This is a genomic window from Streptomyces albiaxialis, assembly GCF_039530985.1.
In the GTDB taxonomy this organism is placed as follows: domain Bacteria; phylum Actinomycetota; class Actinomycetes; order Streptomycetales; family Streptomycetaceae; genus Streptomyces; species Streptomyces albiaxialis.
On sequence record NZ_BAAAPE010000005.1, the window covers coordinates 155,688 to 269,040 of the forward strand.

95 protein-coding genes and 1 pseudogene (1 of these 96 running past the window's edge) are annotated in these 113,353 nt (G+C 74.2%); 44 read left to right on the plus strand and 52 right to left on the minus strand.

The window, feature by feature from the left end:
* A protein-coding gene (locus ABD343_RS08790; RefSeq protein WP_344525863.1) for a multidrug effflux MFS transporter crosses the window boundary here: on the plus strand, positions 1-384 show its 3' end. It extends 885 nt beyond the left edge of the window; the window shows 384 of its 1,269 coding nt (coding positions 886-1,269); its start codon lies off the left edge, out of view; it ends in the stop codon at positions 382-384.
* Positions 385-416: 32 nt separating this feature from the next.
* Here ABD343_RS08790 and ABD343_RS08795 read toward each other — a convergent pair whose 3' ends face one another.
* From ABD343_RS08795 to ABD343_RS08860, 14 genes are all read right to left on the minus strand, one after another.
* Positions 417-7,268: an amino acid adenylation domain-containing protein gene (locus ABD343_RS08795; protein ID WP_344526395.1), complete on the minus strand. Its 6,852-nt coding sequence runs from the start codon at positions 7,266-7,268 to the stop codon at positions 417-419.
* 76 nt (positions 7,269-7,344) lie between these two features.
* A complete protein-coding gene (locus ABD343_RS08800) occupies positions 7,345-8,520 on the minus strand; it encodes a cytochrome P450 (protein WP_344526397.1) in 1,176 nt (391 codons plus the stop codon).
* Positions 8,521-8,570: 50 nt separating this feature from the next.
* On the minus strand, positions 8,571-10,202 hold the full coding sequence (locus ABD343_RS08805; RefSeq protein WP_344525865.1) for a (2,3-dihydroxybenzoyl)adenylate synthase: 1,632 nt from the start codon (positions 10,200-10,202) through the stop codon (positions 8,571-8,573).
* 47 nt (positions 10,203-10,249) lie between these two features.
* Positions 10,250-11,482 (minus strand): cytochrome P450 family protein, encoded by a 1,233-nt coding sequence (locus ABD343_RS08810; RefSeq protein WP_344525867.1) that lies wholly within the window; start codon positions 11,480-11,482, stop codon positions 10,250-10,252.
* Between the two features lie 40 nt (positions 11,483-11,522).
* Positions 11,523-13,376 carry an asparagine synthase (glutamine-hydrolyzing) gene (gene asnB, locus ABD343_RS08815; RefSeq protein ID WP_344525869.1) on the minus strand — a complete coding sequence of 618 codons (1,854 nt, stop codon included), beginning with the start codon at positions 13,374-13,376 and terminating at the stop codon, positions 11,523-11,525.
* An 8-nt stretch (positions 13,377-13,384) separates the two neighbouring features.
* Entirely contained in the window at positions 13,385-16,240 is a 2,856-nt protein-coding gene (locus ABD343_RS08820) for a class I SAM-dependent methyltransferase (protein WP_344525871.1), read from the minus strand.
* Positions 16,237-17,385 carry a saccharopine dehydrogenase NADP-binding domain-containing protein gene (locus tag ABD343_RS08825; protein ID WP_344525873.1) on the minus strand — a complete coding sequence of 383 codons (1,149 nt, stop codon included), beginning with the start codon at positions 17,383-17,385 and terminating at the stop codon, positions 16,237-16,239. The genes ABD343_RS08820 and ABD343_RS08825 overlap by 4 nt, the downstream gene beginning before the upstream one ends.
* Complete coding sequence (locus ABD343_RS08830) at positions 17,382-19,160, minus strand: ABC transporter ATP-binding protein (RefSeq protein WP_344525875.1); 1,779 nt, start codon at positions 19,158-19,160, stop codon at positions 17,382-17,384. Before ABD343_RS08830 ends, ABD343_RS08825 begins: the two co-directional genes overlap by 4 nt.
* On the minus strand, positions 19,157-21,007 hold the full coding sequence (locus ABD343_RS08835) for an ABC transporter ATP-binding protein (protein ID WP_344525877.1): 1,851 nt from the start codon (positions 21,005-21,007) through the stop codon (positions 19,157-19,159). The genes ABD343_RS08830 and ABD343_RS08835 overlap by 4 nt, the downstream gene beginning before the upstream one ends.
* A 193-nt stretch (positions 21,008-21,200) precedes the next feature.
* On the minus strand, positions 21,201-26,834 hold the full coding sequence (locus ABD343_RS08840) for a non-ribosomal peptide synthetase (RefSeq protein WP_344525879.1): 5,634 nt from the start codon (positions 26,832-26,834) through the stop codon (positions 21,201-21,203).
* Positions 26,831-27,562 carry a VOC family protein gene (locus tag ABD343_RS08845; RefSeq protein WP_344525881.1) on the minus strand — a complete coding sequence of 244 codons (732 nt, stop codon included), beginning with the start codon at positions 27,560-27,562 and terminating at the stop codon, positions 26,831-26,833. Before ABD343_RS08845 ends, ABD343_RS08840 begins: the two co-directional genes overlap by 4 nt.
* Positions 27,556-28,689: a Gfo/Idh/MocA family oxidoreductase gene (locus tag ABD343_RS08850; protein WP_425578139.1), complete on the minus strand. Its 1,134-nt coding sequence runs from the start codon at positions 28,687-28,689 to the stop codon at positions 27,556-27,558. Before ABD343_RS08850 ends, ABD343_RS08845 begins: the two co-directional genes overlap by 7 nt.
* Positions 28,690-28,757: 68 nt before the next feature.
* Complete coding sequence (locus ABD343_RS08855; protein ID WP_344525885.1) at positions 28,758-30,179, minus strand: salicylate synthase; 1,422 nt, start codon at positions 30,177-30,179, stop codon at positions 28,758-28,760.
* Positions 30,176-30,988, minus strand: a complete 813-nt coding sequence (locus ABD343_RS08860; RefSeq protein ID WP_344525887.1) for a thioesterase II family protein — start codon at positions 30,986-30,988, stop codon at positions 30,176-30,178. Before ABD343_RS08860 ends, ABD343_RS08855 begins: the two co-directional genes overlap by 4 nt.
* Before the next feature lie 207 nt (positions 30,989-31,195).
* On the opposite strand from ABD343_RS08860, the gene ABD343_RS08865 reads away from it, so the two are divergent.
* The 3 genes from ABD343_RS08865 to ABD343_RS08875 are packed head-to-tail and all read left to right on the plus strand — an operon-like array spanning position 31,196 to position 34,556.
* The gene (locus ABD343_RS08865; RefSeq protein WP_344525889.1) at positions 31,196-31,783 is read left to right on the plus strand and encodes an ECF transporter S component; all 588 of its coding nucleotides are present in this window, start codon (positions 31,196-31,198) and stop codon (positions 31,781-31,783) included.
* Positions 31,783-33,759 (plus strand): ABC transporter ATP-binding protein, encoded by a 1,977-nt coding sequence (locus ABD343_RS08870; protein WP_344525891.1) that lies wholly within the window; start codon positions 31,783-31,785, stop codon positions 33,757-33,759. Before ABD343_RS08865 ends, ABD343_RS08870 begins: the two co-directional genes overlap by 1 nt.
* Positions 33,756-34,556 (plus strand): energy-coupling factor transporter transmembrane component T, encoded by an 801-nt coding sequence (locus tag ABD343_RS08875; RefSeq protein WP_344525893.1) that lies wholly within the window; start codon positions 33,756-33,758, stop codon positions 34,554-34,556. Before ABD343_RS08870 ends, ABD343_RS08875 begins: the two co-directional genes overlap by 4 nt.
* An 85-nt stretch (positions 34,557-34,641) precedes the next feature.
* Here ABD343_RS08875 and aztD read toward each other — a convergent pair whose 3' ends face one another.
* The 4 genes from aztD to aztB are packed head-to-tail and all read right to left on the minus strand — an operon-like array spanning position 34,642 to position 39,058.
* Positions 34,642-35,853, minus strand: a complete 1,212-nt coding sequence (gene aztD, locus ABD343_RS08880; RefSeq protein ID WP_344525895.1) for a zinc metallochaperone AztD — start codon at positions 35,851-35,853, stop codon at positions 34,642-34,644.
* Between the two features lie 42 nt (positions 35,854-35,895).
* A complete protein-coding gene (aztC, locus tag ABD343_RS08885) occupies positions 35,896-36,840 on the minus strand; it encodes a zinc ABC transporter substrate-binding protein AztC (protein WP_344526399.1) in 945 nt (314 codons plus the stop codon).
* Positions 36,841-36,848: 8 nt separating this feature from the next.
* A complete protein-coding gene (locus tag ABD343_RS08890; protein WP_344525897.1) occupies positions 36,849-38,147 on the minus strand; it encodes a hypothetical protein in 1,299 nt (432 codons plus the stop codon).
* The gene (gene aztB / locus ABD343_RS08895; RefSeq protein WP_344525899.1) at positions 38,144-39,058 is read right to left on the minus strand and encodes a zinc ABC transporter permease AztB; all 915 of its coding nucleotides are present in this window, start codon (positions 39,056-39,058) and stop codon (positions 38,144-38,146) included. The genes ABD343_RS08890 and aztB overlap by 4 nt, the downstream gene beginning before the upstream one ends.
* Before the next feature lie 62 nt (positions 39,059-39,120).
* Here aztB and aztA point away from each other — a divergent pair, with 62 nt between their 5' ends.
* A complete protein-coding gene (gene aztA, locus ABD343_RS08900; protein WP_344525901.1) occupies positions 39,121-39,852 on the plus strand; it encodes a zinc ABC transporter ATP-binding protein AztA in 732 nt (243 codons plus the stop codon).
* Positions 39,853-39,864: 12 nt separating this feature from the next.
* On the opposite strand, the gene ABD343_RS08905 is transcribed toward aztA, so the two are convergent.
* Positions 39,865-40,338 carry a MarR family winged helix-turn-helix transcriptional regulator gene (locus ABD343_RS08905; RefSeq protein ID WP_344525903.1) on the minus strand — a complete coding sequence of 158 codons (474 nt, stop codon included), beginning with the start codon at positions 40,336-40,338 and terminating at the stop codon, positions 39,865-39,867.
* Between the two features lie 30 nt (positions 40,339-40,368).
* Between ABD343_RS08905 and ABD343_RS08910 the strand changes: the two genes are divergently transcribed.
* Entirely contained in the window at positions 40,369-41,523 is a 1,155-nt protein-coding gene (locus tag ABD343_RS08910; protein WP_344525905.1) for a GNAT family N-acetyltransferase, read from the plus strand.
* On the opposite strand, the gene ABD343_RS08915 is transcribed toward ABD343_RS08910, so the two are convergent.
* Entirely contained in the window at positions 41,471-41,914 is a 444-nt protein-coding gene (locus ABD343_RS08915; RefSeq protein ID WP_344525907.1) for a hypothetical protein, read from the minus strand. The genes ABD343_RS08910 and ABD343_RS08915 overlap by 53 nt on opposite strands.
* 211 nt (positions 41,915-42,125) lie before the next feature.
* Here ABD343_RS08915 and ABD343_RS08920 point away from each other — a divergent pair, with 211 nt between their 5' ends.
* Both ABD343_RS08920 and ABD343_RS08925 read left to right on the plus strand, forming a co-directional pair.
* Positions 42,126-42,509, plus strand: coding sequence for a serine/threonine-protein kinase (locus ABD343_RS08920; RefSeq protein ID WP_344525909.1), 384 nt, complete (start codon positions 42,126-42,128; stop codon positions 42,507-42,509).
* 17 nt (positions 42,510-42,526) lie between these two features.
* Complete coding sequence (locus ABD343_RS08925) at positions 42,527-42,823, plus strand: hypothetical protein (protein WP_344525911.1); 297 nt, start codon at positions 42,527-42,529, stop codon at positions 42,821-42,823.
* A gap of 56 nt (positions 42,824-42,879) precedes the next feature.
* On the opposite strand, the gene ABD343_RS08930 is transcribed toward ABD343_RS08925, so the two are convergent.
* The 8 genes from ABD343_RS08930 to ABD343_RS08965 form a co-directional block, all read right to left on the minus strand.
* A complete protein-coding gene (locus ABD343_RS08930; protein ID WP_344525913.1) occupies positions 42,880-43,785 on the minus strand; it encodes an NADP-dependent oxidoreductase in 906 nt (301 codons plus the stop codon).
* A gap of 158 nt (positions 43,786-43,943) precedes the next feature.
* Entirely contained in the window at positions 43,944-45,629 is a 1,686-nt protein-coding gene (qcrB, locus tag ABD343_RS08935) for a cytochrome bc1 complex cytochrome b subunit (RefSeq protein ID WP_425578128.1), read from the minus strand.
* A 58-nt stretch (positions 45,630-45,687) separates the two neighbouring features.
* Complete coding sequence (locus ABD343_RS08940) at positions 45,688-46,707, minus strand: ABC transporter substrate-binding protein (protein ID WP_344525915.1); 1,020 nt, start codon at positions 46,705-46,707, stop codon at positions 45,688-45,690.
* 16 nt (positions 46,708-46,723) lie between these two features.
* The gene (locus ABD343_RS08945; RefSeq protein WP_344525917.1) at positions 46,724-47,521 is read right to left on the minus strand and encodes an ABC transporter ATP-binding protein; all 798 of its coding nucleotides are present in this window, start codon (positions 47,519-47,521) and stop codon (positions 46,724-46,726) included.
* Positions 47,522-47,523: 2 nt separating this feature from the next.
* Positions 47,524-48,543, minus strand: a complete 1,020-nt coding sequence (locus ABD343_RS08950; protein WP_425578140.1) for a FecCD family ABC transporter permease — start codon at positions 48,541-48,543, stop codon at positions 47,524-47,526.
* Positions 48,544-48,671: 128 nt separating this feature from the next.
* The gene (locus tag ABD343_RS08955; protein ID WP_344525921.1) at positions 48,672-49,952 is read right to left on the minus strand and encodes an MFS transporter; all 1,281 of its coding nucleotides are present in this window, start codon (positions 49,950-49,952) and stop codon (positions 48,672-48,674) included.
* Positions 49,949-50,812 (minus strand): Rossmann-like domain-containing protein, encoded by an 864-nt coding sequence (locus ABD343_RS08960; RefSeq protein WP_344525923.1) that lies wholly within the window; start codon positions 50,810-50,812, stop codon positions 49,949-49,951. The genes ABD343_RS08955 and ABD343_RS08960 overlap by 4 nt, the downstream gene beginning before the upstream one ends.
* A gap of 69 nt (positions 50,813-50,881) precedes the next feature.
* Positions 50,882-51,886 (minus strand): pyridoxal-phosphate dependent enzyme, encoded by a 1,005-nt coding sequence (locus ABD343_RS08965; protein WP_344525925.1) that lies wholly within the window; start codon positions 51,884-51,886, stop codon positions 50,882-50,884.
* Positions 51,887-52,204: 318 nt separating this feature from the next.
* Between ABD343_RS08965 and ABD343_RS08970 the strand changes: the two are divergent.
* The 5 genes and pseudogenes from ABD343_RS08970 to ABD343_RS08990 all read left to right on the plus strand — a co-directional run.
* Positions 52,205-52,291 (plus strand): annotated as a pseudogene (locus tag ABD343_RS08970) (hypothetical protein); the annotation flags it as partial.
* A 107-nt stretch (positions 52,292-52,398) separates the two neighbouring features.
* Positions 52,399-52,980 (plus strand): hypothetical protein, encoded by a 582-nt coding sequence (locus tag ABD343_RS08975; protein ID WP_344525927.1) that lies wholly within the window; start codon positions 52,399-52,401, stop codon positions 52,978-52,980.
* 40 nt (positions 52,981-53,020) lie between these two features.
* Positions 53,021-53,485 carry a DUF5707 domain-containing protein gene (locus ABD343_RS08980; RefSeq protein ID WP_344525929.1) on the plus strand — a complete coding sequence of 155 codons (465 nt, stop codon included), beginning with the start codon at positions 53,021-53,023 and terminating at the stop codon, positions 53,483-53,485.
* 102 nt (positions 53,486-53,587) lie between these two features.
* Positions 53,588-53,950 carry an ArsR/SmtB family transcription factor gene (locus ABD343_RS08985; RefSeq protein WP_344525931.1) on the plus strand — a complete coding sequence of 121 codons (363 nt, stop codon included), beginning with the start codon at positions 53,588-53,590 and terminating at the stop codon, positions 53,948-53,950.
* Positions 53,947-54,990: a TIGR03086 family metal-binding protein gene (locus ABD343_RS08990; RefSeq protein WP_344525933.1), complete on the plus strand. Its 1,044-nt coding sequence runs from the start codon at positions 53,947-53,949 to the stop codon at positions 54,988-54,990. The genes ABD343_RS08985 and ABD343_RS08990 overlap by 4 nt, the downstream gene beginning before the upstream one ends.
* Here ABD343_RS08990 and nrfD read toward each other — a convergent pair.
* The 6 genes from nrfD to ABD343_RS09020 form a co-directional block, all read right to left on the minus strand.
* A complete protein-coding gene (nrfD, locus tag ABD343_RS08995; RefSeq protein WP_344525935.1) occupies positions 54,971-55,930 on the minus strand; it encodes an NrfD/PsrC family molybdoenzyme membrane anchor subunit in 960 nt (319 codons plus the stop codon). The two genes, ABD343_RS08990 and nrfD, sit on opposite strands and share 20 nt — an antisense overlap.
* A complete protein-coding gene (locus ABD343_RS09000; protein WP_344525937.1) occupies positions 55,927-56,802 on the minus strand; it encodes a 4Fe-4S dicluster domain-containing protein in 876 nt (291 codons plus the stop codon). The genes nrfD and ABD343_RS09000 overlap by 4 nt, the downstream gene beginning before the upstream one ends.
* The gene (fdh, locus tag ABD343_RS09005; RefSeq protein ID WP_344525939.1) at positions 56,799-60,062 is read right to left on the minus strand and encodes a formate dehydrogenase; all 3,264 of its coding nucleotides are present in this window, start codon (positions 60,060-60,062) and stop codon (positions 56,799-56,801) included. Before fdh ends, ABD343_RS09000 begins: the two co-directional genes overlap by 4 nt.
* Before the next feature lie 29 nt (positions 60,063-60,091).
* A complete protein-coding gene (locus ABD343_RS09010) occupies positions 60,092-60,661 on the minus strand; it encodes a type 1 glutamine amidotransferase domain-containing protein (RefSeq protein ID WP_344525941.1) in 570 nt (189 codons plus the stop codon).
* Between the two features lie 274 nt (positions 60,662-60,935).
* Positions 60,936-61,859 (minus strand): alpha/beta fold hydrolase, encoded by a 924-nt coding sequence (locus ABD343_RS09015; protein WP_344525943.1) that lies wholly within the window; start codon positions 61,857-61,859, stop codon positions 60,936-60,938.
* 676 nt (positions 61,860-62,535) lie between these two features.
* Entirely contained in the window at positions 62,536-63,132 is a 597-nt protein-coding gene (locus tag ABD343_RS09020) for a short chain dehydrogenase (protein ID WP_344525945.1), read from the minus strand.
* Between the two features lie 70 nt (positions 63,133-63,202).
* Between ABD343_RS09020 and ABD343_RS09025 the strand changes: the two genes are divergently transcribed.
* Positions 63,203-64,075, plus strand: a complete 873-nt coding sequence (locus ABD343_RS09025; protein ID WP_344525947.1) for a LysR family transcriptional regulator — start codon at positions 63,203-63,205, stop codon at positions 64,073-64,075.
* Positions 64,076-64,138: 63 nt separating this feature from the next.
* Here ABD343_RS09025 and ABD343_RS09030 read toward each other — a convergent pair whose 3' ends face one another.
* Positions 64,139-64,582: an excalibur calcium-binding domain-containing protein gene (locus ABD343_RS09030; protein ID WP_344525949.1), complete on the minus strand. Its 444-nt coding sequence runs from the start codon at positions 64,580-64,582 to the stop codon at positions 64,139-64,141.
* A 182-nt stretch (positions 64,583-64,764) separates the two neighbouring features.
* Here ABD343_RS09030 and ABD343_RS09035 point away from each other — a divergent pair, with 182 nt between their 5' ends.
* Positions 64,765-65,127, plus strand: coding sequence for an antibiotic biosynthesis monooxygenase family protein (locus tag ABD343_RS09035; RefSeq protein WP_344525951.1), 363 nt, complete (start codon positions 64,765-64,767; stop codon positions 65,125-65,127).
* Here the strand turns inward: ABD343_RS09035 and ABD343_RS09040 are convergent.
* Positions 65,114-65,671, minus strand: coding sequence for a GNAT family N-acetyltransferase (locus tag ABD343_RS09040; protein ID WP_344525953.1), 558 nt, complete (start codon positions 65,669-65,671; stop codon positions 65,114-65,116). The two genes, ABD343_RS09035 and ABD343_RS09040, sit on opposite strands and share 14 nt — an antisense overlap.
* A 59-nt stretch (positions 65,672-65,730) precedes the next feature.
* On the opposite strand from ABD343_RS09040, the gene ABD343_RS09045 reads away from it, so the two are divergent.
* A complete protein-coding gene (locus tag ABD343_RS09045; RefSeq protein WP_344525955.1) occupies positions 65,731-66,141 on the plus strand; it encodes a VOC family protein in 411 nt (136 codons plus the stop codon).
* A gap of 41 nt (positions 66,142-66,182) precedes the next feature.
* Here the strand turns inward: ABD343_RS09045 and ABD343_RS09050 are convergent, their stop codons facing one another.
* Entirely contained in the window at positions 66,183-67,091 is a 909-nt protein-coding gene (locus ABD343_RS09050) for a PDR/VanB family oxidoreductase (RefSeq protein ID WP_344525957.1), read from the minus strand.
* 60 nt (positions 67,092-67,151) lie between these two features.
* Positions 67,152-67,751, minus strand: a complete 600-nt coding sequence (locus tag ABD343_RS09055) for an MSMEG_1061 family FMN-dependent PPOX-type flavoprotein (RefSeq protein WP_344526403.1) — start codon at positions 67,749-67,751, stop codon at positions 67,152-67,154.
* Positions 67,752-67,976: 225 nt separating this feature from the next.
* Between ABD343_RS09055 and ABD343_RS09060 the strand changes: the two genes are divergently transcribed.
* From ABD343_RS09060 to ABD343_RS09080, 5 genes are all read left to right on the plus strand, one after another.
* The gene (locus tag ABD343_RS09060; RefSeq protein WP_344525959.1) at positions 67,977-68,606 is read left to right on the plus strand and encodes a TetR/AcrR family transcriptional regulator; all 630 of its coding nucleotides are present in this window, start codon (positions 67,977-67,979) and stop codon (positions 68,604-68,606) included.
* Entirely contained in the window at positions 68,606-69,070 is a 465-nt protein-coding gene (locus tag ABD343_RS09065) for a GNAT family N-acetyltransferase (RefSeq protein WP_344525961.1), read from the plus strand. The genes ABD343_RS09060 and ABD343_RS09065 overlap by 1 nt, the downstream gene beginning before the upstream one ends.
* Before the next feature lie 300 nt (positions 69,071-69,370).
* Positions 69,371-70,882 (plus strand): SPFH domain-containing protein, encoded by a 1,512-nt coding sequence (locus ABD343_RS09070; RefSeq protein WP_425578141.1) that lies wholly within the window; start codon positions 69,371-69,373, stop codon positions 70,880-70,882.
* On the plus strand, positions 70,879-72,234 hold the full coding sequence (locus tag ABD343_RS09075; protein WP_344525965.1) for an SPFH domain-containing protein: 1,356 nt from the start codon (positions 70,879-70,881) through the stop codon (positions 72,232-72,234). Before ABD343_RS09070 ends, ABD343_RS09075 begins: the two co-directional genes overlap by 4 nt.
* A gap of 414 nt (positions 72,235-72,648) precedes the next feature.
* Positions 72,649-73,605 (plus strand): AraC family transcriptional regulator, encoded by a 957-nt coding sequence (locus ABD343_RS09080; protein WP_344525967.1) that lies wholly within the window; start codon positions 72,649-72,651, stop codon positions 73,603-73,605.
* 27 nt (positions 73,606-73,632) lie between these two features.
* On the opposite strand, the gene ABD343_RS09085 is transcribed toward ABD343_RS09080, so the two are convergent.
* Complete coding sequence (locus tag ABD343_RS09085) at positions 73,633-76,734, minus strand: AfsR/SARP family transcriptional regulator (RefSeq protein ID WP_344525969.1); 3,102 nt, start codon at positions 76,732-76,734, stop codon at positions 73,633-73,635.
* A gap of 112 nt (positions 76,735-76,846) precedes the next feature.
* On the opposite strand from ABD343_RS09085, the gene ABD343_RS09090 reads away from it, so the two are divergent.
* The 3 genes from ABD343_RS09090 (at position 76,847) to ABD343_RS09100 (ending at position 80,108) form a co-directional block, all read left to right on the plus strand.
* Positions 76,847-77,590: an SDR family oxidoreductase gene (locus ABD343_RS09090; protein WP_344525971.1), complete on the plus strand. Its 744-nt coding sequence runs from the start codon at positions 76,847-76,849 to the stop codon at positions 77,588-77,590.
* Positions 77,591-77,812: 222 nt separating this feature from the next.
* The gene (locus tag ABD343_RS09095; RefSeq protein WP_344525973.1) at positions 77,813-78,385 is read left to right on the plus strand and encodes a dihydrofolate reductase family protein; all 573 of its coding nucleotides are present in this window, start codon (positions 77,813-77,815) and stop codon (positions 78,383-78,385) included.
* Between the two features lie 97 nt (positions 78,386-78,482).
* Complete coding sequence (locus ABD343_RS09100) at positions 78,483-80,108, plus strand: PDZ domain-containing protein (RefSeq protein ID WP_344525975.1); 1,626 nt, start codon at positions 78,483-78,485, stop codon at positions 80,106-80,108.
* 30 nt (positions 80,109-80,138) lie between these two features.
* Here the strand turns inward: ABD343_RS09100 and ABD343_RS09105 are convergent, their stop codons facing one another.
* Complete coding sequence (locus ABD343_RS09105) at positions 80,139-81,335, minus strand: NADH:flavin oxidoreductase (protein WP_344525977.1); 1,197 nt, start codon at positions 81,333-81,335, stop codon at positions 80,139-80,141.
* 159 nt (positions 81,336-81,494) lie between these two features.
* Here ABD343_RS09105 and ABD343_RS09110 point away from each other — a divergent pair, with 159 nt between their 5' ends.
* The gene (locus ABD343_RS09110) at positions 81,495-81,665 is read left to right on the plus strand and encodes a hydrophobic protein (protein WP_344525979.1); all 171 of its coding nucleotides are present in this window, start codon (positions 81,495-81,497) and stop codon (positions 81,663-81,665) included.
* 75 nt (positions 81,666-81,740) lie between these two features.
* Here the strand turns inward: ABD343_RS09110 and ABD343_RS09115 are convergent, their stop codons facing one another.
* Entirely contained in the window at positions 81,741-82,784 is a 1,044-nt protein-coding gene (locus ABD343_RS09115; RefSeq protein ID WP_344525981.1) for a LacI family DNA-binding transcriptional regulator, read from the minus strand.
* A gap of 186 nt (positions 82,785-82,970) precedes the next feature.
* Here ABD343_RS09115 and ABD343_RS09120 point away from each other — a divergent pair, with 186 nt between their 5' ends.
* From ABD343_RS09120 to ABD343_RS09155, 8 genes are all read left to right on the plus strand, one after another.
* Positions 82,971-84,185, plus strand: coding sequence for a Gfo/Idh/MocA family protein (locus tag ABD343_RS09120; RefSeq protein WP_344525983.1), 1,215 nt, complete (start codon positions 82,971-82,973; stop codon positions 84,183-84,185).
* Positions 84,182-85,111, plus strand: coding sequence for a DUF6807 domain-containing protein (locus ABD343_RS09125; RefSeq protein WP_344525985.1), 930 nt, complete (start codon positions 84,182-84,184; stop codon positions 85,109-85,111). The genes ABD343_RS09120 and ABD343_RS09125 overlap by 4 nt, the downstream gene beginning before the upstream one ends.
* Positions 85,105-85,845 (plus strand): cupin domain-containing protein, encoded by a 741-nt coding sequence (locus ABD343_RS09130; protein WP_344525987.1) that lies wholly within the window; start codon positions 85,105-85,107, stop codon positions 85,843-85,845. Before ABD343_RS09125 ends, ABD343_RS09130 begins: the two co-directional genes overlap by 7 nt.
* An 80-nt stretch (positions 85,846-85,925) precedes the next feature.
* The gene (locus ABD343_RS09135) at positions 85,926-87,260 is read left to right on the plus strand and encodes an ABC transporter substrate-binding protein (RefSeq protein ID WP_344525989.1); all 1,335 of its coding nucleotides are present in this window, start codon (positions 85,926-85,928) and stop codon (positions 87,258-87,260) included.
* Positions 87,257-88,225: a carbohydrate ABC transporter permease gene (locus ABD343_RS09140; RefSeq protein ID WP_344525991.1), complete on the plus strand. Its 969-nt coding sequence runs from the start codon at positions 87,257-87,259 to the stop codon at positions 88,223-88,225. The genes ABD343_RS09135 and ABD343_RS09140 overlap by 4 nt, the downstream gene beginning before the upstream one ends.
* Positions 88,222-89,073, plus strand: a complete 852-nt coding sequence (locus ABD343_RS09145; protein WP_344525993.1) for a carbohydrate ABC transporter permease — start codon at positions 88,222-88,224, stop codon at positions 89,071-89,073. The genes ABD343_RS09140 and ABD343_RS09145 overlap by 4 nt, the downstream gene beginning before the upstream one ends.
* 5 nt (positions 89,074-89,078) lie before the next feature.
* A complete protein-coding gene (locus tag ABD343_RS09150; RefSeq protein ID WP_344525995.1) occupies positions 89,079-89,648 on the plus strand; it encodes a hypothetical protein in 570 nt (189 codons plus the stop codon).
* A 59-nt stretch (positions 89,649-89,707) separates the two neighbouring features.
* Entirely contained in the window at positions 89,708-91,564 is a 1,857-nt protein-coding gene (locus tag ABD343_RS09155; RefSeq protein ID WP_344525996.1) for a glycoside hydrolase family 2 protein, read from the plus strand.
* A 3-nt stretch (positions 91,565-91,567) separates the two neighbouring features.
* Here the strand turns inward: ABD343_RS09155 and ABD343_RS09160 are convergent, their stop codons facing one another.
* Complete coding sequence (locus ABD343_RS09160) at positions 91,568-92,380, minus strand: LysR family transcriptional regulator (protein WP_344525998.1); 813 nt, start codon at positions 92,378-92,380, stop codon at positions 91,568-91,570.
* Positions 92,381-92,478: 98 nt separating this feature from the next.
* On the opposite strand from ABD343_RS09160, the gene ABD343_RS09165 reads away from it, so the two are divergent.
* Entirely contained in the window at positions 92,479-93,174 is a 696-nt protein-coding gene (locus tag ABD343_RS09165; protein ID WP_344526000.1) for an SDR family NAD(P)-dependent oxidoreductase, read from the plus strand.
* A 168-nt stretch (positions 93,175-93,342) separates the two neighbouring features.
* Positions 93,343-93,570 carry a helix-turn-helix domain-containing protein gene (locus ABD343_RS09170; RefSeq protein ID WP_344526405.1) on the plus strand — a complete coding sequence of 76 codons (228 nt, stop codon included), beginning with the start codon at positions 93,343-93,345 and terminating at the stop codon, positions 93,568-93,570.
* Positions 93,571-93,583: 13 nt separating this feature from the next.
* On the opposite strand, the gene ABD343_RS09175 is transcribed toward ABD343_RS09170, so the two are convergent.
* A complete protein-coding gene (locus ABD343_RS09175) occupies positions 93,584-94,612 on the minus strand; it encodes a proline racemase family protein (RefSeq protein WP_344526002.1) in 1,029 nt (342 codons plus the stop codon).
* A 91-nt stretch (positions 94,613-94,703) separates the two neighbouring features.
* On the opposite strand from ABD343_RS09175, the gene ABD343_RS09180 reads away from it, so the two are divergent.
* From ABD343_RS09180 to ABD343_RS09205, 6 genes are all read left to right on the plus strand, one after another.
* The gene (locus tag ABD343_RS09180; protein ID WP_344526004.1) at positions 94,704-96,104 is read left to right on the plus strand and encodes an aminopeptidase P family protein; all 1,401 of its coding nucleotides are present in this window, start codon (positions 94,704-94,706) and stop codon (positions 96,102-96,104) included.
* Positions 96,105-96,163: 59 nt separating this feature from the next.
* Positions 96,164-96,973: a hypothetical protein gene (locus ABD343_RS09185; protein WP_344526006.1), complete on the plus strand. Its 810-nt coding sequence runs from the start codon at positions 96,164-96,166 to the stop codon at positions 96,971-96,973.
* Between the two features lie 65 nt (positions 96,974-97,038).
* Positions 97,039-97,914 (plus strand): DUF6461 domain-containing protein, encoded by an 876-nt coding sequence (locus ABD343_RS09190; protein WP_344526407.1) that lies wholly within the window; start codon positions 97,039-97,041, stop codon positions 97,912-97,914.
* Positions 97,915-98,038: 124 nt separating this feature from the next.
* A complete protein-coding gene (locus ABD343_RS09195) occupies positions 98,039-99,094 on the plus strand; it encodes an ArsR/SmtB family transcription factor (RefSeq protein ID WP_344526008.1) in 1,056 nt (351 codons plus the stop codon).
* A gap of 82 nt (positions 99,095-99,176) precedes the next feature.
* A complete protein-coding gene (locus ABD343_RS09200) occupies positions 99,177-99,374 on the plus strand; it encodes a hypothetical protein (RefSeq protein ID WP_344526010.1) in 198 nt (65 codons plus the stop codon).
* Positions 99,375-99,418: 44 nt separating this feature from the next.
* Complete coding sequence (locus tag ABD343_RS09205) at positions 99,419-99,727, plus strand: hypothetical protein (RefSeq protein ID WP_344526012.1); 309 nt, start codon at positions 99,419-99,421, stop codon at positions 99,725-99,727.
* Positions 99,728-99,828: 101 nt separating this feature from the next.
* Here the strand turns inward: ABD343_RS09205 and ABD343_RS09210 are convergent, their stop codons facing one another.
* The 3 genes from ABD343_RS09210 to ABD343_RS09220 form a co-directional block, all read right to left on the minus strand.
* Positions 99,829-100,416 (minus strand): hypothetical protein, encoded by a 588-nt coding sequence (locus ABD343_RS09210; RefSeq protein WP_344526014.1) that lies wholly within the window; start codon positions 100,414-100,416, stop codon positions 99,829-99,831.
* 14 nt (positions 100,417-100,430) lie between these two features.
* On the minus strand, positions 100,431-101,201 hold the full coding sequence (locus ABD343_RS09215; protein WP_344526016.1) for a D-Ala-D-Ala carboxypeptidase family metallohydrolase: 771 nt from the start codon (positions 101,199-101,201) through the stop codon (positions 100,431-100,433).
* 238 nt (positions 101,202-101,439) lie between these two features.
* Complete coding sequence (locus tag ABD343_RS09220) at positions 101,440-102,675, minus strand: cytochrome P450 (RefSeq protein ID WP_344526018.1); 1,236 nt, start codon at positions 102,673-102,675, stop codon at positions 101,440-101,442.
* Between the two features lie 115 nt (positions 102,676-102,790).
* Between ABD343_RS09220 and ABD343_RS09225 the strand changes: the two genes are divergently transcribed.
* Positions 102,791-103,255: a PaaI family thioesterase gene (locus ABD343_RS09225; protein WP_344526020.1), complete on the plus strand. Its 465-nt coding sequence runs from the start codon at positions 102,791-102,793 to the stop codon at positions 103,253-103,255.
* Between the two features lie 37 nt (positions 103,256-103,292).
* On the plus strand, positions 103,293-103,886 hold the full coding sequence (locus tag ABD343_RS09230) for a GNAT family N-acetyltransferase (RefSeq protein WP_344526022.1): 594 nt from the start codon (positions 103,293-103,295) through the stop codon (positions 103,884-103,886).
* Positions 103,887-103,931: 45 nt separating this feature from the next.
* On the opposite strand, the gene ABD343_RS09235 is transcribed toward ABD343_RS09230, so the two are convergent.
* Positions 103,932-106,352 carry an outer membrane protein assembly factor BamB family protein gene (locus ABD343_RS09235; protein WP_344526024.1) on the minus strand — a complete coding sequence of 807 codons (2,421 nt, stop codon included), beginning with the start codon at positions 106,350-106,352 and terminating at the stop codon, positions 103,932-103,934.
* Positions 106,353-106,440: 88 nt separating this feature from the next.
* Positions 106,441-107,436: a GlxA family transcriptional regulator gene (locus ABD343_RS09240; RefSeq protein ID WP_344526026.1), complete on the minus strand. Its 996-nt coding sequence runs from the start codon at positions 107,434-107,436 to the stop codon at positions 106,441-106,443.
* Between the two features lie 72 nt (positions 107,437-107,508).
* Between ABD343_RS09240 and ABD343_RS09245 the strand changes: the two genes are divergently transcribed.
* Positions 107,509-107,844 carry a cupin domain-containing protein gene (locus ABD343_RS09245; RefSeq protein ID WP_344526028.1) on the plus strand — a complete coding sequence of 112 codons (336 nt, stop codon included), beginning with the start codon at positions 107,509-107,511 and terminating at the stop codon, positions 107,842-107,844.
* Between the two features lie 18 nt (positions 107,845-107,862).
* Here ABD343_RS09245 and ABD343_RS09250 read toward each other — a convergent pair whose 3' ends face one another.
* The 4 genes from ABD343_RS09250 to ABD343_RS09265 are packed head-to-tail and all read right to left on the minus strand — an operon-like array spanning position 107,863 to position 112,715.
* Positions 107,863-108,705 carry an enoyl-CoA hydratase/isomerase family protein gene (locus ABD343_RS09250; protein WP_344526030.1) on the minus strand — a complete coding sequence of 281 codons (843 nt, stop codon included), beginning with the start codon at positions 108,703-108,705 and terminating at the stop codon, positions 107,863-107,865.
* Positions 108,702-109,868: a CaiB/BaiF CoA transferase family protein gene (locus ABD343_RS09255; RefSeq protein WP_344526032.1), complete on the minus strand. Its 1,167-nt coding sequence runs from the start codon at positions 109,866-109,868 to the stop codon at positions 108,702-108,704. Before ABD343_RS09255 ends, ABD343_RS09250 begins: the two co-directional genes overlap by 4 nt.
* 2 nt (positions 109,869-109,870) lie before the next feature.
* Positions 109,871-111,532 carry a class I adenylate-forming enzyme family protein gene (locus ABD343_RS09260; RefSeq protein ID WP_344526034.1) on the minus strand — a complete coding sequence of 554 codons (1,662 nt, stop codon included), beginning with the start codon at positions 111,530-111,532 and terminating at the stop codon, positions 109,871-109,873.
* On the minus strand, positions 111,519-112,715 hold the full coding sequence (locus ABD343_RS09265) for a hypothetical protein (RefSeq protein WP_344526036.1): 1,197 nt from the start codon (positions 112,713-112,715) through the stop codon (positions 111,519-111,521). The genes ABD343_RS09260 and ABD343_RS09265 overlap by 14 nt, the downstream gene beginning before the upstream one ends.
* Positions 112,716-113,353: the final 638 nt, after the last annotated feature.

The window sequence follows — 113,353 nt, forward strand, 5'->3', positions numbered from 1 at the left end:
CGGCGGTCCGCCGAGACCCTGCTCGTCACCGGCGGCGCGGTGGCCCTGACCGGTCCCGTGCTCCTTCTCCTCCTCCACGCGACCACGGGCAGCGGCATGGTGGTCACCTGGCTGTGCCTGCTGCTGACCGTCACCGCGTTCGGGGTGTTCTTCCCCGCCGTGATCACCGTCGCCCAACGCCGCGGACGCGCCGCCCCGGGAGCCACCTCGGCCCTGCTGGGCGGCGGCCAGTTCCTCCTCGGCGCGGCCGCCTCACCCCTGGTGGGCCTCTCCGGCACCCACACCCCCGTCCCGATGGCCGCGGTGATGGCCCTCAGCCTGACCCTGGCCACGACCGCCGCGCTCGCCACCCGGCGAACCGGGAGGCGGCCCCGGCAGTCGTGAAAGGGGCCGCCCCCGGTCCTCGTCGGCAGTGCTCAGATCACGCCTTCCTCCGATTCCGCCGCGGTCCGGGCCTCCTCCTCCGCTCTCTCCTCCAGGTAGGAGGAGATGCCGCGGATCGTGGGGCGGGCGAAGAAGCGGGCCAGGGGGATGTGCGTGCCCAGGGTCCGGGCGGCCTGTTCGGTGAAGCGGACGGCTTTGACGCTGTCCCCGCCGAGGGCGAAGAAATTGTCGTCCCGTCCCTTCACCGGGGTCTCCAGGACGGCCGACCAGAGCGCGGCCAGCGTGGTCTCCACCTCGCCCTCCGGCGCGGCACTCTCCGGCTCGCCGTGCTCGTGCGCCGTACGGGCGGCGAGGCCTTCGCGGTCGAGTTTGCCGTTGGCGGTGAGGGGGAGTTCGGGCAGGACGGCGAGGTGGTCGGGGAGCATGTGGGCCGGGAGGCGTGCGGCCAGCCAGCTCCGGAGGGCCGCCGGGGTGACGGGGTCCGGGGCGACGGGGTCCGGGACCGTGACGACGCCCGCCGTCAGTCCGCGTACCCCCGCACGGTCGGTGACGGCGACGGCGGCGCGGTCCACCGAGGGGTGCGCGGCGAGCGCGGCCTCGATCTCGCCCAGTTCGATGCGGTGGCCCCGCACCTTCACCTGGTCGTCCTCCCTGCCGAGGAACTCCAGCAGGCCGCCGGGCCGGTACCGGCCGAGGTCGCCGGTGCGGTACCAGCGCCGTCCCTCGTACGTGACGAACTTCCGCGCCGTCAGCTCCGGCGCCGCCCGGTACCCGCGCGCGAGACCGGCGCCGCCGATCCACAGCTCGCCCGGCACCCAGTCGGGGCAGTCGCGGCCCCACGCGTCGGCGACGCGGTAGCGCTGGTTGCGCAGCGGATAGCCGTAGGGCACCGAGCGCCAGCCGGGGTGCGGGTCCTGGCGGTCGGCCTCGTACGCGTTGGACCAGATCGCCGCCTCCGTCGCACCGCCGAGCGCGAGCAGGCGGCAGCCGGGCAGCGCGGCGGCGACCCGGCCGGGCAGGTCGAGGCCGATCCAGTCGCCGGAGAGCAGCGCGACGCGCAGTTCGCGGGGGGCCGCCTCCGGATCGGCCTCGGCGACGACGAGCAGCATGTCCATCAGCGTCGGCACCGTGTTCCACACGGTCACGCGGTGCCGTCGGGCGAGCGCGGCCCAGCGGTGCGGGTCGCGGCGCTCGTGCTCGGCGACGGTCACGACCGCTCCCCCGGCCCCGAGAAGCCCGAAGATGTCGTGGACGGACAGGTCGAAGTCGAGTGCGGAGACGGCGAGTACGCGGTCGCCGTCGCCGATCCCGCAGCGCGCGACGAGGTCCTCGACGGTGTTGGCGGCGGCGCGATGGCTGATCTCCACGCCCTTGGGCTCCCCGGTCGAGCCCGAGGTGAAGATGGTGTACGCGAGGCCGTCGGGGTCGGTGCGCGCGAGGTCCGGGGCGGGCGCGGGCGCGAGGCGCGCGGCCTCGGAGAGCGGCAGCCGCGTGACGGACCGCCCTTCCTCCCCCACCGTCCCGGTCGGCCCGGCTCCCGTCTCGCCTTCTCCTTCTCCGTCGGCCCCCTCGGCCCTCTCGGCCCCTTCGGCCCCCTCGTCCTCGCCCGTGAGCGCGAGGCGGACGCCCGCCGAGGCGAGGATGCGGTCGCGCCGTACGGGGGGCTGGTCGACGCCGACGGGGACGTACGCCGCTCCGGCGGCCAGCACTCCCAGGACGGCGGCGATCTGCTCGGGGCCCTTGGGCAGGGAGACCGCGACGGGTTCCTCGGGGCCCACGCCGTGCGCGGCGAGCAGCGCGGCCACGCGCAGGGCGTGCTCGGCCAGTTCGCCGTGGGTGAGGGTCCGGACGGTGCCGTCCCCGGTCTCGCTGATCACGGCGGGCGCGTGCGGACGCGTGGCCGCGCGGCGGAAGAACGGGGCGTGGAGCAGCGTCTCGCGCTGGGCGGCGTCGGTCGCGTTGACCCGGCGGCGGGCCTCGCGCTGCGCGGCGGGCAGTGGGGCGGGCGCGGGCCGCGTCCAGTCGCCGGAGGCGATCCAGTCGAGCAGCCGCCCGTAGGCGTCGAACATGGTGTCCAGCAGCCCGGGCGGGAACAGTTCGTCCACCGCGTCCCAGTGCAGGTCCACGCACATGCCGTCCGGGCCGCGCCGCTCGACGACCTGGTGGTCGAGCCAGACCTGCGGGGTCTGCGTGATGCCCCAGACCTGGTCCGTGAAGAGCCCGCCCTCGTCCTCGCCGGTTCCCCCGTCCCGTTCCGCCGTCATGCCCAGCGCGCTGGTGAAGACCACGGGCACGGTCACCTCGGCCTCGCCCGTGCGCCGGGCCAGCTCGCGCAGCACGCGCACCGCGGAGACGGCGCGGTGGTCGAGCGCCTGCCACAGCTCGTGCTGCACGCGCCGCGTGCGGGCCAGCCATGCCTCGCCGGGTTCGGGGTGGTGGCCGACGAGCAGCAGCGAGGTGAAGTCGCCGAGCACGCGGTGGATGTCGGGGTGGACCTCGCGGCGGTCGAACAGGGTGAGGTTCACCGCGAGTTCGCCCTGCGCGCTCCAGCGGGAGAGGACCTCGCAGTACGCCGTGAGCAGTACGGCCGAGGGCGTCACCCCGTGGGCGCGGGCCCGCTCGGTGAGGGCGCGCCAGCGCGCCGCGCCGAGGGTGGCGGTACGGCGGCTGAAGCGGGGCCGCTCCACCTGCGCCGGGTCGGCGGCGAGCGGGAGGCGGGGCGGGGGCGGCAGCGTGTCGAGCCGCTCCGACCAGTGGCTCTCGGCCGCCTCCAGCTCCTCGGGGGCGGGGGCCGTGCCGAGGACGTAGTCGCGGAACGAGAGCCCGGGCGGCGGGAGTTCGGGACGCGGCACGGTACCGGGGGCGGGAAACGGGTCCAGGGAGGCGTAGAGCGCCGACAGCTCGGCGTAGAAGGTGAGGATGCTCAGCGCGTCGAGCACGAGGTTGTCCATGCCGAGGGCGAGCCGCGTGCGGGCCCCGGCGCCGGTGCCGTGGCGGACGGCGGCGACGCCGAAGAGGGGCCAGCGCGCGGGGTCGAAGACGCGGTGCGACCAGGTGTCGCGGAGCGCGTCGAGGGCGGGGCCGGGGTCCTCGCCGTCCGGGACCTCGGTCACGGGGACGGTGAGGCGCGGCACCTGGTCCTCGGGCAGTACGCTCTGGTCGCCGCGCTCGTCGAAGACGGCCCGCAGCATCTCGTGCCGGGCGACGAGCCGGTTGACGGCCTCTTCGAGGCGGGGGACGTCGAGCCCGGTGATGTCGTACTCGCGGTAGAAGTGGCAGCCGACCCCGCCCAGCGTGAAGTCCTCGCTGCGGCCGAGCCAGTACGCGAGCTGCACGTCGGTCGGCGGGAACGGGTCGTGCCGGTGCGCGGGGTCGGCCGGGGGCGGCGACGGCTGGGCGCGGGGCCCGGTGCCGAGCCGCAGGGTCTGCGCGAAGTCGGCCAGCACGGGGTGCGCGAACAGGGCGCCGAGGGCCGCTCCGGAGGCGCCGTCCGCGCTCAGCCGGGCGAGGAGGCGGGTCGCGAGCAGCGAGTCGCCGCCGAGGGCGAAGAAGTCGTCCTCACGGCCGGGCCGTCCGGGGGTGCCGATCCCGAGCACGTCGCGCCAGGCGGCGGCCACGAGCCGTTCGGCGTCCGTACGGGGCGGGGTGGCCGGGCCGCTCCCGTCGGGCCCGGGCAGCTCGCCGAGCGTGGTGCGGACGGCGGCCCGGTCGACCTTGCCGTTGGCCGTCAGCGGCAGCGCGGCCAGCACGGCGAACGTCTCGGGCACCATGACCCCCGGCAGCCGCCGTGCGGCCTCCTCCCGCAGCCGGTCCAGGCCCGGGCCGCGGTCCGCTTCCCGGTCGGCCGGGACCACGGCCGCCGCCAGGCGGCCCTTCGAGGTCAGTACGGCGACGGCCGCGGCCACGGACGGGGACTCCGTCAGGGCCGCCTCGATCTCGCCGAGTTCGACGCGGTGCCCCCGCACCTTGACCTGGTGGTCGGTGCGGCCGAGGAACTCCAGGGTGCCGTCCGGGAGGTAGCGGGCGCGGTCGCCGGTGCGGTACCAGCGGCTGGCGCCGTGCGTGACGAACCGGTCGGCCGTGCGCTCCGGGTCGCCCCGGTAGCCGCGCGCGACGCCCGTGCCGCCGATCCACAGCTCGCCGGGCACCAGATCGGGGCGGTCGCGGCCCAGCGGGTCGACGACGCGGCAGGTGACGCCGCGCAGCGGGACGCCGTACGGGACCGGGACCGGGCCGTCCGCCTCGGCGCCGGGGGCGACCTCGTGCACCGTGGAGTGGATGGCCGTCTCCGTCGTGCCGCCGAGTCCGGCGCAGCGGCAGCGCGGGGCGAGCGCGTGCACGCGGCGGGGCAGGTCGTAGGGGACGCGGTCGCCGCCGAGCAGCACCGCGCGCAGCGGCACGGGCGTCTCCCGGGGCTCGGCTTCGAGCACCGTGAGCAGCATGTCGAGGAGCGCGGGGACGCAGTTGAGGACGGTCGCGCGGTGCCGGCGCAGCAGCGCCGCCCAGACGGTGGCGTCGCGGCGGTCCTCCTCCGCCACGCAGACGACCGCGCCACCCCGGCCGAGCGGGGCGAAGATGTCGAAGACGGACAGGTCGAACTCCAGCGCCGAGAGCGCCAGCGCCCGCGCGCCGGGGCCCAGTCCGAAGCGTTCGGCCAGATCCGCGACCGTCCCGGCGGCCGCCGCGTGCGTGACCTCGACGCCCTTGGGCTCGCCGGTGGAGCCGGAGGTGTAGAGGACGTACGCGAGGGAGTCCGGGGCCGTTTCGACGGGGCCGGGCAGCGGCTCGGCGGTGGCGAGGGGGACGGTGAGGTCGTCGAGGAGGAGCCGGGCGCCCGCCGCGTCCAGGATGCGCCGCCGCCGCGCCTCGGGCTGGTCGGTGCCCAGGGGGAGGTACGCGGCTCCGGCGGCCAGCACGCCCAGGACGGCGACGATCTGCCCGGGGCCCTTGGGCAGCGACACGGCGACGAGGTCGCCGGGCCGGACGCCGTGCGCGCGCAGGTGCCCGGCGACGGTGAGGGCGCGCGCGGCGAGTTCGCCGTGGGCCAGTACGCCGTCCTCGCCCCACAGCAGCGCGGGCGCGTCCGGCCGTTCGGCGGCGCCCGCGAAGAACGGGTCGTGCAGCCGGGCCCCGGCTCCGGGCGGCTCGCCTGTGTCGTTCACCCGTGCCCGTACGGCGAGTTGGGCGTCCGGGAGCAGCGCCGGTACGGGCGCGGTCCACGCGTCGCCAGCACCATCACCGTCACCGTCGCCGTCGCCGTCGCCGTCGCCGGGATCCTCGGCGAGCAGCCGGTCGAGCAGGGTTCCGTACGCGGCGAACATCGCGTCCAGCACGCCGGGCGCGAACGCGTCCTCCCGCGCGTCCCAGTTGACCAGCAGTCCCCCGTCCACCTCGGTCACCTGCGCGTCGAGCCAGACCTGCGGGCCCTGGGAGATGATCCACACGGCCTCGCCGAAGCAGCGGCCCACGGCGTCGGGGAAGAGCGGGCCGAGGCCCAGGGCGCTGGTGTGGACGACGGGTGCGAGGGTCTGTTCGCCGCGCTGCCGGGTCAGGTCGCGCAGCACCTCGACGCCGGAGTGGCCCGCGTGCGCCGCGTCGGCGTGGAACCGCTCCTGGAGCCGCGCCGCGCGTTCGGCGAACGTGCCGGGCGCGGCCCCGTCCCAGGCGAGCAGCACCGAGGAGGTGAAGTCGCCGACGAGCGCGCCGACGTCCGGATGCAGCGGCTCGCGGTCGAACAGCGGCAGGTTGAGCAGGAAGGCGGGCTCGTCGCTCCACGCCGTCAGGGTCTCGGCGAACACCGCGGTCAGCGCCATCGCCGGGGTCAGCCCGTGCCGCCGCGCCCGCTCCTCCAGGAGCGCCCTGCGGCCGGGGCCCAGGGTGCGGTGGCGGCGTACGACGGTGGTCGCGGCGTCGGCGCCGCTGCCCGCCGCGGGCAGCCCGGGCGGGCCCGGCAGTTCGGCCAGTCGCCGCTGCCAGTACGCGCGGTCGGCCTCCAGCGCCGCCGCGCCCGGCCCGGTGCGGTGGGCGGCGCGCTCGGCGAGGTAGCGGGGGTAGGTGTAGCCGGGCGGCTCGTTCCCGGCCGCGCCGCCGTTCTCGTAGCGCTCGGCGAGGTCGGCGAGGAGGATCCGGAGGCTCAGCGCGTCGGCGGCGACCATGTCGAGGTTGATGTGCACGCGGGTGCGGCGGCCGGGCAGCAGGGAGAGGCGTACGTCGAAGACCTCGCCCGCCGCGATGTCGAGCCGCCGGTGGGAGAGGGACGCGCGGATCCGCTCCAGCTCGTCGCGGGTCTCCCGTTCCGTGGCGCGGCGCAGGTCGTGGACGCGCAGGCCCGGCCAGGGGCTGGTGCCGAGGATGCGCTGGGTGCCGTCGTCGAGGATCTGCGCGCGCAGCATGCCGTGCCGGGCGAGCACGGCCCGTACGGCGGCCTCCAGGCGTCCGGGGTCCACGTCGGTGCCGTCGAACTCGTGGTAGAAGTGCGCGGCGACGCCGCCCAGCTTCTGGCCCGGGGTGCGTCCGGCCCAGTACGCGTGCTGCATCAGGGCGAGGGGGAAGGGCTCGGCCCCGTCGTCGCCGGTCCGGGGTACGGCTCCCGTACCGGCCTCGGGCCCGGTCTCAGTACCGGTCCCGGGCACGGCCTCCGCTCCGGACCCGGCCCCGGTGCCGTTCCCCGCCTCGGTGAGCAGCGCGTGCCAGGCCGGTACGGTCGGGTTCGCGGCCAGTTCGCCGAACGCGACGGGCATTCCGGCCCGGCGCCAGCTCGCGGCGAGGCCCATGATGCTGATGGAGTCGAGGCCGAGCGCGATGAGGTTGTCGTCGTCGCGGAGGTCGTCGGCGGCCATGTCGAGCGCGTCGGCGAGGACGGCGCGCAGGGCGTCGGGGTTCATGGGTGACAAGGGAACGTCCTTTTCTCTCACCGGAATCGGGGTGCCGGGGTCCGGCGCCGGGCCCGCACCGGGGCTCTCACCAGCGAACGGGCAGCGTCGTCGGGCCGCGCAGGAACGCCGCGGTCTTCCACTCCGGCGCGGCGTCCAGCCGCAGCCCCGGCAGCAGCCGGGCGAGCGCGAGCAGGCTCTCCTGGAGTTCGACGCGGGCGAGGGCGGCGCCGACGCAGCGGTGGATGCCGTGGCCGAACGCCAGGTGGGCGCGGGAGTCGCGGGCGGGGTCGAGGGCGGCGGGCGCCGGGTAGCGCAGCGCGTCGCGGTTGGCGGCGCCGATCGCGACGAGCACGGGCTCGCGGGCGCGCACGCGAGTGCCGCCGATGTCCAGGTCCTCGGTCGCGTAGCGCGGCAGCGAGGCGGAGGCCGCGAGCGGCACGTACCGCAGGAGTTCCTCCGTCCACGAGGCGACGGCGCCGGGGTCCTCGCGCAGCCGCGCCAGCTCCCCGGGCCGCTCGGTGAGCAGGGTGTAGGTGAAGTTGGCGAGCTGCGAGGCGGTGGTCTCGTAGCCGCCGAGGAGGAGGGCGATGCCGAGTTCGGCGAGTTCGTCCTCGCCCAGCCGGCCCCCGTCGTCGTCCCGGGCCCGCGCGAGGGCGGTCAGCAGGTCGTCGGAGGGCTCGGCGCGCCCGGCTCCGCGCGACGTCCCGGCCCCGCGCAGCGCGATCAGCTCCGTCATGTACGCCTTCAGCGCGGCGGTGGCGCGGCCGAACTCCTCGGGGGTCGCGCCGCTCGTCGAGAGCACCGCCTCGCTCCAGCCCCGGAAGCGGGCGCGGTCGGCGTCCGGGACGCCGAGCAGCTCACAGATGACCGTGATCGGCACGGGCAGCGCGAAGTCCTCCACGAGGTCGGCGGGCGCCCCTCGGCCGCGCATCCGGAGCAGCGCCGCCTCGGCGGTCCCGCGTACGCGCGGGCGCAGCCCCTCGGCGCGGCGCGCGGTGAAGGCGCGGGCGACGAGCCCCCGTACGCGGGTGTGCTCGGGCGGGTCCATGGACACGATGCCGAGCGGCTCGACGGGGGTCGTGCGGGGCGCGTCCCGGGTACGGGCCATGGCCCGGCTGAACCTCGGGTCGCCGAGCACGGCCCGCGCGTCGGCGTACCGCGTCGCGAGCCACGCGGGCTCGCCGTACGGCATCCGCACCCGGGTCAGTCCCCCGGTCCGCTGGGCGCGTCCGTACGCCTCGGCGAGGTCCAGTCCGTCCATGGCGTTGAACGGGTAGGGGGCCGGGGCGGGAGCGGGCGTCGCCGGGGCGCTCACCGGGCCGCCCCCTCTTCCGCCAGCGACCGGGCCAGCGCCGCCTTGTCGACCTTGCCCAGGCCCGTACGGGGGAAGGCGGCGACCACGCGGACGCGGTCGGGGAGCTTGAAGGCCGCGACGCCGAGCGCGGTGAGGTGCGCGACCAGGTCGCGGCGGGCGGGCGGGGACGCGGGGTCGTGGGCGACGACGAAGGCGCAGCTCCGTTCGCCCATCGTCGCGTCGGGGAAGCCGACGATCGCGGCGTCGTGCACGCCCGGGTGGGCCAGGAGGTGGTTCTCGACCTCCTCGACGGGGACCTTGTCGCCGCCCCGGTTGATCACTTCCTTCACCCGTCCCTCCACGACCAGGTGCCCCGTGGGCAGCCTGCGGACGAGGTCGCCGGTGCGCAGGAAGCCGTCGGGGGTGAAGACCGCGCGGTTGTGGTCCTCGGCGCGGAAGTAGCCGCGCGGGGTGTACGGGCCGCGCACCCACAGCTCGCCGGTGCCGCCCTCGGGCACGGGGGTGCCGTCGGGGCCGACGACGCGGATCTCGTCGGCCTCGGCCAGCGGCCTGCCCTGGGTGGTGGCGACCAGGTCCTCGGGGTCGTCGAGACGGGTGAAGTTGAGGAGGCCCTCGGCCATTCCGTAGACCTGCTGGAGCGCGCAGCCCAGCACCGGGCGCACGCGCCGGGCGGCCTCCTCCTTGAGGCGGGAGCCGCCGGCCTGGAGGAGGCGCAGGCTGCCGAGGTCGGGGGCGAGGAGCTCGGCGGCGTCGAGCCAGGCGAGGACGAGGGGCGGCACGAGCGCGACGGAGGTCACCCCCTCCCGCGCGATGAGCGGGAACGCGGTCTCGGGGTCCGGCCCCGGGGCCAGCACCACGGTGCCGCCCGCCCACAGCGTGCTCAGCATGCCGGGGCAGGCGAGGGCGAAGTTGTGCGCGGCGGGCAGGGCGACGAGGCTGACCGAATCCTCGGTCGTGCCGGTGACGGCGGCGCTGGCCCGGAGGTTGTAGCCGTAGTCGTCGTGCGTACGGGCGATCAGCTTGGGCGGGCCCGTCGTGCCGCCGGACAGCAGCAGCACGGCGGGCTCCCCGGGCGAGGCGGCGTCGGCGAACTCGCCCCGCTCCTCGGCGAGGAGCAGGCCGAAGGGCTTCCAGGGGCCGTCGGCGGTGCCGGTGGCGAAGACGTGCCGTACGGTCGGCGCGGCGGCGGTGACCGCCTCGGCGAGCCGCGCTCCCTCCTGGCCCGCGTCGTCGCCCGCGAGGACATAGGCCACGGACCCGGACAGCCGGGCCAGGTGGGTGAGTTCGCTCTCGCGGTGCGCGGGCAGCGCGAGGACGGGCAGGACTCCGGCGCGGAAGCAGCCGAGGAGGAGTGCGGCGAACTCGGCCACGTTCGGGAGGTGGACCAGCACGCGGTCCCCGGCGGCGATGCCGTGCGCGCGCAGCCCGGAGGCGATCCGGTCGGCGGTGGCGTCGAGTTGGGCGTAGGTCCAGCGGCGCTCGCCCTCGACCAGGGCCGTACGGCCGGGCGCGCGGCGGGCGCTGTCGCGCAGGAGGCCGCCGAGGGTACGGCCGTCCCAGTAGCCGTCGGCGCGGTAGCGGGCGGCGGTCTCCCCGGGCCAGGGGGTGAATCCGTCGAGTGGGGGCATGGTGGCGTGTCTTCCTTCGTGCGTAGGGCTGGGGCTCGCGGGGGAGGTCAGCGCAGCCGCAGCGGCAGGGACTCCAGGCCGTGCATCGCGGTGCTGAACCGCCAGCGCAGCGCGGACGGTTCGACGGCCAGCGCGAGCCCGGGGAAACGGGCGAGGAGCCGGCCGAAGGCGATCTCGCCCTCCAGCCGGGCCAGCGGGGCGCCGACGCAGTAGTGGATGCCGTGGCCGAAGGCGAGGTGGCCGCCCGTGGGGCGGGTGATGTCGAGGCGGTCGGGCTCGGCGAAGCGGTCCACCCGGTTGGCCGCCAGCCAGGACACCATCACGAAGTGCCCCTCGGGGATGACGGCGTCGCCGAGCGCGACGGGCTCGGTGGCGTAGCGGGGCGAGGAGAGGTTGTTCGGCGTCTCGTAGCGCAGGAACTCCTCGACGGCGTTCGGCAGCAGCTCGGGCTTCGCGCGCAGCAGGTCGAGCTGGTCGGGGTGGCGCAGCAGGGCGAGCGTGCCGCTGCTGATGAGGTTGACGGTGGTCTCGAAGCCGCCGGTGAGGAGCACGACGGCGGTGGCGATCAGTTCGTCGCGCGAGAGCCGTTCGCCGTCCTGGCTCACGTGGACCAGCGCGGAGAGCAGGTCCTGCTCCGGCCGGGCGCGCTTGGCCTCGACCAGGTCGCCGAGGTAGGCGGCCATCCGGGTCGAGGCCGCGCCGATCTCCTCGGGCGTGGCGGCCGCGACCATGGTGTGCGACCAGCCGGTGAACCGGTCGCGGTCGGCGAAGGGGATGCCGAGCAGTTCGCAGATCACCCGGATGGGCAGGGGGTAGGCGAAGTCGGCGAGCAGCTCGGCGGTGCCGTGCGTACCGCCCGCGTCCATCGCGTCGAGCAGTTCGTCGGCGATCGCCTCGATCCGGGGCCGTAGCGGCGCCACGGCGCGGGTCGTGAACACCTTGGCGACCAGGGCGCGCAGCCGGGTGTGGTCCGGCGGGTCGAGGTTGAGGAGGTTGCGGGCCAGTTCGGGCGCGAAGCGGCTCTCCGTGGCGTCCTCTCCAGCCGCCGCCAGCCGCATCCGCTCCAGCCGGTCGTACACCCCCTGGCTGCTCAGCCGGGGGTCGGTCATCGCCGCGCGGGCCTCGGCGTGGCCGGTGACGAGCCAGACGGGGAAGCCGCCGGGCAGGACGACGAAGCGGACAGGCGCGGTCTCACGCAGCCGCGCGGCGACGGCGTGCGCGTCCTGGATGAAGTCCTCGCCGAGCGGGAGGGGTTCGAGGGGCGTGACCTCGGAGTGCATCGGTGCTCCTGTACGTAAGGAAGGCCGGGGGGCGGGTCGGTCAGTCCAGGCTCAGGTCCGGCCGGTACATGTCGGCCCAGTGGCGGAAGTCCAGGAGGCGTTCGAGGCCCGTACGGACGCCGCCCGTCACGGCGGCGGGGTCGGCGTCGGCGGTGGCGCGGGCCCAGCCGCGGTCGAAGACGTCGAAGACCTGGTGGCCCGGCTCGGCCAACACCTCGCGCGTCTGCTCCTGGAGCGCGACCGCGTAGCCGGTGTCCTGCGTGGAGGGGTACGGGCTCTTGACCCGCTCGGCGACGGAGCGCGGCAGCAGCCCGGCGACGGCCTGCCGCAGCAGCCCCTTCTCGCGGCCGTCGACGGTCTTGAGCGCCCAGGGCGCGTTGTAGACGTACTCGACGAGCCGGTGGTCGGCGAACGGGACGCGGACCTCCAGGCCCGTGGCCATCGACATCCGGTCCTTGCGGTCGAGCATCGCGCGCACGAGGCGGGTGATGTGCAGATGGCTGCTGACGCGCATGCGCCGCTCGTGCGCGTCCTCGCCGGGGAGGTGCTCGACCTTCGCGACGGCGGTGGCGTACTCGTCGGCGACGTACCGCCCGATGTCGAGCGCCTCGCGCAGCTCGGCGCGGAGCGGCGCGGTGCGGTCGGCGGTGTAGGTGTTCTGGAAGGCGAGCCAGGGGAACGTGTCGGCGTCGCGGGCGGCCGGGTGGTGGAACCAGGCGTAGCCGCCGAAGAGTTCGTCGGCGAACTCCCCGGACAGCGCCACGGTGGACTGCTCGCGGATCGCGCGGAAGAGGAGCTGCATCGAGCTGTCGATGTCGCCGAGCCCGATGGGCATGTCCCGCGCGGCCACCACCGCGCGGCGCAGCGCGGGGTCGGTCAGGGCGCGGGAGTCGAGCACGACGTCGCGGTGCGCGGCGCCGACGTGCGCGGCGACCTCGCGGATGTACGGGGAGTCGGGGGTCTCGCGCAGCTCGTCGGGGCGGAAGTTCTCCTCGTACCCGGCGAAGTCCACCGCGAAGGTGCGGAGCTTCTCGCCCCGCCCGGCCTGGTGGCGGGCCGCGAGCGCGGTGACGGCGCTGGAGTCGAGCCCGCCGGAGAGCAGCACGCACTGGGGCACGTCGGAGACGAGCTGCCGGGGCACGATGTCGGCGAGCAGCCCGGCGACGCGGGCGACGGTGGCGTCGGGCCCGTCGGTGTGCTCGGCGGTCTCCAGCCGCCAGTACGTGCGCTCCCGCACCCCGTCGCGGTCGCAGGTGAGGACGGTGCCGGGCTCGACCTCGTACAGGTCCTTCCACAGCGACCAGCCGGGCGCCTTCGTGAAGCCGACCAGTTCGCGCAGGCAGCCGGTGTCCACGCGGCGCGCGAACGCGGGGTTGGCGAGGACGGCCTTGGGCTCGGAGCCGAAGAGGAGCCCGTGCGGCGTGCGGTGGCAGTAGAGCGGCTTGACGCCCATGCGGTCGCGGACGAGGACGAGCCGGTCGCGGCCCCGGCGCCCGTCCCAGAGGGCGAAGGCGTACATGCCGTTGAGCCGCTCCGCGAGCCCGTCGCCCCATTCGAGGTAGGCGCGCAGCACGACCTCGGTGTCGCTGCCGGTCGTGAACGGGTGGCCGAGGGCGGTGAGTTCGCCGCGCAGCTCGGTGAAGTTGTAGGTCTCGCCCGAGTAGACGAGCGTCACGTCGCCGTCCGGGGTGCGCGCCGTCATGGGCTGCCGTCCGCCGGGCAGGTCGATGACGGCGAGCCGCCGGTGCCCGAGCGCGGCGCTGGGGCTGAGCCAGACCTCGCCCTCGTCGGGGCCGCGGTCGGCGAGGGTGGCGGTCATGGCCTCGACCGTCCGGCGGTGCCGGTCGGCCGTGAGGTCCTCGTCGAAGGCCACCCAGCCGGTGATTCCGCACATGTGGTTCCTCAGTTCGTCTCGGTCTCGGTCTCGGTCTCGGACTCGGTCTCGGTCTCGGTCTCGGACTCGGTCTCGGACTCGGTCTCGGACTCGGTGGGGTCGTCGTCCGGGAGGGCCGCCGCGAAGACCCGGTGGCCCAGCGGCTCCAGGGGGTGGCCGGGGGCGGGGAGTTCGACGGCGCGGCGCAGTCCAGCGCGGTCGAGCACGCCGCGCCACTGGTCCAGGGTCAGGAAGCTGGCGCCGGTCGCGGCGCGGGCGTCGCGCGGGGCGGCCATCATGAACGCCTGCGAGGCGAGCACCCAGTGCTCCTCCGCCGTCGGCTCGGTGAGCACCAGCCGGCCGCCGGGCGCGAGCAGTCGGCGCAGCCACCCGACGGAGGCGTCGGTGTCGGCGGCGGCGTTCAGCACCCCGCCGCCCACGATCACGTCGAAGCCGCCGGGCGGGTGGCCCTGCGCGACCGGGTCGGCGTCGATGTCGAGCACGCCGTAGCGCAGCGCGGCACCGAAGCGCTCGCGGGCCTGGCCGAGGAAGAAGGGCGAGACGTCGGTGAAGACGTAGTCGACGTCCGCTCCCCGCTCCCCCAGCGCGGGGAGCAGCACCTCGGTGGTCGTTCCCGTGCCGCCGCCCACCTCCAGCACGCGCAGCGGCCGCGTCTCCGCGAGCCCCGCGAGCGCCGCGACGAGTGCGGCGACGGCGTGATGCTGATAGCGCGCGGTCACGCTCTCCCGGTAGAGCGCGCGGGCCAGGTCCGTACGCCCCTCGGGGAAGAGCAGGGTGAACGGCTGCCGCTCGCCGGTCAGCAGCTCGGGCAGCGCCTCGGCGCAGCGGCGGGCGTACTCCACGGTGCCGGTGCCGCCGTAGGCGGTGCTCCAGTGGTGTGCCGCGATGTCCCATGCGGGGTCCGGGGCGGGACCGGGGGCGCTCCGTAGTCCCTTCCCGTCGCCGTCGCGCCGGAGCAGTCCCTCTTCGCACAGCACGTCGAGCCAGCGCCGTACGAGGCGCCGGTGCTCGGGGGCGGCGCCGGTGGCGCGCACGACCTCCTCGGGGGTGTGCCGGTCGTCGGGCCGTACGAAACAGCCAGCGCGGCGCAGGGCGCCCAGGAGGGAGAGGAGCGAGGCCCGGCTCACGCCGCGCAGCGCGTCCAGCGCGCGGTCGAGGTCGAGCCCGTCCAGCGCCGCGTCGGCGGCACGGGCCGCGAGCGCCGCCAGCGCCTCGTCGGTGACAGGCGCGGGAGGGGGCACGGGGCGGGGCGCGACGGCCTCGGGTCCGAGCGCGGCCCACGCCGCGACTGTCTCCGGGGACGCGCCGGAGGAGACCACCCGGCGCAGTGCCGACAGGTCGGTGAGTGTGGCCGAGGGCTCGTGCGGGAGCGCCCGTACGAGCGCGGCGGCCAGCACGGCCTCGGTGGCGCGGGTGCGCTCCAGCCAGGAGAGCAGGCGCGCGGGCGTCGTGCCGGGTGCTGCGCACATGACGAACGTCCCTTGTGCCCAGGCCTGTAGCGCGGCGACGGCCCCGGTGGGGTCCCCGGCCACCACGGCCAGGGGACCGGATGCCGTGCCCGCCCCTCCCGGGCCGGGAAGGGGGTGCCCCTTGCTGTGCGTCGCGGGCTGCGGATTCGCTGTGGCGTGTCGCGCAGTTCCCCGCGCCCCTTCGGGGCACGGCTCGGGGTTCGGCTCGGGGCGGGATTCGGTTCGGCGGGCCGCCTCTTCCAGGCCGGTCACGAAGCGGCCGACCGTGTCCGTGCGGTTCGTTCCCGCTGTCGCGCGCAGCTCGGCCGCCGGATAGGGCACGCCGTCCACCTCGCACACGTGCCCCTCGCCCAGCCCGGCAAGTAGTCGGTCGAGGGCGCTCGGCGGTGCGGGGGCGCTGTCCACGGTCGTGGCGTGCCACAAGAGTTGGCCGGAGGCGGCCCAGGGCGAGCCGGCCCCGGGGAGGATGTCGGAGAGGGCGAAGCCCGCGCCCTCCAGCTCCTTCCGCCACTCCTCGGCGTCGAGGAAGACCTTGCCGTCGCGGAGAGGCGGGACGCCGGGCCGTGGCGAGAGCAGGAACAGCATCGAGGTCAGCACGGCGTCCGTGGCGTGCGTGGACTCGGTGAAGACCAGCTCGCCGCCGGGCGCGAGGAGTTCGCGGATACGGGCGAGGGCGCGGGGCACGTCGGTCGCGTTGTGCAGGACGTTGCCCGCGAGCACCAGGTCCGCCGTGCCCGCGTCGAAGCCCTGGCCGGAGAAGTCCGCGTCGAGGTCCAGCAGCGCGGTGCGTACGCCCAGGCGTTCCCGCGCGGCGGTCGTGAACAGCCGCGAGACGTCCGTGAAGACGTACTCGGCCGGGGTGCCCCCCAGCGCGGCGAGCACCGCCTCCGTGGTGGTGCCCGCGCCGCCGCCCAGCTCGACCACCCGCAGCGGCTCGCGCCGCCCGGCCGCCGCCGCGCGGACGAGGCGGCCACAGGCCTCGTTGAGGTGGGCGGTGAAGACGTTGCGCTGGTAGGCGGCGAGGGCGGGCACGACGTCCGTGCCGTCGAACAGCAGCTCCCGCACGCTCACCTCGTCGCGCAGCAGCTCCGGCAGCCGGGCGAGCGCGGCGCGGTGGAAGCGCGCCATCTCGGGCGGGAACCCCAACTCGGCGTAGCAGGCGTCCAGTTCGGCGGGGTCGAGGTCGTCGCCGGGCGTCTCCGCTCCGTCGAGCGCCGTCAGCCAGCGCCGGAACAGCCACACGTGCCGGGGCGCGACCCGCAGCGCCCGTATCAGCTCGGCCTCCCCCGCGCCGGGCGGGGCGGGCGCCTCGCGCACGAGCCCGGTCATCGCGCTCCGGCTGAGCGCGTCGAGCCGCCGCAGCAGGGCGGGGAACCGTTCGGGCCGCGGGGTCACAGCGCACCCTCCTCGGCGGCGAACGGCGCGGCGCCGGGGCCGAGCCACGTCAGTCGTGCGGGCCCGTCGGGGCCGGTCAGGGCTTCGAGGACGCGGGGCGCGTCGAGCACGTCGGCGGCGTAGTGGCGGCCGGGGCCGACCGCGCCGCGGCCCACGGCGAGTGCCGTCCCGGCGGCGACGGCGCCGGAGAGCGGCGCGTTGCCGGTGCCGCGCAGCACCGCCGTCAGCGTGCCGGGACCGCCCCCGCCCCCGCCCCCGTCGTCGGGTTCGCCCTCCGCCGTGACCACCAGCGTCACGGACGGCGCGCGGTCGGCGAGGTCGAGCAGGGCCGCGCGGCGCAGTGCCGTGACCGCCTCGCCCCGCTCCAGGCTCCGGGCGCGGTCGAAGGCCGCCCGTACATGGTCCCCGCACAGGACCGCGTACCAGTCGCCGTGCCGCAGCCCGAGCGCCCGCGCGAGGCGCTCGTCCTCCGTGCTCAGGCCGGGGAGGACGGTCACGCCGCCGGGCCCGCCGTCGAAGAAGGGCAGTTCGGCGCCCGTACGCCGGGTCAGGGCTCCGGCGCGCGGCCCGCCCTCGCGCCAGGCGGCGAGGGGGCGGGTGAGGCCGTCGGCCATGCCCTGGAGGTAGTCGAGCGCGGCGGCCTCCGTGAAGCGGTCCACGACGCCGGTGTGCACGGTGAGCCCGCGCACCTCCCCCAGCGCCGGTTCCGCCTCCCGGACGACGGCGCGCGGGAACAGCCCGGTCAGGCCGGGGCGCAGACCCGCGGAGAGCACGGCCGTACGACCCGCCCGCGCGTACGTGCGCGGGTCGAGGCGGGCGTACAGCGCGTCGTCGCCCGCCGCGTCCACGTAGTCGGCCTCGGCGCGCAGCGCGGCCTCGGCGAGGCGGGTGCCGATCGCGTACGACGGCCCGGCGCAGTTGACCAGCGTCCGCAGCCCGGCCGCGAAGGCGTCGGCGCCGGCGGGGTCACGGAAGTCGACCGCGCGGTGTTCGACGCCGGGCCCCAGGGAGCGGGCGAAGCGCTCGGCGGTACGGGCGTCGCGGCCGCCGACCCGCAGCCGGGCCCCGGCGCGGTGCAGGGCACGCGCCGCGTGGGAACCGACGTCGCCGTACGCCCCGACGATCCCGGTCAGGTCCCCGCTCAACGGGCCGCCTCCGTCCCGTCGTCGGGCACCAGGCGCCAGCCGCGGCTGCGGCGGCGTTCGTTCCAGAAGCGGGTGTAGCGGCCGTCGGCGGCCAGCAGTTCCTCGTGGGTGCCGCGTTCGGCGATCCGGCCGCCGTCGAGCACCAGGATCTGGTCGGCGGCCACCACCGTGGGCAGCTTGTGCGCGATCACGACCAGCGTGGAGGTGCGCATCAGGGTGCGCAGGGCGGCCTGGACGTAGCGTTCGTTCTCCGGGTCGAGGGCCGCCGTCGCCTCGTCGAGCAGCACGATCGGCGCCTGCTTGAGCACCGCGCGCGCCACCGAGACGCGCTGCCGCTCGCCGCCCGACAGGGAGGCGCCGCCCTCGCCGACGCCCGTCGCCCAGCCGTCGGGGAGCCGCTCCACGATCTCGTCCACCCCGGCCAGCCGGGCGGCCTCGCGGACCTCCTCGTCGGTCGCGGTGGGGCGGCCGACGCGGATGTTGCCCTCCAGCGTGTCGTCGAAGAGGTACACGTCCTGCATCACCAGGGAGAGCTGCGCCATGAGTTCGGCGGTGGGCAGCTCGCGCACGTCGGTCCCGCCGACCCGCACCGCGCCCTCGCCGACGTCGAAGAAGCGCATCACGAGGCGGGTGAGCGTGGTCTTGCCCGAGCCGGAGGCGCCGACGACGGCGGTCATGGTGTGTGCGGGGACGCGCAGCGAGACGTCGCGCAGGACGGGCGCCGCCCCGTCCCCGTCCCCGTCCCCGTATCCGAACGTGACGTGCTCGAACTCGATCTCGCCCGGCCGCGGCAGCGCGACGGGCTCGGCGCCCTCGGCCTTCTCCGGCAGCGGGCGCTCGTCGAACAGCGCGGCCAGCCGCCGCAGGTCGTTGCCCGCCATGCGCAGCATCCCGCTCTGGCCCGCGGCCTCGCTCAGCGGGCCGACGAACCGGGCCGCCAGCGCGAGCAGCGCGACCAGGGACACGGGCTCGATCGCGCCGTCCAGGACCAGCGTCACGCCCGTGGCGACGAGCGCGGCGAACGCGAGCTGCACGGCCAGGCCGTTGGCCAGCAGCCGCGGCATCGTCTCGCTCAGCATCCGGCCGCCGGCCGCCGAGCGCCGCTCGACGGCGTCCTCCAGCGGGCCGTAGCCCTCGACGCCCCGGCCGAAGGCGCGCAGCGTCTGCTGGTTGCGGGCGAACTCCACGACGCGGCTGCCCGCCAGCGCGTCGGCGGCGTCCCGCCCCTCCTCCGCGCGGCCGACCCACGTCGTGGACCAGCGGTGCGTGGCGTAGAGGAGGGGTGCGAGGAGCACCAGGACCAGGCCGAGCCGCCAGTCGAACACGAGCATCGCGGCCACGACCGTCGCGGGCGTCACCACGCCGCTGACCACGGGCGTCAGCAGGTGCGCGAAGACGTTGGTGACCATGAACGTGCCGCTCGTCGCGCTGCGCGAGAGCCGGCCGACCTTCTCCGAGGTGAACCACCCCAGCGGCAGCCGCACCACATGGTCGCCGAGCCGGTCGTGGAGCGTCGTAAGGGTCACGAGCGCGAGCCGGAAGCCGCGCATGGCCTGCTGGTAGCGGGCGACGCAGGTGACCGCGACGGCGGCGGCGAGCACGGCCAGCCAGCGCAGCGCGCCCTCCGTGTCGCCGTCGAAGACGGCGCGCAGGACGGGCACGAGGAAGGCCATCGCGACGCCTTCGAGCACGGCGTAGCCGATGAGCCAGGCCAGGTACGAGCGCAGCGCGCCCCGGTGGCCGGGGCCCAGGATCTTCGCGAGGTGGGCGATCATCGGTCGTTCTCCTCTCCCGGGACGGGGGAATCGGCGTCCGCTGTCGCGTAGGCGGCCCACATCCGCGCGTAGCGCCCGTCGGCTGCGAGCAGTTCGGTGTGCGTGCCGCGTTCGGCGATCCGGCCGCCGTCGAGCACGACGATCTGGTCGACGCCGGTGATGGTGGTGAGCCGGTGCGCGATCACGAGCACCGTGCGGCCGCGTACGACCGTGGACAGCGCGTCCTGGATCTCCGCCTCCGACTCGGGGTCGGCGTAGGCCGTGGCCTCGTCGAGGACGAGCACGGGGGTGTCGGCGAGCAGCGCGCGGGCGATGGCGAGCCGCTGGGCCTCGCCGCCGGAGAAGACGGCGTCCTCGCCGACCACCGTGTCGTAGCCGTTCGGGAGCCGGAGGATCCGCTCGTGGACGCGGGCCGCCGTGGCGGCCTCGGTCAGCTCCCGGTCGCTCGCGCCGGGGCGGCCGAGGCGGAGGTTGTCGGCGACGGTGCCGTGCAGGAGCTGTACGTCCTGGAGCACGAACCCCACATGCCGGTACAGCTCGCGCGGCGCGATGTCCCGGACGTCGACGCCGCCGAGCCGGACCGCTCCGGCGGTGACGTCGTGGAACCGCGGCACGAGCTTGGCCAGGGTGGACTTGCCGGCCCCCGACGCGCCGACGAGCGCGGTCACCGTGCCGGGACGGCAGACGAGGTCGATGCCGTCGAGGACGGCCGGGCCGTCCCCGGCCGCCGCGCCGTCGTACGAGAACGAGACGCCGTCGAGGACGACCTCGTGCCCGTCCGGCTCCCGGGGGCGCTCGGCGACCGGCAGGGCCGGGGTCTCCAGCAGCGCGACGATGCGCTCGGCGGCGCCGACGGCCTTGCGCTGTGCCGTGAAGCCCTGGTTGAGGGTGAGCAGCGTGGAGGGGATGATCACCGCGACGAGCACCTCGGCGAGCACGTCGGCGGGGGTGACCCAGCCCTCCTCGGTGAACCAGACGCCGCCCGCGAGCCCCACCAGCGCGATCACCGGCACGGACAGCGCCATGGAGGTGAGGGCCTCCAGCCGCAGCACGGGCCGCACCCAGCCCGCGTACTTCTCGCTGAACTCGCCCACGGCGCGCCGGTATCCCGCGTGCGCCCGGTTGGTGCGGCCGAACGCCTTGACGACGGCGATCCCGTGCACGAACTCCACGATCGCCGCGCTGACCCGGGCGAACCCGGCGTCCATCTCGCGCATCTTGCCGCCGAAGCCGCGCATCATGTAGCCGTACGCGACGAGGTAGACCGGCAGTGTCGCCAGCGCGAGCAGCGCGAGGCGCCAGTCGACCCAGACGAGATAGCCGAGTCCGCCCAGGGGCAGCACGATCGCGCCCGCCAGCTCGACGTCGTGGTGCGCGACGAGGTGGTGGAGGTCGTCGATGTCCTCCTGCGCCGCCTTGCGGATACGGCCGGAGGTCGTCTCCGAGTACCAGCCCAGGCCGACCTCGCCGAGCTTGGCCACCATGCGGCGGCGCAGATCCGCCTGGAGGCGGCCGTCGGCGACATGGGTGAGCCACAGCGCGGCTCCGTTGCAGCTCCAGCCGAGGACGAGCGCGACGGCGACGACGGCCGCCGTCGCGGTGACCTCACCGTGGTCGAGCGGCCCGGGTTCGAGGAGCGTACGGCCGAGTTCGGCGATGCCCGCGAACGGGACGAGCATCGTGAGCGCGCCGAGGCCGCCGAGGGCGGTGCCGAGCCTTGTCAGTCCGGCGACGGGCCGCCGCAGCTCTTTCAGGGCCTGGGCCGTGCCGGGGGTGGCCGGACCGGTCGGCTCGTCCTCTTCTCCCCGCGCGGGTGCGGCGGGTTCCGCCGCGATCGTCTGCGTCATACCTGCTCCTGGTTGGTCGTGAGGCCGGTGAAAGGGGGCGCCCCTTGCCGTGCGATGCCGACTGCGGGCGCGTCGTGTCCGCTCGCGCAGTTCCCCGCGCCCCTTACGGGGCACTTCCGCTGAGCCCTGCTGCGCTTGGGAGGTCTGCGCGAAGGCGCAGGGCCGGCAAGCGCAGCCCCCACGCCGGGTGCGGTCACGGCGCCGGGCGCGTCTGGAGCGGGAGCGCCAAGTGCTGGGCCACCGTCGCCACATGCGGCGGTTCGATCACGCTGAAGTGGTTGCCCGGAACATCGGTGACCGCGAAGCGGCCGAGGCAGGCCCGTTCCCAGAACGGGGCCGCGAGGTGGCCGACCCCCGCCGTGACCCCGAACGACTGCTGCTCGGCGGCGCGCAGGAACCGCATGTCACCCGCGTACGGCTCGGGATCGAAGCGGGCGGCGATCATGCTGTGCCGGCACACCCGGAACAGCGCGGGGACCAGCTCGGCGTCCACCGGCACCCCGGAGTTGCCCTCGGCGGCGCGCGCGTACGCGGCGAGGCGTTCGTCCTGGCCGCGTGCGTGCGCGCGCCGGGCCGCGGCGGCGACGGCCTCCAGCCCGGGGTCACCGTCCAGCGCGCCGAGCGCGCCCGCGGGGACGGTGCCGCCGTGCCGCTCGGCCAGCAGGTCGATCGCGCGGTAGACGTCCGCCGCCTCGACGTCCTCGCCGAAGACCGTGGGCACCGGGTCGAGCCCGAGGTTGGGCACGAAGATCGACTCGAAGGCCAGCTCCTCGTCGGTGCCGAGGAACATCGGGATGCTGTCGACGAGCGTCAGGTCGGCGACCTCCAGGCCGCGTTCGGTGAGCCGCCGGGCGACCTCGGTGGCCAGCAGCCCGCCGAGGCAGTAGCCGATGAGCTGGAAGCGGGTGTGGCCCTCGTCGGCGAGCCGTCGCGCGTAGCCGTCGGCGACGGTGGCGACGAGCCGTTCCGGCGGGAGCGAGCTGTATGTCTCCGCGTCGGCCACCGCGACGCCGAGCACCGGCCCGAGGCGCTGGGCGGCGAGCGCGCGGCCCAGGTGCTGGAAGTAGTCCATGGTGCCGAGGGCGGCGTGGAACATCACGCGCACCGTGTCGCCGTCGCCGCCCCCGTCGAACGGTACGAGCAGCGCGTTGCCGCCCGTGCCCGCCGCCGTACGGCCGGGTCCCGGTCCCGGCGAGGTGTCGGTGTCCGTCCGCAGGAACGCCGCGAGGGAGAGGAGGTCCGGCTCGTTGAGCATCTGCCGCAGCAGCGCGTCGTAGCTGAACGCCGCCGCCTCCGGTATCTCCTCGCGCAGCCGCCCGGCGGCGCGGGCGAGGATCAGGGAGTCGGCGCCCCGGTCGTAGAAGTTGTCGTCGGGGGCGACGCGGGCGACGCCCAGGGCCTCGGCCCACAGCGCGGCGAGCCGCTCCTCCAGCCCGCCGGCCGAGGTGGCGGGCGCCGCGTCCTCGCCGCCGGTGAGCGCGGCGGGGCGCCATCCGGCGAGGGTCGCGCGGTCGATCTTGCCGTTGCCGGTGACGGGCAGCGCGTCGACGACCTGGAGGTGCGCGGGCACCATGGCCGGGGGGAGCCGCTCGGCGAGGAAGGCCGCCAGCGCGTCCGGGTGCGGGGCCCGCCGGTCGGTCTTGGCCCGCGCCGCGAACAGGCGCATGCCCGGCGCGGCCAGCGGATGGCCGTCCTCCGGCAGGCTCAGCACCTCCTCCGCCCCGGCGGCGGCGAGGAGTTCGCGCCAGCGCCCGGCGGGGAGGAGCGGCACGGCGCCGTGCTCGCGGTCGCCGCCGTCCGGTTCCATCATGAATCCCTGCGTGAGCAGGATGTGCGGGTGCCGTCCCGTGGGTTCGGTGACGACGAGCAGGCCGCCGGGAGCGAGGAGTCCGACGGCGGTACGGACGGCACGCCCGGTGTCGCGGGCGCTGTTGAGCATCCCGGCGCACAGCACGACGTCCGCCGAGTTCGGCGCCAGGCCCTGCGCCCTCGGGTCGCCGTCCACGTCGACGACCGCGTACCGCATCCCGGCGTGCCCCTCGAACTCCGCGCGCGCCTGCGGCAGGAAGAAGGGCGTGACGTCGGTGAAGAGGTAGTCGACGTCGAAACCGTCGAGCAACGGCACGACGGCCGAGGTGGCGGCCCCGGTGCCCGCGCCCAGTTCCAGCACCCGCAACGGCCGCGCGTCCGGCGCCTGATGGGCCGCGGCGGCGCGGTGCACGACGGCGGCGGCGGCGTGGTTGAGGTAGCGGGAGACGGCGTCGTCGCGGTAGACGGCCCGCGCCGGGCCGGTGCCGCCCTGCGGGAAGAGCAGTTCGAAGGGGTTCTGCGTGTCGTCCAGCAGCGCGCCGAGCCGCTCGGCGTGCGCGCGGTGGTAGTCGACGAACGCGGCGGTGCACAGCCCCGAGGCGACGTACCGCTCGACGCGGTCCCAGGCGGCGGAGACCTCCTCGGCCCCGGGGACCAGGGGCGCGGCATACCGCACGGCCGGGTCTGCGCCGCCCCCGCCGTGCCCGCCGTCCCCGCTCTCCTCACCGTGCCCGCCGTCCCCGCGTACGAGCAGGCCGGTCTCCGTCAGCGACTCCAGCCAGTGGCGCACCAGCCAGCGGTGGCGTTCGTGGACGCCGGTGCGGTCCAGGACCTCGTCCGCCGTGTGCGCGGCGCCGTCCGCGAACGCGCCCCGTCCGCCCAGCGTGTGCAGCATCGACAGGTGGGCCGCGCGGTGCAGCGCGGCGACGTACGGGCCCGCGTCCTCGCCCCTGACGTCCTCGACGTGCCGTGCCGCGAACCGCGCCGCGGTCTCCCGCACGCGTACGCGCTCCCGTGCCGCCTCCTCGTCCTCGCCCTCGCCCCGCGTACGGGCCGCCTCGACGAAGCCGAGGAGTGCGCCGTCGCCGAGGGTGACGGCCGCGGCGCCCACGTCCGGGTGGGCCAGCAGCGCGGCCTCGACCTCGCCGAGTTCGACGCGGTGGCCGCGCACCTTGACCTGGCCGTCCTCGCGGCCGAGGAACTCGATCTCGCCGCCCGGCAGATAGCGGCCCAGGTCGCCGGTGCGGTAGAGGCGGGTGCCGTCGGCGGGGTGGGCCGGGAAGCGCCGGGCGGTCAGGTCCTCGTCGCCGAAGTAGCCGAGCGCGAGGCCCTCTCCGGTGATGCACAGCTCGCCCCGCACCCACACGGGGCAGTCGCGGCCGTCCTCGTCCAGCACCCGGAAGCCCTGGTTCCGGAGGGGGCGGCCGTACGGGATGCTCGTCCAGGCCGGGTCGACGGTGGTGATCGGGTGGTGGATGGACCAGATCGCCGCCTCGGTGGCGCCGCCGAGGGAGATCAGCTCCAGCTCCGGCACGTGCCGCCCGACGCGCCCGGGCAGGGTGACCGGGATCCAGTCGCCCGACAGCAGCGCGAGCCGCAGGGCTGGCGGGCCGGGCGGCGGCTCGGTCTCCCAGTAGTCGGTGAGCATGTGGAGCTGCGCGGGCACCGAGTTCCATACGGTCACGTCGTGCGCGGCGAGGAGTTCCGCCCAGTGCGAGGGGTCGGCGCCGCGCGCGGGGTCGGGCAGCACCAGCGTGCCCCCGGCGGCGAGGGTGCCGAACACGTCGTAGACGGACAGGTCGAAGCCGAGCTGGGCCAGCCCGAGGACACGGTCGCGGGCGGTGACGGAGTAGCGGGCGCTGATGTCCCCGACGGTGTTGAGGGCGGCCCGGTGCGAGATGACGACGCCCTTGGGGTCGCCGGTGGAGCCGGAGGTGTAGATGACGTAGGCGGGCGCGTCGGGGCCGTCACCGCCGGAACCGGCCCCGGCCCCGGTCTCTGCCCCGGTCCCGGTCCGGCGCGCGTCGGCCCAGTCCGGCACGGGTGTCAGCAGGTCCACGGAGGTCCGGTCCAGGCCGGCGGGCCAGGCGCGTGCCGTCTCGACCCACGACTGGGTGAGGACGTGCCGGACACGCGCGTCGGCGAGGAGCCGCTCCCCGCGCAGCCGGGGCTGCGTGGTGTCCACCGGCACGTAGGCGCAGCCCGCGAGGAGCGTGCCGAGGACGGCGGCGATCTGCTCGGGGCCCTTGTCCATGACGACCGCGATCCGGTCGCCGGGCCCGCACCCGGCGCCGCGCAGCGCCCCGGCGACGGCGGCGGCGTGCCGGGCGAGCGCGCCATAGGTCAGCTCGCCGTCGCGCGAGACGAGGGCGACCGCCTCGGGGGCCTGTGCGGCGCGTGCGAGGAAGCCCTCGTGCAGCAGCCCGCCGGGCAGCGGCCCCGCCGTGTCGTTGGCCTCCTCGCGCTCGCGGGCCTGCCAGGCGGGCAGCGGCACGGGGTCGGGCTCGTCCCAGGCCGCCGGGTCCTCGGCCAGCGAGGTCAGCAGCGTGCGGAACGCGGCGAACATGTCCTCGACCACGCCCTCGGGGAACGCTCCTTCCCGCACGTCCCAGTTGACCTCCAGCGGGCCCGTTCCGCCGCCGTCGCTCGCCTGGCAGTCGAGGGTGACCTGCGGGGTCTGGGTGATGCCCGCGCCGAGGGTGCGTCCGCTGCGCGGGGAGGCCCCGGGGCCGAGCCCGAGGGCGCTGGTGAACACGACGGGCATCAGCGCGGCCTCGCGGCCCCGTTCGCGGGCGAGGTCGCGGATGACCTCGACGCCGGAGTGGAGCCGGTGGTCGAGGTCGGTGAAGAGCCTGGTGCCGAGGCGGTCGGCCCGCTCGCGCAGGCTCGTTCCGGCCAGGTCCTCCACGGCGAGGAGGCTGACGGAGGTGAAGTCGCCCACCAGCCGGTCGACCTGGGGGTGCAGCGGCAGCCGGTTGAGCAGCGTCAGGTTGAGGGTGAAGCGGGAGTGCCCGCTCCAGCGGTCGAGGACGGAGGCGTAGGCGGCGAGGACAACGTTGGCGGCCGTCAGCCCGTGCCCGGAGGCCCGTTGGCGCAGGCGGGCCCAGGCGTCGGCGGGCAGGACGAGCCGGTGCCGTACGAAGCGCCCGGAGATCGCGCCCGTGGCCCGTTCGGGCAGTGCGGGCGCGGGCGGCAGTTCCGGGAGGCGGGCGCGCCAGTAGTCGCGGGCCCGGCGGTAGCGGGCCGTGTGCCGCAGGCGCCGCTCGGCGAGCAGATAGTCCCGGAAGGAGATCTCCAGTTCGGGCAGCGCGGCCCCGGGCCCGTCGGCGAGCAGCGTGTCCAGCTCGTCCAGCAGGATCCCGGCGCTCCCCCAGTCGGCGATCAGCGAGTCGAGCGAGAAGTGCACGATGTCGCCGTCCGGGGCGCGGGTCAGCCGCAGCTCGAAGAGCGGCCAGACGGCGGTGTCGTACGTCCGGTGCCCCAGCTCCTCCCGTACGGCGTCGAGATGGGCGGCGGTCTTGTCCCCGGGCGCCTCGCGCAGATCGGTGGCGGGCACGGGGCAGCGCCGCACCTCGTCCTCGGGCAGCACGCGCTGGTAGCCGTCCTCGGAGACGACGGCGCGCAGCATGCCGTGCCGGGCGATCAGCCGGTTCCAGGCGTCCTCCAGCGCCTCGGGGCGCACGGCGCCGGCGGGGTAGCCGACCTCCAGGTAGCCGTGGCAGGCGACGCCTCCGTGCCCGAACGAGTCGCGGCGGCCGAGCAGGTACGCGCTCTGCACGTCGGTCAGCGGGAAGGGCTCCGCCGCGGCCGCGGGGTCCGGCTCGGGGGTGACGGTGACGTTCTCCGCCGCGCCCTCCCGGTCGAGGAGCGCGACGATCTCGCTCTTGTGCGCGCGCAGCGCCCCGCGCCAGTCCTCGGTGAGCACCCCTTGCGGGGCGCGGAACCGGATCTGGCCGTCCTCGCTCCACAACTGGACTCCCAGGGAGTGCAGTTCGTCGATGATGTCGGCCGGGCTCATCCGGGCTCCTCCGGGGTGGTGGTCGGGCGGTTCGCGGCGGGCGCGGGGCGCAGCTCGGCGCCGTGCAGGAGTGCGGGGTCGGGCGGCTCGCGCAGACCGGCCAGCTCGATCGCGCGTACGCCGGTGGTCGCGGCCTCCTCGACGCGGAAGCCGGGGTCGTCGCCGACGAGTGCGCGGAACGCGGGCAGGTCGGCGGTGCTGACGCCCATGACGACGGTGGTCAGCGCGTGTGCCCCATTGGCGTGCCGGACGCCGGGCGGGTGCTGGGGCGGGTCGTAGGGCGTGACGAGGAACGGCAGCCGTCCGTCGCGGGGATAGGCGAAGCGGAAGCGGGTCGTGGCCCCGTCGGGCCGCCGCCGTTTCCAGGAGACCGCGCGCCCGCAGGGCACTCCGGCGGCGCCGAGCGCGGCGAGCCGGGCGGCGAACTCCGCGTCCTCGGCGAGGACGGCGACGTCGCAGAAGCCCTCGTCCTGCCGGGCCCAGCGGACCATGCGGGCCCCCGCGCCCCGTCCGAACGCCAGGTTCAGCGGCAGCGTCAGGAAGCGGGCCCCGCGCGGTGTGGTGAGCAGTTCGATGACGGGCCCCTCGCGGAACCACACGTGGGCGTGCAGCGCCTTGTCCTCGTCGTCCGAGGCGTAGGCGACCTCGAATCCGGCGGCGCGGAAGTCGCCGACGGCCCGCCGCAGATCGTGGACGCGCAGCAGCACATGGCTGCACCGGGTCAGCACGCGGGCCCCCTCCCGGCGCCGGTCACGGCGCCCGCGACGGCGTCCGTCAGCGCGGACCACGGGACGGGTTCCGGCTCCGGGGGGCCGATGAGGGCGGGCATGCCGAGCCGCGCCGTGAGGTCGGCCCAGGAGCGGGAGACGGACAGCGCCCACTGCCCCGCCGTGGCCCGCCGCGCCCGGTCGGCGATGTCGCCGCGCAGCCGGTGCAGGGCCGCGAGGACGGCCTCGGGCCACAGCGTCGCGAACACGTCGTGGTACGTGCTGCTCGCGCCGTACAGGACCGATGTGGCGGGCACGGCGAGCCGTTCGGTGCCGGGCCCGGCCGTCACCAGCCGTCCGGTGGCGTCGCGCGGGGCGTGCAGGCGGGGGTTCCACAGCACGGGCCCGTGGGTGTCGGCGAGGGTGAGGACGCCGCCGTCGCAGCCCAGGGCGATCCGGTGCAGCAGGTGGGAGTGGTTGTCGGGGTCGTCGGGGTGGACCTCGTTCTGCACCCGCAGGGTGACGGGCACGCCGCCGACGACGGCGTGCAGGGAGCGGAACGGCCCCTCCCCGCCGCCGGGTCCGGTCGGCTGGTCCGGCGTCTCGCCGGGCGGCCCGTACGCCCAGGGGCGCAGGGTCCCGGCGGCGCGGCCCAGGATGTCGATGAGGGGGTAGGCGACCTGGCTGTTGCAGGCGGCGTCGAGGAAGCGGAGGGGCTGCCGCGCGCGGAGTACCTCGGCAGCGGCGAGGAAGGCGCGGACCGGGCCGATGTCGGGGTAGAGGGTGTTGACCGCGTAGGCGGCCTCGCCCTCGCGTGCCGCGCGCAGGTTGGCGGCGATCTCCTCGGCGTGCACCGGGTGTTCCTGGAGCACGTGGATGCCGCGCCGCAGCAGTGCCCCGGCCAGCTCGGAGCCGGGCCCGCCGGTGGCCCCCGAGCGCACGACGACGCACGCGATGTCGGTGTCGCCCGGCACCCGCGCGGGGTCGGTGAACAGCGGGACGCCCTCGCGTGCCGCCGTCTCCCGCGAGAACTCCCCGCCCCTGGCGAGGATCCCCGTCAGCACGAAGGCACCCCGGGAGGCGCGGACGGCGTCGAGATAGACCCGCCCGAAGGCGGTCCCGGCGACGACGACGCGGAGGGGCCGCACGCCCGTACGGCTCTCCGCGCGGCCGTCCGCACTCGTACGGTGGTGGCCAGGTTCGCTCGTCGGCGCGCTCACGAGGCCGCCCGCCCGGCGTGCTCGGCCTCCGGTACGGGCCCGGCCGCGGCGGGCACGAGGTGTTCGCCGATGGCCCGCAGCTTCTCGCGGGTCTCCTCCAGCTCCCGTTCGGGGTCGGACTGCGCGACGATCCCGGCACCCGCGCGCAGCCAGGTGCGGCCCTCCCGGCGGAAGACGCTGCGCAGCACGAGGGCGGCGTCCATCGAGCCGTCGGCGCCGACGGTCAGGACGGTGCCGCTGTAGAGCCCGCGCGGCTCGGGTTCCGTGCGGCGGATCAGCGCGCAGGCGGCATCCTTGGGGATGCCGGAGGCGGTGACGGCGGGGAAGAGCGCGTCGAGGGCGTCCCAGCAGGTGGCGCCGGGCCGCAGCCGTCCGGAGAGTTCGGAGGCGAGGTGCTGGACGCTGCCGCGTTCCTTCACGGACATGAAGTCGCCGGTGCTCACGGTCCCCGGCGCGCACACCGTGCCCAGCTCGTCCTGGGCGAGCCGCACCGAGATGGCGTGCTCGTAGACCTCCTTGGCGTCCCGGTACAGCTCGGCGCGGAGCGCGAGGTCGGCGTTCCTGTCGCCCTCCAGCGCGCGGGTGCCGGCCAGCGGCTGGGTCCGCGCGGTCCCGTCGCCGCCGACTCGGACCACGATCTCGGGGCTGAACCCGGCCGCCTCCCAGCCGCCCTGCCGCAGCAGGAAGGAGCGCGCGGGCTCGTGCGCCCGGCGGCCCGTCAGATAGGTCGCCGCCAGGTCGATCTCGCCGCTCACCGGGACGGCGCGGGAGAGGATCACCTTGTCGAGCCGTCCGGCGCGTATCTCGCGTACGGCCCGGCGTACGGCGCTCCGGTAGCGCGCGGCCCCGTGCCCCGCGAGGTCGACGGGCACGCGCGCCGCGCCGGTCTCCGGGTGCCGTACGCCGGGCCCGGCGAGGCCTCCGGCGGCGGCCACCATGCGGCGCTCCAGCGCGTCGAGTTCGCGGCTGTCGCAGGCGCGCAGCAGAGCCGTCCTGCCGTCGATGCGTATCTCCAGCCGGGGCAGCGTGAAGCGCGCGAGGACCGGGGGCTCCCCCGTCGGCGGGACCGCGCGCGAACCGTTGCGGGCGTGGGCGAGTTCGAAGCCGACCCAGCCGTACGCGCGCCAGTTGCCGCGCGCGAGGACGTCCAGGGCGTGGCCCGCGACGGCCAGCGGGTGCGCGGCCGTCCCGGCCCCGCCGTCGTGCTCGCCCCGTACGCCCTGGCCGGCGAAGGTGACGCCGTCGGACCGCACGGTCACGACGGCGAGTTCGCCCTCGGCCCAGGAGACGGCGCCCTGGTTCTCGTACAGCACATGAGGTTCGTCCGAGCCCGCGCACAGCGCGGCGGTGGTGGCGGTGCCGTCGCCGGTGAAGGGCACATGGCGCTCGACGAGGCCGTCGGGGGTGATCACGGTCACGCGGTCGACTCGCTTTCGGAGGGGACGGGACACAGGCCGTCCGGTGCGGAGCGCCCGGCCCCGTCGGGCGGCCGGGCCGCGCCCGTGGCACCGGCCAGCAGAGCGAGCACGGGCGCGCGGTCCGGGACGGAGAAGAAGTGGCCGCCGGGCAGGGCGTGGAAGGCGAAGGCGCCGGTGGTGTGCGCGGCCCAGCGGCGGGCCTGCGCCTCGTCCACCTCGGTGTCCGCCGTGCCGATGACGGCGGTCACAGGGCAGGCCAGGGGCGGTCCGGGCCGGTGCGTATAGGTCTCGGCGAGCGCGAAGTCGGCACGCACGGCGGGCAGGAGGACGGAGCGGACCCCGGGGTCGCGCAGCAGCTCGGCCCTGGTGCCGCCGAGCCTGGCCAGCTCGGCCACGAGTTCCTCGTCGGGGCGCCGGTGGAGGTCGCCGCACACCGGTACGGAGGGCGCGCGGCGCCCGGAGACCACGAGATGGGCGGGCGTCACGCCGTACGCCGTCTCCAGCCGCCGCGCCACCTCGTACGCCACGACGGCCCCGAGGCTGTGGCCGTACAGGGTCAACGGCCGGTCCGTCAGCGGGAGCAGGGCCGCGGCGATGTCGGCCACCAGGGCGTCGAGGCGCGCGGGCGGAGGCTCCAGGATCCTGTCCTCCCTGCCCGGGTACTGCACGGCCGACAGCTCGACGCCGCGCGGCAGTTCCGTGCCCCAGGGGGCGTAGTACCCGGCGGTGCCTCCCGCGTGGGGCAGGCACACCACGCGCGCGGCTGCCGCGTCGCGGGGCGCCCGGCAGCGAAGCCATGGGTCGGTCACCAATTCGCCTTCCTCCTGCGGACGTTGAGGCCGTCATCGGCGCACGGCCGGAGCACGGCACAAGTCATAACTTAGGTTAGGCTCACCTAAGTTAACAGATCTCTCCAGGGCCGCTCGGTGCCCATCAAAGCCCTATCTGAAAATGATTGTCAATACCTGTAGGGTGGCCGCCACCTCTCCCCGAACGACAGAACAGAAGGAGTCCCCATGGGCGTACCGGCGAGCTTCACCACCAGAACGAGCATGATCTGCGTGGCCGTCGGCGCGGCGTTCGGCCTCGTGCTGATACCGGCGAACATCCTGGCCAACCTCACGGTGAGCATGCCGGTCCTGGTATCGCTCTTCTACGGGCTCTGGGTGCTGCCCGGGCTCGTGGCTCTCACGCTGCTGCCCCGGTTCGGCGCGGGGATCCTCGCCAGCGCGGTCTCGGGCATCGTCGCCGGATTCGCCTCCGGCTACGGCCCGTTCATGATCGTGATGATGGCCCTGTGGGGCCTCATCCTCGAACTGCCCTTCCTCGTCACGCGGTTCCGCTCGCTCGGCACCGGGATGTTCCTGCTCTCCGGGCTGTGCATCGGCGTGATCAGCGGCCTGTGGACGGCCGCGTTCATCGGCTTCGGCGGGCTCGCGATGTGGCTGCTGGCCGCCATGGTGGCCACCGCCGTCGCCAGCTCCGTGCTCTTCGCCTGGCTCTCCGTACGGCTGGGCCACGCGCTCTCCCGCGCCGGGATCGGCGCCGCGGTGCGCGCGACCCCGGCGCCCGGGGCCGCATCGCAGGGCGGGACGCGCGACTGATGACACGCATACGGGAGCCACGTGGGCCGCGCGAGCCGCTCGGGCCACGTGGGCCGCGCGAGCCGCTCGGGCCACGTGGGCCGCGCGAGCCGCTCGGGCCACGTGGGCCGCTCGGGCAGGTCGCCGAGGCCCGCCCCGTCTCCGGCCCCGCTCCGGCCGCCCCCCTCGTCACCGCGCGCGGCGTGCGCGTCCGGCATCACGCCTCCGGCGCCTGGCTCACCGACGGCGAGGGGTTCGACCTCGACCTCGCGCCCGGCGAACTCGTGCTGCTGATCGGCCCGTCCGGCTCCGGCAAGTCGAGTCTCGCCCTCACCCTCAACGGGCTGATCCCGCACAGCGCCCCCGCCGACCTGGACGGCAGCGTCACCGTCGACGGCACCGATACGCGCACGGCCTCCGTCGGCGCCCTGTGCACCACGGTCGGCATGGTGTTCCAGGACCCCGACGCGCAGATCGTCACCAGGACCGTGCTGGACGAGGTCTGCTTCGGGCTGGAGAACACGCGGGTGCCCGCCGCCGAGATCGAGCCCCGCGCGCTCGCCGCGCTCCGCGCCGTCGGCCTCACGGACACCCGTACGGGCAACATCCGGGACGACCCCGCGGCCCTCTCCGGCGGGCAGCGGCAACGGCTCGCGCTCGCCTGCGCGTTGGCGATGCGCCCCCGCGTGCTCGTGCTGGACGAGCCGACCGCGAACCTCGACCCTGTCGGCACCCGCGACTTCTACCGCACGCTGGCGGCCGTACGCGGCGAGGGCACGGCCGTGCTCCTCATCGAGCACGAGCTGGACGACGCGGCGCCGCTCGCCGACCGCGTCGTGGTCCTCGACCGCACGTCCCGCGTACGCGCCATGGGGACGCCCCACGAGATCTTCTCCTCCCACGCGGGGCTCCTCGCCGATGTCGGCGGCTGGCGGCCCGGAGCCGTGGAGATCGCCGAGCGGATCGGCTGGAAGCCGGACCACGACGGGGACGACGGGGACGACGGTGCGGACGGCGACGCGGACGACGGGCCCGGTTCCGTGGCCGCTCCCCTCCCGCTGACGCCCGAGGAACTCGCCGACGCCGTACGGCGGTCCGCCCCTCCCCTCCCCCGGCCGCGCCCGGCGACGGAGGACCGCACGGCACCGGCGGCACCCGCGGCACCGGCGGCGCCCGCGGCACCGCCTCTCGCCGAAGTGCGGGAGCTGACCGTACGGCGGGACGGGCGCACCGTTCTCGACGGGGTCTCCCTGACCGTTCCGGAGGGCGACTTCCTCGCCGTCGCCGGGACGAACGGGGCCGGAAAGACCACGCTGCTGCGGGCCCTCGCCGGGCTGGTCGTCCCGTACGCGGGCGAGGTCGTCCTGCCGTCGGTCTCTCCCCGGCCCCTCACCCGGCTGACCAACCGTCAGATCACCGACGTGATCGGCTTCGTCTTCCAGAACCCGGAGCACCAGTTCGTCACCGGCTCCGTCGCCGAGGAGCTGGCCCACGGGCTGCGCGTGCGCGGGACGGCGCCGGAGGAGACCGAGGAGCGCGTGGCCGCCGCGCTCGCGCGCTTCGGCCTCACCCGCTACGCGCACACCAGCCCCTTCCTCCTCTCGCACGGCGAGAAGCGGAGGCTGTCGGTGGCCTCGGTACTGATCACCGGGCCACGGCTGCTGGTGCTGGACGAGCCGACGTTCGGCCAGGACCGGGGGCGCGCCGCCGAACTGCTGGACCTCGTGGCCCGGTTGCGCGAGGAGGGCACGACGGTCGTCGCGGTCACCCACGACCTCCAGCTCGTCGCGGACCACGCGGCACGGCTGGCCCTGCTGGCGGACGGGCGGCTGCTCGCGCACGGGCCGGTGCGCGAGGTGCTGTGCGACGACGCGCTGGTGCGGTCCGCGGGGCTGCGCCCGCCGCCGGTACGCCGCTTCGCGGCCCGCCTCGCCCCCGACGACCCGGCATGGCGCCGGGTCTGCCGCCTCGACGACCTCGGAGAACCGCGCCCATGAACCTCCCCGACACGGAGCGCGGGTTCCTCTCGCGCGTGAACCCGCTGGTGAAGCTCGCCGCCTCGCTCGTCCCCATGGGCATCGTCTACTTCGCGAGCGGCGTGACCGTGCCCCTCGCCTTCCTGTGCCTGGCGCTGGCGGTCCTGCTCACCGGCGCGCTGCCGCCGCCCGGACGTACGCTCCTCGCCCTGGCCGGCGGGGCACTGCTGCTGGCGTGGCTCACGGTCCTCTTCGCGCTGCTGGCCTCCCCCGGCGCGAGCGCCGGCACGGACGTGGCCCTCGGCCTCGGTCCCCTCGAACTGCGCACCGGGGCGCTGGAGTTCGGCGCCGGGGTCGCCGCGCGGCTCGGCGCGATCGTCTCGCTCTCGCTGCTGGCCGGCGCGCGTACGTCGCCGGAGCGGCTGAGGCGCGCGCTCGTCACCCAGCTCCGGGTGCCGTACCGCTTCGCGTACGCGGCCCTCGCCGGGCTCCAGTTCGTGCCGGTCTTCCGCGCGGAGGCCGAGACCATCCGCGCGGCGCACCAGGTGCGCGGGGTCACCGACCCACGCGGCCCGCTCGGCGCCGCGCGCAGGACCGCGCGGATGCTCGTACCGCTGCTGGCGGGCGGCATCCGCCATGCCGAACGCGTCTCGCTCGCCATGGAGGCACGGGGCTTCGCCGCGTACCCGTCCCGCACGGAGCGCGTGCCCTCGCGGCTGACGCGGGCCGATCTCGCGTACGCCGTGGCGGCGCTCGTCCTGACGGCCATCGCGACGCTGCTGCCCGTTCTGCCGCTGCCGCTGCCCCTGCCGCTCTGAGCGCCGTGCCTACGAGTTCGGCACGCGGAAGCGCCGGGCGGCCGTGCGACGGCCGCCCGGCGCGGGCCGGGCACGCGGGTTGGGGTCAGCCCCGGACGGTCGCGGCGATCTCGTTGGGCTTCTTCTCCACGGTGCCCGTCGCCGTCTTCTTCCCGGACTTCAGGTCGATCGCGTGGATCTTCTTCTTCTCGGGCTCGGTGACGTAGGCGGTGGTGCCCCGTACGAAGATCTCCGGCCGGGCCTGCTGCCAGTCCAGGGGCTCACGCCAGGAGTCCACGGCGGAGATCTTCCGGGTGACCTCACCCTTCTCGGGGTCGATGACGTGGATCTTCCCGTCCGTCCCCAGGACCATGGCCTCGCCCTGCGGTCCCCGCGCGAGGGACCGGAAGCTGTAGCTGGTGCCGAGGTCCAGGAGCTTCATCTTGCCGGTCCGGGTGTTGATCAGGGACACCTTCTCGGGGCGTTCGAGCTCGGCCTCGGGGTCCTGCTTGTAGTCGCCGAGGACGACGGGGGACTTCTCGGAGCCCTTCTGGTTGCCGATCCGCCCGTACTCGGTGGGGCTGTCGACCTTCGTGATCTTCTTGTCCTTGTAGATGAGGACGCCGTCCTCGCAGCCGATGACCACCGCCTCGTCCTCGGCCGCCGCCTCGCCGTGCACCTCGGGGCACTTCTCGTTGCGCGTGATCTCCTTGCGCTTCCCGTCGAGGACGGCGATGCCCTTGCGCTTCTTCGCGGTGCCGAGCGTGGTGACGAGTTCGCCGTTCTCCAGCTCGACGGAGACGCCGTGGTGCGGCGAGGGGGCCTTGTACGTCTCGGTCTCCGGCTTGCCGCCGGTCCTCCCGAGGTCGTCCGGGTCGAAGATCCTGGTCTCGCCCGTGCCGTCGGTGAACAGCACGGTCTTCCCGGCGTGCAGCACGACGTGGCCGGGCTCGGCGCCCTTGAACGCGATGTCCGTCAGCCCCGGCCGTCCCGCGTCCAGGACCCGGAAGCCCTGGGACGTGGACACCATGACGTGGCGGTCGTCGCCCGCCGGGTTCACGCGGTTGTAGCCCTTGAGCGGCACGTCCCCGGCCACCTTGAGGGTCTTCCCGTCGAGGACGTACAGCCCGCCGTCGTAGGTGGCGACGAGGGGGTCATCGACCCGCGCGGGCGCCGGCTTCCCCTGCCCCTTCCCCTTTCCCCCGCTCTCCGTCTTCGACGTGCCCCCGTCCTGTCCGCCGCACGCCGCCACCGCGACCGAAGCGAGAAGGAGCGCCGAGACGGCCGCCGTTCTGCTGAGACGCGTACTGCTACTCATGGATTCTTTCCTCTTCTTTCTTCTCGTCAGGACCGCGCGGTTTCAGGACCGCGCGAGTCCTCGTGCTATCGCCCGCGTATTGGCGCGCATCATCTGGAGATACGTGGCGGCGCCGTCGCCCTTTTCCGTGAGCGATTCGGAGTACAGCGGGATCACGGCCACCTCGCGGTGGGCCTCCCGCTTGAGCACACGTGCCAGTCGGTCCGGCTGGGAGGAGTCGACGAAGATCGCCTGGACCCCCGCCTTGTCGATGGTCGTGGTCAGGGCCTTCATGTCGGCGGCGCTGGGCGAGGCCAGGGTCGTGCCGCTGGGGATGACCGCGCCCACGACCCGGAAGTCGAAACGCTGGGCGAGATACCCGAACACATGGTGGTTGGTCACCAGCTTGCGCCGCTTCGCGGGAATCCCGTCGAAGCTCCGCTCCATGTCGGCGGCGAGTTCCCCGACCTTCTTCCCGTAGGCGGCGGTCCGGGAAGCGACGGCTTTCTTGTCCACGCCGTCCACTTCCGCGCTCACCTTCTTCCCGATGAGGCGGACCGCTTTCCGCACCCGAAGGGGGTCGGTCCAGAAATGCGGATCGGGTTTTCCGGCCGTCTTGTCCTTCTCATAGGTCAGCGGATCGACGGCGGCGCCGACACCGAGCGTGGGCACGCCCGCCTCCTTGGCGGCCTCGACGTGCCGCAGCACGTTCTCCTCCAGGCCCAGCCCGTTGTAGACGACCAGGTCGGCGCCCTCGATCCGGGCGGCCTCGGCGGCGGAGACACCGAAGGAGTGCGGGTCGGCGTTGGGCTTCATCAGCACCCGCACCTCGGCCTGGTCGCCGACGATCTGACGGGTGATGTCGCCCAGGATGTTCGTGGTGACGACCACCGTGGGCCGTCCTCCCGCGTCCTTGCCGGAGCATCCCGCGAGGGAAGCGGCCAGCGCGCAGACGAGCAGACCGACGACGACCGCGACGGCGCGCCCCCGCGAGCGCGCGGGCCTCATGGCGGCGGTCACCGTCCCGTCTCCACCATCTGCGAGGGCGTCAGGTCCAGGGAGAAGGAACGGGCCTTGCGCAGGCCGTCGTTGTAGTCGATCTCGTAGACCTTCTTCGCCGCCGTGTCGTTGACGTACGCGCGGCTGGCGTCGACCTCGATCACCGACCGGGCGACGTCCTTCGCGCGGGACTTCCCGGCGAGGACCTTCCTGCTGGCGATCTCCTCGCCGTCCTTCTTCCCGCCGGACAGCTCGTACGCCTTCAAGGTGCCGTCGCCGTGCAGGGCGAGGAGAGGGGTGCCCTCCCCCGCGCTGTTGACGGCTTCCACGGGGCCGGTCTCGATCAGCTTCCACTCGCGTTCGGCGACGTCGAGGACCCATACGCCCTTGTCGCCCGCCGTGGCCGTCAGCGTCGTGCCCTGCGAGCGGTGGTGGAAGGCGCGCGGCCGTTCCCCGTCGGGGACCTTCCGGCCGAAGGGGATCCGCTCGGCGTGGACCTTCCCCTTGCGTTCGGTCACGAACAGCGCGCCGTCGGCGCAGCCGTAGACGACTCCGGCGCGCGTCACCGCCGCGCCGCGCAGGCCGGGGCACTTCTCGCCGAGCGTGGTCGTGCGCTCGCCCTTCCCGTCGCGCACCTCCACGACGGTGTCCCCACCGCCCTTGCCGGACCCGCCGGATTCTTCGGCCCCTTCGACGGGCACGAGCACGTTCTCCCCCAGCGGGACGACGGGCCCCCGCCCGGCGTCGTCGAGGGTCGCGGTCACGCGGACGCTGCCCTTCTCCAGCCGGGCGTGGTCCACGATCCGGGCCGTGCCGTCGGCGAGGGTGAGGGCGGTCAGCGAGGCGCTGCTGTAGACGTGCCGCGGCTCGTCGCCCTTCACGCGGCCGACGTCCTTCGGCTCGGCCCGGTAGTAGTGGACGTGGTCACCGTGGTCCACCATCCACGCACCGCTGTCGAAGACCCGCGCGCCGCCGCCGGAGCCGGCGTACGCGAAACGGCCGTCGGTGACCAGCTCCGCGTCCTCGCCCATACGTCCGAGCGGCCGGGTCTTCTCGTCGATGAGGTCGAGGACCACGACATCGCCGCTGCCGCTGTCGCTGTCGCCGAGGACGAGGCGGGACTGCTGTTCGGCCGCCTCCTCGGCCCCGGGCACATAGCCGTGGGGTTTCTTCGCGGAGGCCGGCGGCTTCTTCCCGTCCTTCCCCCCGTCCGTGCCGCCGTCGCCGTCCTCGGCGCACCCCGCGAGCAGCAGCCCGAGGGTCAGTGCGGCGGCGGTGACGGGCACGGCCACGGTCTTCTTGCGGATCCGGTTCATGATGCGTGCTCGGTGTCCCTTCGGGGCTCGGCTGCGGTCGGGGAAGGCACGTCCCGCGCGTCCGCCACGTCCCCCTCGTCCCGCAGGCCCCGCACCAGGCGGTTCCGGAGCCCGGAGGCGAGCGCGGACAGGAAGAACAGGAGGACGGCGACGGCGGCGATGGTCGCCCCAGCCGCCGTTCCCAGGTGCCAGGAGAGGAGGAGACCGGCGAACGTCGCGGCGATACCGAACAGCGCCGCCCCGCACATCACCACCGGGATCCGCCGGGCCCACGGCAGCGCCGCCGCGGGCGGGGCGATCAGCAGCCCGAAGACCAGCAGGGTGCCGACGACGTGGAACGACGTGACGATCGCGAGCGTCACGAGCCCGAGCAGCGCCGCGTGCGCCAGCCGGGGCCGCAGCCCGAGCGTGTGCGCCTTCCGCTCGTCGAAGACCAGCGCGAGGAACGAGCGGTACCCCAGCGCCGATACGAGCAGGGCCACGCCCAGTGCCACCGCGAGGCCGGTCAGGTCCCGCTCCCGCACCGCGAGCACGTCCCCGAAGAGGAAGCCGGTGAGGTCCACGGCGAAGGACTGCGAGCGCGAGACGATGATCACGCCCAGCGACAGCATGCCGACGAACAGCAGGCCGATCCCGGTGTCCTGGGAGAGCCGGGGCGCGCGCCCGAGGACCGTCACGCCGCAGGCCATCACCGCCGCGCTCGCCGCGGCGCCGACCAGCAGATTGCCGCCGTAGAGGGAGGCGATCGCGACCCCGGGCAGCATGCCGTGGGACATCGCGTCCCCGAGGAACGTCATGCCGCGCAGCACGACCCAGGTGCCGGTGGTGGCGCAGATCAGGGACACCAGGACCCCGCTCCACAGGGCCCGCTGGACGAAGGCCGCTTCGAACGGGCCGGTCAACCACTCCATGGCCGGGACCATACAATGAAAACGATTTTCATATCAATGAGTGAAGCCGGGGAGAGGGAGCCATGCACGCCACATCAGCCGCCACAGGACCGCACGAGGTCTCGCTCCGGGACGTGACCGCCGGATACCCCCGGCGCACCGTGCTGCGTCAACTCACCGCGTCCGTACCGCAGTCGGCGACCACCGCCGTCGTCGGGCCGAACGGCTCGGGGAAGTCCACGCTCCTCGGCGTACTCGCCGGAGTGCGCCCGCTCACATCCGGCACGGTGGCCCGCGGCCACGCCTCGCCCCCGTGCCTCGTCGTCCAGCGCAGCGCGGTCTCCGACACCCTCCCCCTCACCGTCCGGGAGACGGTCACCATGGGGCGCTGGGCCCACCGGGGTCCGTGGCGGCGCCTCGACCGGCGTGACCGGGCCGTCGTGGACGAGAGCATGGACCGGCTCGGCATCCGCGACCTCGCGGACCGGCAGTTGGGCGAGCTGTCGGGCGGACAGCGTCAACGCGCCCTCGTCGCCCAGGGACTCGCACAGGAGGCCGACCTCTTCCTGCTGGACGAGCCCACGACGGGCCTCGACCTGGCGGCGCGGGACGCCATCGCCGCCGTGCTCGGCGCGGTCACCGCCGAGGGGGTGACCGTGGTCCAGGCGACGCACGACCTCGACGCGGCCCTGGTCGCCGACCACTGCCTGCTCCTCCAGGACGGGCGCCTCGTCGCGGAGGGCGAGCCCCGGGACGTACTCACCGACGACGCGCTACGACGCGTCTGGGCGCTCCCTTCGCGGCAGCGGTCATGAATACGCCGGGAGTCACGCTCCCTCAGCACCCCCTCCCACCTTCGCCGCGATGCGCTCCAGGGCGGCGAGGTCCTCGGGGGCGAGCCGGTCGACGAAGTGGCGCCGCACCGAGGCAACATGGCCGGGGGCGGCACCCTTGAGCGTGTCCATGCCCTGCTCGGTGAGGATCAGGAGGCAGCCCCTGCCGTCATCCGGGTCGGGCGCGCGCCGGACGAGGCCGCGCGCTTCCATGCGGGTGGCGTGCCGCGACAGACGGCTGCGCGACCAGTCCATCTTGGCGGCCTGTTCGCGCAGCGTGCTGGTGTGGCGGGGGCGCTCCGAGAGCGTGCTCAGCACCTCGTAGTCGGCTTCGGAGAGTCCGGCCGCGGCCAGATCGCGCGCCGTGGCGGCCTGGACGGCGGTCACCATCGCGCGGTAGGCCCGCCACGCGCGCTCCTCGTCCGGACCCAGCCAGCGCACGGTCTCGTCCGACGGTTTCGTTGACATGTAAATAGCCTACCGGCTAGCTTCGTTTCCATGTCAACGAAAAAGACGCGCGTCCTCGTCCTGGTGTGCAGCAGCCGCCCCGGCGCCCTCGGACCGGCCGTCGGGAGCTGGCTGGCCGAGACGCTCACCCCGCGCGCCGCGGAACTCGGCGTCGAGCTGGTGCCGTTGTCGCTCGGCGACCTCGGCCTGCCGTTCCTCGACGAGGAGGAGCACCCGTCCTCCGGCGTCTACCGGCAGGAGCACACCCGGCGCTGGAGCGCGCTCGTGGACGCGGCGGACGGCTTCATCGTGGTGACGCCGGAGTACAACTACGGGATGCCCGCGACCCTGAAGAACGCCCTCGACTACCTCGGCCGCGAGTGGGCGTGGAAGCCGGTCGGCTTCGTCAGCTACGGCAACACCTCGGCCGGCACGCGCTCGGTCCAGCACGCCAAGCAGGTCGTGACCACGCTGCGCCTGGTGCCGCTGGGCGCCACGGTGGCGATGCGTATCCGCGACGCGACGACCGAGGACGGTCTGGTCCGCGCAGACGACGCCCTCACCGGGGCGGCCGTCGGCGTGCTGGACGAGCTGACGCGGGTCGCCCACGCCCTGCGGCCGCTGCGCGAGAGCGCGCGGCCGGAAGCGGTGCCGGGCCCGCTGCCCGGCTCGTACGCGCGGCGGCTGACCCCCGACGACGCGGCCGAGGTCACCGTGCTGCAGCGGTGCTGCTGGGTGGACGAGGCCCTGGCCAACGGCACCCTGGCCGTTCCGGCCCTCGACGAATCGGTGGACGAGGTACGCGCGTGGCTGGCGTCCTGGCCCACCACCGGCCTGTGGCGGGACGGCCGGCTCCTCGGCATGGTGCGGGCACGCCGCGAGGGTGCCGACTGGCACATCGGCCGCCTCGCCGTCGCTCCCGACCTGCGGGGAGAGGGCCTGGGCCGCTGGCTGCTGCGCGCCGCGGAGTCCACGGCCGAGCAGACCTGCCGCCGCCTCGTGCTCTTCACCGGCGCCGCCAGCCGCCGCAACCTCGCGCTCTACGAGAGCGAGGGGTACCAGGCCCCCGCGCCCGCGGGCGCAGACGGGGCGGTCCGCCTCACCAAGGACCGCGCGCCGGACCCTGGCCCGGGCCCGGCTCCGGCGGGCGGCGTCAGCCCGCGTGACCGTACGGCGTCGTCATCAGCGCGGCCACTGCTCCGATGACGGCGCAGGACAGCACGGCACAGATCCACACCGTCATGAAACGGTCGGGCTTGGCCGGGGCGTGCGGATTCCGCCGCTGCGCGAGAACGGCCCGCACGATGCGGCCCCGTACGGGAAGGAGCGCCATGGGGATCGCGAGGAACATCGCGCTGTAGAGGAAGAGGATGGCCGAGGCGGGCTCGGGCCGCAGCAGATTCGCCCCGAGCAGCAGCGCGAGAAGCAGCAGCACCACCGCGTACGCCCGCCACCGCGCCCTCCGCTTCTCCCGGTCGGGCCGTACGTCCCCACCGGGAGAAACCCCCCGCGCGATCACCCGCAACGTCGCGACGAACCCCACGCTCACCACACCCGCGACGCACGCCCATCCCCACACCGGTACGGAGAACAGCACGCTCCCCCACTCCTCCCACTCGCCCCCGCCGGAACTTGATCATCCGCCGGTCACGAGTAGGACCCCCGAGCACCGCACAAGGTTGCACGCACCACGGAAGAGGGGGCTGCGTGGCTATCGTTGGTGAACACAACTGGACTTCCGGACCGGAAGGTGGCCGTCAAGGGGCTGCTGTATCCGGGCGCCGCACCCGTCGCGCGGGGCGCAGTGGGTGAGCCGGGCGCGCCGTGAGGCGCAGGCCATCGCCAGGATCGAGCACCAGAACGTGGTCGCCGTCCACGACGTGATCGAGGACGGTGAGCAGGTCTGGATCGTGATGGAGCTGCTCAACTCCCGTTCGCTGGCCGATCTCCTGGCCGAGCAGCGGCAGCTCGCGGTGCCGCACACGGCGCGTATCGGCCTCCAGGTGCTGCGGGGGCTCATCGCCGTGCACCGGGCCGGGGTCGTCCACCGGGACGTGAAGCCGCACAATATCCTCTTCCGGCCCGACGGCCGTGCCCTCCTCATGGACTTCGGGATCGCGACGTTCCAGGGCGCCGTGCAGGTCACGCGGACGCACGAGATCATCGGCACGGCGCAGTACCTCGCGACCTGAAGGACCCGAGCACCAACATGGACGCGGTGGCGACGGACTATGTGATGGCCAAGGGGTACGAGTCCGAGCATCCGGGCTGGAGGGCGTTCCGCGCCGAGGGCGATTCGCAGCGGTACGGGGTGGCCGTCAAGCGTTCCTCGGGCGAGGACGTCCGGCGGCTCAAGAAGGGCGTGTGCCGTTCCCTTTCCCGCGTCATGGACAAGTCGCGGGGCACGTCCGAATTCGCGAAGCTCTTCGACCGGCGCCTGAAGCCGGTCCTGGACCGCGGCGCCCCGCACGCGCCGGAACTCGGCGCGTGCGAGGGCCGGTTGTAGGACGCGCCGCGAGCACGCCGCGACCGCCCCGGGGCCCCGGCGCCCCAGCGCCCCGGTCAGAGGCGGATCACGATCTTCCCCCGCGTGTGCCCGCGCTCGGCGTACGCGTGCGCGTCCGCGATCTGTTCGAGCGGGTACGCGCGCTCGACGCGCGGCGTGTAGCGGCCCCGCTCACCGAGCTCGCCCGCCTCGGCGAGGAGCGCGGGGTCGTTCTCGGCGTTGGCCAGGTGTACGCCCAGACGCCCCGCGTTGGCGTGGTCGGCGACCGTGGCCACCCGGGCGGGGTCGCCCACGAGCGCCACGAGATCGGCCAGGGACCCGGACGCCGCGGTGTCGAGCGCGAGGCCGACACCGTCCGGGGCCAGCGCGGCGACGCGCTCCGCGAGACCGGGGCCGTACGTGGTGGGCACGGCGCCGAGGGAGGAGAGGAACGCGTGGTTGCGCTCCCCGGCCGTCCCGATCACGGTGGCGCCGCGGGCCACCGCGATCTCGACCGCGGCGCTGCCCACGCCTCCGGCGGCGCCCTCGACGAGCAGGGTGCGCCCCTTCAGGGGGCCGAGCGCCCTCAGCCCGCCCAGCGCGGTCACGGAGGCCAGACCGGCGCCGGCGGCCTCCTCGTCGGTCCACGCGACGGGCGCGGGGGCCCAGGCCGAGAGCACAGCCAGCTCCGCCGTCGCGCCGGTGACGCCGCCCAGCCCGAAGACCCGGTCGCCCGCGCTCACGCCGCGCACGTCCTCGCCGGTCTCGTCGACCACTCCGACGGCGTCGCGCCCGGGGATCGCGGGCAGGTCCACGGGGAGCACCTCGCGCACCGCGCCCGAACGCACCTTCCAGTCGACGGGGTTGACGCCCGCCGCCGCGACGCGGACGCGGACCTCGCCGGGGCCGGGGTGCGGGTCGGGCGCCTCCTCGATGACGAGGGTCTCGACCCCGCCGTACCGGTGATAGCGGGCTGCGCGCATGCCGTCCTGCCTTTCCACGCGGCCCGGGCAGGCCGCACGTGAGAGCGGTGGGTGAGTGTCCGGCGAGTGCCGGCACCCACCACGCTAAAAGCTCACGTCGGTGTCAGAGGCAAGTCGAGCGGGCCAACCGGACGAAGCGGGCCACCCGGACGAGGGGGCTACGGCTCCTTCTCCCCTCCCCCCTTCTCCGCGCCGTGCAGCTCCCGGTACTCGGTGGCCGTCGGCTTCGGGATGTGCGTGCCCTTCCCGTAGAGGCCCCGGGAGAGCAGGGAGCGTACGCGGGCCGCGCGCGGGATCCGGCGTTCCACCCCGTGCTCGTCGTGTGCCGGGCCCGTTTCGAGGGGGCGGGGCTGTTCGTGGGCGGTGAGCGTGTGCCGCTCCGCGGCGGTCAGCGGGGCGTGCGCCTCGGCGTACTCGCCGTGCGGCAGGCGCTTGATCACGCCGGTCTCGCGGCCGTGCAGCACCTTCTCGCGGTCGCGCCGCTGCAGGCCCAGGCAGACGCGTTTGGTGACAAGGAAGACGAGGACGGGGACGACGAAGACCGCGATGCGCAGTGTCCAGGTGATGGCGTTGATGGACAGGTGCAGCTTGGCGGCGGCGACGTCATTGCCGCCGCCCAGGAGGAAGAGCAGGTACAGCGCGATCCAGGCCGCGCCGAGGCCGGTGCGGACCGGCTGGTTGCGGGGGCGGTCGAGCAGATGGTGCTCGCGCCGGTCGCCGGTGATCCACGCCTCCAGGAACGGGTAGACGCCGATGAGCACCAGCATCAGCGGGAAGGCGACGATCGGGATGAAGAGCCCCAGCGCGAGGGTGTGCCCGGCGATCCCGATCTCCCAGGCGGGCATGATGCGGACCATGCCCTCGGCGAAGCCCAGGTACCAGTCCGGCTGGGCGTTGGTGGAGACCTGATCGGGCCGGTAGGGGCCGTAGGCCCACACCGGATTGATCGACACCGTCGCGGCGATGATCGACAGCACGCCGAAGACGAGCATGAAGAAGCCCCCGGCCTTGGCCATGTAGATCGGCATGAACGGGGCGCCGACGACGTTGCGTTCGGTCTTGCCGGGGCCGGGCCACTGGGTGTGCTTGTGGTAGAAGACCAGGATCAGGTGAACGACGACGAGGGCCAGCATCAGCCCCGGGATGAGCAGGATGTGCGCGGCGTAGAGCCGGGGGATGATCTCGCCGCTGTCGCCCGTGGGGAACTCCCCGCCGAAGAGGAAGAACGAGAGGTACGTGCCGACCACCGGCACGGACAGCGTCGCCGCCTGGACGAGACGCAGCCCGGTGCCGGAGAGCAGGTCGTCGGGGAGCGAGTAGCCGAACAGGCCCTCGAAGATCGCGAGCATCAGCAGCGTCCAGCCGATGAGCCAGTTGACCTCGCGCGGCTTGCGGAACGAGCCGGTGAAGAAGTGGCGCATCATGTGGACGAACAGCCCGGCGATGAAGACGAGGGCCGCCCAGTGGTGGATCTGCCGGACGAGCAGTCCGCCGCGCACGTCGAAGCTGATGTCGAGGGTCGAGGCGTACGCCTCCGACATCCGCACGCCCTTGAGCGGGACGTAACTCCCGTGGTAGACGACCTCGCCCATCGACGGCTGGAAGAAGAGCGTCAGATAGACGCCGGTGAGGATGAGGACGACGAAGCTCCACAGGCATACCTCGCCGAGGAGGAACGACCAGTGGTCGGGAAAGACCTTGCGCAGGTATTTCCTGCCGAGGCCGTAGATCCCGAGACGGCCGTCGGCCCAGTCCGCCATCCGCTCGCCGGTGGACGCTCTGCCGCGCCGGCCGCCACCGCCCGCCCCGGGGACACCGCCTGTCCCTGTCGTCGTCTCGGACATGCCACGCCTTTCGTAGGAGCCCTGCTCCTACGACGGTTCCGGCGCCCGTTCTGTGACATCAGCGGTCGAGTCCGCGCAGGTATTTTCCGAACTTCTCCAGGCCGTCGATGTTGCGCGGGCCGCTGATGCCCTCGTTGTAGTCGAGGATGAAGAAGTTGTCCTTCTTGACGGCCGGAAGCCCCCTGGTGTGCGGGGACTTCTTCAGGAACTCGATCTTCTTCTTGGCCGGCTGGTCGCCGTAGTCGAGGATCATGATGACCTCCGGCTCGGCCTTGGCAACGGATTCCCAGTTCACCTGCGTCCAGCGCTGGTCGAGCCCGGCGAAGATGTTCCTGCCGCCCGCCGACTTGATGATGTCGGTCGGCGGGACCTGGCTGCCCGCGGTGAAGGGCTGGTCGGCGCCGGAGTCGTAGAGGAAGACGGGGACGCGCTCGCCCTCGGGTGCCTTCGTCTCGACGGCCCGTACGCGCTTCCTGAGTCCGCCGACGACCTCGTCCGCCTTCTTCTCCACCCGGAAGATCTTCCCGAGCCTCTCCAGGTCGGTGTAGAGGGCCTCGAAGGGGGTGACCTTCTCCGGGTGGCCGGGGTAGTCGAAGCAGCTCTCGGTGTGCATGAAACTCTGGACGCCGAGCTTGTCGAGGATCTTCGGGGTGATGCCGCGTTCGTCCTTGAAGCCCGAGTTCCAGCCCGCGACGACGAGGTCGGACTTCGCGTCCACGACCAGCTCCTTGTTGAGGAGGTCGTCGCTGAGCATCTTCACCTTGGCGTACTCCGAGGCCCAGGGTGACTCCTTCACCGGAGGGTTCGCGGGCGGCATCACGTATCCGTGGACGTGCTCCGTCAGGCCGAGGCTGAAGAGCTTGTCGGCGCTGCCGCCCTCATAGGCGACGGCGCGCTTCGGGGCGGTGTACGGGACGCGCTCGCCGCACCGCTGCACGGTGACCTTCTTCGCGGCGGCCTTGCCGTCGTCCGTGGCGACGTCGGCGCCGCAGCCGCCGAGGAGCGCGGCGGCGGCGAGCGCGGAGCCGAGCGCCGCGGCGCGCCGCCGCACCGGGCGGAGGGGGAGGTTCATGGGCATGGGGTGGTGTGGCCTTTCAGGGGTTTTCGGGAGCGGGGGCGAGCGGGGCCGTGGCGAGCGCGTACAGCAACTGCGGGTCGCCGGTCAGGGGGTGGGCGACGACGGTCGCCTCGACGCCGAAGACGTCGCGGACCAGGTCCGTCGTGAGGACCTGCCGGGGCGTGCCCCCGGCGACGAGGCGCCCTTCGGAGAGCACGCCGATGCGGTCGCAGGCGGCCGCGGCGAGGTTGAGGTCGTGCAGGACGACGAGGACGGTCGGCCCCGCGCCCCGCAGATGCGCGAGCAACCGGACCTGGTGGCGTACGTCGAGGTGATTGGTCGGCTCGTCGAGGACGAGGATCTCGGGCTCCTGGACGAGCGCGCGGGCCAGCAGCACGCGCTGGCGCTCCCCGCCCGAGAGGGTGAGGACGCCTCGCCGGGCGAGGTGGCGGATGTCGAGCCGGTCCATCGCGCGGGCGCACAGCGCGCGTTCGCGGGCGCTGAGGGCCTGGTTGCCCTGGAGATGGGGCGCCCGGCCGAGCGCGACGACCTCCTCGACGGTGAAGTCGAGGTCGACGGAGCCGTCCTGCGTCATGGCGGCGACGAGCCGCGCGCCGTGCCGCGCGGGCAGCCGCAGCAGGTCCTCCTCCCCCGCCAGGACGGTGCCCGAGGTGGGGCGCAGTGCCCGGTACACACAGCGCAGCGCGGTGGACTTGCCGCTGCCGTTGGGCCCGACCAGGCCCACGACCTGTCCGCTGCCGACCTCCAGGGAGAGGTCGCGCACGAGGCTGCGGCCGTCGGTGACGACGGAGAGCCCGTCGAGTCGCAGTTCCATGCTCAACGCCCCCCGAAGACATAGCCCTTGCGCCGCATCAGCGCGATGAACACCGGGACGCCGACGAGCGCGGTGATCACGCCGAGCGGCAGCTCGCGCGGCGCGACGAGCGTCCGGGAGACGAGATCGACCCACACCATGAACAGGGCCCCCGCCAGCGGCGCGACGGCCAGCACCCGCGCGTGGGTGGCCCCGGCGACCATGCGCACGACGTGCGGCAGGACGAGCCCGACGAAGGCGATGGCCCCGCTGACGGCGACCATCACGCCGGTGATGAGCGAGACGAGGACGAGCAGGCCCTTGCGGTACCGGTCGGGGCTCACCCCGAGGCTCACCGCGGTCTCGTCGCCGAGCGCGAGGACGTCCAGCGCGCGCCCGTACCGGTGGAGGACGGCCAGCCCGAGCAGGACGACGACGGCGACCACGGGCAGCGCGCCCCAGGTCGCGGCGCCGAAGCTGCCCATCGTCCAGTACAGGACCATGCTGGTGGCCTCGCTGTCCGGCGCGAAGTAGACGATGACGCTCATCACCGCCTGGAAGCCCAGGGACAGGGCCACGCCGGTCAGCACGAGCCGCAGCGGGGCGAGCGTGCCGCGGCTGGCGGACGCGGCGTACACGAGGAGCGAGGCGGCCAGGGCGCCGAGGAAGGCCCCGGCGGAGACCGCGTAGATCCCGAGCGCCGCCAGTCCCCCGGTGACGGTGACGCCGACGGCGCCGACGGACGCGCCCGAGGAGACGCCGAGGACGAACGGGTCGGCGAGCGCGTTGCGCACCATCGCCTGGATGACGACGCCGACCGCGCTGAGCCCGGCCCCGACGAGCGCCGCGAGCAGCACGCGCGGGGTGCGGATCTGCCAGACGATCTGGTACGTCGTCACCTCGTCCGGCGCGATACGGCCGCCGCTGAGCGCCGCCCACAGATAGCGCGCGGTCTCCCCCGGCGTGACGACGGAGGACCCGAGGCCGATGGCGACCACGACGGAGACGAGGAGCGCGGCGGCCAGCAGGGAGCAGACGGTCAGCAGGCCCCGGCGGGTGGCGAGCCGCGCCCGTACGCCCGAAGCGGGCGGCGCCGGATCGTCGTACGCGGACGGGGAGTCCGGCGGCGCGGGCAGCGGCTCGCCCGCGCGGGCGGGGGCACGGGAGGTGCTCATCGGGCGGCCTCTTCCCCGCCGGGCCCGTCGGCGGGCGGGCCCGCGCGGAGCACGGGCGCGGCGGCTGCCAGCGCGACGACGACGAGGGCGCCGAAGACGAGGGCGACGCCCGGGTATCCGGCCAGGCCGAGGCCCGCGCCGCCGATTCCGGCACCGACGAAGACGCCGAGGCTCTGCCCGGCGGCGTTGAGGCTCAGCGCCGATCCGCGCAGCGGCCCGCACCGCCGGACGAGGAGGCTCACGGCGCAGGCGGCGACCACGGCGTGGCTGGCCGCGTGGAGCGCGGTGAGGGCGAGGGCGAGGGGCAGCCAGTGCGTGAGGTAGAAACCGACGACCGAGGCGAGGGCCGCGAACAGGCCGAAGGCGAGCATGCGTTCGGTGCTGACGCGGGGCTCGGCGGCGTTGGTGATCCGCCCGGTGAGGAGGTTGCTCACGAAGTACGAGGCGCCGCTGAGCGTCCAGACGAACGCGAACAGCCCGGGGTCGAGCCGGAACCGGTCGTCGTAGAAGGCCGCGAGGTAGGAGAGGTAGCCCATGAACACGGCCGTGCGCAGCAGCGAGACGAGGAGCAGCGGCACCGCGCCGCGCTGGCGCGCGAGGGCCCTGAACGTGGCCGTGTAGCCGAGGCGTTGCCCCTCTGCCGTCCGCTCCTCCCGCGCGCCGCGTCCGCGCGCGACGAAGACCAGGGCGAGGAGGAAGGAGACGGCGGTGACGGCGACGAGGTCGCCCTCCCAGCCCCAGAACAGCGCGGGCAGCGCCACGACGGGCGCCGCGAGCATGGCCGTCATCGACTGGGTGGCCGTGACGAGGGTCGCCGCCCGGCCCGCGGCCCTGCCCTCGCCGAAGCGGTCGGCCGCGGCGGCGGTGAGCGCCGGGTTGAGCACGGCCGTACTGGCGCCGATGAGCAGGCAGAACGCGGCGGTCAGGAGAAAGTCCCCGCTCGCGCCGAGCGCCGCCGAGGTCCCGAGGGCGACGAGGGCTCCGGCCGCGGCCCAGTCCTTGCGCACCCGGTCGATGAGCGGGGCGAGCGCGGTGCCGACCAGCAGGGCGGCGAGGCCGCCGAGGCCGCGCAGCCCGCCCGTCGCCGCGACGCCGCTCCCGGCCTCGCGGGCGATCGGCACGAGATAGGTGCTGAAGATCGTGAACGGCAGCAGGCCGACCGCCGAGGCGAGGAGGACCGGCCACAGGGCGCGGGCCATCCGCAGATCGCCGGGCAGCGGTTCCTCGCCGGCCACGGGGGCGCGCTCCGTGAGGGTGTCCTTGCCGCCGGCGCTCATGCGGGCACTCCGGCGGCGCGGTAGCGGTACATGACGGTCGGGTCGGCGCTGAACTGCGAGAAGGGGAAGGGTTCCGCGTTCACCGCGGTGACCCCGGAGGCGAGGAAGGCGCGGGCGACGGCGCTGCCGGTCTGCGCGTAGACGATCAGCGGCACGGCCTGCTCGCGGCAGTGTTCGAGGATGAGGTCGAACGTGCCGTTGCTCAGGGTCATTCCGGTGGCCACGACGGCGTCGGCCTCGGCGAGCACCTCGGTCATGTCGTCGGCGACGGGCTCGCCCCACTGGGTGGCGCGGAGGTTCAGGTCGCAGGGCAGACAGACGCCGCCCCGCTCGCGTACGGCCTCGACCAGGGGGTTGACCACGCCGATGAGCGCCACCTTCGCGCCGGGCGCGATGTCAAGGAGCCCGGCGATCGACGCGTCCCGTGCGCGTGCGCGGACCTCCGGCGTCCCGGCCGGGAGCGGTACGGGCTCGGCCCCGGCGGCCCCGGCGGTGTCGGCGGCGTCCGCGGCGTCCGCGGCGTCCCGGTGCGGCCGCGTCCGGGCGAGGTAAGCGTCGAGCGCGGCGGTGCGGACGGGTACCGACTCGTGGTGCAGGAGCTTGTCGAGGGAGTGGCCCGAGGCGTTCTCGCAGAACCCGGGGGCGAGTTCACCGGCCTCGAAGGAGCTGGCGCCGAAGGAGCCGCCGGAGCGGAGGACGAGGTAGTGGTTGTGGTAGGTGACGTCGCCCCCGGCCAGCCGGGTGGTGTGGTACAGCCAGAACGCGCTGGTGACGGCCAGGTCCTTCGGGTCGGGGCCGTAGGCGCCCGCCAGTACGGCGTCGGTGAGTTCGGCGACCGTCTGCGGGGTCGGGTGAGGCATCTCGGTTCTCTCGTTGTCAGGGTGTCGTGGTGGTGGGGAACGGGGGTGCGGCAGTACGGGGGTGCGGGCTCAGTCCTGGCGGGCGGCGCGCAGGGCGGGCCAGGAGCCGGTGGACCAGGGGTGGCTCAGCTCGTCCAGCGAGGTGATCTCGCGCGGCTTGAGCGCGTCGAAGGCGGGCGCCTCGGCGTGGCGGGCGAAGGCGCTCTCGGCATAGCGGTGGCCCGTGTCGGCGGCGATGAAGACATGAGTGCGGGAAGGGTCGGCGCGGCGCTCCCACCGGGCCGCCAGATGGGCGGCGCCGGTGGAGAGCCCGGCGAAGACTCCGCTGCCGCGCAGGAGTTCGACGGCGCCGGAGAGCGCGCAGTCGAAGTTGACCCAGTGGATCCGGTCGTACAGCTCGTGCCGGACGTTCCGGAAGGCGATGGCGCTGCCGATCCCGGCGATGATCATGTCCGGGTCCGGCACGTCCTGCGAGCCGAACGTGACGCTGCCGAAGGGCTGGACGCCGACGAGCGACACGTCCCGTCCCGCCTCGCGCAGATACGTCGCGAGGGCGCCGGTGGAGGCGCCCGAGCCGACCCCGCCGACCAGGGTCAGCGGCCCGTCCGGCGCCTCGCGGTCGACCTGCTCGGCCACCTCGCGGTAGCCGTAGTAGTGGATCTCGTCGTGGTACTGGCGCATCCAGTGGTACGACGGGTTCGCCTCCAGGATCTCGGTGACGCGCCGCACGCGCAGCTCCTGGTCGAGGCGGAGGTTGCGCGACGGCTCGACCTGCTCCAGCGTGACGCCGAGGATCTCCAACTGCACGCGCAGCGTGCGGTCCACGGTGGTGGAGCCGACGATGTGGCACTTCATGCCGTAGCGGTGGCAGGCGAGCGCGAGGGCCTGGGCGTAGATGCCGCTGGAGCTGTCGACGAGGGTGTCGCCGGGCCGGACCGCGCCGGATTCGAGCAGGTGCCGGACGGCGCCCAGGGCCGAGTAGATCTTCATCGTCTCGAACCGCAGACAGACCAGGTCCGGTCGCAGGGATATGAGGTCGGGAGCCTTGACCGCCTCCGCTATGTGCGCGTGCATGGCCGAGAGCACACCCTAAATGAAAATGATTGTCAAGACTGCTAGTGTCGGCCGCTCCGCCGCCGGGAGTACGAGGAGAGGGGATCCGTGGAGCCGACGCAGCAGGCCGGAGCGCGGGCGGGAGCCGGAGTGGGCACCGCCTTCGGGACGTTCGGCGAACTGCTCCAGGGCGTACTGCCGGAGGAGGACGGGGACTTCCTCGTCACCCTCCCCGTCGCCCGGTGGACCAGGGCGGTCTTCCGCCCGGATCCCGGCTCGGGGCCCGGCGAGCTGACGGTGCGGCAGCCCGGCAAGCGGAAGGCCCTGCGGCTCGCGCGCATGATCGCCGAGGAGGCACCCCGGCCCGTGGGCGGCGAGCTGAGCGTCAGCAGCGTGATCCCCGAGGGCAAGGGGCTCGCCAGCTCCTCCGCCGACCTGGTCGCGACCGCGCGGGCGGTGGGCCGGGCCCTCGGCACTGAGATGCCGCCGCCCGGATCGAGCGGCTCCTCGCCCGGATCGAACCCACCGACGGCGTGCTCTACCCGGGCATCGTCGCCTTCCGGCACCGCGCCGTCCGGCTGCGCGGCGTGCTGGGCTCCCTCCCGGCCATGGCCGTGGTCGGGATCGACGAGGGCGGATCCGTCGACACGGTGGGCTTCAACCGGATCCCCAAGCCGTTCACGGCGGCCGACCGGCACCGGTACGCGCACCTCCTGGACCGGCTCACCCGCGCCGTGCGCACCCGCGACCTCGCGGAGGTCGGCCGGGTGGCGACCCGGAGCGCGCTGATGAACCAGGCCCTGCGCCACAAGTGGTCCCTGGAGCCCCTACGGGAGATCTGCCGCGAAGTCGGGGGCCTGGGCGTCACGGTGGGCCACAGCGGCACGACACTGGGCGTGCTCCTGGACGCCGCGGATCCCGCGTACACGCGCCGCGCGACCGCCGCGGCGCAGGCGTGCACGGACCTGGCGGGGAACGTCGCGGTCTACCGGACACTCAGCTTCCCCAACACCCCGAACGCCCCGGCCCCTCATCCCCGACAGGGCCCGCCCACCTCAGGGTGGAGACGGCGCTCATCCCCAGGCCGGACGATCAGCGGTCCCCCGCGGCTCTAGTGTCGAGGGGCTGACCACCGACGCCCAAGGGGGAACACCCATGCCCAAGATCTCCAGGCGCGTCGGGCTGGTGTCCCTCCTCGGCGCCGTCGCCGTCGCCGGTATCACGATCGTCCTCGCGACGACGACCGCGTCCTCCTCGTCCTCCGAGCCGACCGTGCGGGACGCCTCGGCCCACTTCGTCGCCCCGTCCAACGGCATCGACGGCGCGTTCACCTTCACCGCGAACACGGCCGACGACTCGGGCGTCCGGCGCCTCGACGTCCTGGCGTGGCCGGAGAGCAAGGCGAAGGAGCCGACGGCCGGGGACGTGGCGGACGCCGACCGCGCGACCTGCAGGAAGATGGGCGACGAGCAGGCCAGGTGCACCTACACCCTGCGGGTCACCGAGGAGGAGGCCGACGGCCTGGAGCGGGGCCGGTGGGTGATCTCCGCGCTCCTGACGAGCCGGGACGGCGACACGAAGTTCGTACGGGAGGCGGCCGACGTCTCCGTCGATTTCTGAGCCGCGACCCGCTCCCCGCCGTATTCAACCGACCGGTTGACCACGCCCCGCACCCGCCGTAGGTTGTATTCAACCGGCAGGTTGAGGAAGCGAGGTACCGCCGTGCCCGACGACAGGCTGTCCCAGGTGTTCTCGGCGCTGGCCGACCCGACCCGGCGCGACATCGTCGCCCGGCTCGCCACGGGGGACGCCACGGTCAACGAGCTGGCGGAGCCGTACGAGGTGAGCCTGCAGGCCGTCTCCAAGCACATCCGGGTCCTGGAGGACGCCGGACTGGTCAGCCGCAGCAGGGAAGCACAGCGCCGGCCCTGCCATCTGGAGGCGGAGGTCCTCGACCTGATGACGAAGTGGATCGAGCGCTACCGGCGGGAGGCGGAGGACCGTTTCCGCCGCCTGGACGCCGTCCTGGCCCGGATGGACGAGGAACCGGGAGCGGACCCTTTGACGGAGGAATCAGCATCATGAACGCACCGAGCACCAGCACGCCCCCGGAGGCGACGCGGATCGAGGCCGACCCGGCGCTGCCCACCATCGTGATCACCCGGGAGTTCGACGCGCCGCCCGCGCGGGTCTTCCGCGCGTACACGGACCCGGACCTGGTCGTCCAGTGGCTCGGCCCGCGCCGCCTCACCATGCGGATCGACCGGTACGAGGCGCGGACCGGCGGCTCGTACCGCTACGTCCACCGTGCGGAGGACGGCACCGAGTTCGGCTTCCACGGGGTGTTCCACGAGGTGCGGCCCGACGAGCGCATCGTGCAGACCTTCACCTTCGAGGGCGCGCCGGACAGCGTCAGCCTGGAGACGGCCGTCTTCGAGGACCTCGGCGGCCGCACCCGGCTGCGCGCCACCTCCCTCGTGGAGTCCGTCGAGACCCGGGACGCGATGCTGAGCAGCGGCGCGGCGGGCGGCATCCGCGAGGGGCACGAGCGGCTCGACGCGCTGCTGCGGCCCAGCGCGGCGGCCGAGGAGCACCGCCGGATCGCGGACGTCTTCACCGAGCGCGTACGGGGCGTGCCCGAGGGCGCCTGGGAGAACCCGGCGCCGTGCGAGGGATGGGCCGCCCGCGACGTCGTGCGCCATCTCGTCGAGTGGTTCCCGGAGTTCCTCAAGTCCGGCGCCGGGGTCGAGCTGCCGAAGGGCCCGTCCGTGGACGAGGATCCGGTGGCCGCCTGGACGGTGCACCGCGAGGCCGTCCAGGCCCTGCTCGACGACCCCGCCACCGCGGCGAAGGTCCTGTCGAACCCGCACACCGGCGACGTCCCCCTCGACCAGGCGGTCGACCGGTTCTACACCGCCGACGTCTTCATGCACACCTGGGACCTCGCGCGGGCCACGGGCCAGGACGAGCGCCTCGACCCCGACAAGTGCGCCCAGTTGCTGGAGGGCCTGCGGCCGCTCGACGACGTGCTGCGCTCCAGCGGCCAGTACGGGCCGCGCACCGAGGCCCCGGAGGACGCCGACGTCCAGACCCGGCTGCTCGCCTTCATCGGCCGGAAGCCGTAGGGCGCTCCCCCGAGCGCTGCCGCAGGCGTTCCCGCTGGGGTACGACCGTGTACTTGGGGTCCTCCATCGAGCGGCGCCCCGCGTGGAAGACGCCGAGGCGGGTGCAGAGGGACGCCGCGAGCAGGGCGGTGCCGGAGACGGCCGCGGCGGCGCGGCTCCGGCCCGCGCACGCCGCCGCCGCGAGGGCGCCGGAGGCGGCGAGCCAGGAGGAGGCGCGCATGAGGCGGCCCGCCGTGCCCTGCTCGTAGGTCTCCGCGACCATCCCCAGCCGGGACTTGAGCGCGCGGACGGCCCCGGCCTCCGCGGCGGCGCCCAGGACGGCGGCGGCGCGCGCCGGGCCGTTCTCCCGGAGCGGGCCGGTGAGCAGGGCCGCTCCGGCCGCGGCCATGGCGGCGGATCCGGTGAAGACGTAGGGGAGTTCGCGGTGCCCGTCGTGCCAGGCGGGCACCGCCGTGTCGGCCGCGAGGACCGCCGTGTACGCGGCGACGGCGGGGCCCAGCAGCGCGGCGCCCACCGTCGCGGCCCGTCCGGCGCGCGGCAGGACGCCGGTCAGGTCGGAGACGGCCGCGGCGCCGGTGACCGGCCCGTAGCCGGCGAGCAGCCAGGAGCCGACGCTCATCGGCGAGGTCGGCTTGAGGACGCGCAGCATGTGCGCGAAGCGCGAGGGGCGGCCCAGGTCGTGGACGAGCGCCGCGGCCGAACCGGCGACGGCCAGCGTCGAGGACGTCTTCAGCGCGCGGGCCGTCACCGGCCGCCCCGTCAGGTCCGCGCCCGCCGCGAGCACGGATCCGGCGCCCGCGAGTCCGCCGAGGAAGAAGTAGCCGCCGATGTTGGCCGGCTTCCACGCGGGCACGTTGAGCACGGGCTTTCCGTAGTACGAGGTGAACTCGGCCTCCGGGACGACGAGTCGCTCTCCCCTGCGGCCGCCGCGGCGCTTCACCGGCGGCCTCCCCGGCCCGTGGCCGTACGCCCGTGCGCGGCGAACACCGCCGCCAGGCCGCCCAGCAGTCCCAGGGCCGCCGCGCCCGCGTGCCGCCACATCGAGGGCAGGTCGCGGGTGGTGACGACGGGGTCGGGCGGCAGGCCGTAGACCTCCGGCTCGTCCAGGAGCAGGAAGAAGGCGCCGTCGCCGCCGACGCCGTCCTCCGGGTCGCGGCCGTAGAGCCGCGCGCCGGTCACGCCGGACCGGTGGAGCTGGGCGACGCGCGCGTCCGCCCGTTCGCGCAGCTCGTCCAGGGGGCCGAACTGGATGGACTCGGTCGGGCACGCCTTGGCGCAGGCGGGTTCCTGGCCCGCGCCGAGCCGGTCGTAGCACATCGTGCACTTGAACGCGCGGCCGTCGCCGGGGCGTTGCTCGATCACGCCGTACGGGCAGGCGGGCACGCAGTAGCCGCAGCCGTTGCAGATGTCGTCCTGCACGACGACCGTGCCGAACTCGGTGCGGAAGAGCGCGCCGGTCGGGCACACGTCGAGGCACGCGGCGTGGGTGCAGTGCTTGCACACGTCGGAGGACATCAGCCAGCGCAGCTCGCCGCCCGCCCCGGCCGGGTCCTCCTGGGACGCGAGCGCGAGGACGTCCACGTTCTCGTGCTCGCGGGGCGGCGCCGGGAGGGTGCTCTGCGTGCCCTGCTCGATGAAGGCGACGTGCCGCCAGGTGGAGGCGCCGAGGCCCTGAGTGTTGTCGTAGCTCATGCCGGTGAGCCGGAGACCGTCCTCGGGGAGGGCGTTCCACTCCTTGCAGGCCACCTCGCAGGCCTTGCAGCCGATGCAGACGGAGGTGTCGGTGAAGAACCCGACGCGTGCTTCCGTCATCCCCTGACCTCCGTTCCGGTGTCCTCGGTGACGCCCGCGCGTTCGCGGTACGAGGCGAGCAGGTCCAGGAGTTCGGGCCCGCGCGGGCGGCGGCCCGGGCGGATGTCGGCGGTGAGGGCCTTGACCTCCTGGATGTGGACGTTGGGGTCGAGCGCGATGGACGTCAGCTCGTTCGCCGAGTCGCCGCGCACATGCCCGTTGCCGCCCCAGTGGTAGGGCAGGCCGATCTGGTGGACCTCCCTGCCGCCGGCCCGCAGCGGCGCCATGCGCGCGGTGACCAGCACCCGGGCCTCGACGGCGCCGCGCGCGGTGACGACCGTCGCCCAGCCCGCGTGCTCCAGGCCGCGCTCGGCGGCGAGGGCGGGCGAGACCTCGCAGAAGAACTCCGGCTGGAGTTCCGCGAGATACGGCGACCAGCGGGTCATGCCGCCCGCCGTGAAGTGCTCGGTGAGCCGGTAGGTGGTGATGACGTACGGGAAGACGCCGGTGCCCGGATCGCCGCCGCTGGGGTGGTAGAGGTTGCCGTCGCGGCCGAAGGTCTGCCGGACGGGGCTGCGTTGCTGGTCCGGGTGGAGCGGGTTGCGTACGGGCGAGTCCTGCGGCTCGTAGTGCGTGGGCATGGGTCCGTCGACCAGTCCGGCGGGGGCGTAGAGCCAGCCCTTTCCGTCGGCCTGCATGATGAACGGGTCGATGCCGCTGAGTGCTTCGGGCCCGGTCGTGCCGGGCTCCGGGCGGTAGGAGGGCGGGCGGTCCGCGACGAAGTCGGGGGTGTCGTGGCCGGTCCAGCGGCCCTCGGCCTCGTCCCACCAGACGAGGGCCTTGCGGTCGCTCCAGGGCGCGCCGTCGGGGTCGGCGGAGGCGCGGTTGTAGAGGATGCGCCGGTTGGCGGGCCATGACCAGGCCCACTCGGCGGCGATCCAGTCCTGCTCGGTGTGCGGGCGTTTGCGGGCGGCCTGGTTGACGCCGTCCGCGTAGACCCCGCAGTAGATCCAGCAGCCGCAGGCGGTCGTACCGTCGTCGCGAAGCTCCTGGTAGCGGGTGAGCGGGGCGCCGTCGGGCCCGTGGCCGTTGATCTCGGCGAGGACGGCCTCGGCGACGGGCTCCGCCAGCGGCCCGTCCACCGGATAGTCCCAGGTCAGGTCGAGCACCGGCCGGTCGCGCGGGTCGGTGGAGCCGCGCAGCCTCTCCCGTACGCGGCGGCCGAGGTGGTGAAGGAACCACAGGTCGCTGCGCGCGTCGCCGTCGGGCTCCTTGGCGGGGTAGTGCCACTGGAGCATCCGGTTGGTGTTGGTGAACGAGCCCGCCTTCTCGGTGTGCGAGGCGGCCGGGAAGAAGAACACCTCGGTACCGATGTCCTCGGTGCGCAGCTCCCCCGTCTCGGTCTCGGGGCCGTCCTTCCACCAGGTCGCGGACTCGACGAGGGAGAAGTCGCGGACGACGAGCCAGTCCAGGTTCGCCATCCCGAGGCGCTGCATACGGGAGTTGGCGGAGCCGACGGCGGGGTTCTCGCCGAGCAGGAAGTAGCCCTTGCACTCCCCGTCGAGCTGCGCGAGGACCGTCTCGTACGTGCTGTGCGAGCCGGTGAGCCGGGGCAGGTGGCCGAAGCAGTAGTCGTTCTCGGCGGTCGCGGCCTCGCCCCAGTACGCCTTGAGGAGGCTGACGAGGTAGGCGCGCATGTTGCCCCAGTAGCCCTTGTCGGTGCCCATGGCGCGCACGAAGGTGTCCAGGTCCTCGTGGGCGTGGGCGTGGGGCATGGGGATGTAGCCGGGCAGCAGGTTGAAGAGGGTCGGGATGTCGCTGGAGCCCTGGATGCTGGCGTGCCCGCGCAGCGCCTGGATGCCGCCGCCGGGGCGGCCGATGTTGCCGAGGAGGAGCTGGAGGACGCAGGCCGCGCGGATGTACTGGGCGCCGACGGTGTGCTGTGTCCAGCCCACGGCGTACGCGAAGGCGGTCGTGCGCTCGCGGCCGGAGTTGGCCACCAGCGCCTCGGCGACCTCCAGGAACGTCGCGCGCGGGATGCCGCAGACCTCCTCGACCAGCTCGGGCGTGTAGCGCGCGTAGTGGCGCTTGAGGAGCTGGAAGACGCAGCGCGGGTGCTGGAGCGTACGGTCGTGCGTGCGCTCACCCCGGATCGCGGGGCCGCCCGAGCCGTGGGCCTCCGCGTGGCCCGAGGCCGTCAGGCCGCGCGAGCGCCGGGCGCGCTCGTCGTGGAGGGCGTCCCGCTCCCCCGCCGCCGCCTGCACGGTGGCGCCCTCGTACTGCCAGGAGGCGACGTCGTAGTGCCCGGTCTCCTCGTCGAGGCCGGAGAAGACGCCGTCGAGGTCCTCGGTGTCCTGGAAGTCCTCGCCGACGATCGTGGAGGCGTTGGTGTAGTCGAGCACGTACTCGCGGAACTCCGCGCCGGTGCTGAGCACATGGTTGATGAGCCCGCCGAGGAACGCGATGTCCGTGCCCGCGCGGATCGGCACATGAAGGTCGGCGAGCGCACTCGTACGGGTGAACCTCGGGTCGACGTGGATGATCTTCGCGCCCCGCGCCTTCGCCTCCATCACCCACTGGAAGCCGACGGGGTGCGCCTCGGCGAAGTTCGAGCCCTCGATGACGAGGCAGTCGGCGTGCTGGAGGTCCTGGAGGAACGTGGTGGCGCCGCCGCGTCCGAACGAGGTGCCGAGCCCGGCGACGGTCGAGCTGTGGCAGACCCGCGCCTGGTTCTCGATCTGTACCACGCCGAGCGCTGTGAACAGCTTCTTGATGAGGTAGTTCTCCTCGTTGTCCAGCGCCGCGCCGCCCAGCGTCGCCACGCCCATGGTGCGCGCTACCCGGGTGCCGTCCACCTCCTCCTGCCACGTCTCACGGCGGGTGCGCAGCAGGCGCTCGGTGACCATGTCCATCGCCGTGTCCAGGTCGAGCGGCTCCCAGTCGGTGGCGTACGGCCGCCGGTACAGGACCTGGTGGCGGCGGGCCTCGCCGGTGGTGAGCTGGAGCGTCGCCGCGCCCTTGGGGCACAGCCGCCCCCGGCTGACGGGCGAGTCGGGGTCGCCCTCGATCTGGACGACCTCGCCGTCCTTGACGTACACGTTCTGCGCGCAGCCCACCGCGCAGTACGGGCAGACCGACTTCACGACGCGGTCCGCGTCGTCCGTCCGGGGGCGCAGCGCGCGGGTGCGCGGGGACGTGGCGGCCCCGCCTCTGCCCAGCGGGTCGTCCCCGGTGAGCTGCCGGTACACGGGCCAGTCCTGGATCCAGGTGCGTACGCCCACGGGGCGCCCTCCTCGCCGTCGGCGTCCCGTCAGTCCGTGGCCGTCCTGAGCGCCGTGCGCATCTCGGCGACGAAGGCGTCGAGGTCGTCGGGGGTGCGCGAGGTGATGAGGGTCCAGCCGCCCGAGCTGTCGCTGACGGCCTCCTCGTCGACCCAGTCGCCGCCCGCGTTGCGGATGTCCGTGGCGAGCGAGGGGTACGAGGTCAGCCGCTTGCCCTTGACCACGGCGGCCTCGACCAGGGCCCACGGGCCGTGGCAGATCGCGGCCACGGTGCCGCCCGCCGAGGTGAAGGCCCGCACCGTCTCCACGGCGTCGTCGTCGAGCCGCAGGGCGTCGGCGTTCAGGGTGCCGCCGGGGAGGAGGAGCAGGTCGTAGTTGGTGGCGTCGGCCTGCGCGACCGTGAGCGCCGGGGTGAGGCTCTCCCCCGGGTCCTTGTCGCCGACGAGGGTCTGGATGACGTCCGAGGAGACGGCTGCCACGTCGACCTCGACGCCGGAGGCGCGCAACTCCTGTACGGGGACGAAGAGTTCGTCCTGCTCGACGCCGTAGTTCGAGACGAGGGCCAGTACGCGCTTGCCGCTCAGTGCTGCGTCCGCCATGATTTTCCGCCCTTTCGTGCCGTGCGCTGCTCTCACGGGGCTCCCGCGTGCCCGTCCCCGGGCGCGGGAAACACACCGGAGGAGCGAGCGGCGCGGCCGAGGGGCCACCGGTTCGGCCGGAAGCCGCCGCCCCCGCCCGTCCCGTCCCTCACCGTAAGACGCACGGGGAACGCTCGCAGCCGGGGCGGGACGGGGCGGGGACGGCGGGGTGGGTGGCGGGAGGCGGCACGGGGGCGGGGCGCCGCCGCCCGCCGTCTGGGTGGGCGTGGCCCTTCTAGGCGCGGCCTCCGACGCGGGCCACGACGTCCTGGACGGCCTTGACGGCGATGTCGGGCTGTTCGAGGTAGATGTAGTGGCCGCTCTTCTTGGCGACGCCGTAGTGGCTGCTCTTGGAGAGCTTCAGCCAGGCGTGCTGGCCCCGGGTCCAGGAGCGCTCCAGCTTCGGGCCGTACTCGGGCAGCGCCGCCAGGTAGGGCTTGCCGTGCTTGACGACCTCGACCGGGATGTCGCCCGCGGGCCGGACCGGGGCGTCGGGGATCCGGAGCTTCTCGGGGTTCTTCCCCGCGAAGATGGCGAGGTTCTGCTCGCGCAGCTTCGCCGCGTCGCCGGTGGCGGACTCGGGGATGGCGCGCTTGATGTCGGCGGTGTTCGTCGGCGACGTCGCGTCGAGCAGGACGAGCCCCTTGACCTTGTCCTGGTGGTCGGGGGCGTAGCGGGCCGAGATGATCCCGCCCAGGGAGTGGCCCGCGAGGACGACGGGGCGGTCACCGGCGACCTGCTCGATCACGCCGGTGAGGATCTTGCCGCTGCTCTTGAAGGTCTGCGGCCCGGATGGCTTGTCGCTGGCGCCCTGGCCCAGCCGGTCGTAGGAGCAGACCCGGTCCTTCTTGCTGAGGGTCTTCTGGAACGCGGCCATCTTCTTCAACTGGTCGCCCCCGCCCGACAGCAGGACGACCACGGGCCGGTCGCCCCGCCGGGTGCCCGAGCACGAGACGTTCACGGAGTGGCCGTCGACGGTGATCTTCTTGGTGCCGTCGACGGTGTTCTCCCCGGTGCCGGTCTTCTTCTCCACCGACTGGGAGGAGGACTTGGACGACTTGGAGTCCGCGTCCGAGGAGTCGTCGCAGCCGACGAGCCCCACACCCGCCGCCATCGTGCAGCACAGCGTGATCACAGCGGATGCCTTGCCTTTGCGCATGAAAGAGCCCTCCCGGTACAGGAATCGAGGTGGAGAAAGAGACCGAGAGAGGGGCCGGGAAAACGGCCGTGCTCGGCTGGGCCGAACGTTACGGATCACGCGCTCCGGAATCGTCCCCGCACGGTGGACACCTGCGCGTAGCTCTCCCGGGGGACAAGCGCCGCGCTTCCGGATGCGCCCGCTGACGGATCGCGCGCTCCTCCGGGCGCTGCCCGCGCGGGGCCGTGCGGGGCCGTGCGGGACCGGTCCCGGAGGTGGCCGGGCGATTGCCCCCTGCCCCGGGGCTTCCTAGAATTTCCCCGACGGTTCGGCCCTGACCCCGCCCGACCTCGCCCGCACTCCCCTGGCGCCCGGAGCCCGCTCCATCCGCAGCGAACGAGCGGAGCGGAGCCCCGGGCACTCCCCGCGTCATACCTCGGACGGGGAAGCCAGGGGCGGCCCGGGCGCGCGAGGGGGGGTATCCGCGCACCCGGGCTCAGGCCGACCGTCGCCGAGCCATCCGGCGGCGGTCGGCCTCCGTACGCGCGGAGCCGCACCTGCGTCGGCCCGCTTCCTCTCCTACCCTTCCTACCCTCGGCCGCTGCCCACATGTGCCGCGGAGCGCCATGGCGCGAATTTGGCCGAGTACCCCCGGAAGGCCGGAGGAAACAGGGCGCGTGAAGCACTCCGCCGCGCGTTACGGCACGTACACCTGTCCTGTCTGCGCGCCCTCGACGGACCGGACGTACGCCTGCGCGACGTCATCGAGCGCGACCGGCGGCATGCCGGGGAAGAAGTCCCCGTAGTCCGCGAGGCTCTCCGTGAACACCGTGGGGCTGACCGCGTTGACGCGCTGTGGCGCGATCTCGATGGCGGCGGCCCGTACGAACGACTCCAACGCGCCATTGGCCATGGAGGCGGCGCTGCCGGTGGGGATCGGCTCGCGGGCCAGCACTCCGGTGATCAGGGTGAAGGAGCCGCGCTCCGCGACGCGGGGAATGCCCTGCCGGACCAGGTCGATCTGGCTGAGCACCTTGCCGCGGAAGGCGGCGAGATAGTCGTCGGGGGCCGCCTCGGCGACCCGCTTGTACGGCACGTCGCCCGCGGCGCAGGCCACCGCGTCCACGCGGCCCGCCCGTTCGTAGAGCGCGGCGGTCTGCGCGGGGTCGGAGATGTCGTGGCGAAGCTCGCCGCCGCTGCGGCCCACGGTGAGGACCTCGTGCCCGCGCCCGGTCAGTGTGCGGTGGACGGCGGTGCCGAGCGTGCCGGTGGCGCCGATGAGGAGAATCTTCATGCCGGCGACGCTAGAACCGCCCGGCCACGCGAGGGAAATGCCGTTCGAGGAGCATTTATGCTCGGGAGTCATGAATGTGGAACTGCGGCATCTGCGGGCCCTCGCCGCGATCGGCGACGAGGGCACCATCACCGGCGCCGCGGCCGTGCTCCGCGTCGGCCAGCCCGCCCTGTCGCGCACGCTGGAGCAGTTGGAGAGCCGCCTCGGCGTACGCCTGGTGGACCGCACCACCCGCAGCCTGGCTCTGACCGAGGCCGGTGAGCGGCTGTACGAGCGGGCGCGCGGGATCCTCGGCCAGGTGGACGACGCGCTGACGGAGGCGGCGTCGGGGGTAGGGCCGCTGCGCGTCGGCTTCGCCTGGGCCGCGCTCGGCGCCCGGACCGTGCCGCTGCTGCGGGGCTGGCGCGAGGCGCACCCCGGGACCCCGCTGCGGGCGCTCCGCTGCGACGACCCGGAGGCGGCCCTGCGCCGCGGGGAGATCGACGCGGCGCTTCTGCGCACCGCGCCGGAGCCGGACGCCGCGCTCCGGGTCCGGCCGCTGTACCGGGAGCGGCGCGTGGTCGCCGTGCCCGAGGACGACCCGCTCGCCCGCCGTTCGGCCGCGCGCCTGGAGGAGTTCGCCGACCGCCCTGTGGTGCTGTGCGCGACGGCGGCCAGCACGAACGGCCTCTGGCCGCCCGGGGAGCGGCGCCCCCGGACGTTCGAGGTGGCCAACGTCGACGAGTGGCTCACCGTCATCGCCACCGGCGACGCGGTCGGCGTCACCGCCGAGGCCACCGCGCACAGCCACCCCCACCCCGGCGTCCGCTATCTGCCCCTCCCGGACGCGCCGCCCGTCACCGTCAGCCTGGCCTGGCCCCGCGTCCCCTCCCACCCGGCGACCCCCGTCTTCCTCGCGCACCTCCGGGACCTGGCCGCCGAGGCGGACGCGGGAGCCGACTAGGCCGCGCGAATGAGCGACGGCGAGGGCCCCGCCGCGCGCGCGCGGCGGGGCCCTCGCCGTGCGTCAGTTCCCTGCGTTCCGCTTCCTCAGGGCGAGGAGCACGCCCGCACCCGCGACCGCCACGAGCCCGCCGCCCGCGGCGACGTACGGCGTGGTGCTGTCGCCACCGGTCTCCGCGAGGTTCTCGCCGCCGCCCTCGGCAGGCGTCCCGGCCTTGTCGCCCGAGCCGTTGCTGTCGGTGCTGCCGCCGCCCTCGTCGTCCTTGTCACGGTCCTCCGCGGGCACGAAGTCGGCAGGGGGCTGGTCGCAGCCGATGCCGTCGCCGTCACGGTCCAGGTGCTTCCCGTAGCGCGAGTCGCCCTTCGGGATGTTCGAGTAACCGGCCTCGTAGGCGGCGGTGCAGTTCTTGAACGCGCCGTTGCTGGTGGCGAGGGCGGTGGTCGGGGCAAGTGCCATCCCCAGAGCAGCGGCGGTGACGGCTGCGGCTGCCGTTGCGCGAATCGTCATGATTCTCCGGATGTTGAGAGTATGGAAGGGGGGTGGCGATGATGTGACTCGTCACCCTAGTGAGGGGATGTGCGGCGTATCAGATGTGTCAGGTTCTGGTTGCTTTCGTCAGGTCCTGAGATCGTCCGGCGTGGATCAGGGGCGGCCGAGGGCCAGTTGGGGCGCGTCGTTAGGCTGCGGACGTGACCACAGAGACCCGACGCGACGAGGCCTCCGACTCCTCGGACTCGTCCGTCACGTTCATCAACGTCTTCGAGATCGACGCCTCCGAGCTGGACGCATTCGTCGTGAAGTGGGAGGAGCGGGCGAGGCTCATGCGGGACAAGCCGGGCTTCATCGACTCCCGTATGCACAGGGCCCGTTCCTCCGCCTCCCGCTTCCAGCTCGTCAACGTCTCGCACTGGGAGAGCCAGGAGGCGTGGGAGGCCGCCACCGCCGACCCCGACTTCGCGTCGCGCACGCAGGCCGCACGGGAGCAGACCGAGCAGCCGGTCACCCCGAACCCCGGGGTGTACGACGTCGTCGTCGAACTCACCGCTCCTTAAACGGTCGGTCCGTGGGGACCCAGTAGCGCAGTTTGCCGCTGCGGATGTCCTCGAAGAGGCCGCCGCAGCTCTCGATGACCTTGCGCGAGGCGACGTTGTCCGTGTCGCAGGTGACGAGTGCGGACCGGATGCCGACCTCGCGCGCCCACGGCAGGGCCGCGCGCAGCATCGCCGTGGCGTGGCCGCGCCGTCGGGCGGTGGGCCGGATGTCGTAGCCGATGTGCCCGCCCCACTCCAGCAGCGGCGGGGTGAGGGTGTGCCGGATCGCGAGGCGGCCCAGGTAGGTGTCGTTGTCGACGTACCAGAGGGTGGTGCACGGGACGCCGCCGTCCGGGCGGGGCACGTCGTCGCGCGCGTCGGCCCGTACGGCCTCGACGTACCCGGCGAAGATCCGGGGGTCCTGCCAGACGGAGCCGTGGTCGCGGATCGCCCTGCCCACCGTGGAACCGTCGTCGGGGCCTCCTCGCCCCTCGGCCCGGAACTCCGCCATGGCGGCGACGAACGAGGCGTGGACGCGGACATCGGGGACGGTCAGACGCGGCATCGGGCCATTGTGCCCGGCGGTCGTCCCGCCGGGCCGCGGCACCCGCCTAGCATCGGGGGATGCTGACGCTCGGTATCCCTGTGATCGGTGTGACGGACATGGCGCGGGCCACCGGATTCTGGACGGCCGCGCTGGGGCTCGTGGCCTCCGAGGAATGGCGGAACGAGGACTGGCGGACCCTGTGCCATCCGGACGGCCCGGACGCCCCGGACAGCTCGGACCGTCCGGGACGCCGCGCGCTCGGGCTGATGCGCAGCGAGTCGCCGCCCGAGCCCCGGCCCCGTGTCCATCTGGACCTGTTCGTGGAGTCGCCGGGCGAGCAGGAGGCGGAGGTGGCCCGGCTGCTCACGCTCGGCGCGACGAGGCCCGAGTGGGAGCTGTACCCGGAGAATCCGGACTTCGTCGTGCTGGCCGACCCGGACGGCAATCTGTTCTGCGTCGTCGATCTGAGCAGCGCGCCGAGCAGTTGAGGCCGGTCCGCCCGTAGCCGCCCGTCCCCGGCCGTCCGCCCCTACAGGTCCAGGACCAGGCGCGGGCCGAGCGCGCGGGAGACGCAGGGGTACATCCGGCCCTCGGGGGCGCCGATGTCGTCGCGGTGCTCGGGTTCGCCGTCGAGGACGGTGAGTTCGCAGCTTCCGCAGACGCCCTCGCGGCAGCCCGAGGGGAGCGGGTGGCCCGCGTGGGCCAGCGCGTCGAGCAGCGTCTCGTCGGCGGGCACCTGGACCGTGCCGCCCGACCGGGCACACTCGGCCTCGAACGCGGCCGCCGGAGGGAAGGTCCTGGCCACCGGCTGGAAGCGCTCGGCGTGCAGCCGCCCGGCGGGGAACGCGGCCTCCGCCGCGGCGAGCATGGGCGCGGGCCCGCAGCAGTAGACCAGCGCGCCGGGCTCCAGCCCGGCCGCGAGCGCCGCGAGGTCCGGGCGGCCCTGCTCGCGGGTGGCGACGAGCCGTACGCGCTCGCCGTACGCGGCACGCAGCTCGTCGGCGAACGGCATGGTCGCGGCCGTCTGGCCCACGTACACGAGGGAGGCGGGGACGCCCGAGGCGACCGCCGCGCGCAGCATCGGCAGGACGGCGGTGATGCCGATGCCGCCCGCGAGGAAGAGGTAGGCGGGCGCGGGCACGAGGGGGAAGTGGTTGCGGGGCAGGGAGACGTCGAGGGCGCGGCCCCGGCGCAGGAACCGGTGGACGTACTCGGAGCCGCCGCGGCTGAGGCGCTCGTGCCGGACGGCCACGCGGTAGGCGTCCCGGTCGGCGGGGTCGCCGCACAGCGAGTACTGGCGGGTGAGCCAGTTGGGCAGGGCCAGGTCGATGTGGGCGCCGGGCTCCCAGGGGGCGAGCGGGCCCGTGGTGCCGCGCAGGACGAGCGAGACGGCGTCCTCGGCGACGGGTTCGATGCGGTCGACGACGGTCTGTTGCATGGGAGTTCCGGTTCCGTCCTTGTCAGCCGGTCTGGTCAGTAGAGCTTTCAGCCGGTCTGGTCAGTAGAGCTTGCGGTAGGCGTCTTCGAGGCTGCCGTCGATGACGCCGGGGTCGATGTCGAGGCCGGTCTGGGCGACGACGACCTCGCCGGCCGTCGGCAGCCCGTCGGCGAGCGCCTGGCTCGCGGGATCCCACATCCGGGAGCGGAGCAGCGCCCGTCCGCAGTGGAAGTAGACCTCCTCGACGTCCACGACGATCGCCAGGTCGGGCGTCTTGGCCTCGGTGCGCATGCGGGCGAGGACGTCGGGCTCGTCGGTGGGGTACGCGCGGCCGTTGACCCGCAGCGTCTCGCGGGCGCCGGGGATGAGGAAGAGGAGGCCTATCCCGTCGTTCTCGGCGAGGTTGGAGAAGGAGTCGGCGATCTTGTTGCCGGGGCGGTCGGGGATCGCGAGCGTCCGCTCGTCCAGGACCTTCACGAAGCCGGGGTAGTCGCCGCGCGGCGAGCAGTCGGTGCGGCCTTCCGCGTCCGCGGTGGCCATGGACAGGAACGGCGAGTGCGCGATGAAGTAGTGGGAGAACGCGTCGATACGGTCGAGGACCTTGTCCTTGACCACCCCTTCGGGCTCGCCCAGCCGCGCGCGGACGTCGGCGTGCGCCACGCGGCGGGGGCGCGGCCCGTCCCATGTCGGTACGGGCGGTGCTGTCGGTGCGTCTGCCGGCGTCTCCGCCGGTGTCTCTGTCAGCGTCACGGGGACTCCTTCCGAGGCAGGCGAGCGACCGCGCCGGAAGCGTCATGCACCGCTCCGCCGCAGGTCATGGCACCATTGTGAGCAATTACTCAGGTCTTGCGCTACTCGCGTTCGAGGGCGCGCGCAGGAGGTGTCATGGCTTCGGGGAACGGCGCTCTTCACCCGCGTAAACAGCCGGTCCAGGCGCGGGCGGAGCGGACGCGGAAGCGGATCCTCCGCGCCGCTGCTCACGTTTTCGCCGAGTACGGCTACGCGGCGGGGACCACGAACCGGATCGCGGAGCAGGCGCGGATCTCCATCGGCTCGCTGTACCAGTACTACCCGAACAAGGATGCGATCCTGGTCGAGCTGATGTCCCGGCACCTCGACTCCGGGGCGAGCGCCCTCACGCTCGACCGCGAGCGGATCGCCTCCATGCCCCTCGAAGAGCTGATCCGCCAGGACGTCCACCTCACGATCAGCAACCACCTGGACGATCCGCAGCTTCTGCGCATCATGCTGGAGCAGGTGCCGCTCGCCCCGGAGCTGCTGGCGAAGACGGCCGAGTACCGGGCGGGCCGGATCGCCTACGCCCTGGACCTGGTCACGCGCCACCCCGAGGTCCGGGTCGAGGATCCCCACGTCGCCGCCCGGCTGCTGGTCTCCACCGTCGCGCTGACCGTCCACCAGCTCATCGCGGCGCCCGACTCCGTCGACCCCGAGAGCCTGGAGAACGAGCTGGTCACCATGCTCACGCTCTATCTCAAGGGCGGAGAGGCCTCCTGATGCGGCTTCACGTGGTCACCGAGCGGGACTGGCCCCTGTGGCGGGACGCCCGTCTGGCCGCGCTCTCGCAGGACCCGCACGCCTTCACGGCCCGGCTCGCCGACTGGCCCGACGGCGGGGAGGAGCAGTGGCACGCCCGGCTGCGGATGCCGGGGACGCACAACCTCGTCGCCCTCGTGGACGGCCGTACGGCCGGAACGGCCAGGGGTGTTCCCGTCGACGAGGCGACCAAGGAGCTGCGCTCCCTCTGGGTGTCCCCCGAGGCCCGGGGGCTGGGCGTGGCCGACGCGCTGATCGCCGAGATCGAGAGATGGGCCCGGCAGCAGGGCGCCTCGGCGCTGCGGCTGGCGGTGCTCCCGGACAACGCGCCCGCGCTCGCGCTCTACCGCCGGAAGGGCTTCGTCCCCGACGGGGAGCGCCACGGTCCGGCACGGGAGCAGATCATGGTCAAATATCTGGACTGACCATCAAGACCCCGCAACCGGCACATCGGCGGCTCGGCGGAGGTGTCAGGCGCCGAAGGCTGGGCAGCAGCCGGTTACCGGAGATCTTGATGGTTTCTTTACGGGCCCGCCCCTGTACAGGCGGGCCCTCTCACGCATGCACAGCTAGGGGGTTACGTGGCACGGGAGAGTCTGCGCCGAGCCGCGCGCGCCGTCGCCGGAGGAACGGATCCGCGCACGGCGGCCGAGGAAGAGGTGCGCCGCAGAGTCGGCGGCGCCACCGGCGGCGAGGGAGAGAGCGGGGCGCACAGGGAGGACGGCATGGATCCGTCCGACTTCCCCGCCGCACGGGAGCAGGGCGGCTCCATCGACACCGTCATGGAGCAGAAGACGGTGCCGCTCGACGAGGCGGGCCAGGAGCTGAACCACAGCGCGCTCAAGCGCGACGGGCTCCAGCAGGTGCACAGCATCTGCCCGATGGTGATGCCGCGCGGGCGGTCGTTCCTCACCATGCTGCCCGTGTCGATGCTGCTGGTGCTGGGGGTGATAGGCACCGCGGTGACCTCGGCGCTCTCGTCGTTCACCGACAGCAGCCCGCTGACCAATCCGCTCTTCGGCATCCACTACTGGGTGCTGGCCCTGGGCGCGGTCGCGTTCGTGTGGTGGCGGCAGGGCATGGTGATGGTGCCGGACGGCTGCCACGCGCTGATCACCCGCTTCGGCAAGCTGGAGCAGGTCGTGGGCCCGGGCCGGGTCATCCTGCTCAACCCCTGGAAGCGCGTCTCGTACCTCATCAACACCACGCGCGAGTACCCGTTCAACGCGCCGGTGCGCGAGGCGCCGACGCGGGGCGGGGTGAAGGCGTCGATCGACCTGTTCATCCAGTTCCGCATCAGCGACCCGGTCGAGTTCGTCTACACGCTCGGCGCGGTGCGCGGCTTCGAGGAGAAGCTGAACAACGCGGTGAGCGAGACGATCCGCAGCCTCATCTACGAGCAGGAGGCCTCGGGCATCTACGACATGGTCGGCGAGGACACCGGCAGGCTGCTGGAGCAGCTCAACCAGCAGTTCCGGCCCGCCGTCGAGCTGACCAACGCCAACATCACGCACGCCGAGCCCTCGGACCGCGCGTACCGCATGGACCTGGCCGCGCCCGAGATGGTCCGGGTCGCCAAGGAGGCGTACACGCACGAGTACGCGCTCCAGTTGCGCAAGGAGCAGGACGAGGGCGACCTCACCAAGGAGCTGGCGAGCCGCCAGGAGGAGCTGTCCGCGATCCAGGCGGACATCGCCCAGCACCAGGCGCAGATGGACACCGCCGTGGAGCGCGAGACCAACCGCGCGGGCGCCCTGGCCCGGCAGCGCTATGTGCAGGCCGAGTCGGAGGCGAAGGCCAACGCGGCGCTGCTGGAGGCCCAGGCCCTCGACATCCGCGCGGTGACGGCGGCCGAGGCCCCGGAGATCCTGGAGTACCGCTACCAGCAGCAGGTGCTGGACACCCTGGAGAAGGTCGCCGACCATCTGCCCCGGCTCGTACGGATCGGCGGGGCGGGCGACGGGACGGCCGGAGTGGACTTCCTCGACCTCGCCAGGGAGCTGGTCGGCGAGCGCGGCGCGGAGCTGTTCTCGCCCGAGGACATGGCGTCCGTACGGGCGCGGCTCTCGGAGGTGTCGGCCCGGATCGAGGAGCGCGAGGCGGAGATCAGCGCCCTGCGCGAGGCCGAGCGGCCCACCGTGGTGCCCGCGCAGGCGGGCGGCGGCGTGCCGGTGCCGCCCGGTGAGAACGAGAACGAAGAGGAGCACGGCACCGACGTGTGGGGGGCTGGAGAGTGAGTACGGCAGTCGGCAACCGCAGATCCGTCATCTCCGAGGAGGTGGCGCCCTGGAGCGACATCCCGCAGCTCCTGCGCGGCGGCGAGGCGGGCACGCTCGTCCCCGTCATCATCCCCAAGCACCGCCGCCGGGTGGGCTGGATGGTGCCGTGCTGGCTCGGCCTGCTCGCCGTGACCAGCGGCGTCGTGGCCGCGGTGCAGGACGTCGGCGGCACGGCGGGCGAGGTGTACGACACGCTCGCGACGACCACGTACGTCCTCGGGATGCTGTTCCTGATCGCGGGCGCGCTGTGGTGGTGGCGCTCCTCGATCGTCGAGATCGAGCAGGGCACCAACGGCATCCTCACGCGCTACGGCGCGATCACCCGCACCCTGGACCCGGGCCGCCACTATCTGTGGCACCCCTGGTCGCGGGTGGACTTCGTGGTGGACACGGCCACGGAGATCCCGTACTCGGCGCCGGTGGTGGCCTGTCCGACGCGGGAGAACGTACCGCTGCGCGCGATCGAGTTCTTCCTGAAGTTCCGGATCACCGACGCGGTCCTGTTCGTCCGCACCATCGGCGCGGGCAACTTCGACCTCGTCCTGTCCAACGCGGTGCAGGACGCGATCCGGCAGCGCGGCCGTCTCGTACGGACCGAGCAGGCGTACGACCTGCGGGGTTCGGACGTCGCGGACATGCAGGAGCTGCTGAACCGGCAGCTCTCGCGCTACGGGGTGCGCATCACCGGCGCGAACATCCCCGACGTGCAGCTCCCCGCGCAGTACCAGCAGCACCTGGCCACCCGTGAGCGGGTCGCCAAGGAGGCCCACGCGTACGAGCAGGAGTGGGGCCTGACCCGCAAGCGGCGGATCGACAGCCTCCAGATGGACATCGAGCGCGCCAAGAAGGTGCGGGACGCCCGCATCGTCGAGGTCAAGGCGGCCCTCAACAAGGCCCGCGAGGAGGTCGCGCAGATGCTGGAGGAGCGGGAGACCGAGGCGCAGAACGTACGCTTCGAGATCGAGACGCGGGGCCGCAGCGGCCTGATCGCGGCCGAGAACGAGGCCCGCGCGCAGCGCACTCTCGCGCAGGCGTACCGCGACAACCGCGCCGTCCTCCAGTACGAACTGGCGCGCCGCAGGCTGGAGGTGGGCGCCACCCTCGCGGGCAGGGCCCCGCAGCCGGTGGTGCTGCGCACGGACGGCGGCGCCTCGGGCGGCGACACCTCCGCGCTGTCCACGCTGCTCGCCGCGCAGCTCCTCCCCCGCCTGACCGCCCTGCCGGGCGGCGAGCCGCCGGCCGTCTCCGGGTCCGGGGCGGACGCGGGCGCCGTGGCCGAGGCCGTCGCGGAGGCGTGGCCTCGGAACTGACGGCTCCGGAACGCGCCGCGTCCGTGCCCTCCTCTCCCCCGCCCGGGGCGAGGAGGGCACGGCCCGTCCGGGCCGGGTTCTCGCTTTCTCGTTTTCTCGCTTCCTCGCTTTCTCGTTTTCCGTACACCGCGCCGGACGGTCTTCGCTCGCCGTACTGTTCGCCGCCCGGCACACGGCGGCACGCTGGAGGACGACCGGTCCCGGTGTGCCGCGCCCGGGGATGCGGCGCACCTGTTGCGGCTCCGCCCGGCCCAGACCCTGCCCGTGAGCTCCGCGACAGCAAGGCCGGGGGCCGGGCGGTCGCGTCCGTCCGGCCCCCGGTTCGTACACGCTCCACGGGCGTTCTCGGCGCCCCCCTCGCGTTCCGGGCGCCGCCCCCTCGTGCCGGGGCCCTCGCCGCGCGAAGCTGGAGAGATGGCCACGGATTTCGAGAGCGATGACCTGGACGACATCGAGGACCACCTGAGCGACGCCTACGGGCGCATGCGGCTGCGCACCGGTCACGCACGGCCACGGGCCCGTATCGCGCACACGGCGCTCGGGGAAATCGGCCTCGCCGAGGTGCGGTTCGGCTTCGGGATGGACTACGCCGTCGAGCCGACCGGCACCCTCACCCTGGGCAGCGTCCACGGGGGCGTCATCCCCCGGCACACGGCCGGGCTCCACGAGAGCTGTCTCGACGCGGGCGACGTCGCGCTCTTCGCCCAGCCCGACCAGCCCTGCGCGGGCCGCCACCAGGACCTGTGCTACACGCTGGTCTCCCTCCCGCCCCGGCTGCTCGACCGGGTGGCGGCCACGGCCCCGGGGCGCCGCCCGGCGCCGCTCCGCTTCCTCGGCTCCCGGCCGGTGTCCCCCGCGGCAGGCCGCCATCTGCGGCGCACCCTCGCCTACCTGAGCGCCACGGTGAGCGACGACCCGGAATTCGCCGCGCAGCCGCTGGTCGCGGCCAACTGCGGCCAGTTGCTGGCCGCCTCCGTGCTGGCCGCGTTCCCCAGCACCGCGCTGGTCGACCCCTCGGCGGCCGACCGCCGCGACGCCCGTACGGCCACCGTGCGCCGGGCCCTCGCCTACATGGAGGAGCACGCCGACTCCCCCGTCACGGCCGCCGACATCGCCGCCGCGGCGCATGTCACCGTCCGCACCCTGCAGTACGCCTTCCGCCGCCATCTGGACACCACGCCCCTCACGCATCTGCGCCGGATGCGGCTGGGCCGCGCCCATGCCGAACTCCGCGCGGCGCACCCCGCCCAGGGCGTCACGGTCACCGCCGTCGCCGCCCGCTGGGGTTTCCTCCAGCCGGGCCGGTTCGCCGCCGCGTACCGCCGCGCCTACGGCGTCCCCCCGTCCCACACCCTGCGCCAGGTCCCCTGAGCCGGACCGCCGGGGCCGTCCGCGACGTCAGCGGTCCCCGGGCTCGGGCGGGCGCGCGGCGCTCAGCGCGGCCTCGATGCGGGTGACGTCGGCGCGTTCCCCGGGCGGCAGCGGGGCACCGACACAGGCGCGCAGGCGGGTCGCGGCGGCCAGCGTGGTCCTCGCCCGTCCCGTGCTGCCCGCCAGCAGCCGGGCCCCGGCCAGCCCCTCCAGCGCGAGCGCCACCGCTCTGGGGTCCCCCGTGCGCCGTGCCGCGGCGAGGCCCTGGGTGTGGAGGTCGAACGCGCCGCGGGCGTCGCCGCGCTGCTCGGCGGCGAAGCCGAGTTCGGCGAGGATCAGCGCGGCGCCGTTGTCGGCCTCGAACCGGCGGTTCCACTCCAGCCACGGCCGCAGCAGCTCCTCGGCCCGGGCGTGGTCGCCGCGGCGGCGCGCGGCGAGGGCGAGGCCGACCTCGGCGAACTCCTGGCCCGCCACGTCTCCGTGGGCGACGGCGACGGCGCGCCCCCGCTCGTGGAGGCCGTCGGCGCGGTCGAGGTCGCCCTCCAGCAGCGCGAGGCGGCCCAGTTCGGACCAGCGCATCGACACCTCCGGCCACAGCGCCAGCTCTTCGGCGAGCGCGGCGCCCTCCCGCTGCCGGAGCGCGGCGGTGGCGTAGTCGCCCGCGATCTCGGCGAGCCTGCCCAGCACGGCGTACGCCTGGACGCGGCCCCAGCGGTCGCCGGTCGCGCCGAACAGCTCCAGGCTCCGTCCGGCGTCCGCCGCCGCCGCGTCGAGATCGCCGCGTACGAGGCGCTGGAGGGCGCGCGTGCTCGCGGAGGCGGCGACGCCCCAGTCGTCGCCGAGCCCCTCGAACGCGTCGAGCGCGGCCCCGGTCAGCGCCTCCCCGACCGGCAGTTCGCCGAACCGGGTCGCCGCGTGGCCGAGGAACCACCCGGCCCGCGCGCGCTCGTACGGGTCGGTGACGGCGGCGTGCAGGCGCGGCAGGTCACCGCCGGCCACGGCCTCGCCGGTCAGCAGGCGGAACCCGGCGTGCCAGGCCTCCGTCACCGTGTCGCCCGCGCCCTCCGTCGCGCGGCGTGCCTCGGAGAGCCGCCCGCGCAGGAACCAGTACCAGGTCAGCGCCCTCACCAGGCGGGGCGCCGCGCTCCCGTCCGCCAGCGCCCGGCGCAGATTGCCGGTCTCGGCGTCGAGCCGCCGCAGCCAGCGCCGCTGGTCCGGGCCGCACAGGTGCCCGGCCGCCTCCTCGGCGAACGTGACGCAGTACGCGGCGTGCGCACGCCGGGCCCGGTCGCGCTCGGGGGCGTCCAACTGCCGTGCCCCGTAGGCGGACACGGACTCCAGGAGTACGTAGCGCGGCCTGTCGGCCGTACGGGAGACGGTGACGAGGGAACGGTCGACCAGGCGTGCCAGCAGGTCCAGGACCTCCGAGGGGCGCACGCCGTCGCCGGGGCACACGGCCTCGGCCGCGGCGAGCGTGCAGCCGTCGGCGAAGACCGTGAGGCGGCGCAGGACCGCCCGTTCGGCCTCGGTCAGCAGCTCCCAGCTCCAGTCGAGGACCGCGCTCAGCGTCCGCTGGCGCGGCGGCGCGTCGCGCGGGCCGCCGGTGAGCACGGCGAACCGGTCGAACCGGTCGTCGAGCCGGTCGGCCAGCTCGGCGGCGTCGAGCACCCGCAGCCGCGCGGAGGCGAGTTCGATGGCGAGGGGGATCCCGTCGACGCGGCGGCAGATCGTGGCGACGGCCGCCGCGTCGTCGGCCGACAGCGCGAACCCGGGCACCGCGGCCGCGGCCCGCGCGGCGAAGAGCCGTACGGCGCCCGCGCGCAGCATGTCGGCGGGCGCGTCGTCCGGGCCGGGGACGTCGAGCGGCGGCACCTCCCACAGGTGCTCGCCCGCGACGCCCAGCGGCTCGCGGCTCGTGGCCAGCACGCGTACGTCCACGCCGGGGGCCCGGCGTACGCGCGAGACGAGCGCGGCGGCTGCTTCGACGACGTGCTCGCAGTTGTCCAGCACGAGCAGCCGTTCCCGCTCTCCGCCGCGCAGCGCGTCGGTGAGCCGCTCGACGGGCGGGCGCGGGGGCCGGGGGTGGGAGCCGTCCCGGATGCCGAGCGCGGCGGCGACGGCGTCGGCCAGCCCGTCCACGGTCGTCTCCCGGGGCAGCCCCGCGAGTTCGACGAGCCGTGCCCCGTCCTCGCCGCGCGCCGCCTCCAGCGCGAGCCTGGTCTTGCCCACGCCGCCGGGCCCGGTGAGCGTCACCAGACCCTCCGCGCGCAGAAGTTCGCGTACCTCGGCGACGGCGCCGTCCCGGCCGACGAGCGCGGTGGGCGGTACGGGGAGCGCGGCGGCGGGCGGCTCGGGAGGGGGCGGCGAGGTCCGCGACGACGGCGACGGCTCTGGAGGACGCAGCTCGGGAGGACGGTGCTCCGGCGGGTCGCCGCGCAGCAGCCGCCGGTGCAGGGCCGCCAGTTCCGCGCCCGGTTCGAGTCCCAGCTCGTCGCGGAGTGCGCGGCGCAGCTCCTGGTAGGCGTCGAGCGCCTCGGTCGTACGGCCCGCGCCGTGCAGGGCGCGCAGGTGCGCGGCGCGGAGGCGCTCGCGCAGGGGGTGGCGGGCGACGAGCGTGCCCAGCTCGGCGGCGAGCGCCGCGTGGTCGCCGCGTCGCAGCCGGACCTCGGCGTGGTCCTCCAGCGCCACGAGGCGCTGCTCCTCCAGCGCGGCGGCGGCCGCGAGCGCGAAGGGCTCGTCGGCGAACCCGGCGAACGCGTCGCCGCGCCACAGCCCGAGGGCCTCAGCGAGGTCCCGCTCACGGGGGTTCTCGCGGGCGACGAGCGCGGAGAACCGGCCGCTGTCGACGTCGTCCGGCGCGACGTCCAGCAGATAGCCCGGCGGGCGGCGCAGCACCAGCTCGGCGCCGATCGCGCGGCGCAGGCGCGAGACGAGGGTCTGCAGCGCCCCGGAGGGACGAGCGGGGACGCCGTCGCCCCACAGCTCGTCGACGAGGCGGTCGGTGGAGACGACGCGGCCCGGGGCGACGAGCAGGCAGGCCAGCAGCTTCCGCACCCTCGCCTCGGGCACCGCGACGGGTTCCCCGTCCGGCGACCACACGGCGAGCGGCCCCAGCACCCCGAATCGCATGCGCACACGATAACCGCAAGAGAACCGGCAGAAGATCGAAAGAGACCTCGGCCATCTTCCTCTCACCAGCGACGCGTCAGCGCCGCATCGGAAACGAGAAGAGGAGCACATCATGAAGAAGGCCGTTGTCACCGGGGGCACCCACGGCATGGGGCTCGCGATCGTGCGCGCACTGCTCGCCCGGGGTACCGAGGTGGTCCTGACCGGGCGCAACGAGCGCACCCTCGAAGAGGCGCGCACCGCGCTCAAGGGCGAGGCCGCGCACGTCGTACGGTCCGACGCCGCCAGCATGGCCGACATCGCGGCACTCGGCGACGTGGTCGGCGAGCGGCTCGGACGCGTCGACCACCTCTTCGTCAACCACGGCATCGCGCAGTTCGCGGAGCTCGCGGACGTGACCGAGGACGCCTGGGACCGGCACTTCGCGGTGAACGCGAAGGGCACGTTCTTCACCGTGCAGCGGCTCGCGCCGCTGCTCAACGACGGCGGCTCGGTGGTCTTCACCACCGTCGCCAACGACGTGGTCTTCCCGGGGCTCAGCGCGTACTCGGCGTCGAAGGAGGCGATGCGCGCCTTCGCGCACGTCCTCGCGGCCGAGCTGCTGCCCCGGCGGATCCGCGTCAACAGCGTGGCCCCCGGCTACATCGACACGCCGACCATGGGCGTGCCCGACCTGACGGAGGAGCAGCGCGAGGAGTTCCGGCGCCAGGGCGACCAGGCGACGCCGCTGCGGCGCAACGGCACCGTCGAGGAGGTCGCCGAGGCGGCGCTCTTCCTCGCCGAGGGCGCGACGTTCACCACCAACGTCGAACTGGCGGTCGACGGCGGCTTCGCCCAGGGGCTGGGAGGACACTGACCTGAGCACGGCGACCGGTACGGGCGCGTCACCGGCGCGCGGGGCGCCGGGGCGCGGGCCTCCGGGACGCGGGCCTCCGGGGCGGGGGCCGCCGACAGCCCCGGCATCGATCACCCGCGGATTATCGAGCCATCTCCGATTCGGCGTTGTTCCAGGGCGCGGCCTCGACTGAGATGGACGGCACGCCCGACCCGTAGCCTCACAACGAACAGGAAACACATCATGCGCACGCTCATCAGCTCCGCCTTCGTCTCGCTCGACGGCGTCGTGGAGGCCCCCGGCGGCGAGCCCGGCTACCGCAACTCGGGCTGGACCTTCAAGGGCGTCGAATTCCTCCCGGAGGCCTACGAGATCAAGGGCCGCGAGCAGCAGGAGGCCACGGCCATGCTCTTCGGCCGGGTCAGCTACGAGGCGTTCAGCCCCGTGTGGCCGGACATGGAGGAGTTCGCCGACTACAAGCCGCTGCCCAAGTACGTCGTCTCCACCACGCTCAGCGAGGACGCCCTGGTCGACAACTGGAGCGAGACCACCATCCTGCGCTCCCTCGACGAGGTGGCGGCGCTCAAGGAGACCGAGGGCGGCCCGATCATCATGCACGGCAGCGCCACCCTCAACCGCGAGCTGTCCGACGCGGGCCTCATCGACCGCTACCACCTGCTCGTCTTCCCCCTCCTCCTCGGCGCGGGCAAGCGGCTCTTCTCCACCACCGACAAGGACACCCAGCACCTCAAGCTCGTCGAGCACGAGGGGTACGCCAACGGCATGCAGCTCAACGTCTTCGACGTCGTCCGCTGACCCCGCGCCCGGCGCCGCGGGCCGTCTTGATCCACCGTCAAGTGACGCTCCATCATGGTCACGTCGCACGGAGCGTACGGGGGAGGCGGCGGCAGCGATGACGTCCGGGACGTGGCGCACGGGGGACGGCGATCCGGAGGCCCTGCGGAGGCTGATCACGCTCAACGGACTGATCCCGGGCCCGAAGGAATTCGCCCGCGAGCAGCTCGTGCCGAACTATTCGCTGGTGCCGAGGGACCGGACGCTGGAGGTGGTCCGGGCCGTCCGGACCTGGTTCGGGCTCGCCGTGATGCTGGCGGTGGCCCGCCGTTACACCGCCGCGGACGCGATGCTGCCGGGCATGGCCGCCGGGTTCGCGGTCTCGGTGCTGATCGTCTGTCTGGCCGTGCCGCTCTGCTGCCTGCTGCTGGTGCTGGTCACCCGCTCCGGCAGCAGGGCGGACGCGGCGCGCGCGGCCATGGTGCCGATCAGGACTACCGGCGGCTTCGCGCTGCTGATGTCGGTCTATCTGGTGCATCTGCTGATCGCCCTGGGCGGCGGGCCGTTCGCGCCCTGGCTGGCGGGGCTGGGCGAGTCGACGTCCCGCGTGCTCATGGCCGTCGCCCTGCTGCTCGTCCTCGCCCTCGCGCTGCCGCTCTTCGGCCTGATGTTCTGGCTCATCGGGTACTGGGCCTGCGCGCTGTGGTACGGGCCGCAGCACCTGCTCAGGGCGGTCGACGGCCACCCCCTGCTGCCCGCCCTCCTCGCCCCGTGCCTCCCCTGGGGCGCGCTGCTGCTGGAGCGCGTACGGGGCGGGGGCAGCGCCGAACTGCCGCCCATGGCCGAGGCGTTCACCAGTTACGGCGGGCCGATCACCGTCACCGTGCTCTCCCTCTGGGAGATCGTCCGCGTCCGGCGGGCGTACGGTGCCACGTTCCGGGGCGGCCCCTATCCCCCGCGGGCCCACGGCACCGGGCCCGAGGATCCGCCCGCGTACGGGGTACGGGCGTTCGGCCGGGGCCTGTCCCTGCTGTGCGGGCTCGCGGTCGCCCCCGTGGGCGCGGCCACGCTCCTGTTCACGACGGCCTCGGGCAAGCCCCTGCCGGAGTTCCTGCGTCCGCCGGAGGGCGCCGGGATGGGCGTCGCCGTCCGGCAGGTCCGTGCCCCGGACGAGACGCCTCTCACGGAGATCGACAAGCCCTCGGCGAAGGAACCCGCAGTGGCCCCCGGCGGCCCCGCCGACCGGGCGGGCCTGCGCGAGGGCGACGTCCTCCTGAAGGTGAACCGCGATCCCGTCGGCACATACGGCGCCCTCGTCGAGGCCCTCAGCGGCTACGACCCCGGCGACACCGTCGAGGTCAAGGCCCTGCGCCGCCCGGGCCGGGAGCTGACCGTGGAGATGGAGCTGGGCGATCCCGAGAAGCAGCCGGTCCTCCGGGCACCCACCCCTCGGCCCGGGCAGTTGGGGGTCCGGCTCGACATGGACGCCGACGGCGTCAAGGGCGCCCGCGTCGACGAGCACGCCAGGGGCGGTGGCCCCGGGGTCACGCCCGGCAGTCCGGCGGACCGCGCCGGCATCGCCCCCGGCGACGTGATCACCGCCCTCGACGGCCGCCCTGTCCGCGAGCCCGACGACCTCCTCGCCGGGATCGCGCGCCGTACGGCGGGCGAGAAGGTCACCGTCACCTTCACCCACAAGGGCGCCGAGCGGGAGAAGAAGGTCACCCTCGCGAAGCGGCAGTAGGACCCACGGGGTTCACGGCTTTCACCGCGTTCACGCCTCCTCGCGTACCGGACAGTGCGTACCGGAGTAGATCGTCGGCATGCAGCGGTTGCAGTGGATGCACAGGGACGGGGTCGCCGGGTCGGCCTCGACACGGCGTACGAGGTCCGGCTCGCGCAGCAGCGCGCGGGCCATCGCCACGAACGCGAACCCCTCCGCCATCGCGCGGTCCATCGTCGCCCTCTCGGAGATCCCGCCGAGCAGGATCAGCGGGGTCGCGAGGTGGGTGAACCGGCGTGCGAGCGGCAGCAGATACGCCTCCTCGTACGGGTAGGCGCGCAGGAACCGCCCGCCGAACAGCCGGATGCCGAGCCGCTGCGGCGGCGGGAACGCGGCGGCGAACTCCGCCAGCGGCGCGTCCCCGCGGAAGAGATACATGGGGTTGAGCAGGGAGCTGCCCGCCGTGAGCGCGAGGGCGTCCACGGAGCCGTCCTCCTCCAGCCAGCGGGCGACCTGGACGCTGTCCTCGACGGCGAGGCCGCCGCGTACGCCGTCCGTCATGTTGAGCTTCGCGGTGATCGCGACACGGTCGCCGACCTCGTCGCGCACGGCGCGGCCGATGTCGCGGGCCAGCTTCGCGCGTCCGGCGAGGTCGCCGCCCCAGGCGTCGTCGCGGCCGTTGAGCAGCGGGCTGAGGAAGGCGCTGGCCAGGTAGTTGTGGCCGAGGTGGAGTTCGACGGCGTCGAAGCCGGACTCGGCGGCGAGCCGCGCCGCCCGCGCGTGGGCGCGGACGACGCCGCGCAGGTCCTCGGCCGTCGCGGCGCGCGTACGGCGCATGCCGAGCGGGTTGAACCGGCGTCCGGGCGCCAGCGCGGGCAGCCGGTTGGAGCGGGCGTCGGCCACCGGGCCCGCGTGCCCCAACTGGGCGCTGACGGCGGCCCCTTCCCCGTGCACGGCCTCGGTCAGCCCGCGCAGTCCGGGGACGGCCTCGGGGCGCATCCAGATCTGGCGGCGTTCGGTGCGGCCCTCGGGCGCGACCGCGCAGTAGGCGACGGTCGTCATCCCGACCCCGCCCGCCGCCGGGCGCAGGTGGTAGTCGACGAGCCGGCCGGTGACGAGCCCGTCGGGCGTCGCGCCCTCGAAGGTGGCCGCCTTGATGACGCGGTTGCGCAGCCGTAGCGGCCCCAGGGAAGCGGGCGAGAAGACGTCCGGCGCCTTCGGGACGTCCTCTCCGCGTGGTCCGTGCATCCCGACCGCCTCCGCCCGCGCCTCGTCCGACGGGCGCATGGTGGACCGCCGGGCCCGAGAAGGCCATACCGGTGCGGCGGTACGGCCGGGGCGGGACGTCGAACGGGCGCGCATGGTCCGGCGGGTCGGGGGAACTCGGCTCGCGGAGGTGGATAAACCATGGCAGCACTGCTTATCGTGCTCCTGCTCGCCGTCATCCTCTTCGGCGCGGGCTTCGCTCTCAAGGCGCTGTGGTGGGCGGCGCTGATCGTGCTCGTCCTCTGGCTCGTCGGATTCTTCGTCCGCCCGGCCGGGGTCGGTGGCAAGCGGGGCCGCTGGTACCGCTGGTAGCGGCATGACGGCACCCTGAGCACGCAAGCCCTCAATCAGCGGCCCCCGCGCACACGCGCGGGGGCCGTGGTGTGCTCAGACCGGAAGTTCCCGGCGCCCCCCGACCGTCGACTCGCGCGTCTCCAGCCAGTACGGCGCGAGGTGCAGCTCGAACGGGAGGGGCTCCTCCGCGCGGATGCGGGCCGTGAGGCACTTGACGGCCAGCGAGGCGATGGCGCTCTTGTCGGGGACCACGGAGGTGAGGGACGGCGTGCTGTAGAGCGCCTCCTCCGTGCCGTCGATACTCGCCAGGGCGACATCGTCCGGGACGCTCATCCCGGCCTCGTGCAGGGCCCGTTGGGCGCCGACGGCGAGGAGATCGCTGAAGCAGAAGACCGCGTCGGGCCGTTCGCCGACGGGGAGTGCCGCGAGGGTGCGCATGGCCTGGAGGCCGTTGCGCCGGTCGAACTCCTTCACGTGCGGCGCGAGCCGGGGATCGTAGGTGAGGCCCGCCTCGTGCAGGGCCTGCTGGAAACCCTCCAGCCGCTGCCTGCTCGTCGCCGAGGCCTGGCGGTCCACGCCGACGGCGGCGATGCGGGTGCGGCCCAGCCCCGCCAGATGGGCGGTGACCTCGCGCGCCGCCGCGACGTTGTCGATCAGGACGTGGTCGGCGACGACACGGTCGCCCTCGTAGCTGCGCTCGCCCAGCAGGACCAGGGGGAACTCGGGCGCGACGGCGGCGAGTTCGTCGGGCGAGACGCGCAGCGGCGAGAGGATCACGCCGTCCAGCAGCGAGGCGCCCACGCCGGTGGCGAGGCGCAGCTCCTCCGTCGCGCTGCCCTGCGTCTCCTCGATGAGGACGGTGAAGCCCAGGTCGGCCGCCTCGGTGCGGACGTGGTGGGCGAGTTCCGCGAAATAGGGCGTGGCCAGGTCGGGGACGACCAGGGCGATGAGTCCGCTGCGGCCGGTGCGCAGGCGGCGTGCCGAGGGGTTGGGCCGGTAGCCCAGCTCGGCCACGGCCTGCATCACCCGGGTCCGCGTCGTCTCGGAGACCCGCGGCGCACCTCGTACAACGTTGGACACGGTCTTGATGGACACCCCCGCGCGTTCGGCCACGTCCTTGAGTGTCGCTGCTGCCACTGACCTGCCCTCTCCTCGACGTCACCCCGATTATGCACGGTCTTCGCACACTTGAGGACGGCGGGCCCCCGCTCCGGGTCTTTCCCGACGAAGGGTTGACCACGGAGAGACCCGGCGGTTACAACGTTGGAACTCGCGTTAGCGCTGCCCGCAGGGTCCGCCCGCCTGCCTCACGAGAGGGGCCGCATGTCTCCGCACCACCCCAACTCCCCGCTGCGTACCGCCGTGGTCGGTACGGGAGGGATCGCGCGCGGCAGTCATCTGCCCGCGCTCCGCACGCTGGCCGCCGAGGGCGCGACGGAGATCGTCGCGGCGGTGGACGTCGACGCGGACGCGGTGGGCGCGTTCGCGGACGAGGCCGGGATCCCGTACGCGTCGAGCGACCTGGACGCGATGCTCACCGACGTACGACCGGATCTCGTGGTGCTGTGCACCCCGCCCGCCGTGCACCGCGCGCAGTCGGTGGCCGCGCTGCGGGCCGGGGCCTGGGTGTGGTGCGAGAAGCCGCCGTGCCCGTCGCTCGCGGACTACGACGCGGTGGAGGCGGCGGAGAAGGGCGGCGATGACGGCAAGGACAGCAAGGACGGCGACGCGGGCCCGTACGCCTCGATCGTCTTCCAGCACCGGTTCGGCTCCGGGGCGCGCCATGTGCGGCGGCTGCTGCGCGAGGGCGCGTTCGGCCGGCCGCTGGTGGCGCACTGCCAGACCACCTGGTACCGGGACGCGGCGTACTACGCGGTGCCGTGGCGCGGCCGTTGGGCCACCGAGGGCGGCGGCCCGGCCATGGGCCACGGCATCCACCAGACGGATCTGCTGCTGGACCTGATGGGCCCCTGGTCGGAGGTGCGGGGCATGGCGGCGCGGCTGGTGCACGACGTGGAGAGCGAGGACGTCTCCACCGCGCAGGTCCGCTTCGCGAACGGGGCCGTGGCCACCGTCGTCAACAGCGTGCTGAGCCCCGACGAGGTCAGCCGCATCCGTATCGACTGCGAGCGCGCCACGATCGAGCTGACGCACCTGTACGGCTACCGCAACGCGGACTGGCGGATCACCCCGGCGCCCGGCGTCGACGAGGCGGCCGTGGCGGCCTGGCGCGACTTCGGTCCCGACGAGCCCAGCTCGCACCTGGCGCAGCTCCGCGCGCTCGTCGCCGACATCCGCGCCGGGCGGCGCCATGCCACCAGCGGCGCGGGCGGGCGGCGGACGCTCGAATTCATCACCGCGCTCTACAAGTCGGCGTTCACCGAAACCCCCGTGCGCGCGGGCGAGATCGGCCCCGGCGACCCGTACTACACCGCGCTGCACGGCGGCGCCCCGGGCTGGGCCCCGGCCGAAGCCCTTCAGACGGACATCCCGCAGCCCGAGGCCGGGGCCCGCAAGGAAGAAGAGGAGCACGCATGACGCTCGCACTGACCCACGCCCACGGCGACCGGATCACCGTGGCCCACGAGGAGAGCGGCACCGAGCTGTTCGCGTACGTCTACCGCCCCGAGGCCGCGTGGGAGGCGCCCAAGCCCTATCTGCACCCGGTCCGGACGCTGTCGGGCGGGCTCGTCACCGACTACCGGCCGAACGACCACCGCTGGCACAAGGGCCTCCAGCTCACCGCCTCGCACCTCTCGGGCCAGAACCTGTGGGGCGGCAACACCTATGTGCACGGCGAGGGTTATCTCGCGCTCCCCGAGCGGGTCGGCTCGATGGCCCACGTCGCCTTCGACGAGGTCAGCGCCGGGGACGGCCGCGCGGTCATCGCCGAGCGCCTGACCTGGCACCCGTACGACGGGGAGCTGTGGGCGGAGGAGGAGCGCCGCGTCGAGGCGCGCGACGTGGACCCGGAGGCCGGTGCCTGGGCGCTGACCTGGACCTCGGCGGTGACCAACCGGCGTGCCGAGCCGCTGCGCTTCGGCAGCCCCACCACGCACGGCCGCCCCGCCGCCGGGTACACCGGGCTCTTCTGGCGCGGGCCGCGCGCCTTCCGCGACGGCCGGGTCCTCTCCGCCGAAGCGGACGGCACCGACGCGGAGCTGATGGGAAGCCAGGCCGACTGGCTCGCGTACGTCGGCGAGCACGACGGGCGCGACGGCCACGCCACGCTCGTCTTCGCGCACGACGCGGCCAACGACCACGCGGGCGCGCGCGGGACGCACCCCGCGCACTGGTTCGTGCGCACCGATCCGTTCGCCGCCGTCGCGCCCTCCTGGGCGTTCCACGAGGAGCTGGTCCTCGCGCCCGGCGACACCCTCGCCCGGAGCTACCGGGTGCTCGTCGCGGACGGCGCCTGGGACCGCGAGCGCATCGCCGCGCACCTCAAGGAGCTGGCGTGGTGAGCGGGGCGGGCGAGGGGGCGTACGCGGGATTCCCCGGCGCGGTCGGCGTCTCGCGGCTGCGTGTGTACGACTGGCCCACCGTCGAGGGGCTGCCCGGCGGCGGCACCCCGCACCTCCACCTGGCGTGCGGCGAGGGGTACGTGGTGACGGCGGGCCGGGGCACCGTGCAGACCCTCACGGCCTCCGGGTACGAGGAGACGGCGCTGGAGCCCGGCACCGTCGCCTGGTTCACGCCCGGCACGATCCACCGCCTCACCCACGACGGCGGCCTGGAGATCACCGTCGTGATGCAGAACAGCGGCCTGCCCGAGGCCGGGGACGCCGTGCTCACCCTGCCGCAGGATCTCCTGGCCGACCCGGAGACGTACGCGGAGGCCGTGCGCCTCTCCGCCGGGGCGTCCGAGGACGAGCGGGCAAAGGCCGCGCGGGCGCGCCGCGACCTGGCGACCCGCCGCTTCCTGGAGCTGCGCGAGGCCACGGCGGCCGGTGACCCGGAGCCCCTGGCGGCCTTCCAGCGGGCGGCGGCCGCGCTCGTACGGCCGAAGCTGGAGGCGTGGGAGCGGCGCTGGCGCGAGGGCGCCCACGCCGCCGCCACGGCGACCGGGGCCCAGCTCGACGCCCTGCGCGGCCACGACATGAGCCATCTCGCCGAGGCCCGCGTCACCGCGACGGGACCCACGGCACGCGGACGCTTCGGCATGTGCGGCCGCCTCGACGTCTACGAGGGCATCTGACCCCGCGCCGAGCCCCCCGCCCCCCCCGCCCTCGATCCCCCGCCCTGAATCCCCCCTTCTCCCCTTCCTGGAAGGCACCCATGTCCGAGCCACGAAGTGGCCGGCGCCGACTGCCACGCCGGGCCGTTCTGGCCTCGGCAGCCGCCGGACTCGGCACCGCCCTGACGGGCACGCTCTCCGGGTGTTCCACCGCGAGCGGCGGAACACGCGGAGCCACCCTCACCTTCACCTGGTGGGGCAACGACGACCGCGCCTCGCGCACCAAGGAAGCCGTGCGGCTCTTCGAGAAGGAGCACCCCGGCGTCACCGTCCAGACCTCCAACGCCGACTTCGGGTCGTACATGCAGAAGCTCGCGACGCAGGCCGCGGGCGGCGGCATCCCCGACGTCGCGCAGCTCGACTACCGCCAGATATCCCAGTACGCGGGCGGCGAGGCGCTCCTGCCGCTGAGCGACGCCATCAAGGACGGCACGATCCGTACGTCGCGGATGGACCGCGAGTTCCTCCGTACGGGCACCTACCTGGGCACGTACTACGCCCTGCCCATGGGCCGCGGCATCACCGGCTACGCCTACGACGCGCGGATCTACGAGAAGGCGGGCGTGCCCGAGCCCGGGCCGGACTGGACCTGGCGGGAGTGGGAGGAGGCCAACAGGGACATCGCCGCGCTGCGCCTCCCCTCCCCCGACGGGCGGCGCGTCGCGGGCGCCAACGACGGCGGCACGAACGAGGACATCTTCGAGGTCTGGCTGCGCAGCCGCGGCGGGAAGCTCTACGCGAGCCAGACGGAACTCGGGTTCAGCGAGGACGACCTCACCGAGTTCTGGTCGTTCTGCGACCGGCTCCGCAGGGCGGGCGCCGTCGCACAGGCCAAGGACACCACGCAGGCCAGGTCGACGGAGCTGACCCCGATGGCCCGAGGGCTGGCCGCCGCCGACTTCACCTGGGACGCCCCGTTCCCCGGGTACACGGCGCTGCTCGGCGAGAAGGGCATCCACTTCGCGCCGGTCCCCACCACGCGCGGGCGCCAGGGCGCCTACTTCAAGCCGTCGATGCTCCTGGGCGTGGGGGCGCGGACCCAGCATCCCGAGGAGGCCGTCGCGCTGGTCGACTTCCTCCTCAACGACCCGCGCGCGGGCGACATCCTCGGCTTCACCCGCTCCACCCCGCCCAACCGGAAGATCGCCGCCCGCGTCGCCGAGACCCTCAAGGGCCCGGAGCGGGAGATCTACGAGTACGCGCGGACGATGGAGAAGTACGGCGTGAACGCCCCGCCGACCGCCCCTCCGAAGGGCGACGTCGCGGTCCAGACCGCCTTCAAGAGGGTCTACGAACGGGTGATGTACGAGCAGGTCTCCCCGCGCCAGGGAGCCCGCGAACTCATCGACGAGGCCAACCGGGAGCTGAGGTCATGAGCGCTGTGCCGACCAGGGCGCCGGTGCGCGAGGAACGGCCGCGGGAACTGCGGCCTCCCCGCGAGCCCCGCCGCCGCGTGCGGGAACGGCAGTGGCCCGCCTATGTGTTCCTCTCCCCGTGGATGATCGGCGCGGGAGTGCTCACGCTCGTCCCGATGGCCGTGTCGCTGTACCTGTCGTTCACGGACTACAACCTGCTGGAGCCGCCGCACTGGGTGGGCCTGCGCAACTACACCGAGATGCTCACCGAGGACCCCCGCTACTGGCGGTCGGTCGGCACCACGCTGCTGTACGTGGTGGTCGCGGTGCCGCTGAAGCTGGCCCTCGCGCTGGGGGCGGCGATGCTGCTGAAGAACCTCGGCCAGGGCCGCGCCTTCTACCGCTCCGCGTTCTACGCTCCCTCTCTGCTCGGCGCGAGCATGTCGATCGCGCTCGTGTGGCGCGCGCTCTTCAACGACGGGGGCTCGGTCTCCCATGTGCTCGGCTGGGTCGGCATCGACACGGGCGGCTGGGTCGGCGACCCCGACCTGGCGGTGTTCGCGGTCGTCCTGCTGTCGGTGTGGCAGTTCGGCGCGCCGATGGTCATCTTCCTCGCGGGGCTCCAGCAGATCTCGCCCGACCTGTACGAGGCGGCGGAGCTGGACGGCGCGGGCCGCTGGCGGCGGTTCGTCTCCATCACCGTGCCGATGCTCTCCCCCGTCGTCTTCTTCAACCTGGTCCTGGAGATGATCCAGTCCTTCCAGGTCTTCACCCCGGCCTTCGCCATCAGCTCCGGCGACGGCGGACCGGCGGACTCCATCAACTTCTACACGCTGTACCTCTACGAGCGCGGCTTCAGCGCCTCGCACATGGGCTACGCGGCGGCCATGGCGTGGCTGCTGCTGATCGCCATCGCCGCGATCACCGCGGTCCTGTTCCGGACGTCCCGGTCCTGGGTCTTCTACGCGGACGAGGAGGGGCGATGAATCCCCGCGCGACGCACCCCGCCGCCAAGAGCCGGCTGCCGCACACGCTCGCCGCCGCGGGCCTGCTCGTCCTGCTGTACCCGCTGGCGTGGCTGCTGGCCACCTCGTTCAAGCCCGCCGACGAGGTGGTGACCAGCCTCGACCTGTGGCCGAGCCACTGGGAGTGGGCGAACTACACGACCGCGCTGGAGGGCGTGTCCGGGGTCTCCGTCTCCCGGCTGCTGGGCAACTCGCTGCTGATCGCCGGGGGCGCCGTCCTCGGGAACGTGCTGTCGTGCTCGCTCGCCGCTTACGCCTTCGCGCGGCTCCGCTTCCGGATGCGCGGGGTGATGTTCGCCTTCATGGTGGCGACGCTGATGCTGCCGCACCATGTCGTGCTGATCCCGCAGTACATCATGTTCAACCAGCTCGGCATGGTGGACACCTACTGGCCGCTGATCCTGCCGAAGTTCCTGGCCACGGAGGCGTTCTTCGTCTTCCTGATCGTGCAGTTCATGCGGGGCCTGCCGCGCGAGCTGGAGGAGTCGGCGCGGATCGACGGCTGCGGCGCCTTCCGTACGTACTGGTCGATCACGCTTCCGCTGAGCCGCCCCGCGCTGATCACCACGGCCATCTTCACGTTCATCTGGACGTGGAACGACTTCTTCACGCAGATGATCTACCTGTTCGCGCCGGAGAAGTTCACCATCACGCTCGCCCTGCGCACCTTCGTCGACCAGTCCAGCACCTCCGCCTACGGGCCGATGTTCGCGATGTCGGTGATCTCCGTGCTGCCGATCGTGCTGTTCTTCTTCGTCTTCCAGCGCTATCTGGTGCAGGGCATGGCGACCTCCGGGCTGAAGGGCTGAGCGCCGTGGACCGCGCCCGCCGGCCCGGAGAGGTCTTCGGCTCCGGCTTCACGCTCTTCGCCGACATGCTGCTCGTCGGCCTGCTCACCAGCCTCGCGTGCCTGCCGGTGCTCACGGCCCCGGCCGCGTTCGCCGCCGCGTCCGCGACGCTGCGCGGGACCACGCTCGGCGCGCCGGCCACGGCCGGTACGTACCTGCGCCATCTGCGGGCCCGCCTGTCGGCCCGTACGCTCGCCGCCGGGCTCGTCCCGCCGCTCCTCACCCTCGTCCTGCTGGTCGACGCCGCGCTGCTGGACAGCGCGCTGCCCGGCGCCGCGCTCATGGCTCCGGCGCTGGCCCTGCTCGCCCTGGGGGCCTCGGTCGTGGGCCTGCGCGCCACCGCGCTGGAGGCCCCGCACCGGCTCTCGGCGCGCGAGGCGCTGATCCGCTCGGCGGCCGACCCGCACGGCACGCTCCTGCTCGCCGCCGCCGTGCTCCTGGCCGCGGGGCTCGCCTGGGCCATGCCGGTGATGGTGCCGCTGCTGCCCGGGCCGCTGGCGTTCGCCGCCACCGCCGTGGACATCCGCTCCCCCTGACACGACCCGTGCGACCCGTGCGACCCGTCCCCCTGTACGACACCCACCGGAGATCTCGTATGCACTGCACCCATCTGGACGCCGCGGACCACCCCCGGCCCCAGCTCGTCCGCGACCCGGACTGGCGGGACCTGAGCGGCCCTTGGTGGTTCGCCCACGACGACGCGGACCTCGGCCGGACGGAACGCTGGATGGATCCGGAGGTGACCGGGCCCTTCACCCGTACCGTCACCGTGCCCTACCCGCCGGAGTCCAAGGCCTCCGGCGTCCAGGACAGCGGCTTCCACCCGGTGCTGTGGTACCGGCGTACGGTCGAGGCGGCCCGGCCCGCTCCCGGCCGCCGCCTGCTGCTGCACTTCGGGGCGGTCGACCACCGGGCCGAGGTGTGGGTGAACGGGCAGCCGGTGGGCCGCCACGAGGGCGGGCACACGGGCTTCACCTGCGACGTGACGGAGGCGCTCGCGGAGGACGGCGCGCAGGCCGTCGTCGTACGGGCCGAGGACCAGCCGCTCGACGTCACGCAGCCGCGCGGCAAGCAGGACTGGCGCGCGGACCCGCACGTCATCTGGTACCACCGCACGTCCGGCATCTGGCAGCCGGTGTGGCTGGAGGAGGTCCCCGAGGACCATGTGACGGTGCTGCACTGGACGCCGGACGTCGCCCACGCCCGCGTACGCGGCAGGGTGCGGCTCAGCCGGTGGCCGGGGCGCGCCCTGAACCTGACCGTACGGCTGACCCACGGCACGCGTGTGCTCGCCGAGCAGCGGATGCGGACCGAGGAGCAGGAGACCGCGTTCGACCTCGCGGTGCCCGCGCTGCTGCACGCGCAGGACCTCGACGACCTGCTGTGGTCCCCCGAGCACCCGCACCTCGTCGACGCGGAGGTGACGCTCGCCGAGGCGGCGGACGACGCGCCCGTCGACGAGGTCTCCTCCTACCTCGGCCTGCGCGACGTGGGCTGGGACGACGGCGTCTTCCTCCTCAACCACAAGCCGTACTTCCTGCGCTTCGCCCTCCAGCAGGGCTACTGGCCCGACTCCCACCTCGCCGCCCCCGCCGACGCGCTGCGCCGCGAGGCCGAACTCGCCAAGGAGATCGGGCTCAACGGGCTGCGCCTGCACCAGAAGGTTGAGGACCCGCGCTTCCTGTACTGGGCGGACCGGCTCGGGCTGCTGCTGTGGGAGGAGATGCCCTCCGCGTTCGCCTTCGGCGCGACGACCGTCGAGCGGGTGACGCGCGAGTGGACCGAGGCGGTCACGCGCGACCTCGGCCATCCCTCGATCGTCGGCTGGGTCCCGTTCAACGAGTCCTGGTCGGTCCCCCACCCCGCCCGCGTCCCCGAGCAGCGGCACTTCATGGACGCCCTCTACCACCTGACGAAGGCCCTCGACCCGTCCCGCCCCGCCGTCTCCAACGACGGCTGGGAGATCTCCGCCGCCGACATCTGGGGCGTCCACGACTACACGCAGCGCGCGGACGTGCTGCGCGAGCGGTACGGGCACCCCTCGCTGCGGCGGGGCGAGTTCGCGGAGCGGTGGCCCGGCGCGCGGAGGCTCACCCTCGACGGCGTACGCCACGAGGGACAGCCTGTCGTGCTCAGCGAGTTCGGCGGGGCGACCTTCGAACCGGCCGAGGGCGCCGCGTGGTTCGGCTACGGGACCGTGGCGAGCCGGGAGGAGTTCGCCGAGCGGCTGGCCTCGCTGGTGGACGCGGCCGTGGACTCGGGCCTGGCCGGGTTCTGCTACACCCAGTTCACCGACACCGAGCAGGAGATCAACGGCCTCCTGACCTCGGACCGGGAGCCCAAGATCCCCGCCGCCGGGCTGCGCGCGATCCTCACCCGTACACGCGCGGACGTACGAGCCGACGTACGCGACGGCGAGCGCGCGCCGGCGCGGGACCGGCACCGGGCCTGAGGGTCACCGGCCGCGCCGCAGGGTCTCCGTGGCGACGGCCAGGAACTCCCGCGCGGGGCCGGTGAGTCCGCTCTCCGGCGCCGCGAGGCACGTCTCGACGGGCGGGGCGTCGGTCACGGTCAGATGGACGAGGTCGGGGCGCGAGTACGAGGCCGCGATGCTGACCGGGACGAACGCGATGCCCTGCCCCGAGGCGATCAGCTCGAACTTCTCCTCCAGCGAGATCGTCCGCCGCGCCCTGACGTCGAGGACCGGCTCCCCGTCGAGGTCCGCCATCGACAGCGCCTCGCGGTCCGCGAGCGGGTGCGCGGCGGGCAGGCACGCGACCTTGGTGTCGTGCCCGATGGGGACGGTGAGCAGCCCCGTGTCGTCGAAGGGGCGCCGCAGATAGCCCACATGGGCGCGGCCGTCGCGGAGCGGCGCGTCCCGCTCGGTCCAGGGCAGCGGGAGGACGTCGATGTCGACGTCCGGACGGCGCGCGGTGAACTCCCGGATCGGCTCCGACACGTGCAGCCCGCCGGAGAAGGCCACGACGAGCCGCTGCTCGCCGCGCCGCGCCTCGTCCACGCGGCGCAGCGCACCGTCCACGACGGCGGTGATCCGCGTCGCCTCCTCGTACAGCCGCTCTCCCGCCGCGGTGAGTTCGACGCTGCGCGTAGTGCGGGTGAACAGCGCGCAGCCCAGCTCCCGTTCGAACGCCCGGACCTGGCGGCTGAGGACCGGCTGCGCGATGAACAGCGCCTGGGCCGCCCGGCCGAAGTGCCGGTGCTCGGCGACGGCGGCGAAATAGCGCAGCTTGCGCAGATCGAGATCCATGCCCTGACGGTATCAATGCCGTTCGAAGGGTATTGGACGGCCGCCCGGGGCCGCTCGGAGACTGACGGTGATCGTTCGATCCGTAGGGAAGGAACCCCATGAACGCCATCCGCAGGACCGCCCTCGTCATCGGCGCCTCCCGCACCCTGGGCCTCGGGCTCGCAGCCGAGCTGCTGCGCCGGGACTGGGACGTCATCGGCACGGTGCGCGGCACCCGGCGCACCGGGCTCCACGAGCTGGCGGAGACGTCCGGCGGGAGGCTCACCGTCGAGTCGCTGGAGATGACCGACCCGGAGCAGCTCACGGCGCTGCGCGACCGGCTCGCGGGCCGCACCCTCGACCTGCTCTTCGTCAACGCGGCCATCACCCGGGGCGACCTCCCCATCGGCGAGGTGCCCACGGAGATGTTCACCGAGGTCATGGTCACCAACGCGCTCAGCCCGATGCGCGCCCTGGAGACCCTGAGCCCGCTGGTGGCGCCGACCGGGACCCTGGGCGTCATGTCCTCCGACCAGGGCAGCGTCTCCCTCAACACCGGGGGCGGACAGGACCTGTACCGGGCCAGCAAGTCGGCGCTGAACCAGTTGATGCGCTGCTACGCCGCCCGCAACGCCGAGGACACGCGGACGCTGCTGCTCATGGACCCCGGCTGGGTCCGTACGGAGCTGGGCGGGCCCGAGGCCGAACTCAGCGTGGAGGAGAGCGTCCCCGGAGTGGCGGAGACCATCGAGGGCCACGCGGGGAGGCCCGGCCTCCACTTCGTCGACCACGGGGGCCGGGTCGTCCCCTGGTGACAGCGAGGGCGAAGCCCACCGCGACGAGCCCGCCGTAGGCCAGCAGTCCCGCCCCGCGGAGCTGCTGGAGATCGCGTCGGTGGCGTCCGCGTTCGTCGCCACCTGCGTCGAGTCCGGCGGCACCCCGTACGACGTACGCCTGCTGACGCCGGGCGGACGGGCGATCACCTGCGCGACCGGGCTGCGGCTGGAGGCCACCTCCGCCGGACCCCGGCCCACTATGTGCGGGGCGCCCGCGCGGAGGCCGCCGCGCACCTGCTGACCTCCACCGCGCTGCCGCTCGCGGGCGTGGCCAGGCGCTGCGGCTTCGGCACCACCGAGAGCATGCGCACGGCGTTCCCCGACTTCTACGGCGTTCCCCCGTCCCGCTTCAGCACGACGCCGCGCTCCGTCTGATAGGGCGGGCGCGTCACGGGGCGGTGCCCGTGGGGAGGAAGAAGCCGCGCGGCAGCGGGTCCCCGGGGTGCAGGAGCAGGGTGTGGTGGCCCGTCGGGTAGGCCGTGCCCTCGACCTCGGGGACGACCGCCGGGTGGCCGTGCGCGGTGGTGGCGGCGGTGAGGCGGCCGGTGAAGACGGTGTCGATGATGCTGCGGTTGACGAACTCCCCCGCCATCTCCAGCTCTCCGCGCGCCGCCAGCACGGCCAGGCGCGCGCACGTACCGCTGCCGCAGGGCGAGCGGTCGACCTGGCCGTTGGCGAAGACCGTGACGTTCCGCTCCTCGACGTGCCCCGGGCCCGAGGTCAGCCGGTCGTGGAAGATCACGCCGTAGAGGCCGCCGATCCGGGGGTCGCCGGGGTCCGCGAGGGCGTGGCGGGCGAGTATCCCGGCCTTGATCTGGGCGCTGAGCCGGACCAGTTGGGGCAGGTGCTCGGGCGTGACCTCCAGGCCGAGACCGGCCGCCTCGACCATGGCGTAGAAGGCGCCGCCGTACGCGACGTCGGCCCGCGTCCTGCCGTGCGTGGTGGACAGCTCCACGTCCCGCGCGACGGTGTACGAGGGGACGTTCACGAACCGTACGGAGGGGTGGCCGTGGCCGTCCCTTTCGCCGACGGTGCAGGTCACGCGGCCGGACGGGACGTCGAGGACCAGGGTGCCGTCGGGGCGCGGGGCCGCGTATCCGGTGGTGCTCGCCCAGACGGCGGCGGCGATCGAGCCGTGCCCGCAGGCGGTGCTGAAGCCGTCGCGGTGGAAGAAGACCAGGCCCAGATCGGCCCCGTCGTCGACGGGTTCGGTGACGAAGCAGCCGTACATGTCGGCGTGGCCCCGGGGTTCGTGGGTGAGCAGGGCGCGCACCTCGTCCAGGCGCGCCATGGCGTCGTCGCGCTTGTCGAGCATGGTCGCGCCGCGCGGCGGGCGGACGCCGCCCACGACGATCCGGAAGGGCTCTCCTGCGGTGTGGTAGTCGACGGTGCTGATCATCTGCGCCGGCTCGTGCATGGCACCTCCGTGGCGAAGCGGTCTTGAGTCCGGGGAGAAGACAGTGCAATGTGAAATTGTACTGATCTTCCGCCGTCCCGAAGGAGTGCCCATGAACGTGACCGAGCAGCCGCCCGAACCCGAGCCCCGCTCCCCCGGAATCCATACGGTCCGTCATGACCTGCCCGTCTCCGGGGAGTTGAGGACCTTCTTCGCCCAGGACTGGGACCCGGCGCCGACTCCCTCTGTCACACCCCTGCCCGCCGCCCGGCACACCCCCGCGCGCCGGGCCCGGCTCTCGGCCCTCTTCCCCGGCGAGCGGCTGATCGTCCCGGCCGGAGAGCTGCGGGTGCGCTCCAACGACTGCGACCACCGCTTCCGCCCGTACAGCGCGTACACCTGGCTGACCGGCCTGGCCGGGGAGGACCAGGCGGGGAACGTGCTGGTCATGGAGCCGTCGGGGGCGCACGGGCACGAGGCCGTGCTCTATCTGCGGCCCCGCTCGCCCCGCGGGGGCGGGGACGACGCCTTCTACCGGGACCGCCGCTACGGCGAGTTCTGGGTCGGGCGCCGCCCCGACCTGGACGAGGCCGAGCGGCTGACGGGCCTGCGCTGCGCCCACCTCGACCGGTACACGGACGTGCCGCCCGGGCGCCGCGCCGCCCAGGACCCCGAACTCACCCGCGCACTCAGTGAGTTGCGGCTCGTGAAGGACGCCTGGGAGGTGGAGCAGCTCGAACTGGCCGTACGCCACACCGTCTCCGGCTTCGAGGACGTGGCCCGCGCGCTCCCCCGGGCCCTGGCCCACCCGCGCGGCGAGCGCTGGATCGAGGGCGTGTTCGGCCTCCGCGCCCGCGCCGAGGGCAACGGGACCGGCTACGAGACGATCGCGGCCTCCGGCGCCCACGCCTGCGTCCTGCACTGGATACGCAACGACGGCGCCCTGGACCCCCGCGACCTCCTGCTGCTCGACGCGGGCGTGGAGACCGACACCCTCTACACGGCGGACATCACCCGCACCCTCCCCCTCTCCGGCCGGTTCTCCCCCGCCCAGCGGCAGGTGTACGAACTGGTGCTGGCGGCCCAGGAGGCGGGCATCGCCGCGCTGCGGCCCGGCGCCAGCTTCCGCGACTTCCACCGCGCGGGCATGCGCGTGATCGCCGAAGGGCTGGCCGAGTGGGGCGTCCTCAAGAGCCCGGAGGGCGACCTGCACCGCCGCTACACGCTCTGCAGCAGCGGTCACATGCTCGGCCTCGACGTGCACGACTGCGCCCAGGCACGCGCGGAGACCTATCTCGACGGCGTCCTCGCCGAGGGCCACGTACTGACCGTCGAGCCGGGGCTCTACCTCCAGCCCGACGACCTGACGCTCCCGCCGGAGCTGCGCGGCATCGGCGTACGTATCGAGGACGACCTGGTCATCACGGCCGAGGGCGCGCGGCTGCTCTCCGGCGGGCTGCCCCGCACCCCGGACGAGGTCGAGGAGTGGACGGGGACGCTGCGCGAGGGCTGAACGCCGGGCCGGGCAGCGGGGGCTGAGGAGATGTCAGACCCCTCTGCCACGATCGGGACATGGGATTCTTCGACGATCTGGTGCTCCCCGAGGAGCCTGTCGAGCAGATGCCGCTGCTGCGGTTGGGCCCGCCGGGCGAGGACGCGGGGCGGTTCGCGCCGCCGCTCGACTGGTTCGCGCCCGCGCTGCTGCCGCAGCGCGCGGTCGTCGGGAGCGGCCCGCACGTCCGGGTGGTCCTCACGGGATGGTCGGTGTGGCCGGACGGGGCGACGCTGCATCTGTCCGTCCACCGCAAGGTCCGCCGGCAGAAGATTCCTTCGGGCAGGCAGTCCGGGCTCCGGGTCGGCCTGGAGCTGTCCGACGGCCGCCGGGTGACCTCGCTCGACGCGCCGCGGCAGCGGCACCTGGAGTGGACCAGCCGGGACGGCGAGACGGTTTCGGCGGTCACGCGGCAGGCCGTCGGGCTGATCCCGCTGGACGGGAGCCGCAGCTCGTCCAGCCGCTCGGTCTTCGCGGTCCCCGTCGATCTGTACCTCGCGGAGCTGCCCCCGCCCGGCGGGACCGGGCTCGTCGTCGAATGGCCGGACGAGGACGTGCCCGAGACCCGTACGCCGGTCGACGCCTCGGCGCTGCGTGCCGCCTCCGCCGGGGCCGTCGAGATCTGGCCGGGGATCGAGCCGCCGGCCCCGGTGGGAGAGCCGGGCTCCGTCGCGCTGGTGGAGATGGGCGGCCCGCCCGCGTTCCTCGCCCCGCCGACGGCCCCGCACCGGCAAGCGGAGCTGGAGCAGCGGGAGAAGGAGCGGCGGCGGTACGTGCCGCGGGCCGACTGGGAGGACATGTCCTCCCACGACTGGAACGACCCGCGCTGATCCGGGCCAGGCTCGACGGCGGCGCCTCGCCCGATTCCCCTGCCCGGTGGGAGGGTTCGGGCCCCCTGCACCTCGCGGCCCGGCACGCCGGCGGGGAGGCGGTGGCCGTGCTGCTGGAGCGCGGCGCGGAGGCCGACGCGCGGGACGGCCGGGAGCACACCCCGCTGTGGCACGCGGCATGCGCCGTGGACGAGACCGCCGTCCGCGCGCTGATCGCCGCCGGGGCCGACGTGTGGACGCCGCAGCTCGGCCCCTGGTCGCCGGGGCGCCTGCTGCTGACCACGCCGCTCGCGCCGCTCGTCGCGGAGCTGCCGGGGGCGCGGCCGCTGCCCGCCGGGGAGGCCGCCGCCTTCCGGGAGGCGGACGCGCTGACGGCGGCGTTCGGCGAGCAGGAGATCTGGATGGAGGGCCTCGGCGTCTGCTTCGTACGGGATCTGAGCGAGGACGAGGTGATCCGGCGCCTGGGCGCCGACCCCGCCGCGTGTCCCCGTACGGGCGGCGAGGACATGCCCTTCGACCCGACGGACTTCGACGAGGTGGACCGCTATGTGGGGGTGGCCGCCGTGCCCGGCTCCCCCGGCGGCTGTGTGATCGTCCAGGACGGGTTCATGCCGAGCGACGCGGCGCTCCTCGAAGCGATATCCGCGGGCACCGAGGCTTACGGGATCTACGTCAATCCGAAGGGCGGCACCCACGGGACCCTCGCGCGCGACGGCGAGTACCAGGGCAACGAGGAGGTCGGCCTCACGCCTCACCAGGCGGAGCCGCCCGCCCGCTGGCACTTCCGCTTCTGGCAGACCACGCAGGAGTTCCCCTACGCGGCGAACGTCTTCGCGTACGGCTGCGCGGCGGCGGGTCTCCGGATCGCCGACGGACGCCGGGCGATGGACCTCGGCGCCCCGCGCCGCTGGGTGGAGCTGCCGCCGCACCTCATACGCTGAGGGCCGCCTCATCTCCCCGGGGAGCAGCCACGGTTACTCCCCGTGTGCGATGCCGCCTGCCGCCCTCGCGGGCACGCTGAGATGCCGCACCCCTTCCCCGACGAAGGCCACCAGCGGAGATCCCATGCTGCAGGTTCATTTCACCGCCGAAGACCTCGTGCGCGTCCGTGTGGCCGCCGCCCCGGATCCGCTGTGGGAGATCACCCACAGTTTCCAGCTCCTCATGGCGCGGGAGGTCCCGCCGGTGTTCCGCGAGTGGCACCGCCTCGTCCGGCCCCGGCTGCCCCGGAGCAGCGCCCTGCTGGCGGCGCTGCTGCCGCCGCGCGGCTATTCCCCGGACTTCCTCACGCCCGACCTGGGCGACCGCCTCGGCCTGGAGCAGTCGGCCGCACTGGAGGAGGCGGTCGAGCTGGTGCTCGGCACGCCCCGGGCGGTGCTGCGCCGGGACCTGGCGAGGCTCGCCGCCTCCCCCGGCCGATTACCCGCGCGGCCGGGGGCGGTACGGCATCTGGCCGAGGGCGCCCCGGAGTCGCTGCACGAACTGGGCGCCGCGCTGCGCGCGTACTACCGGTCGGCACTCGCGCCCTTCTGGCCGCACATCCGCGCCCATGTGGACGCCGACCGGGCCGTACGCGCCCGCGCGGTGCTGCGGGGCGGCACCGCCGGACTGCTGGACGGCTTCCGCCCCGTGCTGCGCTGGGAGCCGCCCCTGCTCCGCGCCGACTACCCGGTCGCGCGCGACCTGCGGCTCGAAGGGCGGGGCCTGCTGCTCCAGCCGAGCTTCTTCTGCGTCCGCAGGCCCGTCACCCTTGCCGACCCCGGCATGGCCCCGGTCCTCGTCTACCCGGTCCAGCACACGCCCGGCCGCCCGCCCCGCCGCATCCGGGGCGGGGCTGAGCGCCCGAGGGCGAGGCTCGACGCGCTCATCGGCCGTACGCGCGCCGCGATCCTGGAGGACGTCGCCACCGGCCGTACGACCGGCGAGCTGGCCCAGCGGTTCAGCGTCAGCGAGGCCGCGGCGAGTTACCACACAGCCGTGCTGCGCCGGGCCGGGCTGCTGCTGAGCGTGCGCCGCAGCAGGCACGTGGTGCACACGATCACGCCCGCCGGGCTCGCGCTGCTGAACGGCCCGCTCGACGGGCCGTTCGGCAGCCCGTTCAGCAGCCCCCTCGACGCTTAGAGCAGCGTCGAAGCCTGTGGCGGCGAACCGGCCGCCGCCGAGAGCCTGTTGTCACACAACCGGCGAAGGCCATGGGGGAGCCATGCGACGGCGCATCGTCGACATCACCGGTCCGGCAGCGGTGCTCGTGGCCGCGACCACCACGACGGTACTGCTCGCGGGCTGCGCGGGGGACCCGCCACAGGACCGCGCGCAGCCGAAGTCCGCAGCCCGCGTCCGCACCCATCGCATGAGGCGGACCGCCCTGAACCGGGCCGCGCGTATCGCCCCTCGCGGCTGATCACACACCCGATACCCGATTCCGGGGAAACCGAGGGAGACACCATGCGTATGATCCGTGCTGCCCTCGTGGCGGCAGCGGCGACCGCGGCCGCCGGAGCCCTCCTCACCGCAAACGACAGGGCCACCTCGCTGCTCAACACCGGAACCTACGCCGGTGGCGTGAACAATGTCCTGGTCACGCAAGGTGCGAACCTCAAGGGCCTGGTCGGTTGCGTGGCCCGGGGCGAGCTGTACGTCGACGACCTGCGGAACGACAAGCTCCGGCTGGGCATCTTCTCGACCCCGGCCAACAACAAGATCAGCGCTCACACATGGGTCCCCCGCTCAGGCTGTCTCAACCCCCTGACCTGACCACCCCCACGGCACAGACCGGCCCCCGGCGGATCGTCCGTCGGGGGCCGGGCCGTCTCCGGTGCCGTCAGGTGCCGTCAGGTGCCGTCAGGTGCCGGCCGTCAGCCCACGGCCCGCTGACCGGCGAGGCAGCCACCGCAGTTGTAGTACGTCACGTCCCAGTGGTTGCCCTCCTTGTAGTAGACGTTGCCGCTGCCCGACTTCCACTTCGAGCCCCCGATGGAGGTGAAGGTGCCCTGGATGTAGTTGTTGAGGCAGTTGGTGAGGCCGAAGTCCACCTTGTAGCCGTTCCAGTGGCTGTACGTGCCGCTCGCGTGGCCGGTCTCGGTGCCGCCGGTGAGCCGGATGGCGCAGCCGCTGGCCGACTTGAGCGTGATCACGCCGTCCACGGTGGCGGAGTTGATCTGCTCGAACGAGGTGCAGTTGGGTCTGTTGCGGTCCGAGCAGCCACCGCTGGAGGTCCAGGTGATGCCCGCCGCCCGGAACTTGGCGGTGGCCTGGGAGTGCGACAGCTTGGCCTGGACGCCGACGTCGCCGCCGACGCCGACTCCGGCGCCGACACCGCCGGCGGCGCGCGGGGCGTCGGCGGCCTGGCCCACGCCCGGCACGGTCAGCGCGAGCGTGGCTCCGGCGGCCACGGCGACCGCCATGCGCGCACGGGTGGACCGGGGTCTGAGGATGCTCTTCATGGCGTTGTCTCCCGTCAGATGCCGCAGTTGGGCGCCGACCAGAACTTGCTGTCCTTGTGGTCCACGTGGATGTGGTCGTCGTGGTCCGGGTAGCCGGGCCCGAGGATGGTGTTGAACCCGTGGTTGCGGGAGGCCTTGGCGATGTCGCAGAGGCTGTGCGGGGTGACGCCCATGTCCGCCGCGTAGCCGTACATGTGGCGGCTGTCGGGGGCGCCGCCGACGTCCGCGTTGCACTGCTTGGAGCGGAACCCGCTGGTGATCCGGATCGGCTGGTCGCCCATCGCGTGGCGCAGCGCCTCCAGCTTCCACATGGTGCGCTTGGCGTGCTCCTTGGCGTCGGCGGCGGAGACCATGCCGCCGCTCCAGTCGGAGTTGCACGTGTTCAGCTCGGCGAAGTCGAAGTGGGCCGGGCTGCAGTCGTCCTTCTGCAGCCCGTAGATCTTGTCGAACGTCGCCTGGTCGGCCTTGCCGGTCTCGGGCAGGCCGTACGCCTTCTGGAAACGCTTGACCGCCGCCGTGGTGAGGGGGCCGAACTTGCCGTCCGGCTCCAGAACCTCGCCAGGGGCCGGGTAGCCGCCGAGGCGGATCTGGAGCTGGGTCACGGCGTCGCCGGAGGCGCCTTCGGACAGTTCCTTGTCCCAGGTGTAGCAGCCGTCGGCCAGCCTGGTGTCGAGCGTCTTCGCCGCGCTGGGCGCGGTCTCCGCCTGCGCGACGGTGGTGGCTCCGACGGCGGTCGCAAGGGCCGCCGCGAACCCGATGGCCGCCTGTACCGAACGTCTGTGCATGGGGGGACCTCCAGTGGGGGGCGTCAAAGGCCCCGAGAGTGCCGCCCTTACAGGTGCACGTCAACAGTCTGTTGGAGTTGCCAATGGGCGGGCCAGTGACGGCGCCACCGGAGCCCCCGTCCGCCGCCCGTCCCGTACCGGGCCCGCGCGGGCCCAGTACGGCACATGCGCCGAGGTGGGACGCGGGACGGGCGCGAGGCGGGCGCGGGGCGGCCCCGGACACGCAACCCCCGGGCCCTCACCAGGTGAGCGGCAGCGCTTTCAGTCCGCATACGCGGCTGTCAGCGGTCCACTCCAGCTCCTCCGGCCGGGCGGCCGTGAGGGCGAGGCCCGGGAGGCGTCGCAGCACCGTGCCGAGCGCCACCCGTACCTCGACGCGGGCGAGGTTGGCCCCGAGGCAGTAGTGCGGGCCGTGGCCGAAGGCGAGATGCCGGGTCTCGCTCCCGCGCCGGATGTCGAAGGCGTCCGGCTCGGCGAACGGCTCCGGGTCGTGGTTCGCGGCCGCCACCGGCGCCATCACCCCCTGCCCCGCGCGGATCGTGGCGCCCGAGGGGAGCACCACGTCCTCGGTGGCGACCCGCAGCAGCCCGCCGTGCCCGGGGACCTGGGTGCGCAGGATCTCCTCCACGGCGCCCGGCAGCCGGGCGGGCTCCTCGTCTGCGGTGTCGTCGCGCAGCGCCGCGAGCTGGTCCGGGTGGCGCAGCAGGGTGAGCAGGCCGCGTGCCAGGACGTTCGCCGTCGTCTCGTGCCCGGCGACGATCAGCCCCCGGACCATGCGGGCGAGTTCCTCCTCCGTCAGCCGGTCGCCCTCGTCCCGCGCGGCGATCAGCTCGTCCACCAGGTCCTCGCCGGGGCGGGCACGGTGCTCGGCCACCAGCGCGTCGATGTACGCGCGGAACGCGGCGGCGTGCTCCGCGCGGCGCGCGCCGTCGGCGGCGCTCAGGCTGAGGAACGAGTCCGACCAGGTGCGGAAGAGCGCGCTGTCGGCGGCGGGGACGCCCAGCAGTCGGCAGATGACCTCGACGGGGAGCGGAAAGGCGAACTCGGCGACGAAGTCGGCGGGCGGCCCCGCCGCGACGATCCCGTCCAGCAGCTCCTCGGTCACCGCCCGGACGCGGGGCTCCCACTCCTGGGCCCGGCGCGGCGTGAACGCGCCCTGCACGAGGCGTCGCAGCCGGGTGTGGGCGGGCGGGTCCATGCTGGTCAGCGCGTGCGGGTCGGCGCCGGAGTCCGGGCCGGGGAGGAGCCTGGGGGCGTCCTCGTGGCAGAGGTTCCGGGTGAAGCGGGCGTCGGAGAGGACCGTACGGACGTCCTCGTACGCGGTGGCCAGCAGCACCTCGTCGCCGCTCGGCAGCCGCACCGGCGCCACCGCTCCGCGCGCCCGACGCTCGGCGTACGCGCGGGGCGGCGCCCCGAATCCGGCGGCGGGGAAGGGGAAACGGCCGTCGTCACCGTCGTACGTCTCGTCCACCACGGGAGCTGAGTATGCGTCAGGTAGATGGTGATGCCAAGAGACGCGCGAGGGCCCGCCGCGGGGCTCAACGGGCCGTGGTTGACTGGCCCTTCGGCCCGACGGATCGAGGTGTGGTGTGACGGACGTCCCGGATCTGGCGCTCGCCCGGAAGGTGCTGGCGGCCCAGCCGTTCAGCGCGCTGCTCGGCGCCCGCCTGGTGTCCTTCGGCGAGGGCGTGGCGACGCTGGAGCTGGACGTCCGCGACGAGCTGCGCCAGCAGAACGGCTTCGTGCACGGCGGCGTGCTCGCCTACGCTGCCGACAATTCCCTGACCTTCGCCGCGGGCACCGTGGCGGGTGCCCGGCTGCTCACCTCCGGGTTCGCCATCGACTACCTCCGCCCCGCGCGGGGCGTCCTGCTCCGTGCCCGCGCCGAGGTCGTACGGGCGGGGCGTTCGCGCGTGGTGTGCCGCTGCGACCTGTCGGCCGTGGACGAGGAGGGCACGGAGACGCTGTGCGCGGTGGCCCAGGGCACGATCGCGGTCCCCGAGCCGGTCGCCGAGTCCGTACCCGTGCCCGTCGCTGACCCCGAGCCGAAATGAGGTGGCGGGCGCGGTCCGGCCCGGGGACGATCGCGCCATGTCCACCTTCCTGGAGACCGGGCGGCTGGCGCTGCGCGCCTTCACCCCGGCCGACGTCGACTCCCTGCTGGCACTCGACAACGACCCCGAGGTCACCCGGTTCATCAACGGCGGCCGTCCCACCACCCGCGAGGACATCCTGCGGCGGACCCTGCCGAAGCTCCTGCACGACCACCCCGCCTTCCGCACCCGCGGCTTCTGGGCGGCGGAGGAGCGGGCCACCGGCGTGTTCCTGGGCTGGTTCGAGTTCCGCCCGCTCGTGGACGACAGCCCCGCCGTGGTGGAGCTGGGCTACCGGCTGAACCGCGCCTCCTGGGGGCACGGCTACGCCACCGAGGGGTCCCGCGCCCTCATCCGCAAGGGCTTCACGGACCTCGGGGTCGAACGCGTCACCGCGAACACCATGACCGTCAACGCCCGCTCCCGCCGCGTCATGGAGAAGTCCGGCCTCTCCTTCGTACGGACGTTCACCGGCGACTGGCCCGAGGCGATCCCGGGTAGCGAGCACGGCGAGGTCGAATACGCCCTCACCCGCGCCGACTGGGCCGCCCGGGAGGACCGCGAAAGCGGCGAACGGGACCCCGCCGGATGACGCCCCGCCGGGACCGCGCGCGGCCGGGACCGGGCGCGCCGGTCCTCACTCGTACGCGCTCAGCACGCGCCGGGCCACCCGGCGTACGTCCGTGTCGAGCCGGGACTTGGGCGGATGGTGCCAGCGCTGATGCTCGACGGTCACCACCAGGTTGCCCTCGCGGACGGTCAGGGTGTGCCTGCGGTTCATGTTGCCCGTGCGCCGGAAGGTGAAGGAGTCACGCTCGATACGGGCCTCGTCGCCGAGGCCGCGCATCTCGGCGCCGTCCTCCGGGGTGACCGCGTCCCCGGCCAGTTCCGCCGCGCTCTCCCCGGTCAGCGGGGAGTCGGGCACCGCCTTGACCCGTACGGACAGGCTGGGCGACAGGTCGTCCCCCGATTCCCAGACGCAGCCGGTGACCCGGCCGTCGGCCCCGCCCTTCGGCGTGGTGTCCAGCGCCTCGGCGCCCGGTGCCAGGCGGGCCGCCTCGGAGCGGAGCCGCGCGCAGACGGGCTCGGCCTCGCTCGTCCCGCCCCCGGCCGGGTCCGCGAGGCGCCTCGCGGACCCGGGGACGTCGGCACCGAGCCGCTTCAGCACGTCGGCGGCCGCCACGCGCGCCGCCGCCTCCACCCGGTGGCGGGGCGGCACTTCGCCCCGCAGGCCGTCCTCCAGCGCCTCCGTACGGGCCGTCACGCGTACCGTCACGTTGCGGTGGCGGACCAGGATGCGGGCGCCGGACGCGCTGTCCCGCACCGAGCCGTGCGCGAGGGACTTCGCCTCGTCGCCCAGCCCCTTGAGCCGGTGCGCTCCGGCGAACGCCCCGTCGTCCCCGCCGTCCCCGCCGTCCCCGTTCTTCTCCTCGCCGGCTGACCGGAACGCCTTCCTCGCCACCGAGACCGCCGGCTCCCCGTCCCCGCCCGGCTGGTGCGCGGTGACCGTGACATCGAGCCTCCGCTCGGCGTGCGAGGGGGCGTACCGCTCCTCCCAGGAGCAGTCCTCGGGCGGCGGCATGCCTTTCCTGTACACGCGCAGCGCCTTGCGCGCCGTGGGCGAGACGGCCTCGCACGCCGTGGCGACCTCGTCGGGACGCAGATCGCCCTCGCGCCAGCCGCGCTTCCGGAGCGGGGTCGCGCCGTCCCACGGCACGGGCTCGGCGGCGTAGCGCCGCTTCTCGCCGCCCGAGCGCGGCAGCGGGTAGGCGACGATGCTCGCCTTGCCCGCCCTGCCCGCGCGGTGCAGATAGATCCGGTCGTCGTCCCACGCCACCCACAGCCGCGTGTGTACGCCGGTCTCCGTGATCCGCCCGACGGTGCGCTCCGCTCCGTCCCGCATCCCGAACGTCACGAGCACCGGAACGGGCATCCCCTTGGGGCTCTTCGTCTGCCGCAGGGCGAGCAGCCTGCCCCGGTGGACGCCGAGGACCCGCGCCCCGTCCTTGTGCTTCTTCCACCGCACCTTGCCGGTGCGCAGATCGTACGCGTACAGCGCCGGGTCCCGGTCGTAGCTCTTGACCAGCGTGTTCCCCCGCACATACGGGCCGCTCCAGCCGTCGCCGGCGGGGGCGGAGGACGGGCCTCCCAGTTCCTTGCCGATGGTGCGTACGGGTTCGCCGTCGGGGCCGTACGTCCGCAGGAGGTTGTGGCCCTCCTCGCTGACGCTCAGGACCAGGGGGTCGTCGGAGACGATGCGGAACAGGTGATCGCCGACGCGGTCCACCTTCGTGCGCCATACGGGCTCGGGGTCCGCGCCCTCGTAGAGCGCGAAGTGGGCCGGTGGGCCCTCGGCGGCGGGGATCCAGCCCGGCACGCGCTCCTTCGCCTTCCCCACGGGGGCCTCGCGGACGGCGAGATGGCGTCCGTTGTGGTCCACGTCGTGCGCGCACGCCTTGTCGCTCTTGAGGCGTGTGCCCAGGGACTTGCCGTCCCGCGCGCGGAACTGCTTCACGCCGTAGCACTCCAGGGTGACGGTGAGCGCCTCGTCGCCGATGCTGATGTCGGGCGCCCCGGAGCCCTTCCTCGGGCCGACGCGCTTCGCCCAGCGGACCTTGCCGTCGGCCAGGTCCACGGCGCCCGCGTAGCTGCAGCGGTCCTGCCCGCCCCGTTTCCGCTCGGTGAAGAAGAGCCCGCCGAGCCCGGCCCCGTTCGGCTTCTCCGACATCCCGCAGACGCCGCTCGTGCCCTCGGGCGCCTTCAGCGTCCACCGCTTCTCACCCGAACGCGCGTCGTATGCCCGGAGTTGGCCGCCGTCCTGCCGGACGAGGACACCGTGCCCCGTCCATACGGTCCCGCCGGCGTCGTCGCTCGGGGCGATCGATGTCTCCCACGCCTTCCGCAGCTTCTCCGGCTGTGCCGTGGAACGCGAGCCCTTGTCCCTGTCGCCGTCACCGTCGCCGTCGCCGCCGCCCGTGCAGGCACCGGCCACGAGCAGTGCGCAGAGCACCGCCGTGGCCGTGCCCCCTCGGACGCGCGTACGCGCACGTCGTGCCATGAACGCTCTCCCCCCGACCCCCGATTCCCCCTGACCGTACGGGCGGAGGGTAGCCGGGCGGCGGAGACCGCCGTCAACCTGACAACTCTCAGGGCACGCGGAACGCCCGCCGGTACGCGCCCGGGGTCGTGCCCACCTGGGCACGGAAGCGGCGACGCAGATTGACGGGCGAGCCGAGCCCGACCCGGGCCGCGACCGCCTCGACGGGCAGGTCCGTCTCCTCCAGCAGCGCGCGGGCCGCCGACACCCGGCGGGCCAGCAGCCACGCGCCCGGGCTCGTGCCGAGCCGCTCGGCGAAGCGCCGGGCCAGGGTGCGGGGCGAGACACCGAGGCGCGCGGCCAGGTCGTCCACCGACAGCGGCGCCCCGAGACGCTCCTCGGCCCAGGCGAGCAACGCGTCGAGCGCGTCGTCGTCCGGCGGCACGGCCGGAGCGGGCGGCGCCGGGGCCGAGGCCGGGGGCGGGAGCGGAGGCGGGGGCGCCGGAGGCGCGTACTGCGCCTGGCCGCCCTCGCGGTGCGGCGGCATCACCATGTGCCGCGCGAGCAGCGCCGCGTACGCGGCACCGTGGTCGCGCCGTACCAGGTGCAGGCACAGATCGATCCCGGCGCCCGCCCCGGCGCTGGTGGCGACGTCGCCGTGGTCCATGTAGAGCCGGTCGGACTCCACATGGACGCGGGGGAACTCGCGGCGGAGCTGCTCGGCGCGCGCCCAGTGCGTGGTGGCCGCGCGGCCGTCCAGCAGTCCCGTCCGGGCCAGCGCGAAGACCCCGGAGCAGATCGAGACCAGCCGCGCCCCTCGCGCGTGAGCCCGCAGCAGCGCGCGGCGCACGGGGTCGGGGAGCGGGTCCTCGACCGGCAGCCAGCCCGGGACGATCACGGTGTCGGCGGAGTCGAGCGCGCGGAGGCCGCGCGGCACGGACATCGTGTACCCGCCCGTCGTCGCCACGGGGCCGGGCGCCTGCGCGCACAGCTCCAGGGTGTAGCGCGCGGGCACGCCCGGCCTGCGCGTGCCGAAGACCTCGACGGCGCAGCCGAGTTCGAACGTCGACTGCACGGGCCGTACCAGGACCACCACATGATGCATGGCAGGAAAGTACCCCGAGGTGTCGGCTCGGTCTCTGTCGGCCCCGGCCCCGCGCGCGGCACCGTTGCGGGCATGCACCCAGAGATCCTCGACCAGGAGGGCTACACCTCCGTCACCGCCGACGCGTCCCCCGTACGCGAGCTGTTCCCCGGCATCCGGCTGCGCTCCCTGTGGAAGGGGCCCAGCGGCGCGCACGCCCATGTGCTGGAGATGGATCCCGGCACCTCCTGGCCGCACCGCGATGTCCACGAGCCCGGACCGGAGGAGGTCTACGTGGTCTCCGGCACGTTCCACGACGGGGCCCGCGACCACCCGGCCGGTACGTTCCTGCACGCCCCGGCCGGGTCGTGGCACGTCCCCGCGACCACCACCGGCTGCACGCTGTTCCTCTTCTACCCGGAGGGCTGAGGCCCGGGCCGGGCGGCGTCAGGTCCCCGTGAAGCGGGGAGCGCGCTTTTCCAGGAAGGCGTGGATGCCCTCCTGTCCGTCGGCGGTGTCGAACAGCGCGCCCAGCGCGGCCTGTTCGGCGGAGAGCGCGGCGCCCAGCTCCTGGGCCGCGCCGCCGTCGACGACCCGCTTGGCGGCGCGTACCGCGAGCGGAGCGCGCGTCGCGAGGCGTACGGCCAGGGCGAGGGCTCTTCCGGCCAGCTCCTCCGGCTCGGCGACCTCGGTCACCAGGCCGCGCCGCACCGCCTCGTCGGGGCGGACGCGGCGCCCGGTCATCACCAGCTCCTTGGTGAACCGGGTGCCGGCGGCGCGCGCCAGCCGCTGCGTCCCGCCGCCGCCGGGGATCAGACCGAGCGTGACCTCGGGCAGCGCGAACCGGGCGCCGGTGGAGGCGAGGAGGAAGTCGCAGCACAGCGCGATCTCGAAGCCGCCGCCGAAGGCATAGCCGTTCACGGCGGCCACGGTGGGCTGCGGCAGCGCTTCGAGCGCGTCGAACACCTGCCGCGAGGCGCGCTGGTACTCCAGGAATGCCTCGGTGCTCACGCCCACGTACTCGCCCACGTCGGCACCGGCGACGAAGCCGCGCCCGGTGCCGGTGAGGACGAGCGCGCGTACCTCGCGGTCCTGGCGGACGCGCACAAACTGCTCGCCGAGCGCGGCGACGAGCGGGCCGGAGAGCGCGCCCAGCTTCTCCTCCCGGTCGATCCTCAGCACCCGTACGAGGCCGCCGCCCTCCACCGCGTGGTCCTGGACGACCAGGTGCGGGTGGGGCCGTTCGGCCTCGCCCGCCGTCACGGCCGGGGCCTCCTCGCGTGCGCTCATCGGGCCTCACCGACCAGTCCGGCGAGGCTCTCGGCGTCGAGCACCTCACCGAGGACCTCGGCCGTGTGTTCCCCCGTACGCGGCGGGGCGAGCCGCTGGCGCCACGGGGTGGCGCTGAGCGAGACGGGGCTGCCGACCAGCTCGACCGGGGTGCCCGCCGGCCCCTCGACGGTCACGAGGAGGTCCGAGCCCTCCTCGCGCAGCTCGTCCACGGCCTCCCGGGTCGTCCGCACCCGGGCCGCCCAGACCCCGCGCGGGAGGAGCGCGTCGAGCCAGTGCCGGACCGTCCGGGTCCGGGTCACGGCCTCCAGCGCCATCTTGGCCTCGTCGCGTTCGGCCCAGGCGTCGAAGCGGGCGAGGTGCGGCGCGCCGACGGCCTCGGCGACCGTCTCCAGGGGCGCCATCGCGACGGCCAGCCAGCCGTCCTCGGCCTCGTAGACGCCGAACGGCGCGGAGAGCCACGCCTGTCCGATGCCGGACGCGGACCGCTCGTAGTCGGTGCCCTGGTTCACGAAGGCCGAGATCTCCTGGCACTGCATCGCGATCGCGGTCGAGTAGAGATCGACCTCCACGCGCTGTCCGACGCCGTGCGTGGCGCGGGCGAGGAGCGCGGCCATGATGCCGTTGGCGAGGGTGAGCGCGGTGGCGTGGTCGACGACGGCGGTGCCCGCCGGGGTCGGCGGGTCGGTGTCGCGTCCCGTCGAGGCCGCGAGGCCGGACATCGACTGGATGAGGAGGTCCTGGCCGGGGCGGCCCGCGCGGGCGAAGACGGTGTCCTGGCCCCAGCCGGACCCGGAGCAGTAGACGATGTCGTCCCTGACGGCCTTGAAGTCCTCGTATCCGAGGCCGAGCCGGTCCATCACGCCGGGGCGGAAGTTCTCCACGACCACGTCGCACGTCGCGCCCAGCTTCAGCAGCGCGTCCCTCGCGCGCGGGTCCTTGAGGTCGAGGGCCACCGACCGCTTGTTGCGGTTCATCGCGAGGAACGCCGCGGATTCGCCGTCGACGTACCCGCCCATCATGGCGAGGTCCCGCTCCCACTCCCCCGCGGGCCGTTCGACCTTGATGACGTCGGCGCCGAAGTCGGCGAGGACCTGGGTGGCGAAGGGGCCCAGCATCATCTGGGTGAAGTCGAGGACGCGTATCGCGTCGAGCGCTTGCATGGTCAGTGTTCCTCTCGTTCGGACCGTCCGGATCCTCCGGATCGCCCGGTCAGCAGCTTCCGCAGGGCGGCGCGGTCGGTCTTGCCCGCGGCGTTCCTCGGGATCTCCGGTACGGCGTGCACCGCGACGGGCTTCTTGTAGCCCGCCAGCGCCCCGGCGCAGGCACGGGCGAGGGCGGCGAGGACGTCCTCGCCGGGGGTGCCGGTGCGGGGGCCGCCGTCGAGGACGACGGCGGCGGTGACGCCCTCGCCCCACTCCGGGTGCGGCAGGCCCACGACGGCGGCCTCGCGGACCCCGGCGACGGGGGCGAGCACCCGCTCGACCTCGGCGGGCTGGACGTTGAACCCGCCGGTCACGATGGTCTCGCCGGAGCGGCCGGTGAGCCGTACGTAGCCGTCCGCGTCGATCTCGGCCAGGTCGCCCGTGCGGAACCAGCCGTCGCGGAAGGCCGCGGCGGTCAGCTCCGGACGGTTCCAGTACCCGGCCATCACGGTGTCGCCGCGCACCTCGATCTCGCCGTCCGCGAGCCGCAGTTCGACACCGTCGGCGACCCGGCCCGCCGAGGCCAGACGGCCGGGCACGCCGGAGTCGTGGTCGGCGGGGGCGAGCACCGTGAGGGGCGCGAGGGCCTCGGCGAGCCCGTAGAACTGGGTGAGCGCCCCGGGAAAGACCTCCGCCGCCGGGGCCAGGGCCTCGGCGCCGAGGGGCGAACCGCCGTACGGGACGGCCCTGATGCCCGGCACCGGGGCCGTACGGGGCGCTGCGGCCCGCGCGATCCGTTCGAGCATGACCGGCGCCAGCGGCAGGACCGTCACCCCGTACGCCTCGACGGCGTCCAGGACCGCACCCGCGTCGAAGCGGGACATGGTGACCGTCGCCGCGCCGCTCACCGCGCAGTCGAGCCCGATCGAGCCGCCGAAGTGGCTCATGGGCGCCACCGCGAGGACGACGTCACCCGGCCCGACCGGGGGCAGCACCCCCAGCGCCCGTACGGTCTGCGCCGCCCAGGTCCCGTGGGTGACGACCACGCCTTTGGGGCGGCCGGTCGTCCCCGAGCTGTACATGAGCATCGCGATGTCGGCGGGAGCGGGCGCGGGCCAGCCGGGGGGCGGTGGCGTGGACGCCGCCGCGAGAACGGCAGGAGTGAGGACCGGGCTGCCCGTACGGCCGGGGGCGTCGTCGGCGCAGGCCGTCACCGCCGCCGACGCCCCCGCGTGGGCGAGCGCCGCCCGTACGGCCTGCTCGGCGCCCGGGGTGCAACAGACCACGCGGGCCCCGCAGTCGGCGGCGATCCCGGCGATCTCGCGCGGGTGCAGCCGCGGCGAGAGCGCGACCCGTACGAGCCCGGAACCGAGGACGGCCCGGTCGAGGACGCGGAGCAGCACGCTGTTGGGAAGGGCGAGGACGACGCGGTCGCCGGGCCCGGCGCCGAGCACGGCGAGCCGCGCGACGGCCGTACGGGCGAGCTCGGCGACCTGGGCGAAGGTCAGCCACCCGGCGGCGGAGCCCGTCGCGGGGTGGCCGACGTCCGCCGACCGCAGCGCCCGCCGGTCCCCGTACGCGGCCTCGGCGCGGGCGAACTGCTCGGCGACGGTCGCGGGGCCGGATACGGGCCGGGGCGTGGTCGCGGGGCCGGACGCGCGCCCGTGGTCAGGCGCGGACATGCTTGCGCCACAGATTGCCGAGCTCGGTCACGATGTCGCGCCCCCGTACGCCCTTCGCCAGCCCCCGGTGCAGCTCCTCGGCCGCCGCGCGCTGGTAGGCCGGATAGCCGGGGAGGCGGGGGCGCAGGAAGGAGCGGTCCATGGTGGCGAGGGTGGACCGGTAGAAGCCGGTGACCTCGTCGTCGACCCGCGCGTCCAGCCACACCGAACGGCGGCCCGCCTGCCCTCCGGCGGCGTGCGCGGGCCCGCGCTGGACCTGCGCGGAGGTCGCGAGGCGGACGAACGCGGCGGCGTCCCGACCGGCGTCCGAGCGGGCGGAGACGGCGAGTCCCACCCCGCCCGTGAGCGTGCCCACGGGCTCGTCGCCGAGACGCGGCGCGTCGGTGAACGCCACGAGCGCGGGGCGCGCGCCGGGCCGGGCGTAGGTGACGTAGCCGAACACCAACGGGCAGTAGAGCGCCGCGTCGTGCGGGTCGGCCAGCCGTTCGAGCACGGCGATGGGGTCGGCGGCCGACGACTCGGGGGCGCACAGCGCCAACAGGCGGCGGGCCCGTTCGACGGCCTCCCCCAGCAGCGCCGGGTCCACGCCCGCGTCCCCCCACCACTCCGGCCGCCCGTCGGCGCCCCGGCGCCAGCCCTCGCGCGGTCCGGCGGCGGTGTCGGCCCCGGCCTCGCACAGGGAGAGCACGGTGCCCCACAGATGAGTCGGGTTGGCCGCGAGCAGCACCGCCTCGCGCCCGTGCCGGCGCGCGAACGCGGGGACGTCGTCCCACCGCTCCGGTATCTCCGTACGCTCCACCGCCCCGGCGCGGTGGGCGGCGACCATGCAGGCGGCGTCGACCGCGCCGCCCCACTGGCGCCCGCGCCAGTGGTAACTGGCGTGGCTCGGCCCGGCCGAGTCCCCGGCGCGCTCGCGCAGCTCGCCGGGCGGGAGCACGGAGTCGAGCGGCAGCAGGGCCCCGGCCTCCACCGCGTCGCCGATGAAGGGGTGGTCGAGCGCCACCAGGTCGTACTCCCCCGTCAGCTCGGCCACGGGCGTGTCCTCGAACTCACGCAGCGACCGCGCGGTCCATTCGACAGTGACCCCGGTACGGCGCGCGAACGCGTCGCTGCCCGCACGCAGGGCATCGATGCCGCGCGGATGGTCCCACGTGATCCCCCGAAGACGGCTGACGTCCCGCATCAAGGCTCCTTCTCCGGTTCTCCGGCTCTGGCTGTGCTCCGGCTCTATGACGAGGCCGCTGGTAAAACGTCTTACCAGCAGCGTAACCGCTACCCAGGGCGCGAGCAAAGGGCGCTTTCCTGAGGCTTACCGCGACGAAGGGCTCAGCGAGAACGGCTCGACAGCGGGAGCGCGAGGCAGGCGGAGCCGGGGCGCGCGGCGCTCCTCGTTCCTGCCACTCCTGCCCTCCCTGGCATTCCTGCGCGGCCGCCCACTCCTGATGCGCCGTGCGGACGCGGTCCCACAACGCCGCTCGGGCGGGGGCGTCGACGTCGGAGAGGTCCAGGCGGAAGACGTCGGTCAGCACGTCGTACCTGTCGTCCGCCGAGTCGACGGTCCGCTCGGACGTACCTTCGCCCTCGATCCGACGCAGCACACAGCCGCGCAGCATGTCCACGCCCTTGGCGTCCCGGAGCTGGACCTGGAGGACCCGGACGAACCCGGAGTCGGGAGACGTGGACAACTCGCGGTGCTCGGCGTCGAACGAGGACAGCCCCACCGGCTCGTACATGCCTCCGGCGAGCCCGGTGTCGACCAGCCACCGCTCGCCGTCGAGGAGCACGGTGAGCGCGAGATGGTCGCCGTCCGGGCCGTCGGGG

Excerpts from the sequence above, each read along its gene's own strand:
- ABD343_RS08795 (WP_344526395.1), bottom strand. The coding sequence starts at position 7,268 with ATGAACCCCGACGCCCTGCGCGCCGTCCTCGCCGACGCGCTCGACATG.
- ABD343_RS08800 (WP_344526397.1), bottom strand. The coding sequence starts at position 8,520 with ATGGACGGACTGGACCTCGCCGAGGCGTACGGACGCGCCCAGCGGACC.
- ABD343_RS08805 (WP_344525865.1), bottom strand. The coding sequence starts at position 10,202 with ATGCCCCCACTCGACGGATTCACCCCCTGGCCCGGGGAGACCGCCGCC.
- ABD343_RS08810 (WP_344525867.1), bottom strand. The coding sequence starts at position 11,482 with ATGCACTCCGAGGTCACGCCCCTCGAACCCCTCCCGCTCGGCGAGGAC.
- asnB (WP_344525869.1), bottom strand. The coding sequence starts at position 13,376 with ATGTGCGGAATCACCGGCTGGGTGGCCTTCGACGAGGACCTCACGGCC.
- ABD343_RS08830 (WP_344525875.1), bottom strand. The coding sequence starts at position 19,160 with ATGATCGCCCACCTCGCGAAGATCCTGGGCCCCGGCCACCGGGGCGCG.
- ABD343_RS08835 (WP_344525877.1), bottom strand. The coding sequence starts at position 21,007 with ATGACGCAGACGATCGCGGCGGAACCCGCCGCACCCGCGCGGGGAGAA.
- ABD343_RS08840 (WP_344525879.1), bottom strand. The coding sequence starts at position 26,834 with ATGAGCCCGGCCGACATCATCGACGAACTGCACTCCCTGGGAGTCCAG.
- ABD343_RS08865 (WP_344525889.1), top strand. The coding sequence starts at position 31,196 with ATGGGCGTACCGGCGAGCTTCACCACCAGAACGAGCATGATCTGCGTG.
- ABD343_RS08870 (WP_344525891.1), top strand. The coding sequence starts at position 31,783 with ATGACACGCATACGGGAGCCACGTGGGCCGCGCGAGCCGCTCGGGCCA.
- ABD343_RS08875 (WP_344525893.1), top strand. The coding sequence starts at position 33,756 with ATGAACCTCCCCGACACGGAGCGCGGGTTCCTCTCGCGCGTGAACCCG.
- aztD (WP_344525895.1), bottom strand. The coding sequence starts at position 35,853 with ATGAGTAGCAGTACGCGTCTCAGCAGAACGGCGGCCGTCTCGGCGCTC.
- aztC (WP_344526399.1), bottom strand. The coding sequence starts at position 36,840 with ATGAGGCCCGCGCGCTCGCGGGGGCGCGCCGTCGCGGTCGTCGTCGGT.
- ABD343_RS08890 (WP_344525897.1), bottom strand. The coding sequence starts at position 38,147 with ATGAACCGGATCCGCAAGAAGACCGTGGCCGTGCCCGTCACCGCCGCC.
- aztB (WP_344525899.1), bottom strand. The coding sequence starts at position 39,058 with ATGGAGTGGTTGACCGGCCCGTTCGAAGCGGCCTTCGTCCAGCGGGCC.
- aztA (WP_344525901.1), top strand. The coding sequence starts at position 39,121 with ATGCACGCCACATCAGCCGCCACAGGACCGCACGAGGTCTCGCTCCGG.
- ABD343_RS08905 (WP_344525903.1), bottom strand. The coding sequence starts at position 40,338 with ATGTCAACGAAACCGTCGGACGAGACCGTGCGCTGGCTGGGTCCGGAC.
- ABD343_RS08910 (WP_344525905.1), top strand. The coding sequence starts at position 40,369 with ATGTCAACGAAAAAGACGCGCGTCCTCGTCCTGGTGTGCAGCAGCCGC.
- ABD343_RS08925 (WP_344525911.1), top strand. The coding sequence starts at position 42,527 with ATGGACGCGGTGGCGACGGACTATGTGATGGCCAAGGGGTACGAGTCC.
- ABD343_RS08930 (WP_344525913.1), bottom strand. The coding sequence starts at position 43,785 with ATGCGCGCAGCCCGCTATCACCGGTACGGCGGGGTCGAGACCCTCGTC.
- qcrB (WP_425578128.1), bottom strand. The coding sequence starts at position 45,629 with ATGTCCGAGACGACGACAGGGACAGGCGGTGTCCCCGGGGCGGGCGGT.
- ABD343_RS08940 (WP_344525915.1), bottom strand. The coding sequence starts at position 46,707 with ATGCCCATGAACCTCCCCCTCCGCCCGGTGCGGCGGCGCGCCGCGGCG.
- ABD343_RS08945 (WP_344525917.1), bottom strand. The coding sequence starts at position 47,521 with ATGGAACTGCGACTCGACGGGCTCTCCGTCGTCACCGACGGCCGCAGC.
- ABD343_RS08955 (WP_344525921.1), bottom strand. The coding sequence starts at position 49,952 with ATGAGCGCCGGCGGCAAGGACACCCTCACGGAGCGCGCCCCCGTGGCC.
- ABD343_RS08960 (WP_344525923.1), bottom strand. The coding sequence starts at position 50,812 with ATGCCTCACCCGACCCCGCAGACGGTCGCCGAACTCACCGACGCCGTA.
- ABD343_RS08965 (WP_344525925.1), bottom strand. The coding sequence starts at position 51,886 with ATGCACGCGCACATAGCGGAGGCGGTCAAGGCTCCCGACCTCATATCC.
- ABD343_RS08980 (WP_344525929.1), top strand. The coding sequence starts at position 53,021 with ATGCCCAAGATCTCCAGGCGCGTCGGGCTGGTGTCCCTCCTCGGCGCC.
- ABD343_RS08990 (WP_344525933.1), top strand. The coding sequence starts at position 53,947 with ATGAACGCACCGAGCACCAGCACGCCCCCGGAGGCGACGCGGATCGAG.
- ABD343_RS09000 (WP_344525937.1), bottom strand. The coding sequence starts at position 56,802 with ATGACGGAAGCACGCGTCGGGTTCTTCACCGACACCTCCGTCTGCATC.
- ABD343_RS09010 (WP_344525941.1), bottom strand. The coding sequence starts at position 60,661 with ATGGCGGACGCAGCACTGAGCGGCAAGCGCGTACTGGCCCTCGTCTCG.
- ABD343_RS09015 (WP_344525943.1), bottom strand. The coding sequence starts at position 61,859 with ATGCGCAAAGGCAAGGCATCCGCTGTGATCACGCTGTGCTGCACGATG.
- ABD343_RS09020 (WP_344525945.1), bottom strand. The coding sequence starts at position 63,132 with ATGAAGATTCTCCTCATCGGCGCCACCGGCACGCTCGGCACCGCCGTC.
- ABD343_RS09025 (WP_344525947.1), top strand. The coding sequence starts at position 63,203 with ATGAATGTGGAACTGCGGCATCTGCGGGCCCTCGCCGCGATCGGCGAC.
- ABD343_RS09030 (WP_344525949.1), bottom strand. The coding sequence starts at position 64,582 with ATGACGATTCGCGCAACGGCAGCCGCAGCCGTCACCGCCGCTGCTCTG.
- ABD343_RS09040 (WP_344525953.1), bottom strand. The coding sequence starts at position 65,671 with ATGCCGCGTCTGACCGTCCCCGATGTCCGCGTCCACGCCTCGTTCGTC.
- ABD343_RS09045 (WP_344525955.1), top strand. The coding sequence starts at position 65,731 with ATGCTGACGCTCGGTATCCCTGTGATCGGTGTGACGGACATGGCGCGG.
- ABD343_RS09050 (WP_344525957.1), bottom strand. The coding sequence starts at position 67,091 with ATGCAACAGACCGTCGTCGACCGCATCGAACCCGTCGCCGAGGACGCC.
- ABD343_RS09060 (WP_344525959.1), top strand. The coding sequence starts at position 67,977 with ATGGCTTCGGGGAACGGCGCTCTTCACCCGCGTAAACAGCCGGTCCAG.
- ABD343_RS09065 (WP_344525961.1), top strand. The coding sequence starts at position 68,606 with ATGCGGCTTCACGTGGTCACCGAGCGGGACTGGCCCCTGTGGCGGGAC.
- ABD343_RS09070 (WP_425578141.1), top strand. The coding sequence starts at position 69,371 with ATGGATCCGTCCGACTTCCCCGCCGCACGGGAGCAGGGCGGCTCCATC.
- ABD343_RS09080 (WP_344525967.1), top strand. The coding sequence starts at position 72,649 with ATGGCCACGGATTTCGAGAGCGATGACCTGGACGACATCGAGGACCAC.
- ABD343_RS09085 (WP_344525969.1), bottom strand. The coding sequence starts at position 76,734 with ATGCGATTCGGGGTGCTGGGGCCGCTCGCCGTGTGGTCGCCGGACGGG.
- ABD343_RS09090 (WP_344525971.1), top strand. The coding sequence starts at position 76,847 with ATGAAGAAGGCCGTTGTCACCGGGGGCACCCACGGCATGGGGCTCGCG.
- ABD343_RS09095 (WP_344525973.1), top strand. The coding sequence starts at position 77,813 with ATGCGCACGCTCATCAGCTCCGCCTTCGTCTCGCTCGACGGCGTCGTG.
- ABD343_RS09100 (WP_344525975.1), top strand. The coding sequence starts at position 78,483 with ATGACGTCCGGGACGTGGCGCACGGGGGACGGCGATCCGGAGGCCCTG.
- ABD343_RS09105 (WP_344525977.1), bottom strand. The coding sequence starts at position 81,335 with ATGCACGGACCACGCGGAGAGGACGTCCCGAAGGCGCCGGACGTCTTC.
- ABD343_RS09110 (WP_344525979.1), top strand. The coding sequence starts at position 81,495 with ATGGCAGCACTGCTTATCGTGCTCCTGCTCGCCGTCATCCTCTTCGGC.
- ABD343_RS09120 (WP_344525983.1), top strand. The coding sequence starts at position 82,971 with ATGTCTCCGCACCACCCCAACTCCCCGCTGCGTACCGCCGTGGTCGGT.
- ABD343_RS09125 (WP_344525985.1), top strand. The coding sequence starts at position 84,182 with ATGACGCTCGCACTGACCCACGCCCACGGCGACCGGATCACCGTGGCC.
- ABD343_RS09135 (WP_344525989.1), top strand. The coding sequence starts at position 85,926 with ATGTCCGAGCCACGAAGTGGCCGGCGCCGACTGCCACGCCGGGCCGTT.
- ABD343_RS09140 (WP_344525991.1), top strand. The coding sequence starts at position 87,257 with ATGAGCGCTGTGCCGACCAGGGCGCCGGTGCGCGAGGAACGGCCGCGG.
- ABD343_RS09145 (WP_344525993.1), top strand. The coding sequence starts at position 88,222 with ATGAATCCCCGCGCGACGCACCCCGCCGCCAAGAGCCGGCTGCCGCAC.
- ABD343_RS09155 (WP_344525996.1), top strand. The coding sequence starts at position 89,708 with ATGCACTGCACCCATCTGGACGCCGCGGACCACCCCCGGCCCCAGCTC.
- ABD343_RS09160 (WP_344525998.1), bottom strand. The coding sequence starts at position 92,380 with ATGGATCTCGATCTGCGCAAGCTGCGCTATTTCGCCGCCGTCGCCGAG.
- ABD343_RS09165 (WP_344526000.1), top strand. The coding sequence starts at position 92,479 with ATGAACGCCATCCGCAGGACCGCCCTCGTCATCGGCGCCTCCCGCACC.
- ABD343_RS09175 (WP_344526002.1), bottom strand. The coding sequence starts at position 94,612 with ATGCACGAGCCGGCGCAGATGATCAGCACCGTCGACTACCACACCGCA.
- ABD343_RS09180 (WP_344526004.1), top strand. The coding sequence starts at position 94,704 with ATGAACGTGACCGAGCAGCCGCCCGAACCCGAGCCCCGCTCCCCCGGA.
- ABD343_RS09185 (WP_344526006.1), top strand. The coding sequence starts at position 96,164 with ATGGGATTCTTCGACGATCTGGTGCTCCCCGAGGAGCCTGTCGAGCAG.
- ABD343_RS09195 (WP_344526008.1), top strand. The coding sequence starts at position 98,039 with ATGCTGCAGGTTCATTTCACCGCCGAAGACCTCGTGCGCGTCCGTGTG.
- ABD343_RS09200 (WP_344526010.1), top strand. The coding sequence starts at position 99,177 with ATGCGACGGCGCATCGTCGACATCACCGGTCCGGCAGCGGTGCTCGTG.
- ABD343_RS09205 (WP_344526012.1), top strand. The coding sequence starts at position 99,419 with ATGCGTATGATCCGTGCTGCCCTCGTGGCGGCAGCGGCGACCGCGGCC.
- ABD343_RS09210 (WP_344526014.1), bottom strand. The coding sequence starts at position 100,416 with ATGAAGAGCATCCTCAGACCCCGGTCCACCCGTGCGCGCATGGCGGTC.
- ABD343_RS09215 (WP_344526016.1), bottom strand. The coding sequence starts at position 101,201 with ATGCACAGACGTTCGGTACAGGCGGCCATCGGGTTCGCGGCGGCCCTT.
- ABD343_RS09230 (WP_344526022.1), top strand. The coding sequence starts at position 103,293 with ATGTCCACCTTCCTGGAGACCGGGCGGCTGGCGCTGCGCGCCTTCACC.
- ABD343_RS09235 (WP_344526024.1), bottom strand. The coding sequence starts at position 106,352 with ATGGCACGACGTGCGCGTACGCGCGTCCGAGGGGGCACGGCCACGGCG.
- ABD343_RS09240 (WP_344526026.1), bottom strand. The coding sequence starts at position 107,436 with ATGCATCATGTGGTGGTCCTGGTACGGCCCGTGCAGTCGACGTTCGAA.
- ABD343_RS09245 (WP_344526028.1), top strand. The coding sequence starts at position 107,509 with ATGCACCCAGAGATCCTCGACCAGGAGGGCTACACCTCCGTCACCGCC.
- ABD343_RS09250 (WP_344526030.1), bottom strand. The coding sequence starts at position 108,705 with ATGAGCGCACGCGAGGAGGCCCCGGCCGTGACGGCGGGCGAGGCCGAA.
- ABD343_RS09255 (WP_344526032.1), bottom strand. The coding sequence starts at position 109,868 with ATGCAAGCGCTCGACGCGATACGCGTCCTCGACTTCACCCAGATGATG.
- ABD343_RS09260 (WP_344526034.1), bottom strand. The coding sequence starts at position 111,532 with ATGTCCGCGCCTGACCACGGGCGCGCGTCCGGCCCCGCGACCACGCCC.
- ABD343_RS09265 (WP_344526036.1), bottom strand. The coding sequence starts at position 112,715 with ATGCGGGACGTCAGCCGTCTTCGGGGGATCACGTGGGACCATCCGCGC.